This window comes from Aphanothece sacrum FPU1 (genome assembly GCF_003864295.1).
In the GTDB taxonomy this organism is placed as follows: Bacteria; Cyanobacteriota; Cyanobacteriia; order Cyanobacteriales; family Microcystaceae; genus Aphanothece_B; species Aphanothece_B sacrum.
In genome coordinates, this window is the sequence record NZ_BDQK01000001.1 from 517,489 (window position 1) to 632,831 (window position 115,343).

At 36.9% G+C, this 115,343-nt stretch carries 92 protein-coding genes, 2 pseudogenes and 1 riboswitch (2 of these 95 only partly in view); of the genes and pseudogenes, 55 read left to right on the forward strand and 39 right to left on the reverse strand.

What is annotated here, in order from left to right:
* Nucleotides 1-2,912: the 3' portion of an ATP-binding protein gene (locus AsFPU1_RS02415; RefSeq protein ID WP_125061032.1), read on the forward strand. The gene continues 685 nt to the left of window position 1, outside the view; the window shows 2,912 of its 3,597 coding nt (coding positions 686-3,597); the start codon falls outside the window, past its left edge; the stop codon is at nucleotides 2,910-2,912.
* 126 nt (nucleotides 2,913-3,038) lie between these two features.
* Complete coding sequence (locus AsFPU1_RS02420; protein ID WP_125061033.1) at nucleotides 3,039-3,995, forward strand: diguanylate cyclase; 957 nt, start codon at nucleotides 3,039-3,041, stop codon at nucleotides 3,993-3,995.
* Here AsFPU1_RS02420 and AsFPU1_RS02425 read toward each other — a convergent pair.
* On the reverse strand, nucleotides 3,984-4,640 hold the full coding sequence (locus AsFPU1_RS02425) for a DUF4079 domain-containing protein (RefSeq protein WP_124974596.1): 657 nt from the start codon (nucleotides 4,638-4,640) through the stop codon (nucleotides 3,984-3,986). The genes AsFPU1_RS02420 and AsFPU1_RS02425 overlap by 12 nt on opposite strands.
* 139 nt (nucleotides 4,641-4,779) lie before the next feature.
* Here AsFPU1_RS02425 and AsFPU1_RS02430 point away from each other — a divergent pair, with 139 nt between their 5' ends.
* Nucleotides 4,780-6,816, forward strand: a complete 2,037-nt coding sequence (locus AsFPU1_RS02430) for a glycosyltransferase family 2 protein (RefSeq protein WP_125061034.1) — start codon at nucleotides 4,780-4,782, stop codon at nucleotides 6,814-6,816.
* Here AsFPU1_RS02430 and hppD read toward each other — a convergent pair.
* Complete coding sequence (gene hppD / locus AsFPU1_RS02435) at nucleotides 6,813-7,940, reverse strand: 4-hydroxyphenylpyruvate dioxygenase (RefSeq protein WP_124974602.1); 1,128 nt, start codon at nucleotides 7,938-7,940, stop codon at nucleotides 6,813-6,815. The genes AsFPU1_RS02430 and hppD overlap by 4 nt on opposite strands.
* 264 nt (nucleotides 7,941-8,204) lie before the next feature.
* Entirely contained in the window at nucleotides 8,205-9,884 is a 1,680-nt protein-coding gene (locus AsFPU1_RS02440; RefSeq protein ID WP_124974604.1) for a glycosyltransferase family 39 protein, read from the reverse strand.
* Between the two features lie 56 nt (nucleotides 9,885-9,940).
* On the opposite strand from AsFPU1_RS02440, the gene cofH reads away from it, so the two are divergent.
* The gene (gene cofH / locus AsFPU1_RS02445; RefSeq protein WP_124974606.1) at nucleotides 9,941-11,080 is read left to right on the forward strand and encodes a 7,8-didemethyl-8-hydroxy-5-deazariboflavin synthase subunit CofH; all 1,140 of its coding nucleotides are present in this window, start codon (nucleotides 9,941-9,943) and stop codon (nucleotides 11,078-11,080) included.
* Nucleotides 11,077-11,268 carry a hypothetical protein gene (locus AsFPU1_RS02450; RefSeq protein ID WP_124974608.1) on the forward strand — a complete coding sequence of 64 codons (192 nt, stop codon included), beginning with the start codon at nucleotides 11,077-11,079 and terminating at the stop codon, nucleotides 11,266-11,268. Before cofH ends, AsFPU1_RS02450 begins: the two co-directional genes overlap by 4 nt.
* Before the next feature lie 23 nt (nucleotides 11,269-11,291).
* Here AsFPU1_RS02450 and AsFPU1_RS02455 read toward each other — a convergent pair whose 3' ends face one another.
* Together AsFPU1_RS02455 and AsFPU1_RS02460 are read right to left on the reverse strand one after the other, a co-directional pair.
* Nucleotides 11,292-14,579, reverse strand: a complete 3,288-nt coding sequence (locus AsFPU1_RS02455) for a right-handed parallel beta-helix repeat-containing protein (protein WP_124974610.1) — start codon at nucleotides 14,577-14,579, stop codon at nucleotides 11,292-11,294.
* 138 nt (nucleotides 14,580-14,717) lie between these two features.
* Nucleotides 14,718-15,593, reverse strand: coding sequence for a transglutaminase family protein (locus AsFPU1_RS02460; protein WP_124974612.1), 876 nt, complete (start codon nucleotides 15,591-15,593; stop codon nucleotides 14,718-14,720).
* A gap of 355 nt (nucleotides 15,594-15,948) precedes the next feature.
* On the opposite strand from AsFPU1_RS02460, the gene AsFPU1_RS02465 reads away from it, so the two are divergent.
* Nucleotides 15,949-16,236 carry a small RNA NsiR4-regulated ssr1528 family protein gene (locus tag AsFPU1_RS02465; protein WP_124974614.1) on the forward strand — a complete coding sequence of 96 codons (288 nt, stop codon included), beginning with the start codon at nucleotides 15,949-15,951 and terminating at the stop codon, nucleotides 16,234-16,236.
* Between the two features lie 9 nt (nucleotides 16,237-16,245).
* On the opposite strand, the gene AsFPU1_RS02470 is transcribed toward AsFPU1_RS02465, so the two are convergent.
* From AsFPU1_RS02470 to AsFPU1_RS02480, 3 genes are all read right to left on the reverse strand, one after another.
* The gene (locus AsFPU1_RS02470; protein WP_124974616.1) at nucleotides 16,246-17,181 is read right to left on the reverse strand and encodes an alpha-E domain-containing protein; all 936 of its coding nucleotides are present in this window, start codon (nucleotides 17,179-17,181) and stop codon (nucleotides 16,246-16,248) included.
* Nucleotides 17,182-17,415: 234 nt separating this feature from the next.
* On the reverse strand, nucleotides 17,416-18,858 hold the full coding sequence (locus tag AsFPU1_RS02475) for a circularly permuted type 2 ATP-grasp protein (RefSeq protein WP_124974618.1): 1,443 nt from the start codon (nucleotides 18,856-18,858) through the stop codon (nucleotides 17,416-17,418).
* Between the two features lie 83 nt (nucleotides 18,859-18,941).
* Nucleotides 18,942-19,607, reverse strand: a complete 666-nt coding sequence (locus tag AsFPU1_RS02480) for a hypothetical protein (RefSeq protein WP_124974620.1) — start codon at nucleotides 19,605-19,607, stop codon at nucleotides 18,942-18,944.
* Nucleotides 19,608-19,921: 314 nt separating this feature from the next.
* Between AsFPU1_RS02480 and AsFPU1_RS02485 the strand changes: the two genes are divergently transcribed.
* The 3 genes from AsFPU1_RS02485 (at nucleotide 19,922) to thiC (ending at nucleotide 23,827) form a co-directional block, all read left to right on the forward strand.
* Entirely contained in the window at nucleotides 19,922-21,085 is a 1,164-nt protein-coding gene (locus AsFPU1_RS02485; protein WP_124974622.1) for a hypothetical protein, read from the forward strand.
* 10 nt (nucleotides 21,086-21,095) lie between these two features.
* On the forward strand, nucleotides 21,096-22,088 hold the full coding sequence (locus AsFPU1_RS02490) for a pentapeptide repeat-containing protein (protein WP_124974624.1): 993 nt from the start codon (nucleotides 21,096-21,098) through the stop codon (nucleotides 22,086-22,088).
* A gap of 256 nt (nucleotides 22,089-22,344) precedes the next feature.
* A riboswitch (TPP riboswitch) is annotated at nucleotides 22,345-22,440 on the forward strand.
* A gap of 7 nt (nucleotides 22,441-22,447) precedes the next feature.
* Nucleotides 22,448-23,827 carry a phosphomethylpyrimidine synthase gene (thiC, locus tag AsFPU1_RS02495; RefSeq protein ID WP_124974626.1) on the forward strand — a complete coding sequence of 460 codons (1,380 nt, stop codon included), beginning with the start codon at nucleotides 22,448-22,450 and terminating at the stop codon, nucleotides 23,825-23,827.
* A 193-nt stretch (nucleotides 23,828-24,020) separates the two neighbouring features.
* Here the strand turns inward: thiC and AsFPU1_RS23265 are convergent, their stop codons facing one another.
* The 3 genes from AsFPU1_RS23265 to AsFPU1_RS02505 form a co-directional block, all read right to left on the reverse strand.
* The gene (locus AsFPU1_RS23265; RefSeq protein WP_265415785.1) at nucleotides 24,021-24,146 is read right to left on the reverse strand and encodes a hypothetical protein; all 126 of its coding nucleotides are present in this window, start codon (nucleotides 24,144-24,146) and stop codon (nucleotides 24,021-24,023) included.
* Nucleotides 24,147-24,218: 72 nt separating this feature from the next.
* Complete coding sequence (locus tag AsFPU1_RS02500) at nucleotides 24,219-24,683, reverse strand: DUF29 domain-containing protein (RefSeq protein ID WP_124974628.1); 465 nt, start codon at nucleotides 24,681-24,683, stop codon at nucleotides 24,219-24,221.
* A 522-nt stretch (nucleotides 24,684-25,205) separates the two neighbouring features.
* Nucleotides 25,206-25,925, reverse strand: coding sequence for a pyridoxine 5'-phosphate synthase (locus AsFPU1_RS02505; protein WP_124974630.1), 720 nt, complete (start codon nucleotides 25,923-25,925; stop codon nucleotides 25,206-25,208).
* A gap of 432 nt (nucleotides 25,926-26,357) precedes the next feature.
* Between AsFPU1_RS02505 and AsFPU1_RS02510 the strand changes: the two genes are divergently transcribed.
* The 6 genes from AsFPU1_RS02510 to AsFPU1_RS02535 all read left to right on the forward strand — a co-directional run bounded on the left by AsFPU1_RS02510 (nucleotide 26,358) and on the right by AsFPU1_RS02535 (nucleotide 32,979).
* Nucleotides 26,358-27,437 carry a Fe(3+) ABC transporter substrate-binding protein gene (locus tag AsFPU1_RS02510; RefSeq protein WP_124974632.1) on the forward strand — a complete coding sequence of 360 codons (1,080 nt, stop codon included), beginning with the start codon at nucleotides 26,358-26,360 and terminating at the stop codon, nucleotides 27,435-27,437.
* Between the two features lie 203 nt (nucleotides 27,438-27,640).
* Nucleotides 27,641-28,693: a Fe(3+) ABC transporter substrate-binding protein gene (locus AsFPU1_RS02515; RefSeq protein WP_124974634.1), complete on the forward strand. Its 1,053-nt coding sequence runs from the start codon at nucleotides 27,641-27,643 to the stop codon at nucleotides 28,691-28,693.
* A 231-nt stretch (nucleotides 28,694-28,924) separates the two neighbouring features.
* Nucleotides 28,925-30,850, forward strand: a complete 1,926-nt coding sequence (locus AsFPU1_RS02520) for an iron uptake porin (protein WP_439952558.1) — start codon at nucleotides 28,925-28,927, stop codon at nucleotides 30,848-30,850.
* Nucleotides 30,851-30,902: 52 nt separating this feature from the next.
* Nucleotides 30,903-31,142 carry a FeoA family protein gene (locus tag AsFPU1_RS02525; protein ID WP_124974688.1) on the forward strand — a complete coding sequence of 80 codons (240 nt, stop codon included), beginning with the start codon at nucleotides 30,903-30,905 and terminating at the stop codon, nucleotides 31,140-31,142.
* Between the two features lie 34 nt (nucleotides 31,143-31,176).
* Nucleotides 31,177-32,181, forward strand: coding sequence for a multicopper oxidase domain-containing protein (locus tag AsFPU1_RS02530; protein ID WP_124974640.1), 1,005 nt, complete (start codon nucleotides 31,177-31,179; stop codon nucleotides 32,179-32,181).
* Nucleotides 32,182-32,211: 30 nt separating this feature from the next.
* Nucleotides 32,212-32,979 carry a 4-helix bundle domain-containing protein gene (locus AsFPU1_RS02535; protein WP_124974642.1) on the forward strand — a complete coding sequence of 256 codons (768 nt, stop codon included), beginning with the start codon at nucleotides 32,212-32,214 and terminating at the stop codon, nucleotides 32,977-32,979.
* Nucleotides 32,980-33,446: 467 nt separating this feature from the next.
* Here AsFPU1_RS02535 and AsFPU1_RS02540 read toward each other — a convergent pair whose 3' ends face one another.
* Entirely contained in the window at nucleotides 33,447-34,931 is a 1,485-nt protein-coding gene (locus AsFPU1_RS02540) for an aminotransferase class I/II-fold pyridoxal phosphate-dependent enzyme (protein WP_124974644.1), read from the reverse strand.
* Between the two features lie 65 nt (nucleotides 34,932-34,996).
* Between AsFPU1_RS02540 and AsFPU1_RS02545 the strand changes: the two genes are divergently transcribed.
* Together AsFPU1_RS02545 and AsFPU1_RS02550 are read left to right on the forward strand one after the other, a co-directional pair.
* Nucleotides 34,997-35,716, forward strand: coding sequence for a response regulator transcription factor (locus AsFPU1_RS02545; RefSeq protein WP_124974646.1), 720 nt, complete (start codon nucleotides 34,997-34,999; stop codon nucleotides 35,714-35,716).
* Nucleotides 35,717-35,789: 73 nt separating this feature from the next.
* The gene (locus AsFPU1_RS02550; RefSeq protein WP_124974648.1) at nucleotides 35,790-36,266 is read left to right on the forward strand and encodes an NAD(P)H-quinone oxidoreductase subunit N; all 477 of its coding nucleotides are present in this window, start codon (nucleotides 35,790-35,792) and stop codon (nucleotides 36,264-36,266) included.
* A gap of 243 nt (nucleotides 36,267-36,509) precedes the next feature.
* On the opposite strand, the gene AsFPU1_RS02555 is transcribed toward AsFPU1_RS02550, so the two are convergent.
* From AsFPU1_RS02555 to AsFPU1_RS02565, 3 genes are all read right to left on the reverse strand, one after another.
* Nucleotides 36,510-37,700, reverse strand: coding sequence for a glycosyltransferase family 4 protein (locus AsFPU1_RS02555; protein ID WP_124974690.1), 1,191 nt, complete (start codon nucleotides 37,698-37,700; stop codon nucleotides 36,510-36,512).
* 199 nt (nucleotides 37,701-37,899) lie between these two features.
* Nucleotides 37,900-38,616 carry a 2-phosphosulfolactate phosphatase family protein gene (locus AsFPU1_RS02560; protein WP_124974649.1) on the reverse strand — a complete coding sequence of 239 codons (717 nt, stop codon included), beginning with the start codon at nucleotides 38,614-38,616 and terminating at the stop codon, nucleotides 37,900-37,902.
* Nucleotides 38,617-38,890: 274 nt separating this feature from the next.
* On the reverse strand, nucleotides 38,891-40,372 hold the full coding sequence (locus tag AsFPU1_RS02565; RefSeq protein WP_124974651.1) for a serine/threonine protein kinase: 1,482 nt from the start codon (nucleotides 40,370-40,372) through the stop codon (nucleotides 38,891-38,893).
* Between the two features lie 415 nt (nucleotides 40,373-40,787).
* Between AsFPU1_RS02565 and pilM the strand changes: the two genes are divergently transcribed.
* The 4 genes from pilM to AsFPU1_RS02585 all read left to right on the forward strand — a co-directional run bounded on the left by pilM (nucleotide 40,788) and on the right by AsFPU1_RS02585 (nucleotide 45,680).
* Nucleotides 40,788-41,903: a type IV pilus assembly protein PilM gene (gene pilM, locus AsFPU1_RS02570; protein WP_124974653.1), complete on the forward strand. Its 1,116-nt coding sequence runs from the start codon at nucleotides 40,788-40,790 to the stop codon at nucleotides 41,901-41,903.
* Nucleotides 41,904-41,907: 4 nt separating this feature from the next.
* The gene (locus AsFPU1_RS02575) at nucleotides 41,908-42,633 is read left to right on the forward strand and encodes a PilN domain-containing protein (RefSeq protein WP_124974655.1); all 726 of its coding nucleotides are present in this window, start codon (nucleotides 41,908-41,910) and stop codon (nucleotides 42,631-42,633) included.
* On the forward strand, nucleotides 42,630-43,442 hold the full coding sequence (locus AsFPU1_RS02580) for a pilus assembly protein (RefSeq protein WP_124974657.1): 813 nt from the start codon (nucleotides 42,630-42,632) through the stop codon (nucleotides 43,440-43,442). Before AsFPU1_RS02575 ends, AsFPU1_RS02580 begins: the two co-directional genes overlap by 4 nt.
* A gap of 126 nt (nucleotides 43,443-43,568) precedes the next feature.
* Nucleotides 43,569-45,680 carry a secretin GspD/PilQ domain-containing protein gene (locus AsFPU1_RS02585; RefSeq protein WP_438357513.1) on the forward strand — a complete coding sequence of 704 codons (2,112 nt, stop codon included), beginning with the start codon at nucleotides 43,569-43,571 and terminating at the stop codon, nucleotides 45,678-45,680.
* Between the two features lie 114 nt (nucleotides 45,681-45,794).
* Here the strand turns inward: AsFPU1_RS02585 and AsFPU1_RS02590 are convergent, their stop codons facing one another.
* Nucleotides 45,795-46,745, reverse strand: a complete 951-nt coding sequence (locus AsFPU1_RS02590) for an undecaprenyl-diphosphate phosphatase (RefSeq protein ID WP_124974661.1) — start codon at nucleotides 46,743-46,745, stop codon at nucleotides 45,795-45,797.
* Between the two features lie 207 nt (nucleotides 46,746-46,952).
* On the opposite strand from AsFPU1_RS02590, the gene malQ reads away from it, so the two are divergent.
* A complete protein-coding gene (gene malQ, locus AsFPU1_RS02595; protein ID WP_438357512.1) occupies nucleotides 46,953-48,464 on the forward strand; it encodes a 4-alpha-glucanotransferase in 1,512 nt (503 codons plus the stop codon).
* A gap of 299 nt (nucleotides 48,465-48,763) precedes the next feature.
* Here malQ and AsFPU1_RS02600 read toward each other — a convergent pair whose 3' ends face one another.
* Entirely contained in the window at nucleotides 48,764-49,249 is a 486-nt protein-coding gene (locus AsFPU1_RS02600) for a DM13 domain-containing protein (protein ID WP_124974663.1), read from the reverse strand.
* 195 nt (nucleotides 49,250-49,444) lie between these two features.
* Between AsFPU1_RS02600 and AsFPU1_RS02605 the strand changes: the two genes are divergently transcribed.
* The 6 genes from AsFPU1_RS02605 to hemJ all read left to right on the forward strand — a co-directional run bounded on the left by AsFPU1_RS02605 (nucleotide 49,445) and on the right by hemJ (nucleotide 56,127).
* The gene (locus AsFPU1_RS02605) at nucleotides 49,445-50,311 is read left to right on the forward strand and encodes a Uma2 family endonuclease (protein ID WP_124974665.1); all 867 of its coding nucleotides are present in this window, start codon (nucleotides 49,445-49,447) and stop codon (nucleotides 50,309-50,311) included.
* 29 nt (nucleotides 50,312-50,340) lie between these two features.
* The gene (locus AsFPU1_RS02610) at nucleotides 50,341-51,171 is read left to right on the forward strand and encodes an amino acid ABC transporter substrate-binding protein (protein ID WP_124974667.1); all 831 of its coding nucleotides are present in this window, start codon (nucleotides 50,341-50,343) and stop codon (nucleotides 51,169-51,171) included.
* A gap of 27 nt (nucleotides 51,172-51,198) precedes the next feature.
* The gene (locus tag AsFPU1_RS02615; RefSeq protein WP_124974669.1) at nucleotides 51,199-53,820 is read left to right on the forward strand and encodes a DNA polymerase III subunit alpha; all 2,622 of its coding nucleotides are present in this window, start codon (nucleotides 51,199-51,201) and stop codon (nucleotides 53,818-53,820) included.
* A 218-nt stretch (nucleotides 53,821-54,038) separates the two neighbouring features.
* Entirely contained in the window at nucleotides 54,039-54,845 is an 807-nt protein-coding gene (locus AsFPU1_RS02620) for an LmeA family phospholipid-binding protein (RefSeq protein ID WP_124974671.1), read from the forward strand.
* Nucleotides 54,846-54,894: 49 nt separating this feature from the next.
* Nucleotides 54,895-55,491, forward strand: coding sequence for a GerMN domain-containing protein (locus AsFPU1_RS02625; protein WP_124974673.1), 597 nt, complete (start codon nucleotides 54,895-54,897; stop codon nucleotides 55,489-55,491).
* 69 nt (nucleotides 55,492-55,560) lie between these two features.
* On the forward strand, nucleotides 55,561-56,127 hold the full coding sequence (gene hemJ / locus AsFPU1_RS02630) for a protoporphyrinogen oxidase HemJ (protein WP_124974675.1): 567 nt from the start codon (nucleotides 55,561-55,563) through the stop codon (nucleotides 56,125-56,127).
* Between the two features lie 285 nt (nucleotides 56,128-56,412).
* On the opposite strand, the gene glgB is transcribed toward hemJ, so the two are convergent.
* The 3 genes from glgB to tkt form a co-directional block, all read right to left on the reverse strand.
* Nucleotides 56,413-58,716 carry a 1,4-alpha-glucan branching enzyme gene (gene glgB, locus AsFPU1_RS02635; protein ID WP_124974677.1) on the reverse strand — a complete coding sequence of 768 codons (2,304 nt, stop codon included), beginning with the start codon at nucleotides 58,714-58,716 and terminating at the stop codon, nucleotides 56,413-56,415.
* A 101-nt stretch (nucleotides 58,717-58,817) separates the two neighbouring features.
* Nucleotides 58,818-59,516, reverse strand: coding sequence for a tetratricopeptide repeat protein (locus tag AsFPU1_RS02640; protein ID WP_124974679.1), 699 nt, complete (start codon nucleotides 59,514-59,516; stop codon nucleotides 58,818-58,820).
* A gap of 318 nt (nucleotides 59,517-59,834) precedes the next feature.
* Nucleotides 59,835-61,847: a transketolase gene (gene tkt / locus AsFPU1_RS02645; protein WP_124974681.1), complete on the reverse strand. Its 2,013-nt coding sequence runs from the start codon at nucleotides 61,845-61,847 to the stop codon at nucleotides 59,835-59,837.
* 677 nt (nucleotides 61,848-62,524) lie between these two features.
* Here tkt and AsFPU1_RS02650 point away from each other — a divergent pair.
* On the forward strand, nucleotides 62,525-62,836 hold the full coding sequence (locus tag AsFPU1_RS02650; protein WP_124974683.1) for a HigA family addiction module antitoxin: 312 nt from the start codon (nucleotides 62,525-62,527) through the stop codon (nucleotides 62,834-62,836).
* Between the two features lie 198 nt (nucleotides 62,837-63,034).
* Here AsFPU1_RS02650 and AsFPU1_RS02655 read toward each other — a convergent pair whose 3' ends face one another.
* A complete protein-coding gene (locus AsFPU1_RS02655; RefSeq protein WP_125061035.1) occupies nucleotides 63,035-68,926 on the reverse strand; it encodes a translocation/assembly module TamB domain-containing protein in 5,892 nt (1,963 codons plus the stop codon).
* Nucleotides 68,927-69,169: 243 nt separating this feature from the next.
* On the opposite strand from AsFPU1_RS02655, the gene AsFPU1_RS02660 reads away from it, so the two are divergent.
* Nucleotides 69,170-70,357, forward strand: a complete 1,188-nt coding sequence (locus AsFPU1_RS02660; protein ID WP_125061036.1) for a Ycf66 family protein — start codon at nucleotides 69,170-69,172, stop codon at nucleotides 70,355-70,357.
* 122 nt (nucleotides 70,358-70,479) lie between these two features.
* On the opposite strand, the gene AsFPU1_RS02665 is transcribed toward AsFPU1_RS02660, so the two are convergent.
* Nucleotides 70,480-74,634, reverse strand: a complete 4,155-nt coding sequence (locus AsFPU1_RS02665; protein ID WP_124977293.1) for a hypothetical protein — start codon at nucleotides 74,632-74,634, stop codon at nucleotides 70,480-70,482.
* A 99-nt stretch (nucleotides 74,635-74,733) separates the two neighbouring features.
* On the opposite strand from AsFPU1_RS02665, the gene AsFPU1_RS02670 reads away from it, so the two are divergent.
* Nucleotides 74,734-75,105, forward strand: a complete 372-nt coding sequence (locus AsFPU1_RS02670) for a coiled-coil domain-containing protein (RefSeq protein WP_124977295.1) — start codon at nucleotides 74,734-74,736, stop codon at nucleotides 75,103-75,105.
* Nucleotides 75,106-75,331: 226 nt separating this feature from the next.
* Nucleotides 75,332-75,922 (forward strand): cyanoexosortase A, encoded by a 591-nt coding sequence (crtA, locus tag AsFPU1_RS02675; RefSeq protein ID WP_124977297.1) that lies wholly within the window; start codon nucleotides 75,332-75,334, stop codon nucleotides 75,920-75,922.
* Nucleotides 75,923-76,352: 430 nt separating this feature from the next.
* On the opposite strand, the gene dusA is transcribed toward crtA, so the two are convergent.
* Entirely contained in the window at nucleotides 76,353-77,327 is a 975-nt protein-coding gene (gene dusA / locus AsFPU1_RS02685; RefSeq protein WP_124977299.1) for a tRNA dihydrouridine(20/20a) synthase DusA, read from the reverse strand.
* A gap of 194 nt (nucleotides 77,328-77,521) precedes the next feature.
* On the opposite strand from dusA, the gene ebsA reads away from it, so the two are divergent.
* Nucleotides 77,522-77,908, forward strand: coding sequence for a type IV pilus biogenesis protein EbsA (gene ebsA, locus AsFPU1_RS02690; RefSeq protein WP_124977301.1), 387 nt, complete (start codon nucleotides 77,522-77,524; stop codon nucleotides 77,906-77,908).
* A 30-nt stretch (nucleotides 77,909-77,938) separates the two neighbouring features.
* On the forward strand, nucleotides 77,939-79,009 hold the full coding sequence (locus AsFPU1_RS02695; protein ID WP_124977304.1) for a phosphotransacetylase family protein: 1,071 nt from the start codon (nucleotides 77,939-77,941) through the stop codon (nucleotides 79,007-79,009).
* Between the two features lie 265 nt (nucleotides 79,010-79,274).
* Here AsFPU1_RS02695 and AsFPU1_RS02700 read toward each other — a convergent pair whose 3' ends face one another.
* Entirely contained in the window at nucleotides 79,275-80,234 is a 960-nt protein-coding gene (locus AsFPU1_RS02700) for a ribose-phosphate pyrophosphokinase (RefSeq protein WP_124977306.1), read from the reverse strand.
* A 153-nt stretch (nucleotides 80,235-80,387) separates the two neighbouring features.
* On the opposite strand from AsFPU1_RS02700, the gene bioD reads away from it, so the two are divergent.
* The 5 genes from bioD (at nucleotide 80,388) to AsFPU1_RS02725 (ending at nucleotide 85,634) form a co-directional block, all read left to right on the forward strand.
* A complete protein-coding gene (bioD, locus tag AsFPU1_RS02705) occupies nucleotides 80,388-81,062 on the forward strand; it encodes a dethiobiotin synthase (RefSeq protein ID WP_124977308.1) in 675 nt (224 codons plus the stop codon).
* A gap of 154 nt (nucleotides 81,063-81,216) precedes the next feature.
* Nucleotides 81,217-82,974, forward strand: a complete 1,758-nt coding sequence (gene argS / locus AsFPU1_RS02710) for an arginine--tRNA ligase (protein ID WP_124977310.1) — start codon at nucleotides 81,217-81,219, stop codon at nucleotides 82,972-82,974.
* A gap of 229 nt (nucleotides 82,975-83,203) precedes the next feature.
* Nucleotides 83,204-83,980 (forward strand): RNA polymerase sigma factor SigF, encoded by a 777-nt coding sequence (locus tag AsFPU1_RS02715; RefSeq protein ID WP_124977312.1) that lies wholly within the window; start codon nucleotides 83,204-83,206, stop codon nucleotides 83,978-83,980.
* Nucleotides 83,981-84,117: 137 nt separating this feature from the next.
* Nucleotides 84,118-84,942, forward strand: a complete 825-nt coding sequence (locus AsFPU1_RS02720) for a tetratricopeptide repeat protein (protein ID WP_172957565.1) — start codon at nucleotides 84,118-84,120, stop codon at nucleotides 84,940-84,942.
* 74 nt (nucleotides 84,943-85,016) lie between these two features.
* Nucleotides 85,017-85,634 carry a Uma2 family endonuclease gene (locus AsFPU1_RS02725; RefSeq protein ID WP_172957566.1) on the forward strand — a complete coding sequence of 206 codons (618 nt, stop codon included), beginning with the start codon at nucleotides 85,017-85,019 and terminating at the stop codon, nucleotides 85,632-85,634.
* Between the two features lie 162 nt (nucleotides 85,635-85,796).
* Here AsFPU1_RS02725 and AsFPU1_RS02730 read toward each other — a convergent pair whose 3' ends face one another.
* Nucleotides 85,797-86,771: a LysR family transcriptional regulator gene (locus tag AsFPU1_RS02730; protein WP_124977469.1), complete on the reverse strand. Its 975-nt coding sequence runs from the start codon at nucleotides 86,769-86,771 to the stop codon at nucleotides 85,797-85,799.
* A gap of 181 nt (nucleotides 86,772-86,952) precedes the next feature.
* Between AsFPU1_RS02730 and AsFPU1_RS02735 the strand changes: the two genes are divergently transcribed.
* The 4 genes from AsFPU1_RS02735 to AsFPU1_RS02750 all read left to right on the forward strand — a co-directional run bounded on the left by AsFPU1_RS02735 (nucleotide 86,953) and on the right by AsFPU1_RS02750 (nucleotide 89,004).
* Nucleotides 86,953-87,273 carry a DsrE family protein gene (locus AsFPU1_RS02735; protein ID WP_124977316.1) on the forward strand — a complete coding sequence of 107 codons (321 nt, stop codon included), beginning with the start codon at nucleotides 86,953-86,955 and terminating at the stop codon, nucleotides 87,271-87,273.
* A 234-nt stretch (nucleotides 87,274-87,507) separates the two neighbouring features.
* Nucleotides 87,508-87,918 carry a DsrE/DsrF/TusD sulfur relay family protein gene (locus AsFPU1_RS02740; RefSeq protein WP_124977318.1) on the forward strand — a complete coding sequence of 137 codons (411 nt, stop codon included), beginning with the start codon at nucleotides 87,508-87,510 and terminating at the stop codon, nucleotides 87,916-87,918.
* Between the two features lie 11 nt (nucleotides 87,919-87,929).
* Entirely contained in the window at nucleotides 87,930-88,310 is a 381-nt protein-coding gene (locus AsFPU1_RS02745) for a hypothetical protein (protein WP_124977320.1), read from the forward strand.
* A gap of 205 nt (nucleotides 88,311-88,515) precedes the next feature.
* Nucleotides 88,516-89,004: a GNAT family N-acetyltransferase gene (locus tag AsFPU1_RS02750; RefSeq protein ID WP_227873617.1), complete on the forward strand. Its 489-nt coding sequence runs from the start codon at nucleotides 88,516-88,518 to the stop codon at nucleotides 89,002-89,004.
* Nucleotides 89,005-89,064: 60 nt separating this feature from the next.
* Here the strand turns inward: AsFPU1_RS02750 and ppk1 are convergent, their stop codons facing one another.
* The 3 genes from ppk1 to AsFPU1_RS02765 form a co-directional block, all read right to left on the reverse strand.
* Nucleotides 89,065-91,233 carry a polyphosphate kinase 1 gene (gene ppk1, locus AsFPU1_RS02755; protein ID WP_124977322.1) on the reverse strand — a complete coding sequence of 723 codons (2,169 nt, stop codon included), beginning with the start codon at nucleotides 91,231-91,233 and terminating at the stop codon, nucleotides 89,065-89,067.
* A 202-nt stretch (nucleotides 91,234-91,435) separates the two neighbouring features.
* Nucleotides 91,436-92,134, reverse strand: a complete 699-nt coding sequence (locus tag AsFPU1_RS02760) for a peptidylprolyl isomerase (protein WP_124977324.1) — start codon at nucleotides 92,132-92,134, stop codon at nucleotides 91,436-91,438.
* A gap of 242 nt (nucleotides 92,135-92,376) precedes the next feature.
* Complete coding sequence (locus AsFPU1_RS02765; RefSeq protein ID WP_172957567.1) at nucleotides 92,377-92,943, reverse strand: photosystem I assembly protein Ycf4; 567 nt, start codon at nucleotides 92,941-92,943, stop codon at nucleotides 92,377-92,379.
* A 480-nt stretch (nucleotides 92,944-93,423) separates the two neighbouring features.
* Between AsFPU1_RS02765 and AsFPU1_RS02770 the strand changes: the two genes are divergently transcribed.
* Nucleotides 93,424-94,710 (forward strand): DUF4912 domain-containing protein, encoded by a 1,287-nt coding sequence (locus tag AsFPU1_RS02770; RefSeq protein WP_124977326.1) that lies wholly within the window; start codon nucleotides 93,424-93,426, stop codon nucleotides 94,708-94,710.
* A gap of 200 nt (nucleotides 94,711-94,910) precedes the next feature.
* Nucleotides 94,911-95,873, forward strand: a complete 963-nt coding sequence (locus AsFPU1_RS02775) for a protochlorophyllide reductase (RefSeq protein WP_124977329.1) — start codon at nucleotides 94,911-94,913, stop codon at nucleotides 95,871-95,873.
* Between the two features lie 526 nt (nucleotides 95,874-96,399).
* Here AsFPU1_RS02775 and AsFPU1_RS02780 read toward each other — a convergent pair.
* Together AsFPU1_RS02780 and AsFPU1_RS02785 are read right to left on the reverse strand one after the other, a co-directional pair.
* On the reverse strand, nucleotides 96,400-96,978 hold the full coding sequence (locus AsFPU1_RS02780) for a DUF2854 domain-containing protein (RefSeq protein ID WP_124977331.1): 579 nt from the start codon (nucleotides 96,976-96,978) through the stop codon (nucleotides 96,400-96,402).
* Nucleotides 96,979-97,260: 282 nt separating this feature from the next.
* Nucleotides 97,261-98,406 carry an IS4 family transposase gene (locus AsFPU1_RS02785; protein ID WP_124969650.1) on the reverse strand — a complete coding sequence of 382 codons (1,146 nt, stop codon included), beginning with the start codon at nucleotides 98,404-98,406 and terminating at the stop codon, nucleotides 97,261-97,263.
* Between the two features lie 219 nt (nucleotides 98,407-98,625).
* On the opposite strand from AsFPU1_RS02785, the gene AsFPU1_RS02790 reads away from it, so the two are divergent.
* The 3 genes from AsFPU1_RS02790 to AsFPU1_RS02795 all read left to right on the forward strand — a co-directional run bounded on the left by AsFPU1_RS02790 (nucleotide 98,626) and on the right by AsFPU1_RS02795 (nucleotide 100,816).
* Nucleotides 98,626-99,819 (forward strand): RNA-guided endonuclease InsQ/TnpB family protein, encoded by a 1,194-nt coding sequence (locus AsFPU1_RS02790; RefSeq protein ID WP_124977333.1) that lies wholly within the window; start codon nucleotides 98,626-98,628, stop codon nucleotides 99,817-99,819.
* Between the two features lie 61 nt (nucleotides 99,820-99,880).
* Nucleotides 99,881-100,057: a hypothetical protein gene (locus AsFPU1_RS22415; RefSeq protein ID WP_172957568.1), complete on the forward strand. Its 177-nt coding sequence runs from the start codon at nucleotides 99,881-99,883 to the stop codon at nucleotides 100,055-100,057.
* Between the two features lie 123 nt (nucleotides 100,058-100,180).
* Complete coding sequence (locus AsFPU1_RS02795; RefSeq protein ID WP_124977335.1) at nucleotides 100,181-100,816, forward strand: rhomboid family intramembrane serine protease; 636 nt, start codon at nucleotides 100,181-100,183, stop codon at nucleotides 100,814-100,816.
* A gap of 85 nt (nucleotides 100,817-100,901) precedes the next feature.
* Here the strand turns inward: AsFPU1_RS02795 and mtnA are convergent, their stop codons facing one another.
* The 5 genes and pseudogenes from mtnA to AsFPU1_RS02820 form a co-directional block, all read right to left on the reverse strand.
* Nucleotides 100,902-101,939, reverse strand: a complete 1,038-nt coding sequence (gene mtnA, locus AsFPU1_RS02800) for an S-methyl-5-thioribose-1-phosphate isomerase (protein WP_124977337.1) — start codon at nucleotides 101,937-101,939, stop codon at nucleotides 100,902-100,904.
* 301 nt (nucleotides 101,940-102,240) lie between these two features.
* Nucleotides 102,241-103,275, reverse strand: a complete 1,035-nt coding sequence (gene csaB, locus AsFPU1_RS02805) for a polysaccharide pyruvyl transferase CsaB (protein ID WP_124977339.1) — start codon at nucleotides 103,273-103,275, stop codon at nucleotides 102,241-102,243.
* Nucleotides 103,276-103,348: 73 nt separating this feature from the next.
* Nucleotides 103,349-104,167, reverse strand: a complete 819-nt coding sequence (locus tag AsFPU1_RS02810; protein WP_124977341.1) for an Rpn family recombination-promoting nuclease/putative transposase — start codon at nucleotides 104,165-104,167, stop codon at nucleotides 103,349-103,351.
* On the reverse strand, nucleotides 104,167-104,976 hold the full coding sequence (locus AsFPU1_RS02815; protein WP_124977343.1) for an Rpn family recombination-promoting nuclease/putative transposase: 810 nt from the start codon (nucleotides 104,974-104,976) through the stop codon (nucleotides 104,167-104,169). The genes AsFPU1_RS02810 and AsFPU1_RS02815 overlap by 1 nt, the downstream gene beginning before the upstream one ends.
* Nucleotides 104,976-105,537 (reverse strand): annotated as a pseudogene (locus AsFPU1_RS02820) (Rpn family recombination-promoting nuclease/putative transposase). Before AsFPU1_RS02820 ends, AsFPU1_RS02815 begins: the two are co-directional and overlap by 1 nt.
* A 292-nt stretch (nucleotides 105,538-105,829) precedes the next feature.
* Here AsFPU1_RS02820 and coxB point away from each other — a divergent pair.
* The 6 genes and pseudogenes from coxB to AsFPU1_RS02845 all read left to right on the forward strand — a co-directional run bounded on the left by coxB (nucleotide 105,830) and on the right by AsFPU1_RS02845 (nucleotide 110,968).
* On the forward strand, nucleotides 105,830-106,783 hold the full coding sequence (gene coxB, locus AsFPU1_RS02825) for a cytochrome c oxidase subunit II (protein WP_124977345.1): 954 nt from the start codon (nucleotides 105,830-105,832) through the stop codon (nucleotides 106,781-106,783).
* A gap of 28 nt (nucleotides 106,784-106,811) precedes the next feature.
* Nucleotides 106,812-108,479: a cytochrome c oxidase subunit I gene (gene ctaD / locus AsFPU1_RS02830; protein WP_124977347.1), complete on the forward strand. Its 1,668-nt coding sequence runs from the start codon at nucleotides 106,812-106,814 to the stop codon at nucleotides 108,477-108,479.
* 201 nt (nucleotides 108,480-108,680) lie between these two features.
* Nucleotides 108,681-109,316: pseudogene (locus tag AsFPU1_RS02835) on the forward strand (cytochrome c oxidase subunit 3); the annotation flags it as partial.
* A 103-nt stretch (nucleotides 109,317-109,419) separates the two neighbouring features.
* The gene (locus AsFPU1_RS02840; RefSeq protein ID WP_124977351.1) at nucleotides 109,420-109,740 is read left to right on the forward strand and encodes a cupin domain-containing protein; all 321 of its coding nucleotides are present in this window, start codon (nucleotides 109,420-109,422) and stop codon (nucleotides 109,738-109,740) included.
* 38 nt (nucleotides 109,741-109,778) lie between these two features.
* Nucleotides 109,779-109,901, forward strand: a complete 123-nt coding sequence (locus tag AsFPU1_RS23270) for a hypothetical protein (protein WP_265415788.1) — start codon at nucleotides 109,779-109,781, stop codon at nucleotides 109,899-109,901.
* Between the two features lie 560 nt (nucleotides 109,902-110,461).
* Nucleotides 110,462-110,968, forward strand: a complete 507-nt coding sequence (locus tag AsFPU1_RS02845; RefSeq protein WP_124977353.1) for a hypothetical protein — start codon at nucleotides 110,462-110,464, stop codon at nucleotides 110,966-110,968.
* Nucleotides 110,969-111,035: 67 nt separating this feature from the next.
* Here the strand turns inward: AsFPU1_RS02845 and hpf are convergent, their stop codons facing one another.
* Nucleotides 111,036-111,635 (reverse strand): ribosome hibernation-promoting factor, HPF/YfiA family, encoded by a 600-nt coding sequence (gene hpf, locus AsFPU1_RS02850; protein ID WP_124977355.1) that lies wholly within the window; start codon nucleotides 111,633-111,635, stop codon nucleotides 111,036-111,038.
* A gap of 194 nt (nucleotides 111,636-111,829) precedes the next feature.
* Here hpf and lipB point away from each other — a divergent pair, with 194 nt between their 5' ends.
* Entirely contained in the window at nucleotides 111,830-112,528 is a 699-nt protein-coding gene (gene lipB, locus AsFPU1_RS02855) for a lipoyl(octanoyl) transferase LipB (RefSeq protein WP_124977357.1), read from the forward strand.
* 51 nt (nucleotides 112,529-112,579) lie between these two features.
* Here lipB and AsFPU1_RS02860 read toward each other — a convergent pair whose 3' ends face one another.
* The 3 genes from AsFPU1_RS02860 to AsFPU1_RS02875 form a co-directional block, all read right to left on the reverse strand.
* On the reverse strand, nucleotides 112,580-113,797 hold the full coding sequence (locus tag AsFPU1_RS02860) for an ABC transporter permease (RefSeq protein WP_124977359.1): 1,218 nt from the start codon (nucleotides 113,795-113,797) through the stop codon (nucleotides 112,580-112,582).
* A 344-nt stretch (nucleotides 113,798-114,141) separates the two neighbouring features.
* A complete protein-coding gene (gene cobD / locus AsFPU1_RS02870) occupies nucleotides 114,142-115,206 on the reverse strand; it encodes a threonine-phosphate decarboxylase CobD (RefSeq protein WP_124977473.1) in 1,065 nt (354 codons plus the stop codon).
* 68 nt (nucleotides 115,207-115,274) lie between these two features.
* A protein-coding gene (locus AsFPU1_RS02875; RefSeq protein ID WP_124977363.1) for an HU family DNA-binding protein crosses the window boundary here: on the reverse strand, nucleotides 115,275-115,343 show its end. Its footprint extends 225 nt past the window's final position; 69 of the gene's 294 nt are visible here — the last part of the coding sequence; its start codon lies beyond the right edge, outside the window — the gene reads right to left on this strand; the stop codon is at nucleotides 115,275-115,277.

Sequence of the window (115,343 nt, forward strand, 5' to 3'; positions counted from 1 at the left end):
AGTCTTTAGAACCCATAACCAGAGAATTTTTAAAAGATAACACAGTAGATATTAATAATGAAATTAAACTTATTCAACAAGCTTTTCCCTCTTTTTTTCGAGTTTATATTGCCAATAAAGAAAGTATTATTCTGGCGGCTGCTCCTCCAGTTAATGAAGTAGGAAAATATTTAATAGGATTAAAAATTAACTTTGACGAGCCATCAAATACCCAAAATGTAAAGAATTATCTGTCCCCAAAAATTACTGAGATACATATTAATGAATCAAATCTATCTCATCTTGATCTTATTATTCCTCTTCTTAATACTAAGGACAAACAGTTATTAGGACTGATTCACGGTTCAGTTAATTTAAAAAAACTATCTCAAATCATTAATATTAATTTAACCAAACATTCTATAGAAACTATTTTATTAGATAAAAATAATCGGATTATTACTTCAAATCAAAAACAATTCAAAAATCAAAAAATATTTAATTGGCGACAAAATGGAGAGATTAAGGACTATGGAGATGAAATCTTTCAATGGTTTAATATTGCCCCACAAAGCCCTTTTATCAAACGTTGGCGTAATTCTTTTTATGTTAAAGAAGTATCTTTAGAACCTACATTACCATGGAAGTTAGTCCTTCGTATTTCTACACTTCCTTACTTAGAGAATTTAGAATTTCTCTATATTAAAAATTTGTCTATCATGTTAATTATTGCCCTATTGGGGTTATTTATGTCTGTGGCAGTCAGTCGTTTTGTAGTATCTCCTATTTTAGACTTAGCTCAAGTGACGAGTAATTTACCTCAAAAGATTCTTGATGAGTCTCAAACAGATAATTTTCTTGATACTCATATACAAGAATTATCCTTATTATCTAATAATTTTGAGTTAATGACAATCGCTCTTAAAAGACAATTTAGGGAAATTCAAAAAGCCAAACAAAGTTTAGAAAAAAGAGTTGAAAAAAGAACAAAAGAATTATCAATACTTAACCAAAATTTATCTCAAGAAATTATTGAGAAACAACAGATAGAACAGTATTTGAGAGATAATGAAACTCGTTATGATTTAGCTATTTCTGGAACGAATTATGGGATTTGGGATTGGGATTTGGCTACTAATTATGTATATTATTCGCCCGTTTGGATGAAAATTTTAGGCTATGAAACTGAGCCTTTACCCTATTTATTTACTACTTGGTCAGAAAAAGTCCATCCTGATGATTTTGAGGGAGTAATTAAGAATATTCAAGAACATTTAGCTGGAAAAACCGAACTTTATGAAAATTTTCATCGTCTAAAACATCGAGATGGCTATTATATTTGGGTAGAAGCTAAAGGAAAATGTCTCAGAAATGAACAGGGTATTGCCACTAGGTTAGTGGGAACTATTACTGATATTACCCAGAAAAAACAAGCAGAAGAAGACTTAAAAGCAGCTAAAGAGGCAGCAGAAATTGCTAATATTACTAAGAGTGAATTTTTAGCAAATATGAGTCATGAAATTCGTACCCCAATGAATGCTATTTTGGGATTTTCTGCTCTTTTACAAGGGATAATCACTGAAACTAGACCCCGTTCTTATCTTGATTCTATTGTGTCTAGTGGCAAAATGTTACTTGCTTTAATTAACGATATTCTAGATCTATCTAAACTAGATTCCGAAAAGTTAAAATTGAATTATGAACCGATAGCTTTACGACAAATAATAGAAGAAATTCAAAAAATATTCTCAGAAGAAGCAAAACAAAAAAATATAACTTTGTCTGTTATTATTGAGAATAATGTACCTTCTGTTATCTTATTTGATGAACTAAGACTGAGGCAAATTCTATTTAATCTTGTTGGTAATGCTTTAAAATTTACGGAACAAGGCTATATTAAAATTGAGATCAACAGTCAATTATATCTCCCGTTAGAAGATATTTCTCCTGAATTTTGTACTGTAACTATTGCCATAGAAGATACGGGTATTGGTATTGCTTCAGAACAACAAGAAAGGATTTTTGATGTGTTTACTCAAAGTGATGGACAAAGTACTCGAAAATATGGAGGAACCGGACTAGGATTAAGTATTACAAGGCGATTAACGGAAATATTAGGAGGACAAATTAAATTAGAAAGTAAATTAGGGAAAGGTAGTAAATTTACCTTAATTTTCCCTCAAGTTAGAATTGCTAATATAACTGAAGTTTCTCTTGATCATAAAATCACAAATATCGATTTTAATCTACTACATCAATCTAAAATTTTAGTAGTAGATGATATTTTATCTAACAGGGAGTTAATGCAAGGATATTTTACAAAAACTCATCATCAAATTTTACTAGCAAAAGATGGATATGAAGCCATTGAACAAGCTAAAAAATACCATCCTGACTTGATTATTATGGATTTGAAAATGCCTAATCTTGATGGAATTCAAGCAATTAAACGCCTCAAAAAAGATATAGAAACTCAGGAAATTCCTATTATTATGCTAACTGCTTGTTCTGAAGAAACTGATCAACCATATTTAACCTCTCTGTGTCAAAGTTTTCTCAGAAAACCCATCACTACTCAGCAATTATTCTCAGAATTAACAAAAATCTTACCTTATGATCCGCCTCAATTAGATATTGTAGTTCAAGATCCCGAAATTGAAGAGTCTTTCTCTGAATTATCTCCCACTGATCCCGAATTATTAGAAAAGCTGCTTCAGGAAGAAGAAATTGTATGGTGTACCGTCAGTCAGACTATGATCTTAAGAGATTTACGCAAATTTGCCCAACGTTTGCGACAATGGGGAGAGGAGTATCAATGTAGTCAATTACTTGATTATGCTATCCTTCTCAATACACAAATTCAAGAATTAGATGGAGATAATCTGTCTGATACAGTTAATGCGTTTCCTAAAATGTGGCGATCGCTTCCTTAAGAGACCATTTTAATACTCCCCCCTAACCCTCCTTTTTAAGGGGGGAATAAACTCAAAAAACTCGCCATAAAAAAGGAGAAATCAATCAAAAAACCTAAACTTTCCCTAATCAGTGATAATTTAGCAATGAAATCATTTAACCCCGAAGAGTGCCTAATTTTGATTGTGGATGATATTCGCAAAAATCTCCAATTACTAATAGAAATACTAGATAATGTAGGGTATGGAACAACTTTTGCTATCAATGGAATTCAAGCTTTAGAACGGGTAAAAATGACAAAGCCTGATCTAATTCTCTTAGATTTAATGATGCCTGAAATGAACGGTTTAGAAGTCTGTGATAAAATAAAAGCTGATTCGACTTTGGCGAATATTCCCATTATTTTTCTGACAGCAAGTAACGAAAAAGAACACTTGATAGAAGCTTTTGAAAAAGGGGCTGTAGACTATGTTACTAAGCCGTTTCAAGCTTCTGAACTATTGGCGCGGGTAAAAACTCATTTGCAGTTAAAACAAACCCAAGACGAACTACGTCAAGCTTATGCAGAAATGGAAATAATAGCCCATAGCGATCCCTTAACTGGAGTCCTCAACCGAGGGGCAATTTTTAATTTTGCACAACAAGAATTTGAACGGGCCAGACGCTATGATTCTCAATTTGCGGTCTTAATGATTGACTTGGATCATTTTAAGTACGTTAATGATACTTATGGTCATGATATGGGGGACATAATTTTGATCACTACGGTGAAGGTGATGGGCCAATGTCTGAGAACAACGGATTGTTTGGGGCGTTATGGAGGAGAGGAATTTTTGGCTATTTTGCCAGAAACCTCTGTCCCTGGAGCATCTGATGCAGCAGAACGCATTCGTCAAGCGATCGCCGCTCAATCTTTTCCGGTGGAAAACGGCATACTCAAAATAACTACAAGTATCGGGGTGACTATTTATAATTCTGAGGATGTTAAAATCGATGAGGTGATTAAACGGGCTGATTTAGCTGTTTATCAAGCAAAAAACACAGGACGGAATCAAGTTATCACCTTGATGAATACTACTTTTAATCATCATTTATCCTCCTAATTTATATTTACCAATTTCTAATAAATCTCTACTTCCTGTAATACCTTGTCCCATAAATAATAACAAAGCAAAACAATTTAACATTATATGAATGTTGCGCCAACGATTTGATCTATCTTCATAAATGTCTTCAATAATTGCCAGGGAAAATATCATCAGTAAAGCAACTACAATGCCAATATAATAATGGGACATATACCATTCATTTGTTCGTCGATATACTCCATCTTGACAACCTAAAATAACTACACCTGCTCCTGTTAAAGTAGCAAAAATACCTCGCCAATGTTTCTGTCTAGATCGGTGAAGAAATACCAAAGAAACACAAGTCAAGACAAACATTAATAAAATAAAAATTGTTTGTAATAAATTGCTTGACCAAAGCTGTTTGGTGATGATATTTTCTCCAATGGGATGAGCTAGTCCTAACAATGTAACCCCGACTACCCAACTAGATAACCAACGACCAATTGTAACATGATCTCGTCCAACAATGGGGGGAATTTTACTTTTTTCTCCAGTTAATGTTTGTAACCGTCTCTGACGAGTTTGCCAAGCAAAATAACAGACAATACCAATTAAAGGAAAAACAAAAACTATCGCCAGAGTAGGATGAATAATTAGCAAAAAATCTACAGGTTTCATAGGTTATTGATACATTAAGAAGATTTAATGTTGTAAAATCAATGGATACCATTAATAGCAGTCATCAAGGGAGACAGTAAACTCATCCCAATATCAAACAATCTAGCAAACAATTCTTAATTTTAGATGAGAGGAGAGTATGAACGAAATTAAAAAAATTTACGATCAAGATAACATCTTGGTGATTATTCCTGTTCGTAATGAACAAGAATCTATTGTTAATATTATCGCATTTTTACAGAGTTTAGGCTTGAATAAAATTCGGGTGATTGATAATGGTAGTAGGGATCATAGTGGTATTCTAGCGCAAGAAGCTGGAGCAGAGGTAATTTTTGAACCCATACCTGGTTACGGACAAGCTTGTTGGAGGGGTTTACAAGAATTGACCCCTGAAATTGAATGGATTTTGTTTTGTGACGGAGATGGAAGCGATGATTTATCACAATTACCCCTATTTTGGCAGCAAAAAGATAATTATGACTTAATTTTAGGTGATCGTACAGCAACAGTTAGTGGACGCAAAGTAATGACTCCTGTACAACATTTTGGGAACCGTTTAGCTAGTTTTCTCATTGGGTTAGCTTGGGGTTACTCTTATCATGATCTTGGCCCATTACGTTTAATTCGTCGAGATGTTTTAGACAAAATAGAAATGGAAGATCGAGGGTTTGGTTGGACAGTAGAAATGCAAGTAAAAGCAATTGAATGTCAATTAAAAATTTGCGAACTTCCGGTTAATTATTATCCCCGACAAGGAGGAAAATCCAAAATTTCTGGAACAATTTCTGGAAGTATTAAAGCAGGAATAATTATTTTAAGTACCCTAGCTAAATTATATATCAGACGATTGAGTAAAAGGCAGCCAGAAACTGAAAAAAAAAAGAATAAATCAAAAGTTTTAAGTTGGTTAAGTGGACTATTATTATTATTAGGAACTTTTTTAATTATTCCCTATGGAGATTTTAGAGAAATAGAAGCAGTTCCTCATTTTTGGTGGGGAATAAGTGTGATGGGAATAGGATATATATTATCTTGGGGTATTTATTCTATTGGAAGACTTTGGTTCGGGATAGTAACTATTTTAACTCGACTGTTTTTACTGTTTATGTATCCAGGGGATGATATCTGGCGATATCTTTGGGAAGGATATTTACAAACTCAAGGAATTAGTCCCTATAATTTTTCTCCTAATGCGATAGAATTACTCCCTTATCGTACATCCTGGTGGCTTCTAATTAATCATCTGGATGTATCTGCTATTTATCCACCTGTGGCCCAATGGGGATTTAGATTTTTAGCTACTTTTGGGGCTAATGTTATTATCTTTAAATTAGGATTTGTTGGGGCAGATTTGTTAGTTTGTTGGCTATTATATCATCGTTTTGGCAAGATAAAATCTTTAATTTATGCCTGGAACCCTTTAGTTATTTATTCCTTTTCAGGTGGCGGCCATTATGATAGTTGGTTTATTTTACCTTTAGTAGGTAGTTGGTTTATATTTGATAACATTAAATCTCAAGATAATACTCAAATAAGGAAATGGATTTTGAGCAGTTTACTATTAGGAATTAGTATCGGGATAAAATGGATCTCTTTACCCATTTTAGGCTTTTTAGTTTGGCAAGCTTTTCGTCGTATTAATCTTAAATTAGCACTGCTAGTTCTTATTACTGGATTATTCCCTTTAAGCATCAGTGTACTTCCCTTTTGTACCTTTGGTAAATGTCCCTTAATTCCTACCAGTTCAACCTTTGTTTCCCATGGAAGAAGTGCGGAATTATTTCCTTATTTATTAGCTTTGGTTTGGCAAGGTTCACGTCAATCAAATTGGATTTATGCCTTATTTTTAATCGCTGCTATTGCGTTTTCATTAATTAAGTTTAACACTTTTCAATCTTTTAATCAAGGCTATTTCTTCTTTTTATTGACCCTTTCTCCCATTATTCATGCTTGGTATTTTACCTGGATTATTCCTTTTTCTGTAGGGAATCAAAATTTAGGGGTTCGGTTGATTAGTTTATCAGCTTTTGTTTATTTTATCTTACAGTATCGCATGGCACTGGGTGATAGTAGTTGGGTTTTAATAGATAGGGAAAGGTTATTATTATGGTTGCCTTTTTTATTAGGTTATCTCTGGACAATTTGGTATAATATAAATAGAAAAAATATTGCTTAAAGATTCCCTCTAGCTGCTTGTTCAACTTCAATGGCTTCAAATAAAGCCTTAAAATTACCTTGACCGAATCCTGGAGAACCTTCACGTTGAATAATTTCAATAAAAAAGGTAGGACGGGAGGCTAAAGGTTTAGTAAAAATTTGCAGTAAGTATCCTTTTTCATCCTGATCTAAAAGTATTTTTAGTTCTTTAAGACTATTAATATCTTCATTGATTAAATTAGCTTTCTCTGATATTCTATCATAATAAGCATCAGGTATTTCTAAAAATTTAACCCCATTTAATCTTAATTTTTTGACAGTTTTAATAATATCATTTGTTCTCAGGGCAATATGTTGTACTCCTGAACCCATATGAAAGTCAAGATATTCTTGAATTTGGGATTTATATCTTCCTTCTACTGGTTCATTGATGGGAAATTTTATCTGACCATTTTGATTAGTTAATACAGTAGAAGTTAAAGCCGAATATTCTGTGGCAATATCTTCTTGTCTGAATTCTTGATAGGAATAAAATTGAAAAATATTTTCATAGAAATTAGTCCATTTATTTCTATTTCCCAATTCTGTATTAATCACAACATGGTCAATTTCTATTAACCCCACTCCTTCAACTAATTGAGGAGAAGATATAGGATAATATTGAGGTAAAAAACTATTATAATTATGACGTTCAATTAAAGAATGACTTAAATCTCCTTGATAAGCTGCTAAAGTGGCTTTAATGATATATCCTTTTGCTATTTTAGTTAAGGTAGGTTCAAGAATAGATTTAGCCCCTTTATTGACTGCTGTTTGAAAGACATTTTCTACATTATCTACTAATAAAGCAATATCATAAACTCCATCTCCATGTAATTTTATATAATCAGAAATATGCCCCTGGGAAATTAAAGGAGAAGTTAGAATAAAATGTATATTTCCTTGTTCTAATAAATAAGAAGTATATTCTCTTACTCCTGTTTCTAGTCCAGCATAACCGATAACTTTAAAACCAAAAGCTGTTTGGTAAAAATAGGCTGCTTGTTGCGCATTACTGACATAAAATTCTACATAATCAATTTTTTTGATTTGATTAACTTTTTCCTGTTGATTTGGCAATATTTTAGATTCAGTTAGAGTCATTAGTGATTTCCTTATCTAAATTTATTTAAAGATAGCAAAAAATGAGAGTTAAACAGGTTTTAAGTCATGAAAATACTTGACAATAACTTGCATTCAATTAGATTTTGCGGCGTTGCAGCAATCAGAGTATGAAACAGCCATTCTTTGCGTCGATTCTTTGCGTCTTTGCGCGAGATAAAAATCATCCTTTAATTCAGCCACGCCGATTTTTCTTTTCCCATACATCCTAACATATTTTGTTGTTAATTTGTTTTGAATTTTCAATTAAAAATTATTTTTTGTGTAATTTTGATATAGATTAAATGTAAAATCATCCAATTCCCAAGTGCCTAATAATGTTTTACTTTCCTCTAATTTAAACTGTTTTTCTAACATAGCTTTAACTTTCTCTTTTTGTTTTTCTGTTGTCGGTTTACCCCAAACAGGACGTTGACTATCTAACCAAATAATCCGTTCATATTGATTTGTTGTAGATTGTAATGTTTTTTCTAATTTAGATGCAAGTTCGTCAGAATTTTGAGCAAGTAAGCTAACAGGAGAAGTGGAGGGAAGATAATAAGCAAGACGTAATACATGACCCCAAGCTTGAGAATTCATAACAATTAAAGTAGGGGTGTCAGGTTGTTTTTCAATAATATTAGAGATTTGCTGAAACATGGAACGGGAACGAAGGCTAAAATCAGTTATATTAACGGTTAAATAGATAATTAAGAGGCTAATAATAGTGATATCCTTCCATTTTTTTGCAGCTTTTTCTAAATAAATTGTTACTAATAATAATAGACCAGGAAGAACAAAAATCACCGATCTTCCCCAACCAAATCCTAAAGTGAATTTTTGAGTAATAATATCGAAAGTTAACATTAATAATAAAGGGAAAATACCCAGTAATAATCCGATAGTTAATAGACGATATTCTTGGTTATACCACAAACTCCAAATACACCATACTAAAATAGTAAGTGCGATGATTCCTATGAGAGTTATTAGCCAAGATGGGGCTATACTAACCCAGTCTCCTAATAATAAATGAATACCCAAAACATCCAGGAATTCTTGGCTATGTTTTAACATTGCTTCTAACCAATTATTCGTAGTTGCAAATCTGCCTAAATCAGCATTTCTTAATTGTTGTCGAGTTCCCCACCATAACCAAGGAATTGTAATGATAATACTACTGAATAAATAAAGAGCATATTGCCACCATCTTTGTGGGTTTAATAACAGTATTAACGCGCCTAAAACTATCAACCAAAAGGCAAAATAATAAAAAGTCATAAATCCGGCTGATACGGATATAATTAATAGGAAAGTCCAAAACCATTTGGAATTGAGAAAAACAGGTTTTAATATCAGTGAATTTAAACTTCTTTGAGCAGAATTTCGAGAAATTAATTCTAATAATGACCAACTACTGAGTAAAGTCCAAAATACGAGAGAAGCATACATTCTGACATTTAAAGAATGGAATAAATAATAGGGATTTAAACCCAGTAAAGCCGCAAATAATAATCCCCCTTGATTTCCTAATAAACACCGTCCTAACCCGTAAGCACAACCGATTGAACCAAGACTAAATAAAGCAACTAAACTCCGCATAGCAACTTCTGAATTTCCCCATAATCTTAACCAAAAATGTTGTTCAATAAAAAAGAGAGGGGGATGAGGTTCAGCGACTAATCCTTTGAGAAAGTTTACAAAAGTTTGTGCTACATCATTAAAATTATTTTCAATCGGTAACTTCAGTACATTAATATAATTAGACAAAAGAACGGGCATATCTGTTGGGTGTTGATAACTATTTTTTTGACCTGTAGATAATAACAAGGATAACACTTCATCATACCAAAATTCTCGACTACCTAAATTAACAATTCTGAGGATAACTGCCATCCCTAAAGCCATTAGTAGGGTAATAATTAAGGTTTGTTTTGATAATTTCATACAATTAGCCAAATTGATGTATAATAATTATAGTTAAATTAACTCATAATGTCCAAGTGATTACTTATATAAACAGGATAAATGATATTTTGGAGAAAGTCCAAGAGAGCCGAAATTTATCTCCTGATGATGGGGTAATGCTTCTGAATCAGACAGAACAAGAAGTAAGAGCTATCATTGGTCAAAGTGCGGATAAATTGCGTCAAAAACAGGTTGGAGATAGGGTAACATATGTTATCAATCGTAATATAAACTTTACCAATATTTGTGAGCAACATTGTAATTTTTGTGCTTTTCGGCGGGATGAAGGAGAAGATGGGGCATTTTGGTTAACTCGTCATCAAATTATCGAAAAAGCGACGGATGCTGTCGAAAAAAAGGCTACAGAAATTTGTATGCAAGGGGGATTAAATCCTCAAGCTAAATTACAGGGAAAATCTCTTAATTATTATCAAGAATTAGTCACCACTATTAAACAAGAATTCCCTCAATTGCATCTTCATGCTTTTTCCCCTCAAGAAATTCAATTTATTGCTAGAGAGGACAATCTTAGTTATGGTGATGTTATTATAGCTTTGCGAGATTCCGGGTTAGATTCTATGCCAGGAACGGCGGCTGAAGTATTAGATAATAAAGTAAGACGGGTGATTTGTCCTGAGAAAATTAATACAGAAACTTGGTTAGAAATCATCAGTCTTGCTCATAGTTTAGGAGTTCCTACTACTAGCACAATGTTATGTGGTCATATCGAAAATTCACGGCAACAAATTAATCATTTAATGCAGTTAAAACAACTACAAAAAATAGCGATTGAAAATGATTATCCTGCTAAAATTACTGAATTTATTCTCTTACCTTTTGTGGGACAAGATGCACCGAAAAGTTTAAGAAATCGTGTGGGACGAGATCAACCTATTTTAGAAGACACACTATTATTAACTGCTGTGTCTCGACTTTTTTTAGGTGAATTAATACCCAATCATCAACCTAGTTGGGTTAAAATAGGACTACATGGAGCCAAAGAAGCCTTAAAATGGGGTTGTAATGATATTGGGGGAACCTTAATGGAAGAACATATCACGACGATGGCAGGGGCAACAGGAGGAACTTATATGGCAGTTGAAACCTTACGAGAAGCTATTAAATCTCTGGGTCGTTCTTATCAGCAACGTAATACTTTATATGAGCTATTATGAATAATAATTCAGAACAAGAACGGATATTAAGGGCTAAAAAACAAGCTAAAAAAGTTTTTTTAATATTACTTGGCTTTGGTTTATTTTTAGGGGTTGTTGTTTCTATTGGGGTGATACAATTAATGAATAAGTTAGGGTTAACTGAAAAAAACAATCAAACAGAAATTTTTAAACAGAAAGTTGAGTAAAAAGGTTATAAATAATATTTTTTTTAGGGAGTAGGACAAGTACCTGTAGGAACATTAGTAATAGTTCCATTTTGAGTTAATGTTCCCGTCCAATTATTATTATTGCTTCTGAATGTTGCTATCGGGGCAATATTTTCAACACGGAATGTTCCTGCTGCGCCAGATTTAACAAACCGTATAATTCCGTTATTATTATTTGATGTCCCGGAACTAATCGTATTACCAGTGAATTTTAAACAAAGATTAGTATTATTACCTCCACTGAGATTAATTACATTAGTATTATTAGCCCTAAAAGTATTATTATTTAGTGTAAATGTGCGTAATGCTGGAGGGGCAAATCCTTGGCCATTTGTAATAGCACTTCTTGCGATATTATTAAAGTTAACATTACTGACCGTCAAGTTTATAACAGCTGGGCCATTATCAATACCATTACCATTACTTGAATTCGTAGTTATCGTATTCTGAATAGAACCACGATTAATAATTAAATGGTGAGTATTACCTGTAATAAAGCTAATTCCATTTATAACCCCATTAATATTAATACTATTAAAGGTAGTTTGACCTGTGTTAACCCCCGTAATAGTCACTCCATTTCCTGATGCATTGCTAATGTTAGTATCACCAAAATTAAAAATATTACTACCTCCATTAATCAACATACCGTCTCTACTGGTGTTAGTAATAGTAAGGATTTTACCATTACTATTACTAAAAGAATAATTAGCATTATTATCATTATTGCTATTGAAAACAAAAAGTCCAGTTCCGACTGAAGCAATAGAAGTATTGCCTACTACGGTAAACGAACCCGTTAAATCAATTAGAGTAATACCAGTGCTGGACTTATCAGGATTAGGAACATTATTAATATCAATATTACCGATGGTTAAATTTCCATGTCCGTTTAGGAATAAACCACTATTACCTGAACCATTATTAGTGATATTACTAATCTTCCAAGTAGTATCGGGAGTTAAAGAACCTGATACATTAGTTAATTTAATTCCATTACCAAGTGCTTGATTAACTGTGGTTGTTCCTCCCGCAACAGCTTCCAAAACTGAAGTATTAGGATTAGCATCAAAGGTTACTTGAATCAAATTTATCCCATTTCCAGCAACATTATTAATTTGATTATTAGCAAACGCGGTCAGAGTTGAATTAGTAATATTAATACCTTGACCAGTAACATTACTAATTTTAGTATTATTAATAGCGACCGTGTGATTGATATTATCATTATTACTGATTTGAATACCATTACTGCCACTGCCAATAATTCCAACCCCATTAACAGTTAAATTAGAATTGGTGCTTTGAATTCCTGATTTTTTACTTCCTGTAATCGTTCCTCCATTAATATTAACCCCTCCAGCTACATTTTGAATCAAAATTCCCTCATCCCCTGTATTGGTAATATTTACTTGAGAAAGAGTCACTGTTCCATTACTATTTGTGATAGCAATTCCTCGATTTCTTGCATTATTAATAGTAGTAGTAATCCCTGTGAAGTCAATTGAACCATTAATTTGATCAAGCCTAATACCATCAGAAGTAGAATTAAAACTCGTTAAAGTATTATTGGGGAAACGAATATTATTGATATTAGTTCCAACTAAAGCTGGGCCACCGACACCGATAATTTGGTTATTCGTAATTAACCCATTGTTGGCATTAGTTAATAACAATGCAGCACTTCCATTAATTCCTCTAATAATGTTATCACGAACCACAAAATTATTGACCCCAATAGCGCGAACTCCTGAATTAGTTCCAGTAATATCAAACCCCGATAAAACACTATTATTGCCCATAGTTATAGTGCCATTAACGGTTGGCAATATTCCAGCATTCGACAAAGGTAAAATAACATTTCCCCTGTTAGCAGTGGGAATAACTTGTTGCGGCCCCGTAGAAAGCACTTGTACACCATCAGGAACCCTAAAGCTAGGAATACCAGGGTTAGTCCCACTTTGAACATAGACAATCTCATTATTTTGAGCGATAGATATAGCCCCATCTACCGTCCCAAATGGGTTTTCAAAGGTTCCATCACCTCCCCCTTGGCCTAGATTAACGTGACGAAAAATCCAAGGTTGATTAGTGGTAGGATTAATGGCTACAATAGGCTGATCTAACAGAACTTCTACGGGAGAAACTATCGTTTGCGTGGTTTGCACTTCATCAACAACGATTTGCTCTTGACGATGAACCCATTCTCCCATTCTGGCCCAAACTTCCTCAACAGAAGTATTGCGGGGCCGAGTACCTGGAAAGTTTGCACCCAAGCGCACTATCACATTAGTCCCAAAGGTATCATCATCTTGTACGGATATGCCTAACCGTAAGGTATCAGTGGGTTTAACTTCTAATCCTAACCGCCAACCCCAAATATCTTCTGTTATTTGTTGTCCTTCGTAATAATAACCACCAACAAACCCTCGTAAATCGCCTTGATTACCGATTTGTAGAATTTTAGCCCCAAGGTCAAAATCTAAGCCAAAGAGAGCATTTTCATAAGAACGAGTGACTTGTTGTTGCTGTTGTTGCTGTAAGCGCACATCTTGGAAGACGAGAAAATTCTTTTGAAAATGAATAAAATCGGCTGTTACACTCTGAGTAATCGTATTAACAGTAGTAACATTTTCCCCAGTTTGTTGTTGTGTATTACCCAGGGGAACATAAACGTTAAAATGAGCATCCCACACATCCCCCAAGGTTTCTAAACCGAATCCAAGTTGATTAAATTGATTAAATTCTGTGTCTCGTACATCATAACCGAGATAAGCCCCATAAATACGTTGATCGGTATAGAAACGATGGCCAATGATAAAATTACCCCGCAAGTTTGATTCTTCATTGGTAGAGATAAGAAACCTTCCTTCTAAAAAAGTCAAATTTTGTTCTCCCGTTTGAATTAAAGGCAAAAAACCCTCTAATCCTGCCACAGAACTCGGATAACCTACCTCTGGCCCGCTTACAAATCGGGCCCCAATACGAGGGGTAAAATATCGAATTTCCGGTTCAGCTTCTGGTGAAGAAGATTCTTGAGGAGTTTCTGGGGTCGAGGTTTGAGATAGTTGGGCCCGTGTTGGCGTAATAGCTTTATTTGTCCATCCCGCTTCCTGTAAAGTTTTGGCGGCGGTTGGTAGAGGAGGGATACTATTTAAAGGAGTCTGGTCTCCTTCTGCTAAAACAGTTAAGGGGAAAATAGCCAATAATAACCCACTGACTAGATTTGTTGTTGTGGAAAAATAAATTAGATTTTGTATCAATCGCCCTTCACTTTCTATTAACCTCATAGTTCCTTGCTTTCCTCACACTCACACACTGTTACTTAATTAAGTTTAAAAGAGTTTATCCCTATTTTTGTCTCCCTATTAGTAATTTATGTTAAATTTCAAAATAAGTAATATTTATAAACTAAGAGAACAAAAAATTTAGCTTTTTCGATCAATTAAAAGATGAACTTCCATCTTCGATTCTAGTGGTTTATCTGTTGTTAAAATAGGTTTAATCGGAGTAATTTGTCCGGCTACAGGGGCCGCATTTTGAGGCAATGAACTAGCAGCTAAAGTGATATGTTGATCCGCCACTGCTAACCCATGAGTGGGATCATAGCCACGCCATCCCCCCCCAGGTAAATAAACATCTGCCCAAGCGTGTAAGTCTCTTTGTTCTTGATGGCGATCGCCTTCTTGATAGCCACTGACAAACCTTGTAGCCAAACCTACCACCCGACAGACTTCCATAAATAATACGGTACTATCACGGCATGATCCTTGTTGACGTTGCCAAGTAATACTCGGTTGCCAAGGATTGCCAGTTTCTCTAAATATCTGTTGACAATTTTGGTAAATCTGCTCATTTAAGCGAGATAAAAATTGAAGACAATTTCCTTCAACTTGATGTAGAATTTGTTGAGCTAATTCAATAATAATAGGATGAAAAGAACCATTATAAGGATAAAGATAGGGTTGTAATTGAATAAATAGAGATCTAGGATAATCTATCGGTAAATGAGCAGCCCAAGGTTCTAAAACATATTGAAAGGGGTTATTAATATAAGTTTCTACTTGAGCATCAATTGTTATGTTTAATGACTCCATTGGTTCATTAAACCATAATTGAGTTAAACCATTACCATCAACATCAATTACTGGAGACATTCCCATAGGTTCAGGATCAACTTTAAGAGAAAAATTTAATAATTGTTGCCAGCCATTAGAACGAGGACGTAATCTTAGAGTATGGGGTTGAAGCAATACGGGCTGATTGTAATTATAAATTGTTTTGTGATGGATTTTGTAAAGCATAATTTTTAGGTTTAAAAAATTTGATTATCAAGTCGTAGGGGCGGGTTTTTACCAGAGTTTATGACTCTTATTAATATCTTAGATAAACCAGGCCTTTGTGCATCTGAACCTGTCATAAAAATAACTCCTGATGTAACATTTAAAAATATTTAAACAAACTTACGCAACACCTCTAGATATTAAGTGTTTTTGTATGGTGAATTCATGAATTGACCTTACAGGTATTTTTGATGCGTAAATCCTATTTTAGCTATTTAATAGAGTAACAAAGATTTTGAGCAATAAACTAACAAATTAAATTTGTGACCAAGAGTTGATACAATTGATAATGAACTTTCATGACAAAAACTATTTTATGAATTTACCAACCTCCACCACTGGGGCCGATGCTGTTGATATTGCGATCGCTCAAGGAATTGATTTTGACGGAACACCCATTCCTTCTAACCGCTTAGAATTATACCGTCAAGTGATGGTCCTGGAAGGGGAACGTCAACGCAGTGGTGTTACCAATACAATGCGCTCTCGAATTGTTAGAATTGGGGCAAAACATATCTCTCAAGAAGAATTAAATCAAATGCTACTAGATGCAGATTTTGCCCCCCTCAAAGACAAAGAGATCGCTTTCTATTACAAAAAATAGGCCCTAAACTTAAGTAAAGAAAGTTTCTCCAATTTTCTCTCCCACCTCATTAACCCGAATTTGAATTTGATCCAAAAATTCGTGTAACCCAATTTTAATAACATCTTCAATGGTAGTATAACCCAATTGAGCGCATAAACTACCTAACGCTCGTTCGGGTTTATTATGCCATGTTCCTAGCGGCGTTCCCGTAATTTCATGAAGCGATCGCTGTAATTGTAGCAAACAAAAATGAATGGAACGGGGAAATTCTCGATTAAAAACGAGAAATTCTGCTACATTACTCGGTGTAATTCTTCGTTGACATTTACGGTACATTTCATAAGCACTGGCTGACTTTAGTAATGCTATCCATTGAATTTGATCTAAAGGAGTTCCTACCCATTCTAAAGAAGGTAATAAATAGAAATACTTAACATCAAGAATACGGGCGGTTTTATCAGCCCTTTCTTGCAGTCTTCCCATTTGTCCAAAATGCCACCCTTCATTATGAGTCATGGTCGCATCCATGACTCCAGCAAAGCGATGACTAGACCTTTTTACTTGAGTAAAAAAATGCGGTAAAGTCCCTTGAGGATGATCATTAGATGCTTCTGTTACCATGCGATAAAAAGCATTAACTTCTTCCCACATTTCTGAGGAGATAATCTCCCTAATTGAACGGGCATTTTCCCGCGCTCTTTGCACGCAAGAAACAATAGAATTAGGATAATTACTGTCAAAGGTCAAAAACTGAATCACATTGTCTGAAGATGCTTCTCCGTAGCGTTGGGAAAACAATTGTAAATCTCCAGTAGTTAAGATTAAAGGTTCCCATTGTTGTCCCGTTACTTGAGTTAAATCAAGCATTAAATTTAAATTAACATCGACAAAACGAGCCACATTATCTGCTCGTTCAATGTAACGGTTTAGCCAATAAATTGTATCTGCAACACGACTTAACATTTTAGGGTTTAGGGGTTAGGGGTTATTGTTTTAGTAGGGGCGGGTTTATCGAAAATATCGGTTAGAATCCAGGATTTTTGTCAAAAACCCGCCCCTACAGGAGTCAGGATGAAATTCATAATTCATAATTCATAATTCATAATTCATAATTCATAATTCATAATTCATAATTCATAATTCATAATTCATAATTCATAATTCATAATTCATAATTCATAATTCATAATTCATAATTCATAATTTAAGTACCCAGGTATCTTTACTACCTCCCCCTTGAGAAGAATTAACCACTAAAGAACCCTTCGTCAGAGCAACTCTTGTTAGTCCCCCAGGATGAACATAAATTTCATCACCTCGATGGAGAATATAGGGACGTAAATCTACGTGACGACCTTCTATTTGTCCATTAATAAGAGTGGGAACACGAGATAAATTTAGGGTCGGTTGAGCAATATAATTACGAGGATTAGATTTAATACGATTAGCAAAATCTTCTCGTTGTTCTTGGGTTGATTTAATCCCCACTAACATTCCATAACCTCCAGCTTCATTGGCTGCCTTTACTACTAATTTATCTAAATTTTCTAACACATAATCGCGCTCCTTTTCTTGCCAACATAAATAAGTAGGAACATTGGCTAAAATCGGTTCTTCTCCTAAATAATAACGAATCATCTCAGGAACATAGGCATAAATCACCTTATCATCAGCTATTCCGGTTCCTGGAGCATTAGCTAAGGCTACCTTTCCTTGAGCATACACATCCATTAAACCAGGAACCCCTAATAAAGAATCAGAACGAAAAACTTGAGGGTCTAAAAAGTCATCATCTACCCGACGATAAACTACATCAACTCGTTGTAATCCTTTCGTAGTTTTCATCTGTAAATAACCATCACAGACAACTAAATCCCGTCCTTCTACTAATTCTACACCCATTTGTAAAGCTAAAAAAGAATGTTCAAAATAAGCAGAATTATAAATGCCTGGACTCAGCACAACTACAGTCGGATTAGGAAGATAAGAAGGAGCTAAATTTAGTAAAGTTTCTAATAGATGACTCGGATAATCATCCACAGGTTTAACCGCCATTGTTTTAAAAATATCAGGAAATGTACTTTTCATCACCCGACGATTTTCTAACACATAAGAAATACCAGACGGAACCCGTAAATTATCTTCTAATACATACCATTGACCCTGATGATCTCTGACTAAATCTGTGCCTGTAATATGACACCAAATAGATTCAGGGGGTTTAATCCCCAAACAAGGTTTGAGAAATCCTTGGGCAGAATTAATTATTTCTTGAGGAATTTTACCATCTTTTATAATTAATTGCTGATCGTAAATATCAGCTAAAAATAAATTTAAAGATTTAATTCTTTGCCTGAGTCCTGTTTCTAATTTTAGCCATTCTTGAGCATCAATAATACGAGGAATAATATCAAAAGGAAAAATTCGATCTACTCCTTGATTATCATGATAAACTCTAAAGGTTACTCCCAGATTAAATAAAGCAATTTGAGCAGTATCAAGATGTTGTTGAAGCCGTTCTAAAGATAAATTTTGCATCCAGTTGATGAGTGATGCTGCATGAGGTCTAGGTTGTCCGACAGACTCATAAAGTTCATCATAAAATTGTTCGGGATTATAATTATCAAAATGCACCGTCACAGCTAATTCTCCTCTAACCTTCCTTTTTACAGCATTAACCTTTAGGGATTTTATGATTGTAGCGAATAAGACAATAGTTAAGATCAAGAAAAAGTGGAGGATTCAAAATTTTCAGCTAATTCTTGACGAGCCACTGCCATGAGCTTACTATACAATTGAGTGGAATCAGAATTAGGAACAAATTGATGAATAGACCTTTGTGTGACCAAATCGGGGGAGGAATTGTTAATATTTGTTAAGCTTAAATCTGTCTTCAATGGGTCATGATTTCCCTTAACTTTCTCCTCCAAGTCTAAGGGGTTGATGATGATTGGGGTTGTCATCTCCTGGGATGAAGGAGAAATTAAAGTTTCTCTGGTTTGTTGAGGGTTTCTAGGTTGAATCGGGGGGATATTCGTTTGAGATGGGGTCTTTTTCGGTTTTTTGGGCTGAGAATAGGTCAAGGTTTCCTCCTCAGTCTTGGAAGCATTAGAGGATAACTGATGATCTACCAATCTTTCAAAATCACGAGTAAAATGAAACGTAGGTTGTCCCCGTCGTTTCCACAGGCTGAGAATCTGTTCTACAGAAATCACTTTGTAACGCCCTTGATACAATGCTTCGATAACGGCCAAACGAATCCAGTAGAATGAATAAGAAGCAGACCAGTCCTCAATTAATTCGAGTAGGGTAACTCCTTTAAGTTCAAACCCGTAGCGAGATACAAGGGCCGCTACTTGGATTGTGGTTTTTTGATAGGACTTAGACATGGAGTTAGCTAACGTTACAGGAGCTATTTAATAAAGTATCGTAGAATTAACAAGATCATTTGCCTTGATTTTAAGGTAGTTTTTCACAAATGATTCACTTTAGCTGAAAAATTAGACACAAGTGTTCGGTATAATGGGCTATAGTTGAGGTTTGATCACTCTTGATGCTCTTAAAGTTCGTGAGTATTCTTTCTAATTAGGTTGACTATTGAAATCAATTTTGATTATTGCCCCATCGTTGATTAATAAGAAATTCTTTAGGAGTTATTCCTTGACAAAATTCATGATTTGTGTATTCAACTTGAGAGATCATTATGCAATTAGCGTCAGAGTCATTTGAGCAAACTATTCAATATTTGGAACAACACGAAGAATCTTTAAGGATCAAAAAATTAATTTTTTGTCTTTGTAAAAAATATTGGGAAAATGATCTTAATGTTTTAAATAGTTTTTCTTTGGCTGATTTAATTACGGAACTACTTCAAAATAAACCCACATCAGAACAGTTAACTTTCTCTTTATATAAACTAGTTAAAACTCTCAATCGTCCGAAAGTTTATGCGGGAGTTTCCAAAGTTATTTTAGAAAAATTAGCCCATATTTATAATCCCGAAGCTGAACCTATAGAAATATTGACATCCGTAGCGGATAATGGCAAAGAAACTCAGATATCTGATGGAGATTTTCTCTTAGAACAGGCAGTCAGAAATTTGACTAATCATCAAGAAAATGGCCGAATTAGTAAATTAATTTATGCCGTTACTCAACAATATTGGGAAAACGACTTAAATCGGATTAATAACTATGGATTAAAAAATCTACTGCTCGAAATTATCGAAAAATACTCCACTAAAGGAGATCTAGAAATTGCTTTTGGTAAAATTGTTGAAAATATCAATAAAAAAAACTTATATGTAGCGATTTGTAAAATTATTTTCACTCAACTTGAAGGTTTATACGATAACTTACAAGAAAATATTGAGTCCGAACAGCAAGTTAGTGAATCTTATCAGACTCAAATTATTAAAATCACTTCAGAGGCAAATACTCCTCAAAGATACAAAGAGCAACAACAATCTGTATCACCATTTGAAACGGCAGTGATTGATATCACATCAGAAAAAATGGTAACTGAATTAAAACAGATACAGGCGGTTCCTACTTCCTCAGCCGCGCCTCCCAAAACCTACGATATCTTTGAAATACGTCTGGAAATCATGCAATATACTAACCCATTACGGGCTAAAATATTACTATTCTCCCTTCTTTTTCACCCTTGGGATCGCAGCGGCCAAGATTGGTCAATGTTAAGAAGTTATACTTTGGACGATTTATTAGAACAATTGATTCAAAGTGGTAGACCAATCACAGAAATTGAGGCTCAACTCTATGGAGCCGCCAGATCCCTAAGTGATCCAGAAGCGCACCTACAAGCCGCTAGTACCATCATCGAAACCATTAAATCCGTGATCTCTTGACTCCAACCTTATGAAAGCAAATGAACTCATCGAGCGTTATTCTGCGGGGGAAACCCTCTTTAATGGATTAAAATTGCCAGGAATTAGTCTTGTCTCAGCAGATTTAATTGGTATAATGCTCAATGAGGCTGATCTGCGGGGAGCAAACCTATTATTTGTCTATTTTAATCGGGCTAATCTGACTCAAGCCAATTTAGTCGGGGCTAACTTGAGTGGGGCTAATTTGAGTCAAGCCGATCTTAGTGGGGCCGATTTAAGAAGTGCGCTACTACATGGTGCGCTGTTGCAGGGGGCAAATTTACGAGATACAGATATTACTTTAGCCAGTCTCTTAGATGCTAACCTTATTGGTGCCGATTTGCGAGGAGCAGACTTAAGCGGAGCTATCCTCACAGGAGCTTGTCTAAGGGGGGCGAATATGCGTCAAGAGAAGAAAAGTTATTATACTAACCTGCAAGCGGTTAATTTAGCTAGAGCCGACCTTCAAGGGGCAAATATGAAAGGGGTTGATCTCAGCCGAGCTAACCTCAACGGAGCTAATCTTAAAGAAGCTAATCTACGAGACTCGGATCTGCGTAAGGCTGATCTAACTAATGCTAATCTCACGGGAGCTTTCCTCACAGATACCAATTTAACAGGAGCTAGGCTAACGGGAGCTAATTTAACTAGTGCTAACCTAGTTAGGGCCCAGATGTCTCAAACAGAAATGTCTGGAGTTAACGCTAAAGGAGCTATTATGACTCATGTGGTGTTAAATCGAGCCAATCTAAGCCAAGCTAATTTAACCTTAACTCAGATGAATCATGCGGATTTGAGTCGGGCCAATTTATCGGGGGCTAATTTTAGTGATGCAGATTTAGTTGAAGCCTTTTTTGCTAGGGCGACTTTGATGGGGGCTAATTTAAGTAATGCTAATTTAACTAGGGCTGAGTTAATGAGTGCTAATTTGGCCGGAGTAATTTTACGGGGTGCTACTATGCCTGATGGTAAAGTACATCGGTAGTAGGTAGACAAAATTAATTACATAAAATTTGTAGGGGCGGGTTTTTTACAGAAATTATGATGCTCACTAGGCATTTTTCATCAAAATTATAGCCGCGTCTAACCCACCCTACGAATTATCAGCTTTACTTATCACCACAGCTACGGGAGAGTCGAAACTAGCCCGTACTTGACTTCCTAGAATTTATAATTCATAATTCATAATTTATAATTCATAATTCACTTGCTTTTAGGTAGTGGGGGGTGTCAAAATAAACAGTTAAGGCTAGGGGTGTCTGTTAACTCAGGCTGAGAAAGACCCTTAGAACCTGAGACTGGGTAATACCAGCGTAGGGAAGCTGTTTATCGAGGTATACGACTATGAGATCACAATGGGTTGCCAAGCGACGGGGACAAGAGAACGTATCCCAGATGCATTATGCACGTCAAGGGGTCATTACGGAAGAAATGTATTATGTAGCTAAGCGGGAAAACTTGCCCCCTGATTTAATTCGAGAAGAAGTTGCACGGGGACGGATGATTATTCCGGCTAATATTAATCATACTAACTTAGAACCAATGGCTATTGGTATTGCTTCTAAATGTAAAGTCAATGCTAATATTGGTGCTTCCCCTAATTCTTCCAATCTTGACGAAGAAGTGGCTAAACTCACCTTAGCGGTTAAATATGGGGCAGATACGGTCATGGATTTGTCTACCGGAGGAGGAGACCTAGACACCATCCGCACCGCTATTATCAATGCTTCTCCCGTTCCTATTGGTACGGTTCCCATTTATCAAGCTTTAGAAAGCGTTCACGGGAACATCGAAAAGCTGACCCCTGATGATTTTCTCCACATCATCGAAAAACACGCTCAACAAGGGGTAGACTACATGACTATCCATGCCGGGATTCTCATAGAACATTTGCCCCTAGTCAGAAGTCGTTTGACAGGTATTGTCTCTCGTGGAGGTGGTATTATTGCCCGTTGGATGTTGCATCATCACAAGCAAAACCCTCTGTATACCCATTTTGACGAAATCATTGAAATATTTAAGAAATATGACGTTTCTTTTAGTTTAGGGGATTCTTTGCGTCCTGGATGCACTCATGATGCGTCAGATGAGGCACAACTGGCTGAACTCAAAACCTTGGGACAGTTAACCCGTCGTGCTTGGGAACATGATGTCCAGGTGATGGTAGAGGGGCCCGGCCATGTGCCAATGGATCAAATTGAGTTTAATGTCAAAAAGCAGATGGAGGAGTGTTCTGAAGCACCTTTCTATGTGTTAGGCCCTTTGGTAACAGATATTGCCCCCGGTTATGACCATATTACCTCAGCGATCGGTGCGGCGATGGCGGGTTGGTATGGTACTGCTATGTTGTGTTATGTCACACCTAAAGAACATTTAGGACTGCCTAATGCGGAAGATGTTCGAAATGGGTTAATTGCCTATAAAATAGCGGCTCATGCGGCAGATATTGCCCGTCATCGGCCAGGGGCCCGCGATCGCGATGATGAACTGTCTCAGGCTCGTTATAATTTTGATTGGAACCGTCAATTTGAGTTATCTTTAGATCCAGAACGGGCTAAAGAATATCATGATGAAACTTTGCCGGCAGATATCTACAAAACGGCGGAATTTTGTTCCATGTGCGGGCCAAAATTCTGTCCTATGCAAACAAAAGTTGATGCGGATGCGTTGACAGAATTAGAGCAATTCTTAGCTGAAAAAGACAGGGAAAAAGTCGCTCAATAACTTAGTAGGGTGGGCAATGCCCACCTTGTTGGCTCTCCCGTACCTGTGGTGATAAGTAAAGCCTATGATTCGTAGGGTGCGTTAGACGCGGCTATGATTTTGATGAAAAATGCCTAACTTTTAAGGCGCGTCGTAACCCATAAATAGACAGATATTTCTTCAAGCCATTGACTTCGCTTCTTATCAATTACTCCTAAGTATCAGAACCAATCTTTTTGGAAGCTTCCCCCCAAGCTTGCTCACCTCCTTTAAGAAGATAAGGAATAGAGGGAGCTAGAAACGAAGTAACTGTTTTTGAAAGTGCAACTACATCTAGCATTAATTTATCTTTTGAACGGTTGTCTTAATAAAATTTCCCATACTATAACCTTTTGAGAGGTAAATGTCAAGTCTATTCTAGATTTTTTGTTGTTAATCCGTAGTCAATATCTAATAATTGTTCTAGACTATAGGGACAATCTTCAGGAAAATTGACTTTTAAACAGGTTTTACGTTTTACATAGCTTAAAGCATCTTGATAAATTGATTGTAATTCCTGTGCTAAATGATTACGAAGAGTTTTTGTTAATCTTCTTCGTAACTGAGTCCGGAAACCTGTTATTTCAGCTTCCCAGTGATAGAGATTTCGTTCTCGTTCTGTCGTCCAATATTCCAGTAATAATAAATGACGTATCACTTGTTCTAATAAACTTTCTACTCCATTTCTTTTTTCACTTCCCAAGTCTTCTAACTCCTCTATTAAATTTTCTAGGTCTAAATTCTCAAATTGACGATTTTTTAATAATTCAATAGTTTCTTCTAACCATTGACTGTCATCAATTTCATATAATGTCTTTAAATTCGTAATAACAGACATAATTTTTGGCAATAAAATCAACTAAATCTATTATATAACAATTCCCAATGACAATATACGTTTAATTTGATACAATTAGTAATAAGTAAAGCTTATAATTCGTAGGGTGGGTTAGACGCGGCTATGATTTTGATGAAAAATGCCTAACTTTTTAGGCGCGTCGTAACCCACCATATTAACTATTGTAACTGATTATATATTTTATACCAAGATGTTATGAATTATAAATTATAAATTATAAATTGGGATTTTATAGACCCAATATCGTAAACAATCAAAGTCATTAAAGTTGCATCAGTCCTAAAATTAGGCTCTCCCGTACCTGTGGTGATAAGTAAAGCTTATAATTCGTAGGGTGGGTTAGACGCGGCTATGATTTTGATGAAAAATGCCTAACTTTTAAGGCGCGTCGTAACCCACCATATTAACTATTGTAACTGATTATATATTTTATACCAAGATGTCGGGAGAGCCGTATTCTTAAGAGTACAAAAACAAAAACGGTTTTAATATTCTTAAACCCTACTCCCCTCTCATCGCTAATTTCATTTCTCTAACTGCCCTTTCCATCCCCACTAAAACCGCCCGACTAATAATAGTATGACCTATATTTAATTCTTCCATCCCAGGTAAACAAGCTACCGGATACACATTCCCATAGGTTAACCCATGACCCGCATTCACCCGTAACCCTAACCCTAATGCTTGTTCACACCCTAATTTTAACGATTCTAACTCTTGCTGACGTTTTAACTCATTGGGTGCATCCGCATACTTACCCGTGTGTAACTCAATAAATTTTGCTCCAATTTTGGCCGCCCCCTGAATTTGCGCTTCATCCGCATCAATAAACAAACTAACCGGAATATCAGCCCCTTGTAAGCGATTTACTATGTCTTGCAGACGCACTAAACTACTAACTAAGTCTAAACCCCCCTCTGTGGTCACTTCTTCCCGTTTTTCTGGCACTAATGTAACATAATCAGGTTTAATATTAAGTGCGATCGCCACCATCTCCTCAGTAGCTGCCATTTCTAAATTAAGATGAGTGCGGACAGTTTCCCTAAGTAAGCGCACGTCTCTATCTTGAATATGACGGCGATCTTCCCTTAAATGAGCCGTAATGCCATTAGCACCACCTAATTCCGCTAAAACAGCCGCCGTAATGGGGTCAGGTTCTACTGTGCGTCGCGCTTGGCGAATGGTGGCAACATGGTCAATATTAACGCCTAGAGTTAGCAACTTCAAGATCTCCTTTAATAAAAAGTAATGAGTACGCAAAATCAGTTAAACAACATATTGTAGGGGCGGGTTTTTTACATAAATCAATGATTCTCACCAAAAAACTAGATAAACCCGCCCTGGGTTTTTGACAAAATTCTATGATTCTTACCAAAAAATTCCATAAACCCGCCCCTACTAGATCACTTTTACAATCAGTCTTACTTAATGCCATAGTTTATCATAAATTGATGACGATTTACTGACCTCCTTATTAGCCTTTAAAGCTTTATATAATAGGGCTTTTCACCAATTTGTCCCCTGACTCATTCTTAACTTTTCCCTAATTTTTAGAAATTTTATCAAGAATAATTAGCAATAGTGCTACAATGTGTCAGGCAAATATCAATAAAGATAATCAACCTAGTTTTAAGGAGTTCAACCTGACAAACCGTGAAAAATCTGTCTAGACGAGTCTTTCTCAGTGTCAGTGGCGCAACCGCCGCCGTTACCCTGAGCCAACTAATGACCAGTTGTGGCAATAAGAGTCAGCCAAATGCTACCCCTTCCCCTTCTGTTGGACAGGAACTTAACCTTTATTCCTCGCGCCATTACAACACTGATACGGCACTCTATGAGGGTTTTACCAAAGAAACAGGGATCAAGGTTAATCTGGTGGAAGGAAGTGCCGATGAGTTGATCGAACGTATCCAAAGTGAAGGAAATAACACTCAAGCTGATATTTTAATCACTGTTGATGTGGCCCGTCTCTGGAGGGCGCAAGAAGCCGGCATTTTTACCCCTGTTTCTTCTCCTATTTTAACCCAAAGAATTCCCCCTGCTTTACGCAACCCTGAAGGTTATTGGTTTGGCTTTACTAAACGGGCGCGAGTTATTGTCTATAACAAAGAAAAAGTTAAACCGGAACAGCTTTCTACTTATGAAAATTTAGCTGATCCCCAATGGAAAGGTAAAATTACTATGCGTTCTTCTGGTAATACTTATAATCAATCTTTAGTTGCTTCTTTAATTGAAGCTCATGGAGAAGCAAAAACGGAAGAATGGTGTCGCGGTTTAGTTGCTAATTTTGCTCGTCCTCCCCAAAGTAATGATATGGGACAAGTTGAAGCAGTGGCCTCTGGTATTGCTGATGTAACCTTAGCTAATACCTACTATATAGTCCGTTTTGCTAAATCTAATGAACCTGCCAAAAAAGAAGTTTTTCAAAAAATAGGCGTATTTTTTCCTAATCAGCAAGATCGAGGTACTCACGTTAATATTAGTGGAGCAGGAGTAGTTAAAAATGCTCCTAATCAGAAAAATGCTATCAAATTTATTGAATATTTAACCAGTAATTCAGCCCAGGAATTCTTTGCTCAAACTAATGATGAATATCCCGTAGTTAAAGATGTTGCTCTCGATCCAATTTTGGCAAAGTTTGGCACATTTAAAGCTGATGAAACTAATATTGCTAGTTTTGGTCCGAATTTAGCTGCAGCCGTCAAAATTATGGATAGGGCTGGTTGGAAGTAAAGCCTCAATTTGTTGAGTAATTTAACTTACTTTTGCTTCTAAAAAGTCATGATGACTTTTGTTGGTTTTACTATTGAAAAAAATAAATAATAAATTATTAAGAAAATCAATAAAGACTTGACAAACTTACAGAAAAACTTACAATAAATTTAGATTAATTATCAACATACTTACCATTTTAATTGGCTAAACAAGGAGTTTTCATGGACAAAATTTCACGAAGGATATTTTTAGGAAGTACTGCTGCTGCCGCAACAGTAGCATTAAGCCCATTTATTCATATTAAAGAAAGTTCTGCTCAAACTAAAGAATTAAACTTGTATTCTTCCCGACATTACAATACAGATAGTCGCCTATATAAAGACTTTACTAAACAGACAGGAATTAAAGTTAATTTAATTGAAGGAGAAGCAGATCCACTCATTGAAAGAATTAAAAGTGAAGGTCGTAACAGTCCGGCAGATATTTTAATAACAGTCGATGCAGGAAGATTATGGCGCGCCGATCAAGCAGGAATTTTTGCCCCAGTTAACTCTAAAATTTTGCAACAAAAAATCCCCTCATCCCTAAGACATCCTAAAGGTCATTGGTTTGGATTTAGTAAGCGTGTACGAGTCATTATGTACAACAAAGGCAAAGTTAACCCTTCACAATTATCCACTTATGAAGACTTAGCCAATCCCAAATGGAAAGGAAAAATTGTGACCCGATCTTCAGGAAATATTTACAGTCAGTCTCTCACCGCTTGGATGATCGCGGTCAATGGACAAGCTGCCACCGAAAAATGGTGTCGAGGTTTAGTGGCTAATTTTGCCCGTCCCCCTCAAGGTAACGATACCGCCCAAATTGAAGCCGTTGCCTCCGGTTTAGCCGATTTAGCCATAGTTAACACCTATTATCTCGCTGGTTTAGCCGAAAGCAAAGATCCAGCTAAACGGGCGATCGCACAAAAAATTGGCGTATTTTTCCCCAATCAGAAAAAAGGAGGGGCCCACATAAATATTAGTGGCGGTGGATTAATTAAAACAGCCCCCAATCGCAACGCAGCCGTTAAATTCCTGGAATATCTCGTCAGTCCGCAAGCACAAACCTTTTTTGCTCAAGGTAATAACGAATATCCCGTCGTTTCAGGAATTGCCCTCGATCCAGTTTTGGCTAAATTTGGCAATTTTAAAGCGGATATTACCAGAGTTGACGATTTTGGTCCCAATTTAAGTAAAGCCGTACAGGTGATGGATCGGGCTGGTTGGAAATAATATAATGATAATCATTATCAAAGTATGTGAGGAGTTATTTGTATTATGTTTGATCTCATATCTCGTTCAAGGAGTGCGAAAGCATCCCTGTTGTCGGTTTCCCTAAGTCTGTTGAGTACGATCATGTTATCTGGCCAAACCGTAGAAGCATTACCCTTACCTGACCCAGATTTTAAGCTTAAACAGTCCCGTGATGGCTTTTTAAACCCTGGAGGTCGTCAGAGTTCGTCTATGTCTCAAATGACCAATGTTTCGGACTTACAAACGGATTTCAAGCTTAAACAGTCCCGTGATGGCTTTTTGAACCCTGGGAGTCGTCAAAATTCGTCTATGTCTCAAATTACCAATGTTTCAGAGTTACAGGACATTGCCCCTACAGCTTGGGCCTATGAAGCTTTACGGGGGTTAGTCGAACGATATGGTTGTATTGTCGGTTATCCTGACCGCACCTTTAGAGGCGATCGCGCCTTAAGTCGTCATGAATTTGCAGCCGGACTCAATGCTTGTCTCAATACTATAGAACGACTGATACAGGAAAATGTTGCCGTGTTACGGGAAGACATAGAAAAGCTAAAGCGGTTAGCCAAAGAATTTGAGGGAGAACTGATAGCTTTAGGGGCAAGAGTCGGTAATTTAGAGCAAAGAGTCGCTTTTATCGAAGAACACCAGTTTGCAACTACTACCAAACTCACCGGAGAGATGGTTGTAGGGTTAACGGGTGTGGCCGATGGAGACATGAACGGTGGGGAAGATGTACCCAGAACCACTAATTTAGGGTATCGGGCCCGACTAGAATTGAATACCAGCTTTGACGGGAGTGATTTGTTGTATACCCGACTAGCAACAGGCACAGTTCCCACTTATTCGACTATAACTGGAACTTTTCAGGGGGATTTAGGCTTTTCTCAACCGGATGATAGCAACTTAGCCGTAGAAGTTTTGTATTATGAATTCGACCTAGCGGAGAATGTGCGAGTTTGGGTTGAACCGTTTGGGGGAGCCTTTGACGATTATACCAATACAGTAAACTATTTAGATGGAGATGGAGCAGGTGGTGCTTTATCTGCTTTTGGTACTCGTAACCCCATTTATTATATTGCTGAAGGTCAAGGAATTGGGTTTCAGGGAACAGTATTTGAGGTGTTTGAATGGAGTGCTGGATATTTAGCTAATAATGGAAATAATCCCGATTTAGGTGATGGTTTATTTAATGGGGCTTTTGCTGCCCTTGGACAAATTGGATATAAACCAAGTGATGATTTTATGGTGGCTTTTACCTACCTTCATGGATATAATACAGTCGATACAGGAACGGGAAGTCGTCGCTCTAATTTCCAAGCATTTATTGAGGAAGAATTTGAGCAAAAAATTAATACCATTAATGACTCTTATGGGATGGAATTTTCTTGGCGTATTGCTCCTAAATTTGTCTTTGGTGGTTGGGTAGCGGTGACAAAAGCAAAGACTCAAAATGTGATTCTGTCACCTAATAATTTATTAGATCAAGAGTTAGCAGCAAACGACGCTGCAGATAAGGCGGCAACCCAAGGGGCAGCCCAAGCTGTATTTCAAGCAGCAAACCAAGCTGCTGCCCAAGCCGCAGATGAAGCAGCAGCAGCCCAAGCACAAGCAGATGAAGCAGCAGCAGCCCAAGCAGATGAAGAATTCGCCGAAGCGGCCGCTGTAGCCCAAGCAGCCGCTCAAGAGGCGGCCCAAGCTGCTGCTGAGGCTGCTGCCCAAGCCGCAGATGAAGCTAACGCTGCTGCTGACGCTGCTGCCGAAGCGGCAAATGAAGCTGACGCTGCCGCCCAAGCCGTAGCTGAACAAAATGCTCAAATAGCAGGACTGGAAAGGAAGAATTTAGATATTTGGAATTGGGGGCTTACTTTCGCTTTTCCTGATGCTTTTTCGGAAGGAGATACAGCAGCAATTATTATTGGGATGCAGCCTTGGGTTTCTCAATCTAACATTGTTTTACCCGATGGAGCAAGAAATAATGATCGAGATAGTTCTTATCATATTGAGGCATTTTATGAATATAAAGTCAACGACAATATGAAATTAACTCCTGGCATTATTATTATTACATCTCCTGATTATGATGATGATAATAATACCCTAGTTATTGGAACCGTTCGGGCCACTTTCACCTTTTAATTGTAGGGTGGGCAATGCCCACTTTACCCTAACACAAATGGAGCAGTTAATTATGGAAGAAATTCTTAGTACCTATCTTACCGAACTTCCCATTGGATTTAAAGGTTATATCGTCGGTTACGATAAAATTTTTGGCGGTTATCAAGGGAAATTATTGTCTATGGGGTTAAGTCCAGGAACAGAATTTATTTTAGTATGTCAAGCATCTAATAATTGGCCCTTAATCATTGAAGTTGATGGCAATTTATTGAAATTGTACAAACCAGAAGCAGATGCGCTTTGTATTGAATAAAATTATCTTGAATCTCTTACTTCTATTATGAATTATGTCACATTTATCCACTAATTTATCTTTTAACTATTTGAGTCGTCGTCAGTTAATTCAATGGGGATTAACTGGTTTAGGAATTGCTACAGGTGGTGTATTGATTCGTAATCTCACCTCTGATTCTTTAGCTTCTGTGAGAATTCCTAAAATAGAACCCGACGTGACCCCATTATTAAATAATCCCTTTAATCCTATGAAGATTTTAAGGGAGTTTGATTATGGGACACTTAAACAAGAAAATGGAGTCAAAATTCGAGAATTTAATGTCACAGCTAATAGTAGTTTATTACAATTAAATAGTGGGGTTTCTTTTGTTAGTTGGAATCTCAATAATCGAGTTCCTGGGCCAACATTTAGAGTAAAAGAAGGGGAACGAGTGAGAATTATTTTTCATAATGAAGATGGTCACTCTCATTCATTACATTTTCATGGAATTCATCCAGCAGAAATGGACGGAATTAAACCTATTCGTCATGGGAAAAAAATGGTTTATGAATTTACCGCAGAACCTTATGGAGTCCATCTTTATCACTGTCATATTGCCCCTGTAACTCGTCATATTAGTAAAGGTTTATATGGAATGTTTATTGTTGACCCTCCTCAACCTCGTCCCCCTGCCGATGAAATGGTAATGGTGATGGCAGGTTATGATATTAATAATAATCAACATAATGAATTATATGCTTTTAATGGACTTCCTAATTATTATCGTGATCATCCCATATCTATCTATCAAAATCAGCTAATTAGACTGTATATATTGAATATGATTGAATTTGATCCTGTGTCAACCTTTCATATTCATGGTAATATGTTTAATGTTTATAGAACGGGCAGAGATACAACTCCTCATGAAGAAACAGACGTGATTACAATGGGGACTGGCGAACGTCATATTTTAGAGTTTTCTTATCCCTATCCAGGGAAATATATGTTTCATCCCCATCAAGATACTCTAGCAGAATTAGGCTGTATGGGTATGTTTAAGGTTATCCCTAGTTAAGTTATTTATCTATTTTTTGGAGTTAAAATTATGTTCAAATTTCGCCCCTTATCTTCCCTGTTATTAATACCTTTTTTATTAACAGTAACAAGTTGTAGTAAACCAACAGAACAAAAAGAGGTCACTCAACATTCTCATCAATTTTCTAAAGTGGTTACAGAAGAAAATAAAGATACAGAATATCTGACCAGTTTAGGGTTAATGAAAGGACATTTAATGGTTGCTCAAGAATTAATTGCGGAAGGTAAACCAAAAGAAGCAGAACCCCATATTGGTCATCCCGTAGAAGAAATTTATGGGGACATTGAAGATGAGTTAGTGGCCAGAAAAGTACCTGAATTTAAAACAACATTAAATCAATTTAATGATTTAGTAAAAACCAATCCAAAATCTGCTAAAATTAAGGAACAATATAATAGTTCAATCGCAGCAGTTGATAAAGCAATTCTCGCAGTTCCTGAAGATAAACGTCAATCTCCTGAGTTTATTTTATCTGTCATAAACAGATTATTAAATACGGCTAAGGGAGAATATAAAGCCGCGATCGCTAATAATAAAATTGTCGAAGTGATTGAATATCAAGACTCACGAGGTTTCATTCTTTATACATATGAACTCTATCAATCAATTGCTGAAACTATGAAGCAAAAACATCCAGAAAAACATGAGAAAATTGTTACTAATTTAGAAGAATTAAAGAAAGCTTGGCCATCAGTTGATCCTCCCAAAACTTTAGTTCTGACTACCCAACAAGTATCGGAATTGATTGCTAAACTTCACGAAAATACTCACTTATAAGAAATTTTAATAGAACTTTTCTACTGTGAATTATAGATAGTAGGATGCGTTCCCAACGCATCTACATTTAGCATCAATTGTTGGTTGGGTTTCGTTCCTCAACCCAACCAAACAGGAGTTTAGAGACCCAATCCCTACTTGATTCTCGGCTCTCCCGACATCTTGGTATAAAATGTATAATCAGCTATAATACTTAAGATAAAATTACCTTTAATGTGTTTAAAGTTTCATCACTACAGCCAGTAATATTCGCTCCTATAAGAAATTTTAATAGAACTTTTCTATTGTGGATTATAGATAGTAAGATGCGTTGGAAACGCATCCTACTACATTTAGAATCAATTGCCCGATCTTGATCGTGGGCAATGACTTCAATCTTGCGATTGCCAACTTGGTTAAAAATATAGTATACATCATGTTAAGCCTGAAGTTTTCTGGTATTAATAAATTAATTTAACTGTTAAGAATTATGAAAATAAAATTACCTTTAATGTGTTTAAAGTTTCATCACTACACCCTGTAATATTCGCTCCTAATTGTTGAATATATACTAAATAATTAATTGCTTCTTGTGTAATAATTTCTCCTGGCATTAAAACAGGAATTCCCGGAGGATAAGGACAAATTAATTCACCACTAATACGCCCAATACTATCCTCAATACTTATCATTTCTGTCAAAGCAAAAAAAGCATCACGGGGAGATAGAGAAAGAGGTGGATGGCTGATGGGGTGAGGGTATGAGTAGGTAATAGGGTGAGGAGGTGATGGGGTGATATTGGCTAAAGTTTGAAAGGCTTTTATTAATTGGTTAATATCCTTTTGTGTATTACCAATAGAAACAATAAAAGCTAAATGAGATAACATCGGTAACTCTGCCGTTACCCCTAATTTTTGATGTAAAATTTCATCAACTTCAAACCCACTTAAACCTAAAGCAGTCACATTAACCGTTAATCTTGTGGGGTCTAAATAGTGAAAACCTAGTCCAAGTTTGTCTATATTTAAAACGGATAAGCCCTTAATTTGACTAATTTCATCTCTTGCTTTTTGGGCTAACTTGATGGTATTGTCTAATAATTCCTCTCCTTGTAAAGCCATTTGTTGTCTAGCCCCATCCAAAGATGCTAATAATAAATAACTAGGACTGGTAGACTGAACCAACTGTAATGCCTGACTAATACGTTGAGGATTGACGCGGCTTCCTTTGATGTGTAACATAGAAGCTTGAGTCATGGCCCCTAAAACCTTGTGAGTAGATTGTACAGCCAGATCAGCCCCCATAGACAAAGCACAAGGTGGCAAACTAGGATGAAAAGCAAAATGGGCCCCATGAGCTTCATCCACCAATAAAGGAATATCATGACGATGGGTAATTTCTGCGATCGCCTTGATATCCCCACAAATGCCGTGATAAGTAGGATAAACCATTAAAACGGCTTTAACATCAGAATTTTGATTTAACGCATCTTCTAGAGCCTCTGGAGTAAAGCTGTAAGGAAGATCCCAAAGGGGGTCATATTCAGATTTAATAAATACAGGAACCGCCCCAGAAAGGATTAATCCGGCAATGAAAGATTGATGAGTATTACGGGGTACAATAATCTTGTCACCCGTGCCACAAGTTGCCAAAATTGCGGCAATTATTCCACAAGTTGAACCATTAACCAAAAACCAAGTCTGATCAGCCCCAAACGCCGCTGCTGCAAGAGTTTGAGCCTGTTTAATGGTTCCAGAGGGAGCGAATAAATTATCCAACTCTGGTAACTCTGGCAAATCGGAACGAAAGACAGTTGCACCTAACAAAGTAGCCAAAGGTTGAGGGATTCCTTGTCCCCCCTTATGGCCAGGGGCATAAAAAGCTGCCCTTGACTGTTGACTCAAGGTTCTTAAGGTCTCAATCAGAGGTGTAATAGATTGAGAGTGCCAAACAGAGTCTTGCGATAATTTCATTGACGTTTAAGAATCCCTAATTTTTGCTCAAGATACTTTTTAATATTAATAGCATCACCCTATCTATGATGATTCATTCTCTCCAACCTAAACTTCTTCTTGTTGATGATGATCCCGCTATTTGTCAGCTCATCTCCCGTTTTTTTAGTTACAATAACTATCAAATTGAATCGGCAGGTGATGCGAGAATAGCCCGTCAACTCTTTCAAAAGGTTAACCCAGATTTAGTTATATTAGACGTTAATTTACCGGATGAAAGTGGCTTTAATCTGTGTAAAGAAATGAGACAAACGGGAACATTGGTGTTAATGCTAACCTGTATGACAGACACCAATTATATTTTAGAAGGATTTGAGCAAGGGGCCGATGATTATTTAACAAAACCCTTTAATTTACAAATTCTCAAAGCAAAAATTGCCGCCTTACTCAAACGCCATCCGACTAATTCTTCTTCTGTTAGTGCGTCTCAAACTCGTCTTATCTTTGACTCTCTGATAATAAACCCCGAACGGTGTGAAGTAACCCTTAATAACCAAATTGTTCCCTTAACGAGCTTAGAATTTGAGTTATTATATTTTTTAGCAACCCATCCTAATCGAGTTTGGGAAAGAACCGATCTCATTGGGGCTGTATGGGGAGATAATCAAGATATCGGGGTTGATCGCAAAGTAGATGTTCATATAGGTCAAATTCGCAAAAAAATTGATGATCCTGAAGGAAAAATCATTAAAACCGTTCGGGGTCGGGGCTATATGTTTGAACTTTCTGACAACAATCTTACTTAGGTTTTATCCTCAACCTTAAAGTTTACCTTATAATCAATGAGAAGCCATTTTTACCCTATTATCTAAACTTATCATGACATTGCTGACGACTGGTAAAGGATTCATCCGGTCCCTAGAAAAATCAGGGGCATTAGGGATATATTCTCCCCTAGAAGGAGGTTCAGAAGGACGCTACCAAAGACGATTACGAACCAATGGTTATAATAGCCTGTCCATCACCGCTAGAGGACTAGGTGATGTGAGTGCTTATCTGATGGGCATTCATGGAGTTCGTCCGGCCCATCTAGGAAAGAAAAACATTGGACAAGAAGGGTCTGTTGGCCCGATTTATTTTATTCCTCCTATCGCTGCTTATCAGCTAGAAAACTTATCCCCTAAGTCTAAAGGCTTAGTTTTGTGGATTATTGAAGGGTTTATTCTCTCGAAAACTGAATTAGAATATTTGGCTAATTTACCGACCCAAGAACCTCGTCTTAAGGTGGTGGTAGAATTAGGGGGAGAACGGTATTTTCGTTGGCAACCACTACAAGAAGCCATGAAAGCGGCTTAAGTGATTTAAATAACGAGACGATAACTTCAACGGCGATCGCTATAGCAATCGCCATTTTAGTGCATATTTCCTTGTACAAACTTTTCTAGGTTAATGATAAACCGCGTCTAACCCACCTTACGAATTATAAGCTTTACTTATCACCACAGGTACGGGAAAGCCATGAAGTTTCGTATCTCCATGCCTAAACCGTAGCGCGTAACCTAACACTTGTCAAGCAATCCATAACTAAGAACTCAGGAATTAAGCCCAAGTTGTTTGACAATATTGCTGATAAACTAATTCATAAACTACTTGGGTTTGTTGTGCCAATTTCGCCCAACTAAAACGAATCTCTAAATCTTCATAAGCATTGTCTGTTAATTGTTTAGCATAATCAGGATTTTTCAGGACTTCTAAAATTCCCCAAGCTAAAGAATCAGGATTATTAGCATAAGTAACTATTCCTGTTTTATTATGTTGAACTACTTCAGGAAATCCCCCTGTATTAGAGACTACTACGGGAACTCTAGCGGCAAAACTTTCTAAAGCAACAATGCCAAAAGGTTCGTATAAACTAGGGAATACCGCACAATCAGCTACTGTTTGAAATTTATCTAAATCTTCGTCTGACATAAACCCAGTAAATAGACATTTATTAAAGATTCCTAATTGCCAAGCTTGAGTTTCTAAATGATGGGTATTGCCGCCCCCAATAATAACCAATTTAGCATAACCTTGCATTTCCCAAAATACTTTAGTAACAGCCTTTAGTAATACAGAAACTCCTTTTTCATGGGACATTCTCCCCACATAATAGATAATTTTTTCCTCATCTTTAGCAAAACGACGGCGAAAATTTTCATAATCAAAATTAGGATTTCGTTGTTTTTTTTCCGATCTAATACCATTATAAACTACATCCATTTTATCCCAAGGAGTATTAAACGCCCGTTGCAATTCATAACGCATATAATTAGTGCAAACAATGACCCGCCAAGCATTATAAATTAGAACTGCTTCTTTACTGGCAATATAGCCTTGAGTTTCTGTATGTATGCCATTATAACGTCCATATTCTGTAGCGTGGATCGTTGCAACTAAAGGTAGTTTAAAATGATGTTTGAGCGCGATCGCCGCATCTCCTACTAACCAATCATGAGCATGAATTAGGTCAAAAGAGCCTTCATTTTCAATGAGTTTACCTCCATGATAGCCCATGCTATTATTCATGTTAGCCACCCAGTGAAAAAAGTTGTCGGCACCAGTAACAGGAACTCGATGAATATGTACCCCATCGACTAACTCGTAAGCAGGAGCTTCGCCAAATTCTACGGTCATTAAATGGATTTCCTGTCCTAATTTGACCAATTCTGGATATAATTCTGCTACATGACGGGCAATCCCTCCAACAATTCTAGGAGGAAATTCCCAACTTAACACCAAAATTTTCATTAATCCCCTATCCTCAGCAAATCCATCTTTATACATCCATTACACTCGCTCTTAAACGCGATCGCATTATAACGGCGAGAGAACGTCAATTAGTTAATATTACTTTACCTCAAGATATTACCAATTGATAATTGATCTAGTTTCAAGGGAAAGGTAATTATCCATTATCCATTATTGAAATTTTTTGGGGGAAATTCCACTATAATTTGACTAACACCCCCCGTTCTTTTTGAATAGGTAATATATCTAGAATATCGGTTTGAGCGCAATATTTTAAATCCTCATCACAGTTTAACCGTAAAAGTCGCTGACCATGACTACAAAGATGAAACATTCCTAACAAATTATTTTGCCATTGAGTATATAAGGCCATGGCCGCAATAACTTCATCATTACCAATAGTAACACTTTCACCTAAAACTTTGGCGATTGCTCCCGCACAAACCGTATCTTCTAAGGAATAACCCCCTTCCCATCCTGAACCCACTAACCAAACGGTTTCGGGTTGGGTGTTCAGTAAATAATTAACGGCCGCTTGTCGGTTAATAAGTGCTGCAGTGATCACTGATGACGCTTTTTCGACTGTTTGTAGGGCCCTAGTTCCATTTGTTGTGGTGAGGAATAGTCGTTTATCCTGCATTAATTCTGAGGTACAATCGAGGGGAGAATTGCCCAGATCACAGCCTTCGACTTTGGCCCCTCCTCTTTCTCCGGCCCTGAGTCGTTTTTCCGGTAGCCAGCGATCGCTAACTGTCATCAATTCTTCTAAATTTCTAAACACTTGTACTGCTTCTGCTCCCGTATTTAAGGCAGTAGCAATAGTGGTAGTGGCCCGTAGGACATCAATGACAACCGCACAATCAGGTAAACTATCGGTTGGGGTTAATTCGGGGGTATGGTAGATGAAGAGCTTCACGTCTTTACTCAGTTATCATTGACAATTATAGGGACGCATTCTATCTTAAATGGTCTATGACACTCTGGGAAAGTTTTTTCTGGTAGGGGTCAACGGCCGTCATTGGTGTCAACTTAGGCCCAAAAAGCTGATTAGATAAAACCTGTAGTAGGATGGGTTAGCGCAGCGTAACTCATCACCAGCAGATGTTAATGAAGTGGCCAAGTCGCCAAGTTCCGGGGAGCGCGAGTGCATCGGAACTTGTTTTTGTAACAAGGATACCATATCTTCAATTTTATAACCAATTTTGAATTTCTTTCGCTAACCAGAGGGCCTCCTCTTTATTTAATTGATTTCCTAAATAATAAATCCTATTTCTCGTATTAATACTAACTTGATATTGCTCAAAAAACTCATGAATAAAAACGCCCACTATATTATGATAATTTTCTTTGCTTTTATTTGTTTCAATTGTTAATATTTTTTCGCCAATATTTAAAGTATTTTCAGTTAAAAATAAATGAGTTTTACTACTTAAAGTACTAATAATAATTATTAGACTTAATGCTAAAAATAAAAAACAACTAATTCCTCCCATTATTTCTAAAGAAGCGACAATAAAAGACGATGTTTTTAACATAATTCCAGTTAAGGTAAGCAGAAAAGGAACTAAAAGTAAAGCATAAATAATAATAAATAACACTAAATAATTATTATGGTTTAAATCTGAACTGAACCCAGTTTTATTTCTCAACCACTGTTTAATAAGTTTAAAGGGTGGAGAAGGAACAAATATTTCCATACCGGACTCAGACTTATTCCATTTAATTTTAGTTGATTGGGGCAAACTTAAAGCATCAGTAATAGACTCTTTTTCTGGGATAACCTTTAGTCTATATAATTCTTGTAATGCTTGTTTAGCTGTTTGATAACGATTTTCTAGGTTAATGTCTATTAATTGTTTGAGCCATTGTTTAAAATATCCTTTGATGTTAACTTGATCATCAAACCGAATTTGCCAATCTTGTGTCTGTAAATCTGAAGGAGAAATTCCAGTTACTAAATGAATTAAAGTTGCTCCTAACGCATATAAGTCAGAAGCAGGAACCGCTTTCCCTAAAAATTGTTCTAAGGGAGTATAACCACTGGTTCCCACTACAGTAACGGTAATATTACTTACAGAATTTTCTACTTTAACTGAGCCAAAATCAATTAAATAAATTTGTCCGTCTTCTCCTAAAATTAAATTACTTGGTTTAATATCTCGATGTAAAACAGGAGGATTAAGTCCATGTAAATAAATTAAAATAGAAAGAATTTCATTGGCAATATATTGTATTTTTTGTTCAGATAAGCTTTCTTTTTTGTCTAAAATATCTTGTAAAGAAACTCCCGGTATATAGTCTTCTACTAAGGCAAACCAAGCAATACCATCTCCCTTTTGTTCATCAATTTCAAAATAATTCTGATAACGAGGAATACGAGGATGATTGAGAGATTGTAACACTTGGGCTTCTCGTTCAAAAAGTTTAAATTGCTCCCATTGTAATTGAGGACTAAAAGCTAATAATTTAACGGTGACTTTGTGATAATATTTAGAGCTAAAAATGTTAGGAATATTCTGTAATAACCATAACCAATTTTTCCTGTCATTATAAGACGGTTGAATAGGTGATTGTAAATCATAAGCTAACCAAGTTTGATGACCGATAGCGGTATTTCCTAACGGTTGTTGTAGTTGGTAACGCTTTAATAAAAGATCTCCGACATTAAACATAATTTTTTATGGGATTAAATATTAAGTACCGAAGCAAAATTAATTGCACAGTCGGGGCGGGTTTTGATAGAGTCGTAATGGTTGAGTAACAACGGTAAGCTGTTGTGCATTTAAACTGCTTATTGGTTAAATGCAAGAAAAAAGCTACAATCCTCTTCCATGAAAGCCTTTTGCTTTTTGCCTTTTGCCTTGCTAAAACGCATTGTAAATGCGTTTTAGCTTAGTAGGGGCGGGTTTATTTAACTTTTTTGTGAGAATCATTAATTTATGTGAAAAACCCGCCCCTACACAGAAAAATTAGGAGAAAGTGGGATCTTCCTGAAATATAAGTTAAATTAGAACGGGAACATTGTTTGAGGTTAATGAAAAATTAACTTCCCAGAAACTGAACGTATTTTGTTAATTCTATAAAGATATGTTAAGCCGTTTACAAAATCTAGTCAATGGTTTATTGGTTGGGGGATCTCAAGGAGTCGGGTTAGAAGTCACACCCGAACGAATTAATTTAGCCCAACTGACCAAAAAAGGCCAAAACTATAAATTATCCAAATTCTGCACCGCAGAAGTCCCTGAAGGCATTTTTGTCGAAGGAAAAATTGTGGACTCTCCAGGACTGGCCGAACTAATTCAGGAGATTTTTACAGATCATAAAATTAAGACGAAACGGATAGCAACTGCGGTTCCCATGCGAGAAGCTATTATCCGAGTCATTCCCATTCCGGCCGAGTTAGACGACCAAGAATTGCGAGAAATGGTGTTAAATCATGAAGCCGCGTTATATTTACCTTATCCGCGAGAAGAGGTAGATCTCGACTATCAGAAATTAGGGACATTTGAAGACGATGATGGTATAGAAAAAGTCCAAGTTTTGTTAGTAGCGACTCGACGGGAAGTGACAGACTCTTATATGGATGCTTTTGGACAAGCGGGGTTACAGGTAGATGTGTTAGAAATTAACAGTTTTGCCTTAATTCGTACCATTAGAGAGCAATTACGTCAATTTGGTTCTAAAGAGGCCGCGGTATTAGTCGATATCGAATTTGATAATACGGAAATTGCCATCGTGGTCGATGGAGTGCCACAATTTTCTCGAACTGTTCCTATTGGAACATATCAGATGCAAAATGCCTTATCTCGGGCCATGAATTTACCTCCATCACGGAACCCCGAAATTCTCCAAGGAATGACCATTCCAGTAACTCAATATGATAGTTTAAGTACCAAAGGAACGGCCGTTAACCCAGGAATGACAGCTTTAATGAGAGTTCTAGGCGAACTCACCGATGAGTTACGACGGTCAATCAATTTTTACTTAAACCAAAGTGAAGATTTAGAAGTGGTACAATTATTATTAGCAGGGCCAGGAGGAGGTTTAGTACAATTAGATGAATACTTTACCAATCGGTTAAGTTTACCCACCATGCAAGTTGATCCAGTTGCCTCCCTATCTTTAGAATTAGACAAAGAAATTCCCGCAGTGCAGAGGCCGGCCATGGGAACGGTACTGGGATTAGGATTAAGAGAGGTTTAATAGGATGTATAGCTTAGATATTAATTTTCTTAAAGATCGGCATTTAGATACCAGTAAAACACCTAAGGTAAGTAAAGCGGCCGGTTCTTCTTTAAAGCAACAACTCCCCATATTAATTGGGGGGGCCGTCATGATAATTTTACCAGCATTAACGGCTAGTTCTTTATTGGTATTGAATCAATTATCAAACCAAACTCAAGAAAATATTAAAACATTAGAGAATGAATTAGCACAGCTTAATGCTCAAAATAAGTCCATTGAAGAGATAGAAGCGAAGGTTAAACAGAATAACGAAGAAATACAAGGATTAGTGGGAGTATTTGATCAGATTAAACCTTGGTCAGCGATTTTTCAAGAGATTAATCAACAAATTCCCCCGCAAGTTCAAGTAGGTTCTATTGCTCAAGATGGCTTAATTTTAACTATTGCGGGTTATGCCCTTAATTATGATGATGTCAACGACTTTTTGTTAAAGTTACAAAGTTCTCCCTTGTTTATAGCTGACCAAACTAAGATTGTTGATGCAGTTTTGGCCGATTTTCCTATAGAGGTGACAGGTAAACCCGAAAATGTGGAAATAGAAACCCCCAAAGCTGTTAAGTATACAATTGTTACCCAAATTACCGACAAACCCTCTAAAGAATTGCAAGATAAATTTAATGAAAATGGGGCCAAAGGGTTAATAAATAGACTGAACACTCTAGAACAAAAAGGAGCGATTAAACCATGACATTTTCTGAGGAATTGACTTCACAAGAAGAACAGGATTTTGAAGGCGAGGGTGGCGGTTATCCCACAGCCTTTGGTATTACTTTTACTCCACAAATAACAGCGATCGCTTTAGCTTTATTAGGGTTAGCGGGTTCTATCTATGTTTTTACCTCTTTTGTTCAACCTGCGTTAGAGAGTTATAACACACTCAAAACTGATGAAGCAGAGAAACAAAGTCAGGTAGATCAGCGAAAATCCGGAAAACTCGAGCAAAAAATGGTGGATGCAGAAACTAAACTTAGAGATTCGGAAGCTTTAAGAAGTCAGGTTTTAGCATTATTTTCTAATGAAAGCACCTTGGCAACTTTGTTATTAGATATTGACAGATTTGTGAAAGGTAACAATGGACAATTAAACAGCTTTAAACCGGATGGTACTATTACAATAGTCAGTGATGGTTCTCTTGGCCCGTCGGTTAATAATCGCTTAAAACGGCAAAGATTTCAGCTAGAAATAGAGGCAAATTTTCCGGAAACTCAAGCTATTTTAACAGATTTAGAGAGACTACAACCTCTCTTATTAGTTCAAAGTTTAAAAACTCAATTAGTGGAGGAAAAATTTAAAATAAAACTTCTCAATGTTAAACAAACCGGAGAAGAAATTCAAGCGCAAGGACAAGCAGTTCCCCAAGGAAAAGATACGGTAAAAACAACCTTTGCTTTAGATGCTATTCTTCCCTTAAGTCCCGAAGAATTAGTTAAATTAACTGCGCCCTCGCCATCCGCTTCTCCAGGAGAAACTCCTCCCGCAGAAGCACCCAAAAAGTAGTTTTAGGGCTTAAACTAGGGAAATTAAAGAGTGTCTCTAGCTCAACAATTGATAATTTGTGTAACGGTGTGTGTTTAGGAGTGAATTGTGAATAATTATTACTATCCGCTTATAATCAGTGGAGCGATGTTAACGCTTCTGAGTAGTCAACCTTCCATGGCCCTTAATAATTCTGGCTCAGAAGAAACGACTCAAAAAATCAAGTCTGAAACAGAATTATCCTTAGAGGAAATTCCTGGGATAAGTCCCAGAACAACTGACTCAGAAATTACGACAAACGGCTTTAAAATAACAGAAAATCCGTCTCTCTACGCTCAAATACCCGCCTACCCCCCAGGATATTCGGCCCCTCCCCCAACCTATCAGCCTCAAGGTAGTCCAGTTACTCCCGGGCCGCGGCCAGAAATATTAGTGCCTAACCCAGAAGTCATTATCAAGTCTAACGGCACATCCATTCCCGAAAGCTTGCAACCTACTATGCCTGTGGCTCCCACCTTGCCCAGAGCGATCGCCCCTCCGGTGGGGGATATGGCTATTTCTAATATCAATGCAGGAGCCGATAGCATTGATTTAGGCAGTTCTGCCATTGTTCCCCGTCTAGTGTTGCGTCAGGCTCCTGCAAGGGAAGTTTTAGCCGTTTTAGCTCGTTATGCGGGTATGAACCTAGTCTTTACTGATGAAGCCCCTCAAGCAGCACCAGGAGGGGCCCCAGGAGGGGCAGGAACGGGAGAAGCGACCGTTTCCCTGGATTTAGAAAATGAACCTGTTGAGCAAGTTTTTAACTCTGTATTAATGATTTCTGGGTTAAAGGCTAATCGTCGGGGACGTACTATTTTTGTTGGTTCTCAACTACCCCAAGCGGCTCGTAATTTAGTCAGTCGTACTATTCGCCTCAACCAAGTTAAATCTTCTAACGCTGGCGTATTTTTAGCTACTCAAGGGGCAGAATTTCAACGATTAATTACTAAAACCGAAGATATTATTGATCCTCTAACTCAACGGGTAATCGGAAAACGGGAACTTCCTGGTCAACTCGAAGCTCTTCAACCGAAACAAGCAGAAGGTTCAACGGCCCCTATGCTTCTGGGTGGTTTAACGGTTTCTTCTGATGACCGTCTCAATACGATTACCTTAGTAGGAGAACCTCGTAATGTCCAGGTGGCGACCTCTCTTTTAACTCAAATGGATGCTCGTCGTCGTCAGGTAGCGGTTAACGTTAAGGTGGTAGATGTCACGTTAACGAACGATCAGTCTTTTAGCAGTAGCTTTTCCTTTGGGTCTGGGGATGCTTTTATTGTTCAAGATAATGGAGCCGCCGTTTTGCGGTTTGGGGGAACAAGTCCTGTCAACGGAGCCGAAATTAATGGGGCCCCTGGACGAGTGAGTAATCCTCCGGCTATTATAAACCCCTTTGGCCCGCTAGGAGACAGCCCAGCCAATACTTTCATTGATTTTAATAACACTATCACCGCTCCAGGACTGGGAGAGTTCATATTCCAGCGTGCTGCTGGAATTTCACAAAATCCACGTCTTACCGGAATTACAGATTTTATCCCAGGGGGTACAGCTACAGCCGCTTTACCTAGTTATTTCCAATATCCTAAGAAGTTCCTCTCCCAAATTGAAACCAACATTCAAAGTGGTAATGCTAAAGTTCTGACTGACCCGACGTTAGTGGTACAAGAAGGACAGGAAGCGACGGTTAAATTAACCCAGAAAGTGGTTGAAAACGTTAATACTCAAGTTGATCCTCTCAGTGGGGTCAGAACTACTACCCCTGTCCTACAAGATGCGGGTCTAACTCTAAGCATTAACATTGATAAGATTGACGATAACGGATTTATTAATCTATCCGTTAGTCCCACTATTGCTGCACCAGGGTCTCAAGTACAATTTGACAGTGGTCAGGGGGCCATTAACACTCTGACTCTCTTAATGCGCCGAGAGTTGACCTCTGGTTTAATTCGTTTACGGGATGGTCAAACCCTTATTTTATCAGGGATTATTAGTGAACTTGATCGCAGCACTAGCAGCAAAGTTCCCCTCTTGGGAGATATTCCCGTATTAGGGGCTTTATTCAGAAGTCAAACTGATACTACCGAACGAACTGAGGTTATTGTTTTGCTTACGCCCCAAATTCTTCATGATAATGGTCAATGGGGTTATAATTATCAACCCGGACGCGGAACGGCTGAAGTCTTGCGAAATCAAGGTTTCCCCGTTCAGGTTGTTCCCTAGTCCTCCTGTAGGTTGGGTTGAACGATAGTGAAACCCAACAAAACCTTTGTTCTGCTCTTCAATAAATTAAGGTTATTTTCCCGAAACTTTTGGTTAATATTAGGTTAAGTTTAATTAACCACGATTCAATAAAAGTGACCCTAAAATTAATACTCCAAATCCCAAACGATACCAAACAAAAACCCAAGTATCCTGTTTTTGTAAATAACTAATTAACCAAGCGATCGCTAAATAAGAAAAAACTGCCGCAGAAATCACCCCAATAATTAAAGACAAAATAATATCACCGGAAAATTGCATATCTAAAACTTCTTTACATTCTACTAATCCCGCTAAAGTAATCGCCGGAATACCTAATAAAAAAGAAAACCTAGCCGCAGTTGCTCGTTCTAAATTCATAAATAAACCAGCCGTTAAGGTCGAACCTGAACGAGATACACCTGGAATTAAAGCTAAAGCTTGAGCCATTCCCATTAATAATCCATCTTGCCACCGTAATTGTTTAAAATCTCGTTGATGATTACCTATCTTTTCTGATAATGCTAATAATAAAGCCATGACAATAGAAGCGATCGCGATCGCGCCTAAACTCCTTAAAGGAGAATTATCTAAATCAGTAACAAACACTTTCAACAACAACCCAAAAAAGAGAATAGGTAAAGTCCCTAACCCAATACCGACAGCCAAACTAAACTCATGGGAATTATAATCAGAGACAAGAATTGCCCGGACTATTCCGCGAGTAATGTCAGTTAAATCTGACCAAAAAAACCACAAAACAGCCGCAATACTACCTAATTGAATCACCGCAGTAAAAGCAACACCCGGATCACCCCAACCTAAAGCAACGGGAATCACTTTTAAATGGGCAGTACTACTAATTGGTAAAAATTCCGTTAATCCTTGTACAATTCCTAAAACAACGGCTTGAAACCAATTAAATTGAGCAATAGGAGCCTTGGAAACAGCATCAGCAGAGGCGGATAAGACAACAGAATTTAGAGTCAAAGTTAAAGCACTACTGAAAATCAATAATCCTAAGTTTCGGAGTTTGGATGGGAGCATAAGGTTGCAATAATGGGAATAGCAAGTCTGGGAAATTTTATCTTAAAAAAGGAATTTACATATAAGAAGTATAAGCCTTCCAGGTACAATAAGATTAGACTTAACCGCAGTCGTTTTTGACTCTAACCAGTGGCAAAACACAGAACGCACCGAGTCTGTGGTTATTTGATATTCCCTAAGAATTTAAGACGAGAGGCCAAAGTATTCATGACATTTCAGAAAAGAGCTAGTGGGATTTTACTACACCCAACCTCCTTACCCAGTCGTTTCGGTATCGGTGACTTAGGAGAGGGGGCCTATCGTTTCATTGATTTTTTGGTCGAAAGTGGTCAAAATCTCTGGCAAATCTTGCCTTTAGGGCCAACAGGTTACGGAAATTCTCCTTATCTTTGTTATTCTGCTCTGGCTGGAAATCCTGTACTGATTAGTCCTGATATCTTATATGGAGATGGATTAGTTACAGAGGAAGATTTAAACGATTTTCCCGAATTTCCCACTGATTATGTGGATTTTGATTTAGTCATCAAAACTAAGTTGCCTCTGTTCAAAAAAGCTTGTGAAACCTTTAAAAATAGTGGCTCAGAGCAACTTTGGCAACAATTTCATGAATTTTGCTCTGTTTATAGTTATTGGTTAGATGACTATGCTTTATTCATGTCTCTCCATGAACACTATCGAGATCAAGGATGGCATCAATGGGAACCCGATATTGCTCGACGTAAACCTGAAGCTATTCAAGCTTGGACGGAAAAACTCGGTGAACCCATTTTCTATCAGAAATTCTTACAGTTTGAGTTCTTCCGTCAATGGCAAGACGTAAAAACCTATGCTAATGAGCGCAATGTACAAATTTTTGGGGATATTCCTATCTATGTTGCCTATGATAGCGTAGATGTTTGGGCCCATTCGGATATCTTTTGTTTAGATGAGGAAACTTTTGAAATTGAATCAATGGCAGGGGTTCCCCCAGATTATTTCAGTGCGACTGGGCAATTATGGGGTAATCCAGTCTACAATTGGGAACAAGTTGAGAAAAATGACTTTAAGTGGTGGATTCAACGGTTTAAAGCCATCCTCGAATATGTAGATGTAGTCAGGATTGACCATTTTCGCGGGTTTGAATCTTATTGGGCAGTACCCAAAGGAGAAACCACAGCTATGAATGGTGAATGGGTAGAAGCACCTGGAGCTAAGTTTTTCGCCCGTCTTCAGGAAGAATTAGGGGATTTACCCATCGTAGCCGAAGATTTAGGCGTGATTACTACTGAAGTGGAAGCCTTACGAGACGGCTTTAATTTTCCTGGCATGAAAATCCTTCAATTTGCCTTTGATTCGGATCGGGCTAATCCTTTCTTACCTTACAATTATGTTGACCGTAATTGTGTGGTTTATACAGGAACTCACGACAATAATACAACGGTGGGATGGTTTAGTGAAAGAACCTTTGAAGAACAAACTAGAGTAGGCAATTATTTGGGTTGTATTTGTTCTGAAGGTATTCACTGGAGTTTAATTCGTTTAGCGATGGGTTCAGTCGCAAATCAAGCGGTATTTCCTTTACAAGATATTCTAGGATTAGGCAGTGCCGCGCGGATGAATACCCCTAGTTTTGCGGATGGAAATTGGGGATGGCGGTATCGTTTTGAGATGTTAACCCCTGATTTAAGTAATCATCTTAAAATGTTAACCCAGTTGTACGGGCGCATTGTTTATGAGTAAGTAGGTGGTCTTCAACAATGGATAATTCATCTGTGACTTTAAGTATTACCACCATCCTCATTTTGTGCCAAAGCTCGATCTCAAACTTAAGTTTGGGTTTTAAAAACTAACTATAAGTTTTATATTTCTCAGCCTAGCTTTGAAAACCGAAAAAAAGCTTGTAGGGGCGGGTTTTGTCGAGGCGGGTTTTTATTTCTGATTCTCATAAACCCGCCCTGCCTTGTCACCCAAATATAGCATTGCTATATTATCATTCAAGCAAAACCCGCCCTGCCTTGTAATTGATCGTGTTTAAGCACTTATTTGAGAGTAGCGTAACCCATAGTGGCATTAGCCATACGACACCAGATAACCACTGATTTGAATTTTGATAGGTCGATAGCACTGGGAATGGGGTAACGTTGCGCCCCCTTTACCTTGTGTAACTTTCCTAAGTTTACATAACCATTCATATTAGAGTAAGATTTGGGAGGGTTTGCATTAGGATCTAATAGCACGTGAAGATCAGGGGCTTGATCATTAGTAGAGAAGGCTGAGTCTATCTCTAAATAGTTCTGTCCCCCTTCTTTAACGATCTTAGCGGTTCCTGTTGTGGGAGCTTCAGCTTTAACGAACGTTCCCATTCTTATACCAGAACGACTTTGAGCAATTAAGGTAGACGGGTTAGACTGAACTACTTCAGCAGCATTGACAGGGGTTAAAGTTTGTAATAAATTGCTGCTGAGAATGACGGTTGAAACGAAACTAGCAGTTAGAAGAAGTCGAGTGTTTTGTAACAGTGTCATTGATTTTAAATCCCACGTTTAAACTTTCAATTTCTAGTATCTTTTTCTTGGCTGAGAATTGAAGCATGAAATTCTGAAAAAAGTCTCAGGTTAGTCTAATAAAACTGAGAATCTTCAGAATAACTCAGTAGTTCTAGTCTGCCCATACTTGATTATGATAGTCTTACCACTTATATAAATTTGGGGGTTAAGATCATGAGTGTACAAACCAGCCCTGAAACAGTTTCCCAAAAACCATTAATTCAGGAAGAATGGGAACCTCCGATGCCTCCAACTGATCTCATTTTTGATGATGGAGAACCCTTGGAAAGTAACCGCCACCGTATCGGGATGAACGTCTTAATCCGCTCCTTACAACAAGGATACGCTCAACGAGACGACTTTTTTACTAGCGGCAATATGTTCATCTATTTTAGTAGTCAACAGGCTAGAAATCGAGATTTTCGCGGGCCAGATTTTTTTGCTGTTTTGGGAGTTGAAAGCACTAAAGAACGTCAAGGATGGGTGGTTTGGGAAGAAGAAGGTCGTTATCCTGATGTTATTGTGGAATTAATGTCTCCCAGTACCGCTAATGAAGATAAAGGACGCAAAAAAGACATTTATGAAAAGACGTTTCGTACTCCTGATTATTTTGTCTATGATCCCTTTAAACAGGAGTCTTTACAAGGCTGGCATTTAGGGACTAACCAACAATATCACTCCCTAGCACCTGATGCACGGGGTTGGTTATGGTGTGCTACTTTGGGTTATTGGTTAGGCACTTGGGAAGGGACTATTGACCGAGAAACGGCTGTCTGGTTACGATTTTATGATGCTCAAGGGCATTTAGTCCTTCTTCCTGAAGAAGCAGCCCAACAACAGGCAGAAATCGCCCAACAACAGGCAGAAATCGCCCAACAACAGGCAGAAATGGCTCAACAACAGGCAGAAATGGCTCAACAACAGGCAGAAACTGCCCAACTCGAACTCGCTACCACTCAATACGCTTTAGCTACCGAACGTCAACGAGCCGAAGCATTGGCTACTCGTTTACGGGAACTTGGTCTTGATCCTGATGTCTAAAATTTTAGCATATCTTAATCTTTAAATAAATGAATCCTCAAAAAATCCTTATTGCCCTAATCACTTTGATTTTATGGCATACTTTTTCTGTAAATGTTTTGGCAGAGACAATATTAGAAAAAATTGAACGTACTGGAGAAATAAATGTTGGCGCGAGAAAGGATGCCATTCCCTTTGGTTATGTGGATGAAAAAAAAGTTTGGACAGGTTATTCCATTGATTTAATTAATTTAATTCATCAAAAACTAGAACAAAGATTCAAGAAGAAGATTAAACTTACTTTAAAAGAAGCGACTCTTGATAATCGCTTTCAACTCGTTCAAAAAGAAACCGTTGATTTAGTCTGTGAGGCAACGACTATAACTCAACAAAGACTAGAAAAGGTAGATTTTTCTGTTCCTTTTTTTAGAACAGGCTCGCAATTTTTAGTAAAAAGAAAAGATGCTTATACTTTTGATTATAATGGAACATTAGCTAAAATTCCTATTGCTTTTATTCCAGGTACAACCACTCAAGAAATTATACCACAAATTTATCCTTTTGCGAATTGGACAATTGTTAAAAGTCGTCAAGAAGGAATTGAAAAGCTGAAAAAAGGAGAAGTTCAAGCAGTGGTTAGTGATGGAATTTTATTAGTGGGAGAAATTGTCAGACAAGGGAATAATCCCAAAGACTTTGCTTTAACCCCTAGTCAACCTATCACCACTGAATTATATGGCTGTATGTTACCGAAAAATAATCCTACTTGGAAAGAATTAATTGATACAGTCATTGTGAGTTCAGAAAACCGTAAATTACAACAAAAATGGTTTAATCTTAAGACCAGTAATTTTCCTTATATCATTCCCAATGAATTATAATGAATTATACTTTACTAATTTATTATTATGTCTTTCGTCGGTTTACATATCCATAGTGATTATAGTTTACTTGATGGGGCCTCTCAATTAAATTCCTTAGTTGAACGGGCCGTAGAATTAGAAATGCCCGCGATCGCCTTAACTGATCATGGGGTAATGTATGGCGCGATCGAACTAATTAAAGTCTGTCGAAATAAAGGAATTAAACCTATTATTGGCAATGAAATGTATGTCATTAATGGAGATATTGAAGTTAAACAACGTTCTAAAAGATATCATCAAGTTGTCTTAGCAAAAAATACACAAGGTTATAAAAATTTAGTTAAATTAACTACTATTTCCCATCTTAAAGGGGTTCAAGGAAAAGGAATTTTTTCTCGTCCCTGTATTAATAAAGAATTACTTCAAGAATACCATGAAGGATTAATAGTTACCAGTGCTTGTTTAGGAGGAGAAATACCTCAAAGAATTTTATTGGGAGAAGCTAAAGAAGCCAAAAAGATTGCTAAATGGTATCAAAAAATATTCAAAGATGACTTTTATTTAGAAATTCAAGATCATGGCTCACAAGAAGACCGAATTGTCAATACAGAAATTCTGAAAATAGCCCGTGAATTAGACATTAAAATTGTAGCAACAAATGACTCTCATTTTATTTCTTGTTATGATGTAGAAGCTCATGATGCTTTATTATGTATTCAAACAGGTAAATTAATTACCGATGAAAAACGTTTGAGATATAGTGGGACAGAATATTTAAAATCGGCTGATGAAATGCGGTTATTATTCCGTGATCATCTCACAGATGATGTCATAGAAGAAGCAATTAATAATACGTTAGAAGTTGCCGAAAAAGTCGAAGTCTATAAAATTATGGGGGAACCTCGTATTCCTAATTATCCGGTTCCTTTAGGACATAACCCTGATAGTTATGTCGAAAAAACTACCTGGGAAGGATTATTAGAAAGGCTTAAATGTCTTTCCCGTGAAGAAATTCCTACCGTCTATAAAGAACGGTTAGAATATGAATTAAAAATGCTCCAAAGAATGGGGTTTTCTACTTATTTCTTAGTAGTTTGGGATTATATTAAACATGCCAGAGATAATGGAATTCCGGTGGGGCCTGGAAGGGGTTCTGCTGCGGGTTCTTTAGTTGCTTATTGTTTAAAAATAACTAATATTGATCCTGTACATCATGGACTTTTATTTGAAAGATTTTTGAATCCTGAACGCAAATCTATGCCAGATATTGATACAGATTTTTGTATTGATAGACGGGATGAAATGATTAAATATGTAACTCAAAAATATGGAGAAAGTAAGGTTGCTCAAATTATTACTTTTAACCGTTTAACATCTAAGTCAGTTTTAAAAGATGTCGCTAGAGTGTTAAATATTCCCTATGCTGAATCAGATAAAATGGCCAAAATGATTCCGGTTTCACGGGGAAAACCTGCTAAATTAAAAGTTATGATTTCTGAAGGAACTCCTGCTCCAGAATTTAAAGAAAAATACGATAATGATAGTAATGTGCGTCATTGGATAGATATGGCTATTCGCATTGAAGGAACGAATAAAACCTTTGGGGTTCATGCTGCAGGTGTGGTCATTTCTTCAGAACCTTTAGATGAAATTGTTCCTCTACAAAAGAATAATGATGGGTCTGTTATTACCCAGTATTTTATGGAAGATTTAGAATCACTGGGATTACTAAAAATGGACTTTTTAGGGTTAAAAAATTTAACTACACTACAACGAGCATCAGAACTAATTAAACAAAATCAAGGTATAGAATTAGATTTAGATCAACTACCTTTAGAGGAACGAAAAGCTTTACAAATTTTAGCAAAAGGGACTCTAAAGAAACTACCTGCAGATATAGAAAAGACTCACAAATTATTAGAAAGGGGAGATTTAGAGGGAATATTTCAGTTAGAATCATCAGGAATGAAAGATATTGTAAAAAATTTAAAACCATCAGGAATAGAGGATATATCTTCAATTTTAGCTCTTTATCGTCCCGGCCCTTTAGATGCAGGACTTATCCCTAAATTTATTGATCGTAAACATGGAAAAGAACCCATAATATATGAACATCGTCTCTTAGAACCTATTCTAAAAGAGACTTATGCTGTGTTAGTTTATCAAGAACAAATCATGAAAATGGCCCAAGATTTAGCTGGATATTCTTTAGGTGAAGCTGACTTATTACGTCGGGCCATGGGTAAGAAAAAAGCATCAGAAATGGCAAAACATCGAGAAAAATTTATTGATGGATCTGCTAATAATGGAGTTGAAAAAAATATTGCCGAAAGTTTATTTGATCAAATGGTCAAATTTGCTGAATATTGTCTCAGTTATGACACAGAAATATTGACTATTGAATATGGGCCAATTCCTATTGGTAAAATTGTCAAAGAAAGAATAGAATGTACGGTTTATACGGTTGACAAAAATGGTTTTATTTATACTCAAAAAGTTGCTCAATGGCATGATCGAGGTCAACAAGAAATCTTTGAATATTGTCTCGAAGATGGTTCAGTTATTCGTGTTACTAAAGATCATAAATTTATGACCAATGATGGTAAGATGCTTCCTATTGAGGAAATTTTCACTCAAGGATTAGAGTTAGAACAAATTATTTTATAATGGATAATGGATAATGGATAATGGACAATGGATAATGGACAATGGATAATGGATAATGGATAATGGACAATCGACAATGGATAATGGATAATGAATCAGAAAACTTTTAAACTCAATTCATAATTCATAATTCATAATTCATAATTCATAATTCATAATTCATAATTCATAATTCATAATTCATAATTCATAATTCATAATTCATAATTCATAATTTTATGGAATGGTTTACGATTCTCTTATCAAGTCTAATTACAGCAATTTCTCCCGTAGGATTAATTATTGATACAGTTGTTTCAGATACAATTCGAGCGCAAGTTGCTGAAGTAGAAGAATTAGCAGTTCGTATTGATAATACACCCAGTTATCAAGTAATAGAAGGAAAAGTAGATCGTATTCGTATTGCTAGTCGAGGAGTCCAACCTATTCCTAACCTGAGAATAGAATTATTTGAACTCGAAACCGATCCCATAAATATTAATTTAGATGAGTTACAAAAACCAGGAGGACTAACAAAAATAAGAGAATCATTACGAGAACCCTTACAAGGGGCTTTTCATGTTATTATTAAAGAAAATGATATTAATAAAGCTTTACAATCTCCTAATGTTAAATCTCAACTCCAAAAAATTATTGATCGGTTAATACCAGCAGAAGGGCCTAAATTTGAAATAATAAACTTACAACTAGAATTTCTAGAAAACAATCGTCTCGGTATCACTGTAAAATTACAACAATTATCAGAAGAAGGAGAAAAACCAGATGAATTAAACTTAAATATTAATGTAGGGTTTAAAGTAAAACAAGGACGATCCATCGAACTGTTAGAACTAACTGTAATCCTAAATGATAGGAAAATATCCCAAAGATTTATCGCCCCTTTAGTTCAAGGTTTTAATGAACAATTAGACTTAGAAACCTTTGAAAAACAAGGAGTAATTGCCAGAATTTTACAATTAAATATTAGCGAAGATACGTTAGATTTAGCTGCTTTTGTTCGTCTCAACCCGGCCACGGAACCGTAACCGACAATTAGATCGTCATAACGTTAGAATAGGGTTAAGAGGGATCACTATGCAAAATAATCAAAATCGTTCATCTATTGGTTTTATTGCTGGACTCATCACGGCGGTTATCGTCACGGGAAGTCTATCTACTTGGTGGGCCGTTCATACCTTAACCACCTCCCAGACAAAACCCTCAACTCCTACCGAAACCCCTATTCCTCAAACCCCTAAGCAAGTCCAAGCAGTAGTTGTTTACTGGCTTAATGATAGGGGCGAGCGCTTAAAATTGCTAAATCGCCCCATCATGGTTAACAAGTCATCAGGGACACAAATAACCTTAAAAACTGCCCTAGAAACCCTATTAGCTGGATCAAAAGACTTTCAATACTCCAGTGCCATTCCTTCAGGAACGAAACTACTTAGTCTGATAGTTGATAAACAAGGAGTTCACCTTAATCTCTCCTCAGAATTTACCAGAGGGGGCGGCAGTGCCTCTATGACTGGTCGTTTAGCCCAACTACTCTATACTGCTACCAGTATAGACCCTAAAACGCAAGTTTGGTTATCGGTTGAAGGACAACCCTTAGAAGTATTAGGGGGAGAAGGTCTAGAAATACAGCAACCCATGACCCGTAAGTGGTTTGACGAAAATTTTGAATTGTAACACTATTGTTAACAATGCTCAATCCTGTTCTAAACTGATCATTGGACAAAGTATTGTTAAGTGATTATCATGGCGTACTACTGGTTTAAAGCCTTTCACCTCATTGGTATTGTAGTTTGGTTTGCGGGTTTATTTTATTTGGTTCGTTTATTTGTGTATCATGCAGAAGCATCTCAACAACCAGAACCGGCCCAAACCATTCTTAAAAATCAATATGAGATTATGGAGAAACGTCTCTATAACATCATTACGACCCCAGGAATGGCGGTAACAGTAGCCATGGCCATTGGTCTAATTTCTACGGAACCAGATATACTCAAATCAGGCTGGTTACACATTAAAATTGCTTTTGTGGTCTTATTATTAGGATATCATTTTTATTGTGGACGCATTATGAAACAATTGGCAAAAGGGGAATGTCTCTGGAGTGGCCAACAATTTCGCGCCCTAAATGAAGCCCCAACTGTGTTATTAGTGGTTATTGTTTTATTGGCTATCTTTAAAAATAACTTACCCTTGGACTTGACTACTTGGTTAATTTTTGCCCTAGTAATTTCTATGGCTGCGTCTATTCAATTATATGCTAAAAAGCGTCGCCTCGATCAAGAAAAATTACAAGAGATAGTACAAGAATAAGTTACAATTTTTAAACCGGTGGGTTACGAAGCGGATAAAAAATTATTAGTTTTCCCTTAAAATCATTGCCGCGTCTAACCCACCCTAAGAATCATAAAATTTATAGCATAAGGGAACAGGGAACAGTAAAACCTTTGTCATCGCCCTTGTTTGAGCTTTTAAAAATGTCCTAATTATCTTTTAATTTTAGCATACAATGTCTTAAAACCCTGAATTCAGGTGTTAGGAGTTAAGGAGTTCCTTTGCTTTATTCTGAACTCCTATCTTAACTCCCGTATTTTTGATTTATGCTTCGATTTGTTGAACCATTTCTTGACTCTGAGTCCGATCCATTTTAAACACTAATACCCCTAAAGGAGGTAAACACAAATCAAGAGAATAAGGTAGACCATGAAAAGACCATTCATCTGTCCATTTTCCGCCTAAGTTCCCCATGTTACTGCCGCCATATTTTTTGGCATCACTGTTAAATAACTCCGTATAGTATCCCGCTTCAGGAACTCCAATACGATAGTGACTATGAGGTTGAGGCGTAAAATTACAAACCACCACCATAAAATCACTTGGTTCTTTACCCCGACGAATAAAAGACACCACACTATGACGATTATCCGTACAATCAATCCAGCGAAACCCTTCTTCTTCAAAATCACGAGTATATAAAGAGGGTTCACTCTTATACAGCGCATTGATCTCCTTAAAGAATAATTTAAGCTGTTGATGGGATTCATATTGCAACAAATTCCATTCTAAATCTGCCCAAACATTCCATTCACTCCATTGACCAAATTCCATGCTCATAAACATGGTCTTTTTGCCCGGATGGGTGAACATATAAGCAAACAAACTGCGGACATTGGCGTATTTTTGCCATTCATCCCCAGGCATTTTCCCGATAATATTACTCTTACCATGTACTACCTCATCATGAGATAGGGCCAGCATATAGTTCTCACTATGATTATACCACATACTAAAAGTAACGTTATTTTGGTGGTATTGACGGAACCAAGGGTCCATACTGAAATAGTCCAGGATATCGTGCATCCATCCCATATTCCACTTCAGATTAAATCCTAAACCTCCCGCATAAGTAGGCCAAGATACCATCGGCCAATCTGTAGATTCTTCCGCAATGGATAAAGATCCTGGAAAATAACTAAACAGAACACTATTGACCTGACGCAAGAAATCAGCGGCCTCTAGATTTTCTCGTCCCCCGTATTGGTTAGCTATCCATTCTCCCTCTTTACGACAATAATCAAGGTATAACATGGAGGCAACCGCATCTACCCGAATACCATCAATATGATATTTATCGAACCAAAATAACACATTGGCCACTAAAAAGTTACGGACTTCATTACGAGAATAATTAAAGACTAGGGTTCCCCATTCCTTATGTTCACCTTGACGGGGATCAGCGTGTTCATATAAATGAGTGCCATCAAAAAAGGCTAATCCGTGACCATCTTTAGGAAAATGTCCTGGAACCCAATCTACTATGACTCCAATCCCGTTTTCATGGCATTTATCCACAAAATACATGAAATCTTCGGGAGTACCATAACGAGAAGTCGGTGCATAATATCCCGTGACTTGATAACCCCAAGAACCATCAAACGGGTGTTCCGCAACGGGTAATAATTCAATATGAGTAAATCCTAAGTCTTTAACGTAGGGAATGAGCTTATCCACTAATTCATAATAACTCAAGAAACGGGCCCCCGGATTTAATTCCGAGACGGGAACTGGATCGGACTCTCCTTTGAGTAAAAGGGTTTTTTCATCAGAAGAAGCGTGTAACCAAGATCCTAAATGGAGTTCATATACGGAAATAGGTTGACTAAGAGGATCACTATTGCGTCGCTTTTCTATCCATTGGTCATCATTCCATTGGTAAGTCTCTAGATCAGCGACAATGGAGGCAGTTTTGGGGCGAACTTCTTGATAAAATCCGTAGGGGTCAGTTTTTTCGTAAATATGACCTTCCCAGTTTTTCACCTCATACTTATAAGAGGTTCCAGTACCAAGTTCAGGGATAAATAGTTCCCAAACATTGTTACTGCGTTTACGCATTTGATGTTCTCGACCGTCCCATTGATTAAAATCGCCTAAAATGGAGACATTACGAGCATTGGGGGCCCACAGAGCAAAATAAACTCCTTTTACTCCATCTACTTCGGCCAGATGGGCCCCTAATTTTTCGTAAATACGGTGATGGTTTCCTTCCGCAAATAAGTGTAAATCGAAGTCAGTGATGTAGGGAGAATTAAAAGCGTAGGGATCGTAGATAACTCGTTCGGATTCCCCTTCTTTTACCCGTAATTGATAATTATTGAAGTTAGGGGTTTCAATGATACACTCAAAAAAGTTAGGATGATGAACCGATGTCATGGCATATTCTTGCCGTTCGGTAGGGCATAATACCCATGCGGCCTGTGCTTTTGGTAAATAAGCACGAATAACCCATCGTTTAGAATTACCATTTTCTTCGAGTAGATGGCATCCTAAAAGTTCAAAGGGATTGTGATGTAGATTGTAGACAATCTGATTAACTTGATCAGGGGATATGGTGGTAGTAGTCATTCAGCTATTAATCTCAACGGAATCTGATGGCAATAGGCCCTAGTGCATCTTACTACCTACTGTTACACAAAACCGATTGCTCTGGGTCATAACCGCTAATATTATACATTCAAGGGACTTAATAACTGATCTAACCATTGTTTGATTTTTTCTTGATAGGGATCATCTGGGGATAACTCACATAACCCTCGATAATAGTCCGCGATCGCACAATTCCAGTCTCCTCTAACGTGATAAGTATAACCCCGTTCGGCATAAAGACGACCGGCCAATTTTTGGGGAATCAACAAGGCAAAATCAAAAGCATCTAGGGCTAATTCATACCATTCTAACTCTCTGAGGGTAATTCCTTGATTAATCCAAGCTTTTTCATTGTAGGGATTAAGATCTAAGGCTTTTTCGTAGTCTTCTAAAGCTTCAATTAGGTTTCCTTGGGAAGATTGACAGTTTCCTCTATTATTATAGGCTCTATCTAAACTAGGATTAAGGGCGATCGCTTGATTAAAATCTGCCATCGCTTGGATATAATTTTTTTTCTGTAAGTGCATTAATCCGCGATTATTATAATCGCTAGGGTGATCAGGATAACGGACAATTAGTTGATCGAGTAGGGTGATCGCGCCGTTATAATCCCCTTGGTTCGCTTTTTCTCTAATTTCTGTCCGTAAACGGTTGTAGCAGGTTTCGGGGGACTGAAACTGATCAGCCATAATTCTAGAATACCAATTCCCTTGGGGAAAAGGCAGGGAATGGCAATGGGTATGGTGTGAATTAGAAGAAAAAAGGGTCTGATTTTTCATGTTAAACTCTGTTGTCTTTTCTTATTTTCACCCTACTTAAAGGTTCGAGGGTTGATTCGTTAAAATGTGTCAATCTTATAACTGTCTTTAAACAATGGCTACAATAGCCATTATCCAAGAATACATTATTTACTTGGATTTTTTCGTAAAGTTTTCCTTAAATTTTTTCGTTACTGTTTACATGGACTGTTTGAGCGATCGCACCCAATTCATTAAAGCTTGTTCAAAGGGTTAGAGTTAGAAGACTCGACGATAACATAAATAAGCCCCCTAAAAATATTAGAGGGCTTAAAATTAATTAAACACAGTAATTAGGAATTATCCTAAAACTGCTTTTGCTTTAGCTAATACATTCTCAACAGTAAAGCCAAATTTGTCCATACAGGTTCCACCAGGCGCAGAAGCACCAAAAGTATCAATACTGACGGTATCACCTTCAGGGCCAACATATTTATGCCAACCAAAACTTGCAGCAGCTTCTACCGATAACCGCTTGGTTACAGCTTTAGGTAGAACAGACTCTTTATAAGCTGCATCTTGAGCATCAAATAATTCCCAAGAAGGCATAGACACTACACGAACTTTCTTACCTTCAGCAGTTAATTTTTCAGCCGCAGTCACACACAAACTCACTTCTGAACCAGTACCCATCAAAATGATATCAGGTGTCCCCTGACATTCAACAATAGTATAAGCACCTTTAGCCACTCCTTCCATGGAAGTTCCTGGCAAATTAGGCACATTTTGACGAGTGAAAGCTAATAGACTAGGTTCGTGTTTTTTGGACTTCTCAATAGCGATTTTATACGCCCCAGAACACTCATTTCCATCAGCCGGACGAAACACCGTTAAATTAGGAATAGCCCGTAAAGAAGCTAAAGTTTCAATGGGTTGGTGGGTGGGGCCGTCTTCCCCTTGTCCAATAGAGTCGTGAGTCATTACCCAAATAGAACCCGCTTGAGACAAAGCAGACAAACGGATAGCCGCCCGCATATAATCGGTAAAGATTAAGAAGGTAGCACCGTAGGAAATTAAACCAGAACCATGTAACGCCATTGCATTACAAATAGCACCCATGGCGTGTTCCCGTACCCCAAAATGGACGTTACGGTTAGCATAATGGCCTTTTTGGAAGTCGCCAAAACCTTTCAATTCTGTTAAGTTGGAGTGGGTTAAATCAGCCGAACCGCCAATTAATTCTGGTAAAACGGGGGCTAATTTGTTGAGACAGTTTTCTGAATGTTTACGGGTGGGTAATGGCTTATCTTCAGGGGTAAAAGTCGGTAATACTTTGTCCCAACCGTCAGGAAGTTTATTACTCAAATAACGTTCAAATTGAGCCGCTTCTGAGGGATATTTAGCTTTGTATGCTGTAAAAGCCTTATTCCATTCAGCTTCATAAGCAGCACCCCGTTCAATGGCTTTATTCATGTAAGTAAGCACATCTTGAGGCACGACAAAAGGCTCATATTCCCAGTTTAATGCCTTGCGGGTTAGAGCGGTTTCTTCAGGTCCTAATGCGGATCCGTGAATACCTGCGGTATTTTGTTTGTTGGGGGAACCGTAACCAATAGTTGTGGTTACTTTAATCATGGAAGGTTTATCGGTGACTGCTTTAGCTTCTTCAATAGCTTTGGCGATCGCCGTTAAATCAGTATTACCACTTTCTACATGGAGAACGTGCCAACCATAAGATTCAAACCGTTTGGAGACATCTTCAGTAAAGGCTACATCAGTAGAACCATCAATAGAGATGTGGTTATCATCATACAGAGCAATCAGTTTACCTAAACCCCAATGTCCGGCAATAGAACAAGCTTCACTGGCAACCCCTTCCATGTTACAACCATCACCTAAAATTACATAGGTATAATGGTCAACAATGGTAGCATCAGGTTTGTTGAAGGTAGCCGCTAAATGAGCTTCAGCTAGGGCTAAACCGACTCCATTGGCGATCCCTTGTCCTAAAGGCCCGGTGGTAACTTCTACCCCTTCAGTTTCAAAGTTTTCGGGGTGTCCAGGGGTTTTAGATCCCCATTGACGAAATTGTTTAATATCTTCAATGCTGACACTATCATAACCAGTCAAATAGAGTAAGGCGTACTGTAACATACAACCATGACCAGCCGAGAGGATAAAGCGATCGCGGTTGAACCATTTGGGGTTTTTGGGATTGAAGCGCATGAACTTATCCCAGAGGACAAACCCCATCGGAGCAGCTCCCATAGGGAGTCCTGGGTGTCCTGATTTGGATTTTTCTATCGCGTCAACGGCTAAAAAGCGAATAGAATTAATACAGAGTTCTTCGAGTGACTGGGTGGCAGCGACCATAACTTTTTTTGGAATAAACTACGATAAGACAATAATTGGTATAGAGTTAGTAACCTGCTGGTTGTACTTTCCCCAGGGTTTGTACCCATCATCCCACTCTTGCTTGACATACTCTCACCGCTAATTGCTACGCAATGTAACGAGAGATTCTTCCAGGCTCGCGCATAGGAATTACTGAATCATCCAGACCGCTTAACTATCTCCACTCTCGCGTTAGTTAGCCATAGGCGGGGCTGTCCTCAGTCGTTTAGGCTTTTGACCTCAGTTTGCGGATGCCCTCCGCTACTGTTGATTAACAATGTGTTTTTTTTAGATGGTTGGTACTTCGTTAGTTTCCCTAGCTGTTTTTACTGTGTTTTCGCTACCACAGGATCTTAGTTTTAACCTTCTCGGAACGCTTTGCCTCTAGAAAAACTTCTAGCCTACGCAGTAGGGGGTAAGGTATCTCAACCGATGTATATCATACACCAAAGTGAAACTTCGCGGTTTATTTGTTGGTCGTTATTGTCCTGTGATCGCTAGTGTTAAAATCATCATAATATCACGCTTACCGTGTTAGAACGATAATTAATTATAAAGACCAAGGAGCAAAAGATAAGTATAGAATTTGTTTTTTCTGGTCAAATGATGGTGTTAAAGATGTTGAAATCGTGGATTATCATTAACAAGAAAAGACTATGGTTAATATTCCCACTCATAGACCACCAACTACCCCAGGTGAAATGTTAAGAGAAGAATTTCTAGAACCAATGGGGTTGACTCAACAACAACTTGCAGATGGCATTGGAGTTAGTTATCAAAGGATTAATGAATTAATTAATGGCAAGAGAGGTATAACAACAAGTACAGCCTTAAGACTAGGGAAATACTTTGGGACATCTCCTGATTTTTGGCTTAATATACAAAGAGCGAATGAGCTTTATTCTGTAATGCAAAAAGAAGCCGAGCAGATTGAAAATATTAAGCCATTCGTGCAGATAGGAACTTAGACATAAAAGTAGGAACAACTTGTACAATCGGCTCTCCCGTATCTATGGGAAAAATGTATAATAAGCTACAATATTTTACTGGGTGGGTTACGGCGCGGATTAAAACTTATTCGTTTTTCATCAAAATCATCACCGCGCCTAACCCACCCTACGAAATATAAGATTTTCTTATCACCATAGATACGGGAGAGCCTATAATCAAAACTTAGTTTCATAGCGAATGGTTGCTTCATTAATAGAATAATTATAAGAGAAGCGAACGAGTGCCTTATTATCTAATTCATAAACGGTTTGTAAAACCGGATATATACTTAAATTTGGCAATCCTATACTATCTCCTATATCATCAGTTGTTTCATTCATTTGAAAAATCCAATCTTGAAGAAAAGGAAGAAGAACTACTGCAACTTGAGGAACCCCGATTTGCAGTAATTGAGTTGAATTTTGCTGCTGTTTCTCTGCAATAAAATCAGGAAGCTGACTCCCAAAAAGAGCAAATAGTTGACTATTGGTAAGAGGAGGATTACTGGTGACAGTAACAATCGGAGATTGGACTAAATCCCCTATGGAATTAGTGCCTAAGTTATTCACCTCAATACATTTGGCTATTTGTGTTAATAGGGAATTAGAAATAGTTGGAGATGAAGGAATTGGCCGATTATCTGTCCTTGTAAATTGACAAACTTGTTCTAATTGTTGACCAAGATTAGGCAGTAATTGACTGGCACTTCCTTTAATTCCTAGTGTAACTTCTGCTGATCTCGCTCGACTATTTTGTAGGATATCATCAGGAATTTCATTATCTTTAATAGACTGTAATCCCACTAATAAAAGATAGAATTTTAGCTCCAGATTAAGATAGGGATTAAGTAAACCATCTTGAGGTAAAAATGTCAAGGTATTATCTTGTTTACTACTGAAAAATACGCGAGTGACAGGAATATCTATTTTACCTGTATTCACCTTAACAGTTCCCGATGGTTCAAGAGCAAATATTTCAGCAAATGAAAGATTACTTAGTTTACCATTAAATGTAATATCTCCACTTACATTAAAGTAAAATTTAGGATTGATTTTTTTCTGATCAATTCCTACCTCATCAATGGAAATTTTAAAATCATTTAGTCTCGGAGAACTTATTATTCCATTGTTTGGGGTAAAGGTTCCTACCCAGCTTTCAAAAATAGGAGAGTTTGCTTGTTGTTTGGGAAAAGTAGGAACGACTAATTGTCCTTTACTAAAGCGCAGTTTTCCCCCAATTACAGGACTAATTAACGCCCCATCAATCACAATTTTACCATCGATAAGCCCTTCATAAATCCCATTTAAATTAATACTTTCTTCATTAATATTTAAGGTTAAAGGAGTGGGATTAGGTGTTGCTTTTGGGGATAAAGGAAATAGAGGTAAACTTCCTTGTGCGGTTAAAACTCTTGTTGCTACTTCTGCGGTTAATTCCTTAACTTGAAAGTATCCATTTTGTAAAATAATTTGACTATTGAGAGTAACGGGAATGGGTAATAATTCACTGTTAAAAGTGCCATTCTCTAAATTTAAAGTTATTTTACTATCAGGATTTAAGCTGATTTTTAGTTTATCATATACCGTTACTTTTCCATTAACATTGATGTTTATTTCTCCTTTTCCTCCATCCCAAACAATCTGCCCTTGTGTTAATGGTTCTAGTAAAGAAAAAGCTTCTGTTCCTATTTTAGCATTAATTGTAAAGTCATTATTATTATTGTTATCAATGGGAAAAGGAACTAGAGCATTAAGTTGTATAAAATCAGGATTAGTCATTTTTACTTTTAATTTATCCTGACCATAACTAAATTCTCCGCCTAAATCTTGATTGAGTAATCTAGCATAGACTGAGCCATCATTAAACTCAAATTTACCTTTCATTTCAGGATTAATTAGTGAGCCTTGAAGCACTCCTTCTAGTTTCACTAATCCATTAATATCTTCTGGAATAACAATTAAGCTTCTAACAAGATCTAAGGTTAATTTTTCTACTTTAAAATCTGATGGTTCAATATAAAATTGATTATTTTTATAGGATAAATTTAATGTTCCTTGAGCTAAAGTTTGTCCAACTTCAATTGTTGGTTTTAACTTAATGATACCATTTTCTAATTGTCCTTGAATATCTATTTTTTCAATAGGAATTATTTGCGCTCCTTCAATGACTAATCCTAATGGGTTGATAATAGAAGGGATAGAAGGTTGAGGTGTCCATTGCCATTTATTTCCTTCTAATTTTACTGTTAATTGGGGTTCTTTCAAATTTCCGCTTAAAGTAATTCCGGCATTAAATTTACCTCTCATATTTAATTTTCTCGGCAGATCTCCAGAATTTCTAGCGACAACTATATCTTTTATTATACGATCATTTTGCCAAAATGAATTTACTTGTTCAGCTACAGTATCATCAATATTTCCCATAGGTTTAGGATTGATTTGTTCAGCCGTAGTAAATATATTATCTCTTAGATTTAGTAAGCGTAAAAGACTATCCCAGTCAGATAAGTTTAAAGCGGTTAATATATCTTGGATATAGCCTTCTTTAACATCTAATTTACCTTCAATGTTACCTGACTTTAGATTTAATGCTCCTGCTACATTATAACTACTGTTGCCTATTTTTAATGTGGTATTATCTAACACAACACGATTATCTTGATACACCCAACTGGTTGTAAATTTATCTCCTACAATTTTACCCAATTTAGGATTAGATAAGCTTAAATTTCCTCCTAAGTTTAGAGTAGATGGGTTGAAATCTAGGTTAATATTTAATTGACCTCCTAAATAATCAGGAATACCATAGTTACTAATTGGAGAAATTCTTAGTAATTCTAAAGGAAAATTTTGCACTTTAGCAACTAATCTATCATTTTCATATTTCCCTTGAGCAATAATAGGATTAGATGTTTTAGCGATTTGTTGTATTTCAAAAGAGTTAAGAAGGTAAGGAAAGAGACATTTTTGTAACTTACAAGTAGTTAAATCAGCCGCAATAATATCTTGTTTTCCTCGCAAATTTATAGATATTTTATCAGATGATTCTATTTTTATTTTTCCACTTATTATAGGATCAAATAGACGATTATTAATGCTAAAATTGGATAGGCTTAAATCGCCAATTAGTTGTAAATTCTTTAAAGATAAGGGATCAGTTAATAAATTTCTAGCAACTAACTTACCTTTAAATTTTCCTTGTCCAGTTAAATCAATAGTTTGAGATAATAAGTTTCTATTAACAGGAATTTTAGCTAAAAGTTTAGTTAATGGTAAAGTTTCTAAATTAATTTGCGTATTGACATTAAGATTAACTTCTTTAATATCAGGATTTTTCCATAGATTTGATAATAATAAGTTTCCGTTAGCTGTTAAGTTTTGCTTGCCAATATTAATGGATATAGCATCAGCTTTAACCGAAGATATCTTATCTGATGGAAAAATAGCATTAATCGGAGCAGTTAGATTTATTTTAGCATTTAATGGCTCTAATTTATCAAGAAAGAATAATTGTGAATTCAAGGATGATAAATGTATATTTTGAGCAGTAATTTGAGATTCTATTTGATCTTGATTAAACTTAGTTGAGGTAATTAATGTTCCTTTTGCTATGCTGAATTCTGTTTCTGCATTCCCTGTAATACGATTAAAATTTAAGGAAAGTAAAGAGGCTAAATCAGTCGTTAAATTCACATTAGCTTTATTGACTCTAATGACGGGATATCCTTTAATAATCCATTCTGTTAAAGTTGGGGGTGTGGTAGTCGCATTTAGAGTAATAATTCCTTGATTTAATTGGGTATTTGACCTTATTTTTTGATTAGCTATTATTAAGTTAGTGTCAGCATTTATTTGTAAACCATTAAAATTAGGTTGGCTTAAATTTCCTGAAAAAGTAATTTGACTTTGAGTTAATTTAACAGGAATTGATAATTGAGAAACTAGGGAATTTAACGATAAATTATTAAGATTAGCAATGCCGTTGATATTCCCTTCTTTGACTGTACCTATTGTCTTAATTTTACTATCGACAACACTTAATTCAAGATTTGCTTTTGCTGTAATTGCTTGCCAATTTAATGTTGAATTATGCCAAATATTGTCTAATTTTGCTGCTATATTGATTTCAGAATTATTCAGGGTGACAGGAATGGGTAATTGGGGTAAAAATGAATTAATAAGAAGTTTGACTACTGTGGTTGCTGCTGTTATCTTTCCTTGTTCTATTTGACTATTAATAATGACTTTCCCTTGGGCAATAGATAAGCCTAAATTAGACTGCATTTGTAGGGATGTATTAAAAGGTTTATCTAATCTTCCTAAAAATTGACTATTACCTCTTTCAATCAAAAAATCATCAGGACATTTAAGTTTATTGACAGCACAAAAAGGAGTCAAAGATAAGGAGTTATATTTTAAAGTAGTTTGCCATGTCTTGACCTTTAAATCAGCATTACCGGTTAAAAATACTGTTCCACGATTAGTAATTAATTCTGTATTGGTTAGACTTAAATTATGGCGATTAATTACAATACTTCCTTGACTTAAAATGTTACTGTTAGGTTGACTTAAATTGGATAAATTCTGCCACTGCATTATTCCTTTGATATTTCCAATGGTTCCTTTTAATTGCCCTTTAGCGGTTAAGTTACCTAAATTAATCCTCTTAGGTAGTTTATAGTAAACGTCAACAAGTTTAGCAGTATTAAGTTTAGTCTGAAAAGTAAGATTTAATGGATATTTATCTAAAGTAAGGGGCTTTTTATTCTGTAATGAGTTAATTAAATTAGGCTGAATAACTCCTTTAGCTGTTATTTCTCCCCCTGATTCTGGTTTAATTCTAAAAGATTTTAAGACTAATTCATTAAAATTTGTTTGAAATTGACCAGCAACTTTATTTAATGTAGTTTTGGCGATTATAATTGGGTTCTTATTGTCGATTTTACCGATTAAAAAAGGATTGTTTAATTTACCAGTCAGTTTTAAATTAACGTCTACTTGTCCTTTAATTTTAACGGGAGAAGAAATAGGAAAAACTTGATTAAAGTTATCCCAACTTAACCCCTTAATATCAATACCTAAATTACTGCCTGTTTGCCAATCATAATTTCCTTTTATTTCTCCGATAATGTTACCTAAATTAACTTGTGCTTTGTCAATTAATATTTTACTTCCTGCAAAAGAAAAATTACCTAAAACTTCTATTGGTTTTTTCAATAATTGCCCTTTACTTTCAAGGTTATTTACCTTAACTGTTCCCTCTGCTTCGGTATGATCAAACTCTTTAAGAGAAGGTAAATTAAGATTAAGATTCGCTTTAATATCTCCTTGTTTTAATTGAATCGGTAGATTAGGAATAAGATTAGTTAAATCATTTAAAGCTAATTTGTTAATAGTTAATTTTACTTGACTTTCAGTAGTCTTTATCATGGTCTTCCCTTGAATATTAATGTCACTAGCAAGTAAACCAAGATTGATATTATAGTCCCACTTCTTCAGAGGATTTTCTTGATAAGTGGCTTTTCCTGTTATATCAACATTAACCGGATTTTTGCTGTCATAAGCTAATAATTGAAGTTCAGATTGTTTAAGAGAAAAAGTTACATCTAAATTCACAGGGACCTTATCATCTGTGACCTTGAAATCTAGCCAATTTCCTTGAGCATTTTGTGGTAAATAAGATTTAAGCTTATGGGGAATAATCGTAAGAGATAAAGTACGTTGAAATAAAAGAGAAAAAGGATTAAAGTTAACAATAACACTCTCAGTTGTTAAGTGACTAGAATAGTTAGATGTGCTAGGAATAGAAGACTTTCCTAGAGATAAATGAGTTAAAGAAAATCCTTGAAGTTCTCCAATATCAATAGGACGGTTAATGATTTGACTCACTTGTTGTTCTAACCAAGGGGGAAGATATTCTCGTAAGAAAATTCCTAACCCCATATAACCCAACCCCAAAATACTAATAGAGGTGGTTCCAATGATAATAGTCTTGGGTCGTTTAATAATATGAAAAAAGCGACTAAAATGACGAGAAATGCCAGTTTGAGGGGGAGGAGATTGACTCATGAGGGTTCATATTTAAAAAAAATAGTAAAGAGACCTTGAGGAGATAATTAAAAACATATAAAATGTTTTTTGACTACTGTAACTTATTAACTTAGGAAAATGGCAACTGATGAATAGGAGACAAATGATCAAGAGACAGAGTATAGCTTAAACCCAGTTAAGATAAAGTAAAGAAAAAAGATGCACAATAACGGTCAATATGCCCGACAATAATAAAAAGAAACACAAAGGAGTAACCCACTGATGTTGGCATACATCCTAGCGATCGCCTTAGGAATAACTAGCTTAAGTCTGTACCTATCTGCCTTCTTTTTACCCGAACTCCATCGTAAAGACGATTTTCTCTGGAGTGGCGTTGGTTTATTTTACGCCCTAATCTTATGGTTATGTGCGGGACGAATAACAGGGGCCGTCTTATTAGGACAAGCGGCAGCAGTCACCCTTGTGTTATCTTTTGGATGGCAAACAGTCAGGTTAAGACGGGCGATCGCTCATCCAGACGAACAAACTGATTTATCGGGTTTTTCCTTACTTAACTGGGTAAAAGACCGTTTAGGGAAGAAAACTCAACCTTCCTCACCTCCTGTTATTGAAACACCCCCCCCAACGGTAGAAACTCCCGAAATATCTCCCCAACCGGAAGAAACAGTGATTATTGAGTCAGATTTAGCTATCACAGAAACTGCTGAACCTGAAATCTCAGAAACTCCCTTAGAAGAACTTATTACTACAGAGTTAGAGACTCCCGAAACAGAACCAGAAACCTCAGAGTTAGTATCAGTAGAGGAGACACCTACCATAGAATCTCAACCTGTGGTTAAACCGCAAGTTGAACCCAAGAAAAAAGGGTTTTCTCTTAAAGGGTTATTTGGGTTTGGGAAGTCTAAACCTAAACCTCCTGCACCAACTCCTTCAACTGTGTTAGAAGAAGTTACAGCAGTCATAGAGGATGAAGAATGGGAAGACTCCGAGACTCCTTTAGAAGATAGTCAAGAAAAAGCAACAACGACGGTTACATCAGAAATAATCCCCGAAAAAACCAACTGGGAAGATACTAAAGAAGAAACTGTTACAGTTGTGACATCGGAAATAATACCCGAAGAAAACACCTTAGAAATTACAGAAATTATAGAAGAAAAAGAAGCGATCGCACTCACACCGGAAATACCTGTTTCAGAAAGTGAAGAAAAAGAAGTGATAGGAGTGATACCAGAAATCACCCTTCAAGAGAGTGAAATCAAAGATGAGATTGAATTTAAACCCGTTATTGTTGACGATGAAACAGAAACACTAATTGAAAGTTCTGAACCTAAAAATGTTGTCCCTTCTCCTATAGAAAGTACCCCAGATATAGTTAAACCAATAGCAACACCTGAAACAGAAAAGATTGAAGAATCTCCCTTATTGACTGAAGATAAAAAGGATAGTTAATGAATGTACTTATAGGGTGTGCATTGCCCACCCTACATTATCAGTAAACAGTTATCAGTGAACAGTTAACAGTAGAAAATATTCTCTTACTGATAACTGATAACTGTTCACTGTTCACTGGTTTAGTCCCAGGTTTCAAAGTGATTAATCCACTGATAAAATAAACGAGTAAATTGAGTTTTACGACTTTCAAAACTAGCAGCAATCCAAATAAATATTAACCCTAAACATAAACCAATAATCCATTTAAGTAAGGGATACATAAAACTCAGAATAACTAATTGATAAAATCCATTAATTAAAAAAGTCATTGTTCCCACAAAAAGAAAAGCCCGCACTTGAAAAGATAGACCAACAAAAATACTAATAAGGCTTAAAAATCCAGGTATTATACCTGTTTTACTGTAAAACAATAATGAAGAGAAACAAATTAATCCTGTACCCAAAAGTCGTAAATAATGCCGTAATATGTTACTGTTTATTCCGTCACAAGCAGGTTCAATCCTAACAATAATTAGTAAAGAAAGTCCCACTAAACAGAAATAAAGAAAAGGGATAATCACACTAAAATATCTTAATCTATAAGCGATCGCACCATCCACTAACAAAAGACTGAGATACCATAAACGACGGTTTTGACCTAATTTTCCCAAAATACCATAACAAATAGCCCCCACTAACCAAGTTATCTCATTAATAGGACTTAAAGCCGTCAGAATACCCCCTAAAGGTAACAGATAAGCGAATACTCGCCAAGGTCGCACAGGCCATCCCCATTGTTCCCAAGGAAGACCATAAACCACTAAAGAAGACAAAGATATGAGTATACCTGTAGACTCCTCAAACAGATGAGAGAGAAACGGGGGAGTAGGAACCAAAGAAGAACTATAAACAGCGATCGCACTTCCTTCTAAAATGCCCAAATAGACCCAAACTTCATGAGGATGAGGATAACGTCCCTGCATTAAAGCATAACGGGTTAGAAAGAATCCTGCACCCAAACCAGCCCACGAATTGACCTCGATAGGATATAATGTTCCTAAGCCTAAAAATAGACTGCCTAAACACCAGTGTATATGGGCTACCCAGTTTAATTCTTCTGTGGTAAAATTAAGATAATCTGTTAGCCAACTAGAAGCAAGACGATACCCATACATAATCGTCGTTGCTAGTGTTGTCATGGCTAAAAATCTATCACCTAAAGATAAAGAGTCTACCTGATACAGTAATAACTCATAAAGAGACAGAGAAAAACCCGCGATCGCTACATATAACAAGGGTTTAAACTGTTGTTTGCGTCGTCCTACTCCCAGAATAATTAAAACCAACCCTAAAGAACTAAAACCAGTCCAATTTTCCCAAATATTCCAACGTAAAGCAGTTCCTAACCCCCCATATAACAAGGGGAGAATATGCCAACTACTGAGTATATTAGTTTGTTGTGTGCGTTTAGACCACCATTGTCCTAAAAGTTGAGTCAATAACCCTAAGATAATATTAGCAATCCCTAGCGCAATAATTGAACGTCCTGTTAGTCCTAACACTTCCACTGTCAATAGTTCTAGACTCCAACCTATTGCATATACACTCCAGTTTGTGGGATGGTTCCAACTGCGATAAGTGATCATTGCTAATAATAAAAATAGGGAAAATATAGCCCCTTGACTGCCATCAATAAACCCCCAATACACTATGAGAGAATGAACAGTTAAGGTAACTAAAGCGATACTCGATAACGTGATGGCCCATCCATCTATAGCATAGGTATAAACTTTAGCTAAGGAGTTAGTTTTAGTGTTTAATTTTCCCCATAATAGCCATAAAATCATGATTATTGTAACTGGAAATAATAACCCTTGGGTAATAGAAAATTGCCAAACTTTTAACCCTGTCCCCACTAAACTTAAGGTAAACCCAATAGCGATCGCTGCTGATAAGCAATGAGATAAATATTTTGTATTAATAAATAGAAATACTGTGGCTATCCCTAAACCAATTAAGCGAGTTTCGGGAGAAAATAGAGTTAATCCCTGCATCATAATTAACCCTAACACACTTAACCAATTTCCTAGTATTCGTCGCTTGAGATCTTTAATTCCAATTAAAGTAAAAACTAAGGGATAAATTAACCAAATTAGAGCTAAAACTGGCGAATTAAACCTATTGAACCATAATAGATAATAAGCCATTGCTCCTAAAACTAAACAAATTAACCAAGCACTTTTTGAGCCTACAGTTAACCAAAATGAATCAGGAGATTCTTTAAGGCTAAAAATTCCTTCTACTGCCATTAATGCTAATAAAATCGTCGCCCAGACCGATAAATCAAGGGAGGGTACAGCCAGATTAATTAGAGAGAATAAAGAGAGTAAACCAGTAATATGAGTTAAATAACCTAATAAATTAGAAAGTTGCTGATCCCCCCAACCCCCCTTAAGAAGGGGGGCTATATTATTAGTTTGAAGGGGGGCTATATTATTAGTTTGAAGGGAGTCTATATTATCAGTTTGAAGGGAGTTTACATTACCAGTTTGAAGGGGAGTTATATTACCAGTTGTATGTATATTCCTCCCTTTTGAAGGGGGGTTACGGGGGAGCTCTTGCGATCGCTTAATACTAGACTGAGTTACCCAAACTAAAGCAACAGTTGAGATTGCTAGATTAACAGTTCTTAAGAGAGGATGAACTAAACTTAAAGCGGTTAAAATGATACCAAATAAAGCGATTATTTGACCACTAAAATTAGCTAAACTACCTTTTCCTAAACGAGAAAATAAATTTATTAGGGCAATATGAACAAATAAATAGGGTAATAATAAAATACTCAACCAAGTCCAAGAAATCGATTGAGTGTCAGTTATTGTGATGATTGAAGTAATAATATTTTGTAGGGGAGATAAACGTAAAAATAGCCACTGAAGTTGTAAACCAATGACAAAAATTAACAACCAATCTTTTTTTAACCTATATTGTCTTAAACGTCGGGATAAATAAAGTATAGCTAATCCACTAACTGCGATCGCTTGTAAAGGTATTTTAACGACAGATAATAACCATCCCAACCCCAATAAAATTGTGCCAACTCTTGACCAAATACCTTGATAAAAAGGAAAACGCCAAAGCATTAACCAACCACAAATACCTACAGCTAAACCTAATTGAGAAATGCCTACAGGAGTAACGAAAATTGCCCGAATGAGCAAAATTGCCACCGCATAAACCACAATAGCTCCCGTGAGACTAAAAGGCAACCTATCGAGTCTATTTTCGGTTTCTAGGGTTGGTTGGGGAACGGTTAAAGTAATGAGAGTTGTCCCGATAACACCTGCATAAGTTGCTATTAGAGGCATTCCTGGGATAGTCCAACCCCAATGAATATAACTTAACCCCAGATGGTTTATCAGGGGCCAACCAGAGGAGGCGTTTTTAAAAAGCTTAATAGTCAAGAAACTTAAGGATAAGGCAGCTATAGACATTATTAGCCATCCTAAAGGAGTATGCCAGAGATAAAAGCTATCCATAGCCCAAAAATTGACAGTAACTAACAATAAAGTCACTAAACGTAAAGCTTGACTGGTCAACCTAAGATGAGGTTGTTTGTTAGTCCATACACTTGCTGCCCAAAATCCGAGAGTATATAACCATAAAATTGCATATTGTCCAAGAATAGGGACATTTTGCCAGTTATTCGCGGCAATGACTCCTGAAGAAATCACTACCATGAATATTCCCAAGAGTAGCAACCAAATGACACTTAATTCGGCCATCAATGATTGCATCATTTGTCCTATCCGAGAGACAGAACGCTGACGGGTAGGAGGTTGTATTCTTTCCTCTCTCCATTCCCTTGTAGTTTGAGGGGTAATAACTGGAGAAGAAATAGTACAAGTTAAATAGTTTTGAGATATTTTATTAATTTGATTATCAGTTAAGAGTTCTAATTGCAACCAAGCATCTAAACCGATTAAAAGAGATTCATGAGAAGAATTAACCTTAATTTCTAAGGAAATATCTGTATTTTGATTTATTATTTCTAAATCTTGCCAGGTTTGTAATCCTTGTATGAGGTTAGAGGGATTGATACTACTTTGTAATTGTAGATGAAACTGAGGATGTTCTGTGGTTAGATTAGTTTGTAGTTCAACATCAGTTAATAACCCTAATTGTAGCCAAGTTTCCCATCCTTCTAATAGTTGAGGGAGGGAGGTTATTGATATTTGGAGACGAATTAAGCGGTTTTGCGGTGTAAGTGGGAAATCATCGGGTTGAAAAGGCATCTTATTAATGAGGATTGTATATAAATTATACTTATTCTCAAAACTAATGATAAACTTAGTATTGATTTATAATGTATATTTTTAATGGTAATTTAACCGATGAGTCAAACACCCATTACAGTAACTTACTCCTTAGAAGAAATTTTAGGTCAAATCAATCAGAAACTAGATAAACTTCAGGAAGATGTTACCGATATCAAGATTGAAGTCACTGAAATTAAGGGGGAACTAAAAAGAGTTGAAACCGAATTAAAAGGAGACATAAAAAGAGTTGAAATTGAATTAAAAGGGGAAATCAACAGAGTTGAAACTGAATTAAAAGGAGAAATTAAAACATTAGATGCAAAAGTTGACGGCATTGGTAAACGCTTAGATACACAAGAATTTATTAATCGTTCTGTTGTCGTTGGTTTTGTATTAGCAATTGGAGCAGGTATAGTTAAGTTATTTGTTCCTAATTTCCCTAATTAATTTGACAATTTTATGGTTTTATAATTCCTGAATAAGTCTGGAAGAATTGGAGAACGTTACTAGGAGTGGAGTTACGCACTCAGAACCGAAAACAGCGATTTTACGTCATTGCGAGCGGTAGCGAAGCAATCTCAAACCCTGATTATTTCGTTACAGTGCGTAACTCCTAGTTACATTTTTTTGCATCTTAAACTTAATTTAATATTTATTGCTCTTGCTTCGGGGAATGTATAAATGGTGTAGTTCACCATTTATATTTGCTGTTGGGTTAAGTTTAATCGCATCTGGGCTGAAAGGAATTAGGTTATATTGGCGAGAATTGACCATTTTATTCTTCCTAGGAATGCCTGTTGTAATCGCCTCATGGCTAAAATTTGACCCATCTTCTATAGCTGCTCAATTTTCTACTTTCATTCTTTGGTGTATAAATTTAAATCCTGTTCGTGAGGGAGTTTATATTCATTTATCAACAGGGTCGGTAGAGGTTAATAAAGGCTGCTCAGGATTAGAGGCTATGACTTATCTTTTAGGAATATCGGTTATTATGCTGATAATGTTTCCTTTGAAACGAATTTACAATATTATAGTGCCGATTGTGGCTATCAGCTTGGGATTTATGGTTAATGGATTTCGGATAGTATTATTAACTTTATTGGTAGCTTCAAATAAAATGGAAGCTTTTAAATACTGGCATGAAGGGGAAGGCTCATTAATAGTTGGAATGGTAGCCATAGGATTTTTTTTAGTATTTTACTTTTTGTTGATTCGATTTTCAGATGTAGAAGAATTGGAGGATGCCGACACTCAAAAGTATTAAAATATAAATTATTGGCTGTATTATCTTTCAATTCTGATGAATAAGCTAGAAAAATTTTAATAATTTGAATCCCCGAACTCATGAATAATCCTCTTAATATATACTAATTTTATTATTCCCTATTCCATTATACACTTCATCTGCGGAAATTGTCGCCCTTCCATCGGTGCGTTTTCGCTGTATTTCTAATAAGTTTTGCTTGAAAGTTTCTTTGACTTCCTTTCCCTGATCAGGATCGCCAAAATATTGATCTAGAGTTTCATCTGAATCGCACTTAAATTTAATGAGTAACTTAAATCATGAATTATAATTCATGATTTATAATTCATAATTCATAATTCATAATTCATAATTCATAATTCATAATTCATAATTCATAATTCATAATTCATGATTCATGATTTATAATTCATAATTCATAATTCATAATTCATAATTTAATTTGAGCTAAAGCTTGAGCAATAACATCTGCACCTGCACCCGCTAAATTAGAATTTTCACCAATATATTTTTTCCAAGCTTTCGTACCTGAAACTCCAAAAAAAAACGTTAACATATGACGACTAATAGCATGAAGTTTTACCCCCTTATTTGTCCAATAATCAATGTAAGGTAACATTCCTTCAATAACTTCATGACGAGTTGGTGGCGTAACATTTTCCCCATAAATATCTCGATCAACTGTTGCCAATAAATAAGGATTATCATAAGCTGCTCGACCAATCATAACCCCATCCACAAATTGTAATTGTTCTTGCACTTGATCTAAAGTAATAATTCCCCCATTAATTTCAATAAATAAATGAGGAAACTCTTGCTTAAGACGATAAACATCTTGATAGCGTAACGGAGGAATAGTGCGATTATCTTTAGGACTTAAACCCTGTAACCAAGCTTTGCGAGCGTGTACCGTAAATCGTTCACATCCTGCCTCTGAAACAATGCGAACAAACTCCGCCATATCTTCATAAAGATCGCGTTCATCAATGCCAATACGATGTTTAATACTAATAGGAATATTGACGGATTTTTGCATCGTTTCTACACAACGAGCAACTAACTCCGGTTGAGCCATTAAACAGGCCCCAAAATTGCCATTTTGAACCCGATCGCTCGGACAACCCACATTAAGATTAACCTCATCATAACCCCAATCTTCCGCAATTTTGGCACATTCAGCCAAGAGAGTGGGATTATCACCCCCTAATTGTAAAGCCAGAGGTTTTTCTTCAGGAGAGAAATCTAATAACTTAGAGCGATCGCCATAATGAATAGCCGCCGTAACAATCATTTCCGTGTAAAGTAGAGTACGACGGGTAATCTGACGCATAAAATAACGAAAATGACGATCAGTACGATCCATCATCGGTGCGACACTCAAAGGATAAAAAAAATTAACAGACATGAGCATTAACAATTAAGCGATACAATCAACAATAGGGGTTAGTCTTTCACGTTGCTATAGGACTACGCATTAAGGTTAGGATATTGGTAAAAGTAGCAACCCTTTTTGCCGTCCACTTTTGCCTTTTGCTTGACCCGTTAGCGGGATGGGTGGCCCTAGAAAAATAAAGCATCTTTAGCTCCTCATTTTGTCTTATGTCTACCATTGATCAACTCGAACCTGCCGGAAAGGCTGATGTGGTTGTTTATCAACCCTACTATCATAAAGACAAACATAAAATCCTACCCTATGCACTGACTTTATATGGTCAGGGTTATCTGGAAGGAAAACGTGAGATCGAAGGCAGTCAAGGCATTCCCTTTGTTGCTTCCTGGTATGTGTCTAAGTTACCCTCTGAGTTAACCCGTTGTCGCATGCAATTTGAAGGACAAGCAGACTTAAGCTATGAGATCACCATTCTCAATGCTGAGTTTATTGACTATCTTATCGAAGCGATCAAAATCTTTCGACAAATTCAATCCGTCGATTTTCCTCAAGGATTCTACCGTAAATTATTACGCTTTGAAGAATCTGCCTCTTAAGAAATCGAACCACAAATAAGGAATAACCCCGTGGCACAATCAGCTAAATATTTACTCATCGGTTCCATAGAAGCCTATAGTGGTAAGTCAGGAACCATCTTGGGACTTGCCCACCAGTTACAACAAAAAGGCTTCTGTGTGGCCTATGCTAAACCAGTAGGAACCTATCTAACCCCAAATACGCCTCACGAGGGGGAAGCTGATGTCTCCTTTATTAGTCAATCTTTAAAATTAGCACCAACTCAGGTAGCTTCCCCCTTAGTGTTTCTCTCCTCTGACACCGTTAAAAAACGTCTTCAAGGAGAAGATACCACAGATTATACTAAGAAATTAAAAGATACTTTTAGGCAAATATCAGCTAATATTATCATTCTAGAGGGGGCAGGAACCCTCGCAGAAGGGTGTTTATTTGACTTATCAGTCCCTAAAATTGCCCAAACTCTCCAAGCTTCTATCTTATTAGTCGCCCGTTATCATTCTCCCTTAGTTGTAGATAATTTGTTACAGGCTAAAGAGCAACTCGGCGATCGCTTAGGAGGTGTGGTCATCAATGGTATTCCCCTTAATGAGTTAGAAGAAACTCAAACCTTGATTAAACCCTATCTAGAAAGCCAAGGAATCGAAGTTTTAGGGATGTTACCCTCTAACATTTTACTGCGTAGTGTCAGCGTCAGAGAAATTGCTCAACAATTAGGGGCCGAAGTTTTATGTCGTAAAGATCGTCTAGATTTAATGGTAGAAAGTCTCACCATTGGAGCCATGAATGTTAATTCTGCTTTAGAATATTTTCGTCAGGGACGAAATAAAGCTGTTGTTACAGGGGGCGATCGCACAGATTTACAATTGGCAGCCTTAGAAACTTCCACCAGTTGTCTGATCCTCACAGGACACATGGCCCCTCAACCCTTAATTATTAGTCGGGCCGAAGATTTAGAAGTCCCTATTTTGTCCGTCAATCTTGATACATTAGGAACCGTAGAAATTGTAGATCGAGCGTTCGGTACAGTAAGACTGCAAGAACAAATTAAGATCGATTGTATTCAAGAATTGATGACAGAACATTTTGATTTTGAGCGGTTACTAGAAAAATTAGGGCTTTAGCTCAGGGAATCAGGGTTATTTCCTTCTAGACAAATGCTCATTTTATAGGGGCAGGTTTTTGTAGGGGCGGGTTTTTGTAGAGGCGGGTTTTTTACAGCAGTTATGATGGTCACAAAAAAGTTAAATAAACCCGCCCCTATTACATGATGTTCACAAAGAAGTTAAATAAACCCGCCCCTATTACATGATGCTCACAAAAAAGTTAAATAAACCCGCCCTGCCTTAGCTCAACAAGGAGGGTAAAATTCCCCTCCCTAGTTCAAGACTAACGAAACATACTACTAACGGAAGTATCTTCGTGAATGCGCCAAATAGCTTCCCCAATTAAATTGGCTACAGAAAGCACTTTTAACTGTTTAAAGTGATGTTTTTCAGAAACTGGAATGGTATTAGTGACGATCACTTCTTCAAACATTCCACTAGATAAACGAGAGATGGCTGGTTCCGAAAATACCGCATGAGTAGCACAAGCATATACTTGTCGGGCCCCTTCTTCTCTTAAGAGTCTAGCTCCTTCTGTAATGGTTCCAGCCGTATCAATCATGTCATCGACTAAAACAGCCGTTTTCCCTTTAACATCCCCAATTAAATTCAGCACTTGGGCCACATTATGGCTTTGACGGCGTTTATCAATAATTGCTAAAGGAGCTTCATTTAATTTTTTGGCGAACGATCTCGCTCGAGCAACTCCTCCCACATCAGGGGAAACTACCACCAGATCAGATAAGTTTTTACTGGCTAAATAGTCCTGTAATACTGGTGATCCGTAAACATGATCAAAAGGGATGTCAAAATAGCCTTGAATTTGGGCGGAATGCAAATCCATTGCTAGTACCCGTTGGGCCCCCGCTTCGGTGATTAAATTAGCCACCAGTTTCGCAGTAATTGATTCTCGTCCCGCCGTTTTGCGATCAGCCCGCGCATAACCGTAATAAGGCACAACGGCGGTAATTTGCCTTGCGGATGCTCGACGACAAGCATCGATCATAATCAACAATTCCATTAAATGATCGTTGACTGGATGACAGCAAGGTTGGATCAGATAAACATCACAGCCACGGATCGATTCTTGAATTTGAATGTACAATTCTCCATCGGCAAACTGTTTGCGAACCATTGGCCCGATATCCATCCCTAAATAACGGGCGACTTCCTTGGCTAGAGGAATATTAGCTGATCCCGAAAAAAGACTTAGGCGGTTATTCTCCGACAAAGCTGGTATCATCGATTGTGGCGTTAATATAGGAGTGTAGCTCACGGCAGATTCTTGACCCTCAACTCATGGCAACTCTAATCATCTCAGGTTTTTTGATTGTCTGAGCAGATTTTCTTCCTTTCTTGATCATATCGAAATTAGCTTTTAATTCTATCGCCAAAAATGAAAACTTTATGTATTGTGGGAACGGATACGGAAGTCGGTAAAACTGTCTTAACGACTGCGATCGCTGCTTATTCTCAAGTTTATTACCCTCAAAGGTCTGTCGGTATCATGAAACTACTTCAAACTGGAGTCGGCGATCGCGAACATTATCAACAGATGTTTGGATCTTATGCTTCTATAGAAGTGGTGGCCCCTCTGGTTTTTTCTACTCCTGTTGCTCCTCCTATTGCTGCCGAGCGAGAAGAACTTCCGATCCCTCTGGCTCAAGTCTGGCAAGCTTTATGTTCTCTCCAACAAACTAAGGATTTAGTATTAGTAGAAGGGTTAGGGGGTTTAGGATCTCCGGTAACTTGGGAGTTGACAGTGGCTGATATCGCCGGAGAATGGCGTTTACCAACGGTTTTGGTGGTTCCGGTCAAGTTAGGGGCGATCGCTCAAGCAGTGGCTAATGTGGCTTTAGCTCGTCAAACTAAAGTTAATCTTAAAGGAATCATCCTCAGTTGTATTAATCCTATCTCAGATCAAGAGTTAGTTGATTGGGCCCCAAAAGAATTAATTCAATCTTTAACTTATGTTCCTGTTGTGGGAATTTTACCTTATCTACAAGATTTACTGGATGTTAATAAATTAGCTCATATTACTTCTAATTTAGATCTAGAAATGTTATTTTAATTGATAATAGAACGTTTATATAGCGTTTCTTTGACTTATGAGGTACACTCTATTTATCATCTATTGCCTATTGCCTAAAACTAGAAAATTTTGTACCTCACGAGTATGAGAATTGCTATAATTCATAATTCATAATTCATAATTCATAATTCTTATGACTTCCATTAACGAGCAACTTACTCAACAATTTAGCCAAGCCTTAGTTAAAGCATTTGGGGATAAATTTAACGAAATTGATCCTCAAGTTTGGCCGGCCCGTGATCCCAAAAATGGAGATTATCAAGTTAATATTGCCCTTTCCTTGGCTAAACAATTAGGTCAACCTCCAAGAGCGATCGCCCAAACAATTATTGATAATTTACCCCTCAATAATATGATAGAAACCCCAACCATTGGAGGCCCTGGTTTTATCAATATTAAGATTCAAGCAACTTATCTAGAAACTCAACTGAAAACCTGGCAAAATGATCTGCGGTTAGGAGTAGAAAAATCTGCTAAAATCCAAAAAATTATTGTAGATTTTTCCAGTCCAAATATTGCTAAAGAAATGCACGTCGGACACTTACGATCTACCATTATTGGGGATTCAATAGCTCGTATTTTAGAATTTCTAGGTCATCAAGTTTTACGTCTCAATCATGTAGGAGATTGGGGTACTCAATTTGGTATGTTGATTGCTTATTTACGAGAAGTTTATCCCGACGCTTTAACTACAGCTAATGTCCTAAATATAGGAGATTTAGTTACTTTTTATAAACAAGCAAAACAACGGTTTGATGAAGACGAAATATTTAAAGAAACCGCCAGAAATGAAGTAGTAAAACTACAAGCAGGTAATCAAGAAAGTCGTCACGCTTGGCAATTACTTTGTGAACAGTCTCGTCGAGAATTTCAGCTTATTTATGATCGGTTAGATATTCAATTAACAGAACGAGGAGAATCTTTTTATAATCAGTTCTTAGAAGATGTTATCAAACAATTAAAAGAAAAAAAAATTCTAGAAGAAAATCAGGGAGCGCAATGTGTTTTTTTAGAAGGATTTATCAATAAAGACGGTGATCCTTTACCTCTAATTGTACAAAAATCTGATGGAGGTTACAATTATGCTACAACAGATTTAGCTGCCCTAAATTATCGTATCCAAACCGATGAAGCAGAACGCATAATTTATGTAACAGATGCGGGACAAGCTAATCATTTTGCCCAAGTTTTTCAGGTGGGCAAAAAAGCAGGAATTTTAACTGAGAAAGTAGAGATAATTCATGTTCCCTTTGGCTTAGTTAAAGGGGAAGACGGCAAAAAATTAAAGACTCGTTCAGGTGAAATTATTAAATTAAAAGACTTATTAGATGAAGCCGTAAGTTATGCTCGTCAAGATTTAGAAAATCGCTTAGAATTAGAAGAAAGAAAAGAATCACAAACCTTTATTGCTCATGTTTCTGAAATTGTAGGAATTAGTGCAGTAAAATATGCAGATTTAAGTCAAAATCGGATTAGTGATTACATCTTTAGTTACGATAAAATGTTAGCTCTTCAAGGTAATACTGCTCCTTATATGCTCTATGCTTATGCTAGAGTACAAAGTATTAGTCGAGAGGGAAATATTGATTTTGAAAAGTTAGGAGAAAACGCTCAAATTATCCTCAAAGATGAGACAGAAATTGACTTAGCTAAATATTTATTACAATTAACCGATGTCATTAAAGAAGTGGAAAGAACCTTATTACCTAACCGTCTCTGTGATTATTTATATGAATTAAGTAAAAAATTCAATCGATTTTATGAAAATTGTCCAGTTTTAAAATCAGAAGAACCTGTCAAAACTTCTCGTTTATTATTATCTGATTTAACGGCAAGAACCATTAAATTAGGCTTATCTTTGTTGGGAATTTCTATCTTAGAAAGAATGTAAACTTAGCTTACTATGGCAGTTCTAAGTACCGATATCTCCTACGTAATTTCAGGGATATATCTTTATCTAAATAGAGGATATACAGTGTAAATTCTGTTGTTTGAAGCCTATGCTTCCCTATAAGCTGATGATAGTCAAGCGCACTCAAGACTGAACCAAAACAAACCGCTAATCTAGCGTCTTGTCTTAACTCTCTTGTTGCAGATAACTTTCACAGTGCCTATTTGCTATGTATACTCCTGCCAAAGAAAACTTGAAAGTCGAAACGCTTAGTTTGTTTCGTGAATATAAAGAAACCGGAAAAACTGACTTACGTAATCAAATTTTAGAACTCAATTTTGGCTTGGTTCGCAAAGAAGCATATCATTGGGTTAACCAATGTACTGAAAGCTATGAAGATTTATTACAAGTAGGTTGTTTAGGTTTGATTCGAGCCATTGAGAGATTTAGCTTAGATAAAGGTCATGCCTTTAGTTCTTTTGCCATTCCCTACATACGAGGCGAAATTCAACACTATTTACGAGATAAAGGATATACAGTCCGTATTCCTCGACGTTGGTTAGAATTAGGACAACAGTCCGTGAACATTAAACAAGACTTTCGCAAACAATTCAACCGTCAACCGACTAATTCAGAAATTGCTCAAATTTTGGAAATTCCGTTAAAAGAATGGCAAGAAATTCAACTGGCTTTCCAAAATCGAGAACCTCTGAGTCTAGATGTTAAAGTAGGAAATGACGGAGACGGACAAACCTGTTTAGGAGATTTAGTTGCAGATCCTCATTATCGTAGTTTTCAATTAAGTCAAGAAGATCAATTTCGTCTACAACAAGCGTTATCACAATTGGAAGAACGTACCCGCAATATTTTAGAATTTGTGTTTCTCAAAGATCTCACCCAACGAGAAGCCGCCGAACAACTAGGAATTAGTGTTGTAACCGTGTCTCGTCGGGTTAAAAAAGGCTTAGCACTCCTCAAACAATCTATGCTTCAAGAGATCTGTTAATTCACCAATTTTGTACTTGAACAGTTGAGGGTTAGGGATATTCCTAACCCTCAACTCTTTGGTCATTCTTTTAAATATTGGTCAAATCTTGATTGATCGAGATAAACTATGAAAAATCCAACTACCAGAAAATTATTATGAAAACAGGAATTATATCCTCATTCTTAAGCTTACTTATTATTTTATTGATTGGACTAGGATTTATCTCTCCTGTCTTAGCTCAAGATATCAATAATTCTTCAATTACCCAAGAACAATTACAACAGGGGGATAAAATAGCTCAACAAGCTATTGAAGCCGCAGAAAAAGGGGAATTTAGCCAAGCAGAAGCTTATTGGACTCAATTAATTGAAACTTTTCCCACTAACCCTGCTGTCTGGAGTAATCGTGGTAACTCCCGTGTCAGTCAGAATAAGTTAGAAGAGGCGATCGCGGATTTCAACCAGGCGATTGAATTAGCTCCCCATGCTGCTGATCCTTATCTTAACCGAGGAACAGCCCTAGAAGCGCAAGGAAACTATCAAGGGGCTATTGCTGACTATAATAAGGTATTGGCACTCAATCCTAATGATGCTATGGCTTATAATAATCGAGGCAATGCCGAAGCTGGACTAGGGCAATGGACAGAAGCTCTGACGGATTATCAAGAAGCGGCTAAAATTTCGCCAAATTTTGCCTTTGCTCGTGCTAATGCTGCTTTAGCTCTCTATCAAGTGGGCAAAACTCCTGAAGCGTTGACCCAAATGCGTAATCTCGTCCGAAAATATCCCATGTTTCCTGATATTCGGGCTGCTTTAACGGCTGTTTTATGGGAAATGGGACAACAGGGAGAGGCCGAAAGTAACTGGGTTGCTGCCATAGGAATTGATAACCGTTATCAAGACTTAGACTGGGTGAAAACCATCCGTCGTTGGCCTCCTCAAATGGTAGTTGCGTTAGATAAATTTTTGAATTTGAAATAATTCCTCAAAACTTAGGGGCAAAACACAATGTTAATCCCCTACATAAAATTAGTTTAAAAAAACAGGAGAAAATTATGGTATCAACAATTGTTAAATTAACCTTTGAGGACTATCTTAGACAATATCCTGATGGAGAAGGAAAATTTGAATTAGTTAATGGAGAATTAGTCAAAGTGGAACCAATAAAAGCGCATAAAAATGTAGCTAGATTTTTAGTTAAAGCTTTTGATCGAGAAAGTGAACGGTTAGAATTAGATTATGTTGTTGATAAAGATATTATCATCAGAACTTTGACGAAAGAAGGAGAAGAAAGAGGACGTATTCCTGATGTTAGTGTAGTAAAAGGTTCAATTTGGAATGTTAATCCAACTGCTTATGGAGCGATTATTGAACCACTTGAATTAGCGGTAGAAGTTACTTCTACAAATTGGGATGATGATTATATTGATAAACTGGATGAATATGAAAGATTAGGCATTAAAGAATATTGGATCGTGGATTATTTAGCGATCGCATCTCGTAATTATTTAGGGAATCCTAAAATTCCTACTGTTTTTGTTTATCAGCTTATTGAAGGTAAATATCAAGTTAAATCTTTTCGAGAACAAGATATTATTATTTCTGCCATATTTCCAGAATTAAAAATCACTGTAGAGCAAATTATTGATGCTTCTGGAATAGGCAAAATTTAGCTTCTAACGTAAGTTTACTAATTGATTAATGTAAAAAAACCTCCGGCGGGTTTATTTAACTTTTTTGTGAGAATCATTGATGTATGTAAAAAACCCGCCCCTACTACAAATTTTATGTAATTAATTTTGTCTACCTACTTAACTAGCAACTTGGGCTTTTCATTAAGCTGAAAGAGAATTAGTTGTTAAAAATTGCTCAAAAGAGTTCAGTCGTTGTTTAACCAAACGGCAAAAATCAGCAATAGGAGGAATAGTTAAGCGATCGCTTGTTGTCACTAAAACGACTTCACGGATGAGACGGTTAGGCAATTTTAGGGTAGTCAAACTATTAGAAGAAACTTCCGTTATATCTTGTAAGGGACGAACCACTAAACTAGGATCATGACGACATTCGATCAAAGCAGTTTGAGGAAGAAGAGCAATAATTTCTCCCTGTCTAACTACCCCACGAAACCCATCTAAAGTATTTAACTCCATCACTGCGTTAATAATTAAATTATGGCTAGTAAACCACTCTTGTAACAGTCGTTGCATCCCATAACCCTCCTTAAACACAACTTGAGGATATTTAACCAGTTCAGTACAGGGAATCTGTTGATAAACGGTTAAGGGGTGGTTGACTGACATTAATACTTCAATGGGTTCTTCATAAAGGAAGTCTACAATCATTTCCGAACTGGTTGTCAAGAAACGATTATTCATGACAATGGCCACATCTACTAACCCATCTCGTAAGACTTTTAAAGCGCGATCGCTTCCTAATGCGGTTACTCGTAATTGTACATGAGGATAATCTCGACAGAATTTTTGTAAAATAGGGGGCAAATACTGAGAACAAATGGAGTGAATGGCCGCGATACAGAGTTCTGGTTGTTTTCCCGCTTGTAAATCAGTAATTTCTTGAGTAACTGTTGCCCATTCGTGACAAATTTTTTTAGCCCGTGGAAGAAATTTTTCCCCGGCAAGCGTTAATTTAGCCTGAGCGGTACGATGAAATAATAAACAGCCCAGGACAGCTTCTAATGCTTGAATTTGTCGGCTAATGGTAGATTGAGTTACCCCGCACTTTCCGGCGGCTTGTCCAAAGTTGCCCGTGTCTGCGATGGCTAAAAATGCCTGTAACTGCTCAATTCGCATGGGTGAGGCGGCTATTCCTGCATTAAATCCTAATAATTTAACCATAACCCATTTTAGCCCTAAGTTTAGTAGAAATTGATACAAGATATCTGATAAATTTTAAAGAAAGCTTTAATTTAGGCTGGTTTAGTCTAATTAGAAACTATGGTTAAAGACGATAATATTTGAGCAGAAACAGCCGATGGGTAAATATTTTTTAATCGAGTCCCAAAGTCCGTTTGAGTCTACTGAGGTTAATTATAATTATGAATTAGCGTCCGATCTGGCAATTTCAGGTCATGAAGTTACCTTATTTTTAGTGGAAAATGGGGTATTAGCGGTTCGTTCTACTGATACTTCTCTCGATTTAACAAAACTTAATCAAGTTAACCTCTTAGCAGATGAATTTTCCCTTCAAGAAAGAGGAATTGATTCTTCAGAAATTGGTTCTAACATCAAAATTTCTAGTCTTGAATGCGTAGTAAATGCTATGGCAGAAGGTCAGAAAATGATGTGGCTTTGAAGAAGGCAGTAGATTAGATTCTAGTAAGTAGGGGCGGTTTTTTGTAGGGGCGGGTTTTTGTAGGGGCGGGTTTTTTACAGGATTTATGATACTCACAAAAAAGTTAAATAAACCCGCCCCCTATGACATGATACTCACAAAAAAGTTAGATCAACCTGCCGGAGGCTGTGCCATTAATTCTACTTATGTACTTATATGCCAGAAATTCAACAAACAACAAGGAGAGACAATTAAGTGAGTGAGATAACCTTAACATTTTTGGTGATGGATGGCCCCTTTGAACAAGCCAGAACAACGACAGCTTTTAGACTCATAGATGCAGCCTTAAATAAAGGTTACAATGTCAATGTTTTTGCTTATGAAGGAGGCGTATCTTTATCCTTTGCTGAACAAAAACCCCATGCAAATACAGTTCATGGTCGTTCTTTTGAAGAAGAAAATCATCCTTTAACTAAAGATTGGATTGCCGCTCTTCAGGAAAAAGCTAAATTAAAAGAATGTCAATTTAACTGGACTAATTGTGGTCTTTGTATTGATGAAAGAGGGGTAGGAAATGTTATCTATGGGTGTAGTCGAGGAGGGCCAAAAGATTTTTGGCAATGGGCAATACAATCTAATTCAACCTTAGTTATTGGCACAAAATAAGTAGAGGAACCATGAAAGTATTACAAATTATTCAATCCGCTTATCGCTGTATTGTAGAAGAACAAGATGATCCTGTAATTTGGTTTGCTCAAGTCTTAAAATCAGGGGATGGAGACGTTGATATTTTGCTCAAAGGTAACGCTGTTAATTATGCTGTAAATGGACAAGGAGGAGATGGAATAATCCTGGGAACTTGGCAACAAACTTGTCCGGCAAAAGTTGATCAAGATTTACACCAAGCTCTTAATAGTGGGTTAAAAGTATACGCGATCGCAGAAGATATTACCTTAAGAGGTATTCCCGAAACTAAATTAATTTCTGGAATTCAAAAATTATCTCGTAAGGAATTACCTAATTTATTTGAAGAATACGATCAAGTTTGGTCTTGGTAATTTGTCGGGTGGGCATTGCCCACCTTACCTATTGTTAAATTTTATTAATCTAAAAAAAATGACAATAAAGCAAGATAATTTTGTTGTTTCTCCGATGACCCTAGATGAGCTTAACTTAGCTTTAAGTTGGGCTGCTAATGAAGGATAGAATCCTGGTATTGATGATGCTAATAACTTTTATATAGCTGATCCTACAGGCTTTTTAATGGGAAAATTAAACGGAGAACCTATTAGTTGTATTTCTGCAGTTAGATATAATTATAATTTTAACTTTATCGGTATTTATATTGTTAAATCTCAGTGGAGAAAACAAGGATTTGGCTTAAAAACTTGGCAACAAGCTTTAAACTTAATTAACCAAAAACCAGCCGCTTTAGATGCTGTTTTACAACAAGTAGATAATTATCATAAATTTGGCTTTAAACCAACTCATAATCATTGTCGTTATCAAGGAATAATTAAAGGACAAATATCTGAGGATATTATTGATTTAAAAACTATCAATTTTGAACAGCTTTGTCGTTATGATAGTCAATATTTTCCTGCTTATCGTCCCCAGTTTCTTAAACAATGGATCAATCAACCTCATGGCACTGGTTATGGCATAATAAATAATAATGAATTAGCAAGCAAAGGTTGTCTACACAACCTATTATCTAGTCCGCGCTCGTCGGACTTCGTTTCTATAGCATAAGGCTTTAGCCTTTTGTTAATGATTAGTTTAGCATAATAAGTCCGATTGACCCCTACATAATTAAACATTTCCCGCCGATTTTAAAGCCATTTCCATGAAAATATTTTGAGAACTTTGTTCAGGGCCATTGTCACTTGAATAACGTTGAATATAACTGCCATCAGTTTGTAATTCCCAAGCTTGACGATTATCAGCTAACATAATACCTAGAATTTCTTGTAATTCCTTAGCAATATTGGGATCATCAATAGGAGTAATCGCTTCAACCCGACGAGAAAGATTACGAGTCATCCAATCAGCACTACCAATATAAATTTCTTCGTCTCCTCCATTATGAAAATAAAAAATACGGGAATGTTCCAGAAAACGACCGATAATACTAATAACATTAATATTGTCGCTAATCCCTTCAACTTTTGGACGTAAACAACAAATTCCCCGAATAATCAAATCAATTTTTACCCCTGCTTGAGAAGCTTTATAAAGAGCTTCAATAATGGGAGAATCCACTAAAGCGTTCATTTTGGCCACAATACGACCACTACCACCATTACGACAATGTTCCGCTTCACGACGAATCATTCCTATCATGCGATCACGCATACTGAAAGGGGCAACTAACAATTTACGGTAAGATTTTTGACGAGAATATCCGGTCAAGAAATTAAACAAATCAGTTAAATCAGCACCTAATTCTTCTCGACAAGTTAATAGGCCTAAATCCGTATATAATTTAGCAGTTTTCGGATTATAATTACCTGTTCCAATATGAACATAACGACGCATTTTATTACTTTCTCGTCGTACCACTAAAATAACTTTAGTATGAGTTTTTAATCCGACCAATCCATAAACAACATGAACTCCAGCTTGTTCTAAACGACGGGCCCAAAGAATATTATTTTCTTCATCAAATCGCGCTTTAAGTTCTACTAATACAGCCACTTGTTTGCCATTTTCAGCCGCAGTAATTAAAGCATTAACAATCGGAGAATCTCCAGAAGTCCGATATAAAGTCATTTTAATAGCTAATACATCAGGATCATAAGCTGATTGAGTAATAAATTGTTGTACCGAAGCAACAAAGGAATGATAAGGATGATGAACCAATAAATCTGAATGACGAATTAAGGAAAAAATATCCTCTCCTTCACCTTCAATTTTGCCATCTTCGTTCCCGTCTACAACTTCTTTAACCCGTTGTAAAAAAGTAGGAACTACCGCACTCCAAGAGGGATCTTTTAGATCAGGACGAGGAATAGACATAAAGTAAAATAAATCTTTAAGTCCTAATAATCCGTCAATATCATAAATATCGATTTCTTCTAATTCTAAATCCTCCATCAACCTCAGTTTAATGGACTCAGGAGTAGAAGTATGAATTTCGAGACGAACAGCCGATTTTCCTACATGACGTTTACGCAGTTCCTGTTCAATTGCTAATAATAAATCATCAGCTTCGTCTTCTTCAACCGATAAATCAGCATTACGAGTTACCCGAAAAGCATGACATTCTTGAACAATCATTCCTGGAAATAATGCCTCAAGATTATGAGCAATAACTTGTTCTAAAGGAACTCCTGTCCAAAGAGCAGTTTGATCGTCTTCTTGATGTCTTAATTCTTTAGGTAAAGCAACAAAACGAGGCAAAACTTGAGGCACTTTTACTCTAGCAAATCTTTCCTCATTCGTATCAGGTTCCCGTACAATTACCGCTAAATTAAGACTAAGATTAGAAATATAAGGAAAAGGATGACTAGGATCAACTGCTAAGGGAGTTAAAACAGGAAAAATATAATCTTCAAAATATTGGTGTAAGTAAGTTCTTTGTTCTTGATCAAGATCCACATAATTAATTAAATAAATACCTTGAGCAATTAACAAACTTCTCAGAGTATATTCAAAGAGATGATCTTGTTCTTTAACCAGAGGACGTAAGCGATTCCTAATGGTAATTAATTGTTCTGAAGGAGTTAGTCCATCTGGGCTTAATTTAATAACATTTGCCTGAACTTGTTGTTTTAATGCGGCTACTCGCACCATAAAGAATTCATCTAAATTAGAACTAAAAATAGCTAAAAATTTGAGCCGTTCTAACAGAGGTGTCCGTTCGTCTAAAGATTCATGTAAGACCCGATAATTGAATTCTAACCAGCTAAGTTCTCGATTGAAATAATATTTAGGATCTTTAAGGTTAATGTTAGAGGTCGCCATGTTTAACTGTGACATAATTTTTAAACTATAGAGGAAAACATTATAGGAAAAGAAAACAAGTATCTGAGAAATAGATAATGATTGTAGCTTTTATTAAAGTTATAGCATTCGATCCTATCTAAAACTGGTTAAGAATAGTATGATCTTTTGGTTAAGATTTTGATAGGGACAATGCATAAATTGCCCCTATATCTTTAATACTATTTCTGAGGTTTTCCTACTTTTTCAAGTTTTCTGACCCAGAAACAACTTTAGCCGACTCAATGCGATCGCCTTGTTTAATTTTCTCTACTGTTTCCATTCCTTGTTTAACATAGCCAAAAACGGCATAGTCTCCATCAAGAAAGTCTAAATCAGATAGGGCAAAATAGAATTGAGAAGAAGCTGAATCAGGAGGTTGAGAACGGGCCATGGCGATTGCTCCCTTAAGATGTTTTAGTACAACGGGACGGGTTACGGCTTCTCCCTGTCGTCCGAGAGCTTTACCATAGGTTGGTTTTTCATCGTCTTTTAACTTAATTTCTAGGGGAATGCGTCGTTCTTGTTTAGTTTCGGGATCAATAAAACCTCCTGTTCCATTGCCTTTGGGATCACCACCTTGGGCCACAAAAGGATCAGGACTACTGATGACCCGATGGAAAACGAGGCCATTGTAAACCCCTCTTTCCACTAAATCTACAAAATTTCCTCCTGTAATGGGGGCATCATTGCCATTAATTTCAATTAAAATCGGAGTTGTAGCCCCCTTGATCTTCATTTCCACCGTAGCAATACCGTTTAATCTTGGTACATAATTATCCAGGTTTGATTGGTTTCCTTGAGCGTCAGAGGTATTAGAACAGCCTGTTAAGAACAAACTGCTCACGAGAATGGCACATACTAATACACTTAACCAACGCTGTACTAAATTTTTCATTGATGCTAATGTTAGGAATAGTTATAGTTCATACCGTAGGGGCGGGTTTTTAACAAAAATTTAAGCTTCTAACCATTATGTTTAGATAAACCCGCCCTGACAAACGACTAAACCGGATTTGGCCTTAAGCTAAGACGCATTTAAACAGGGTATTTGGTTTTTTAGGACAAAGGCTTAAACTCCTTCTCCGGTGCTCCGGCGCTCCCCTGCAATCTCAACTAGCAATTTATATGCTTAACAGCTTATAGCCCTTCTAAGGGAACTCCTAAGAAACGAGATAATTCGGCTCCCTGGTTTTCTAAGTCCGCCAAAGTAATGGGTTCTCCCACACGGGTTAGAGGAACATCTCGCCGTTGTTTGACCTTAAGATAGAGTTTTCGTTTGGTATTTAACCCTTCTTGAATCTCGGCGCGAACAGCTTGCACATCTTCTATGGGACAGCTAAATTCAATACGGCGGTTTTTTCCGGGAAATCCCCAGCGAAAAATGCTAACTTTGCCCGTTTCTTTGTTGAATTCATTATATCCGCCCCCCAGATTCCAGGCAATTGTTAACCATAGATACATTCCCAATGATGAACCAGCCACCCCATAAAACAATAGGGCGACTCCTTGAGGAATGAAATAAAGTTCAGAGGTATCACTAACCAAGAGCAGGTTAACTTTGAGATAGCTTGAAAGCCCTGCTAATAAAAAGCCCACACCTCCCATAGAGGCAATGACTGCCCACCAATAGTTACTGAAGCGGCGGGAACCTAAAACTTCTTGTCGAAAAACGAGGCGATCGCGTGTCATGGCTGGTGCATTCATCGCATACTTTTGAAGATAACTTCTGGTATTTTACCCTTTAAGTACCCTCAATTAACACAATAAAAAAGCCCTTGAACGTCTGACCGTGTTTCGACTCCAAAGGCTTTTATAAAACGTTTTACTCCTCACACACAAATTAACTTTAGCTAACCTCTCCCATAATTCCCTAATTCAGAGTGACGCTTTTAAAATTGTCCTTTTTTCTGTCAAGATTTCCTGACATATTAAAAAATCGGGGATCAAATCGTTTCTGTAATATCAAGATATGATGACATTATGATCCCCAAAACCCCATAACTTCGTTCACTGAGTAAAAATACCTCAGTTGGCCCCTTGACCATTGCTACCAATATTTTGTTACATAAAGTTAAGCAAGCGATCCCTGTAAGCTTAAACCTACGAGTAACCCATGACTCTCATGCAACTCTTAAAACTTTGCCAGGAGCGATTGGCCATACAAACTATCGGAGAGTATACCTCATGGCACAAGAACGCCCACCTTTAGAGGAGATGACATTGCGACAGCTACGCAAAGTAGCGAGTGAGTATAACATCTCCCGTTACAGCCGAATGCGCAAGGCGCAATTAATAACTGCTATAGAACAAGCGATTAACGAACAAAATTCTTTTAATCAATCTACCGTTCAAAACAAACATAGGGAATCAATTTCTTATACTCAATCTACCGTTCAGGAGGAACAACAAGTGGAAGCATCTAAATTTGAAGTAGGTCAAGAAGACACTTTCGGTGGAACATTAGCCGATGTTGATGAGGGACTCGGTGAACTTCCTGGTGGTTACGGACAAAGCCGTATTGTTTTATTACCTCGTGATCCCCAATGGGCTTATACCTACTGGGATATCCCCAACGAAGCTAAAGAATCTTTACGCTATCAAGGAGGTCAACAACTGGCCCTGCGTCTCTATGATGTCAGCGACATTGATCTAAATTACCAAAGTCCTCACAATGTTCAAGAATATCTTTGTGATGAAATGGCGCGGGAATGGTATATACCTATTCCTGTGAGCGATCGTGATTATGTTATGGACATCGGTTATCGGACTTTTGATGGTCGTTGGTTAATCTTAGCTCGTTCTGCTCCTGTTCATATGCCTCCTGTCTATCCTTCTGACTGGGTAGAAGATATTTTTGTCACTGTTAACTGGGAAGAAAATCTCACAGCTAAAACTATTTACAATTTGGTTCCCCCCAGCAAACGTCAAGGTGCAGGTGTAGAGGTAGGAGCAGACAGTCCCCTCTACGACGAAATTTTTGGCATGGCCCAAGGTGCAGAAGCTCAGCGTATTGCAGGTTCTATGTTTGGCTCTATGCAGCACGTAGCCGGGTCAGTGGTCAGTTCTTACGTCCACCAAGAAACCCTCAGTTCTTATATCTTCCCCTCTGGAGTGGGTATGTGGGCTGTTCCTAACGTATCTGGTCTGAATATGTCGGGTGTTGGTATGGGTGCTTCTGAAGCTCCTCCTCGTCCCCGTCAGTTTTGGTTAGTGGCCGACGCTGAGTTAATTGTTTATGGTGCAACTGAACCTGATGCTACTGTAACTATTGGCGGTCGTCCCATCAAACTCAATGCCGATGGAACTTTCCGTTTCCAGATGTCTTTCCAAGATGGGTTAATTGATTATCCTATTAAAGCTGTAGCTGTTGATGGAGAACAAACCCGTTCTATTCACATGAAGTTTGAGCGTGAAACTCCTTCTCGTCATACTAATACCAAGGAAGAAGCGGTTTTAGAATGGCTTAGCTAAAAGTTTGTCAAACTAAATACCCCGACTTAATTGTCATGATGTAATTTACGGCCCTTATTATCTTTAAGGGCTGTTTTTTTATTTTAATATATTTGCATTGTCTTGAAATATAAATAAAGTATGAACGAAGTATTAACAAGGGTAAGATACCATTATTTGAGGGGTCAAAACTCCTTAAGAGCTTTATGGGTCAAATTTATATGAAACAGAATCAAAAATCAACGGTCGTCATCACAGGGGCCTCATCAGGTGTTGGGTTATACGCAGCGAAAGCCCTATCTAAGCGGGGCTGGTATGTAGTAATGGCTTGTCGGGACGTAGAAAAGGCTTATAATGCGGCTCAAAGTCTAAATATGCCCCAAGATAGCTATACTATTATCCCGATTGATCTGGCCTCTTTAGGGAGTGTCCGTTATTTTGTATCCACTTTTCGAGAAAAAGGCTTATCTTTAGATGCTTTGCTGTGTAATGCAGCCATTTATATGCCTTTAATTAAAGAACCCTTAAGAAGTCCTGAAGGGTTTGAATTAACCATGGCCACCAATCATTTAGGTCATTTTTTGTTGTGTAATTTGATGTTAGATGATCTCAAAAAATCATCTTCACCAGACCCCCGATTAGTCATTTTAGGAACCGTTACCCATAACCCAGATGAGTTAGGCGGTAAAATTCCCCCCCGTCCCGATTTAGGGGAACTTGAAGGCTTTGCGGCAGGATTTCAAGACCCAATTACTATGGCTGATGGTAAGAAATTTGAACCCGTAAAAGCTTATAAAGATAGCAAAGTTTGTAATGTTCTGACCATGAGAGAATTACATCGACGCTATCATGAATTAACCGGAATTACCTTTAGTTCTTTGTATCCGGGTTGTGTCGCAGAAACTCCTCTATTCCGTAATCATTATCCCCTGTTTCAAAAACTTTTCCCCTTGTTTCAGAAACACATTACGGGGGGATATGTTTCTCAAGAATTAGCTGGAGAACGAGTCGCTGACGTTATAGCTGCTCCTGAGTACAAACAATCTGGAGCTTATTGGAGTTGGGGAAACCGTCAGAAAAAAGACCGTCAATCTTTCGTACAAAAAGTCTCACCCCAAGCGCGTGATGATGAAAAAGCAGAACTTTTGTGGGATTTAAGTGCTAAATTAGTCGGACTCGCTTAACTTCTTTAACGCAACACCGAACCTTTAGAATGTTGTAGGGGCATAATACCATTATGCCCTAGCACTACTCGAAAAGTTTAAGTAGGGGTCAACGGCCGTTGACCCCTACACAGACGAGGTTTTAGACCGAATTATTTTGATAATGGGTAGTGCTAAGTACCGTGCGCAAAATTAATTGCACAGTCGGGGCGGGTTTTGATATAGTCGTAATGGTTGAGTAACAAGGGTTTTGGCTAAACCCGCCCCTACAAATTTTGTGTAATTAATTTTGTTTACCTACTTATAGTTTTTGAGTGAAAATCCGAGAATTTTGTCAAAAACCCAGGGCGGGTTTATCGAGTTTTTTGGTAAGAATCATTGAATTAGGTCAAAAAACCGCCCCTACTAAGCTAATACGCATTTTAAATGCGTATTAGCAAGGCAAAAGGCAAAAGGCAAAAGGCAAAAAGAAAGAGAGTTGTAGCTATTTCCTTCAATTTAACCAATAAGCAGTTTAAATGCACAACAGCTTACGAATTTTATGTAATTAATTAATTTTGTCGTTCTCCTTACTACTCGAAGATGGCAAAGTAATTAAAGCTATATTAATTTGATTATCTTCTAAAGGCATAATCTTTGTATAAATACCTGGACCGAAAAACTTATCAATTTTTTCTTGTTTTTCCTCCCAAGTTTCTAAGGAAATAAACGGGCAATTAAATTTTAAAATTAGACTATAATTACCATCTATTGCTGTTTCTTTAATTCCTATTAATAGGGGTCTTTCTTCATCAGTAGGACTTAACCCCAAGCGTTCGAGAGAGTCATCGAGATGGGCTTGCTGTCCGTAGCGATAACGGGTAACATCGTTACGAATTTGGTTTTGGGTGGACGTGGCTTGTTCTTGCCGTAATTTGAGAATTTCTGGAGATGTGAGTTCAGTAAAGGGAACGGGTTTGACTTCGGCTGCTTTGAGGGCTAAACCTCCTAATAAAACAGGAACACCGTAGAAAAATCCCACTAAATTTAGGGTAGGATGGTCGGTAGCATAGGCAATAAACCCCATAATGGTTAATATCCCCCCAATGGTAAGTCCTAAGCGGGCTAATGAAAGTTGACGTAACATATAATTTTCTCTAGTTTGCGATCGCTCTAAATTTTATTATGAGGGTCTTTGGTATTTAAGGAAAGCTCTATCATAAGTAAAAAATAACCCTAGCCTAGACTTACCGGAAATTTGGGTTTAAAGCCCCGTCATGAAAGCGAAGCGGAGGACGACTGCTTCTTGATGCACTTCCTTCTCGACGGGAAACGGAGGCAGCGCGATCTTGGGGTCTCCCCAAGTCGAGCGACTGCCGTCCAAGACGAACCCGACACTCTCCCGCCGCTGGCGTGGGGACATAAAAATCTATAAGCTAGACTTAATCAGGGATATAGCCCGTCGTCCTCGTCGATAATAGGCGCGTTTTTCGGGGCTTAATTGCATTAATGCCTGGGCTTCAACGGTAAATAAATCACAAGAGTCAACCCAATCTTTTCCATGAAGACCGATATAAAAGTTACTGTGTCTCCGTCGCATTTTCTTGTTTTTTCTGACTCTCCCCACATATTTTGCCAATCCTTTCTCTTTAATAATTTTTCCAGAAAATGTTGCCATTGAATAAGCTAGAGTAATCAATATAATTAAGGAAGTAAGGCGATGTCCTGTTAATTTCGTTCTTTCTAAATCATAACCACCTTTCTTAAAATCCCGAAACATTTCCTCAATACAAAATCTCTTTTTATAAGCGTCAATCGTCTCATCAATACTGGTTAAATTTGTGATAATAAACCAAGCTTCTTTTGTCTCTATTCCTCTATACTTCTTTTTCCATTTCGCCACTATATTACTGCCTATAAATCCTTTTGTTTTCGTAACTTTAACTCCTTGATAAAATAAAGACATTCCTGAAGATAATCCTAAATCTTTTAGTCGCGTCCACATTTCCTTTTCTACTTCAATATAGTTGCTTTTCTTCAATCTGAGTGCATAATAAACTCTTTTTTGTCCATGTAACCATTTTGCTAGTTCAACTGAGCAGAATTCTCTATCCCCTAAGACAACTATTTTATATTCTTTTAGAAAGAGTAATATTCGGGCTAATATACTTTTCTGTGTGTCAAAGTTACTATTACCGATGTGATCTAGCAACTCAAAATATAAGGGAATTCCTCTATTATCAATTACCAGACTTACCATCAAAATATTAATCAACCCCCATTGGGTTCTATCTATGGCAATATGTAAGACATCTCCTGTACTAAATGATTGCTTTAACCACTGTTTTATGATAGGTATCCATACTCCTTCAATTGTCAAACAAGGAATCTCGAAAAACCGTTTTAACTTTTTTCTCTTACTTTCAAATAAAATGGGACTGGGAAAATAACTAGCTAACTCATAAAACCTAATTTTCCTATATACTTGCACTAATTCTATCATGATTAACAGTATTAAATATTCCGATTTTTTCAGATACTTTGTTAAATGGTTGTTATAAATTTCTGGTAACATTTTGGGTTTAGACGGCGATCGCTAAAAAAAGAACATTTTCTTTTTACCATGTTTTGCTCTTTTCGTCATCTGGTAAGGCTTTCAGGGTTTCATGTCCCCACGCCAGCTCCCGCCGTTGTACGGCGGGAGAGGAAGCGAGCGGAGTGCATCGCTTTTTATGGGGTTGTCAATTTAATTTAATTGTGCAATAATATATTTATATTGTGAAGCTTAGCGTAAATGTTTGTTTTAGAATTTAAAGTCGAGGGCCAACCAAAACAATATCAGGCGATAGATAATGCCATTCGCACCTCTCAGTTTATCCGTAATAAATGTTTAAGATATTGGATGGATAATAAAGGTGTGGATAAGTATGATTTGTCTTCATATTGTAGGGTTTTAGCTCATGACTTTAAATTTGCTGATGAATTAAATTCACAAGCTAGACAAGCATCAGCAGAAAGAGCGTGGTCTTCAATATCCCGTTTTTTTGATAACTGTAAAAAGAAAATTCCTGGTAAAAAAGGATATCCTCAGTTTAAAAAGTTTTCTCGTTCAGTTGAATATAAAACAACGGGATGGAAACTGTTAAACCCTAAAACCATTAATTTTAGTGATAAAAAAGGAATTGGAACCCTTAAACTAAAAGGCACATGGGACTTAGGATATTTTCAAGAGTCTGATATTAAACGGATTAGACTTGTTAGACGTGCCGATGGGTATTATTGCCAATTTGTTCTTTCTTGTGAAGTTAAAGAAGATGTCAAACCATCAGGCAAATGTATTGGTTTAGATGTTGGTTTGACTTGTTTTTATACTGATCACGAAGGAAATAAAATTGATAATCCAAAATTCTTGAGAAAGTCCCAGAAGCGATTAAAAAGACTTCAAAGACGACTCTCTAAAAAGAAAAAAGGGTCATCTAACCGTCAAAAGGCACGGGCAAGATTAGCTAAAGTTCATCTTAAAGTAAGTAGGCAGCGTAAAGACTTTGCTGTTAAATTAGCAAGGTGCGTAGTTCACTCTAATGATGTGATAGCTTATGAGGATTTAAGAATTAAAAACTTAGTTAAAAATCATTGTTTAGCATATAGTATTAATGATGCTGCGTGGTATCAGTTTCGAGAATGGTTAGAGTATTTTGGGGTTAAATTTGGCAAGATAACAATTGCTGTACCTCCTCAATATACCAGTCAAAACTGTTCTAATTGCGGCGAAACCATTAAAAAATCCCTATCAACTAGAACCCATCAGTGTAAATGTGGTTGTGTTTTAGATAGGGATGAAAATGCGGCAATTAATATTCTGAAAAAAGGATTAAGTACGGTGGGACACACCGGATCTAAAGCTTGGGGAGAGAAGGCCTCTACTTTGATGGAAGAAATTTTATCAAAGCAAACAATCTCTGTGAACCAAGAATCCACTCGCCTTTAGGCAGTGGAGTGTCAAAAAGATTGTCTATGCTAAAGCTAGTGCTAATTTTAGGAGTATACCTATGAGTCAAGAAAGTCTTCGAGAAAAAGTTAAAGTCATTGAAAGTAAACGAGAATTTTTAGTCAAACTTTTAGAAAAACCGAATTTAGGAATTTTAAGAGTTGATGTTAAACAAGCTTTAGAAGAACTTGACGAACTAATTGAGGAATTTGAAGAAACTTTTCCCGATAATAATTAGCAATTATTACTCAATAGTCTGAGGTAATTTTCATCTTTTTTAGGGGCAATTAATTAATTGCCTCTATGTGTTTTTATTTGGTTTTAAAAACTTATTTTCTACATATACATAATTACTATTGTAATGCTCAAACCATCTGAAATTAAAGCTTTATTACCAGACAAAAAATTTATTCCTATCAAGCCAAAAATTAAAAGTATAACTCAATTTTTGATCGGACTAAATATTATATTTTTTTTATTGGAAATCAAATTAGGTGGTAGTGAGAATATTGATGTTTTATATGAGCTAGGGGCGTTAGTTCCAGAAGCTGTATATCAAGGTGAGATTTGGCGATTAATTACTGCTAATTTTCTCCATTATGGCTGGTTACACCTATTAGTTAATATGTTAGGATTATATCTATTTGGCAATTTTGTTGAGTTAATAATCGGCATCTATCGTTATTTAATGATCTATTTTATCAGTGGTATTGGAGCCATGACAATTTTTACATTTTTAGCACTAATATATAATCAATTAGATTATATATTAGTGGGTGCTTCTGCTTCTATTATGGGATTACTAGGAACCATGACAACTATCTTTTTTAAACAATGGAAACGCTATAAATCCCCTATGGCTACTAAACGTTTACAATTTATTATAAGCATAATTTTTTTACAATTTGTTTCCGATTTTTTAGTTCCACAAGTTAGCATTTTAAGTCATTTATGTGGTTTTTTGATGGGATTAATTGTTAGTTTTTTAATGCTATAGTTTGTACGTTAGGTTGAGGCACGAAACCCAACACAGCACAGGGGTTTTGTTGGGTTTCACTATCGTTCAACCCAACCTACATTTATTATTCTTTAAATGCTAAAAGATCAATGGGTTTAACCACTTTCTCTTCTGTAATAATAGCTGTAATTAATTCAGCCGGAGTGACATCAAAAGCCGGATTATAATAGTTAACACCTTCAGGACAAAGACGAGTATGTCCTACTTGGTAAATTTCCGATGGATGACGTTCTTCAATAGGTATTTTTTCACCAGTTTCTAATTCAAAATCTACCGTTGATAAAGGGGCCGCAACATAAAAAGGAACTTGGTGCATTTTAGAAATAACCGCTAACCCATAAGTGCCAATTTTATTAGCAGTATCTCCATTTGCAGCAATTCTATCTGCCCCTACAATTACTGCATCAATCAGTCCTTTTTTCATACAATGGGCCGCCATATTATCAGTAATTACTGTTACTGGAATACCTTCTTGAACACATTCCCAAGCAGTTAATTTAGCCCCTTGTAAACGAGGTCTAGTTTCATCTGCATAAACTCCTGCTAATCTTTTGGCAGTCCATAAAGAACGAATTACCCCTAAAGCTGTACCATATCCTGCCGTTGCTAAAGCACCTGCATTACAATGAGTTAAAATAGTCAATTTTTCTGGTTTATTTGCTAATATTTCTAACCCATTGTTACCAATATTCTGACAAGTTTGTAAGTCTTGTTTTTGAATATTTTGTGCTGTAATTAACAAATTATGTTTAATTTCTTCAACAGTTCCTAAACTTTCGGAAGCAGTTTTAAGCATTTGAGAAATAGCCCAAAATAAATTAACGGCGGTAGGGCGAGTTTCTCGTAATTTTTGGGCGACAATTTCTAATTGTGTGAGAAAAGTATCCCGTTGTTGTGTATTAATTTCTCTGGCCCCTAAATACATTCCATAAGCTGCCGCTACCCCAATAGCAGGGGCCCCCCTAACAATCATGGTTTTAATGGCTTTTACCATGTCTTGATAGTCATTAATTTCTACTAATGCGTATTGAGTCGGTAACAAGGTTTGATCGATCAGTAATACTCGATCATCGCGCCAGATAACAGGATAAATAGGAGTCATAGAAACATTCAATTGTAAATTATAAATTATAAATTATGAATTATCAATAAATTTGGTTCTACTGGAGTTGTTATGCTTTATTATCATAAATATATAGACTTTAACTCTTCATAGTAGGGGTCAACGGCCGTTGACCCCTACCAAACAAAGGTTGCCTACGCAACCTAGAATTTAGTCCGCGCTCGTCGGACGATCATTTTTATAGGATCAGGCATAAGGTCTGTTATTAATTATTAGTTTAGCATAGTAAATCCGGTAGAACCATAAATATTCTATTTTTTTTTCCTTTATTATTTATGTACTAAATAAACCGATTAAAAATTTCTTGGTGCATAAAAGCCCGATCAACTAATGATTGAATACGATCATTATTTAAAGATTCTCCATTAACATAATATTCTAACCAAGCTGTACTAATAATATTAGGGTCATCAGGAAGTTGATTTAATTCCCATCCTGGTAACTCAATTTCTTCCATTAACCGAGTCACTTTAGGATCATAACTTAAAGCAAAACAACGAGATTCTTCTGATGCTGCCATAATTAAACTATGTAAACGCATTCCAATTGTCATTTCTACGCCCCTAAATAAACCTTTTAATTCTCTGGGATCATCTAACTGAATAATCTGATTAAATCCAGTTAATTTTGACGCAATAGAACGAGCAATTTCTAAGTCTTGGGATGATTGAAAAGGAACCAATAAAATACAAACATTAGTTGCTTTTTGAAAATCAATTAGGGCTTGAGTTAATATCCTTAATTTTTGAGTGGTTAATAAGGAATGATTGCGTAAATTAACTGCTACTCTAGGGGCCGGTAAATTCCCTAATCCTTTAACGGGTTTAGACTTTAATGCCCAAACTGGATCAGGGGCAACTAAAGGATTAATCTGCCATTGAGAGACTAATTTAGCTGAGGCTGAATCTCTGACACTGACAGCAGTACAACCTAATAAAACTTGTCGGGTTAACCAACGAGTAAACGGACGTTTTAACGGGCCAATACCTTGAGACCAAGCAACAGTTTTTAAGCCTTTTTTTTGAGCTAAACTCATCAATCCTGCATAATAAATAGGACTAGCTAAACTTGTCACATCTTGCATTAAACTTCCCCCTCCCCAAATAAAAATATCTGAGGTTTTTAGGGAGTTTAAAATAGCAAAAACGGAACGATTAGGACAACTTTTGACCTCGTAGCGTTGGGAAGTTTCACGAGGGTTAGCCGACAAGACAAGAGGTTCTATGGAAGGGGGAAGCATTTGCAAAAGAGACATTAATAAGGCTTCATCGCCCCCATTCCCTTTACCATAGTAGCCAGAAATTACTGCCCGCATTTCTTTTAATGTCCTCTGTGAAAATTAATTCTATCTAATCTTAGTAAACTTTATTGTATCCCATGAGATACAGTTAAAACTCAGTTCTTTCAACCTGTTCAACCGTTAAATTTAAAGCATTGGCAATTTGTTCAACACTTAACCCTAATGCTAATAATTGAGGAACTGCTTCTAATTTAGCTTTTAGTTCTCCTCTTAGTTCTCCTCTTAGTTCTCCAATTTTTTCTCCTTCTTGTTTACCTTCTTCTAAAGCTTCTTGATAAACCTTAGTATTTTTCAAATCACTTAAACTAAACATGGCTTCTATCTCCTGTCGCTTCATTCTTGGTAATTTGTAAATCAAAATTGTCTCAATTAATTTTAATAACTCCTCACGTTTTTGTTCATTCCCAAACTCTTGTCTAACTCGTTCAATTAATTCTCTCCCTTGTTCAATCGCTTTATTTTCATCTTCTATCACTAATTGTATTGTAGCTAATCCAACAGAAGATTGTCTATCATTTTCTAATTCATTCAGATAAAAACGAGATACTCTACCAGAATTGAGTAATTCTTCATAACGAGATGTCTCTCCCGTATCAACTCCTCTATGGGGATAAATAATCACACCATACCAATTATTTCTTAACTCACTTTTGCTTAAATAGAGAAATATTTCACTAAAAAAGCGACTATAAAAGTTAACATCAGACTGAAATTGAACTTCTAAAAAATAAATGGGTTGACTGAGAGCATTAGGCAGAAATACCCCATCAATACGAAATGATAATTGTTTAACTTCTACGGAAGAAAATTGATATAAATTGGCCGTTTCTGGGGGATAATTTATCAGTTCAAAAAAAGTTTGGGGAAAGGTTTGAAACAATTGATAGAAAATAGTATCAGTTTTCATTATTTTTGAGCAGTTTTTTTAACCTGTTCAACCGTTAAATTTAAAGCACTGGCAATTTGTTCAACACTTAACCCTAATGCTAATAATTGAGGAACTGCTTCTACTTTAGCGGCAATACGTCCTTTTTGTTCTCCCTTTTGTTCTCCAATTTTTTCACCTTCTTCTAAAGCTTCTTGATAAACCTTAGTATTTTTCAAATCACTTAAACTAAACATTGCTTCTATCTCCTGTCGCTTCATTCTTGGTAATTTGTAAATCAAAATTGTCTCAATTAATTTTAATAACTCCTCACGTTTTTGTTCGTTCTCAAACTCTTGTCTAACTCGTTCAATTAATTCTCTCCCCTGTTCAATCGCTTTATTTTCATCTTCTATCACTAATTGTATTGTAGCTAATCCAACAGAAGATTGTCCCTGATTGACTAATTCATTCAGATAAAAACGAGATACTCTACCAGAATTGAGTAATTCTTCATAACGAGATGTCTCTCCCATATCAACTCCTCTATGGGGACAAATAATCACACCATACCAATTATTTCTTAACTCGCTTTTGCTTAAATAAAGAAATATTTCACTAAAAAAGCGACCATAGAAGTTAACATCAGACTGAAATTGAACTTCTAAAAAATAAATAGGTTGACTAACATCATTGGGAAGAAATACACCGTCAATACGAAATGATAATTGTTTAACTTCTACGGAAGAAAATTGATATAAATTAGCCGTTTCTGGGGGATAATTAATCAGTTCAAAAAAAATGTGGGGAAAGGTTTGAAACAGTTGATAGAAAATAGTGTCAGTTTTCATTATTTTTGAGCAGTTTTTTTAACCTGTTCAACCGTTAAATTTAAAGCACTGGCAATTTGTTCAACACTTAACCCTAATGCTAATAATTGAGGAACTGCTTCTACTTTAGCTTTTTGTTGTCCAATTTTTTCTCCTTCTTGTTTACCTTCTTCTAAAGCTTCTTGATAAACCTTAGTATTTTTCAAATCACTTAAACTAAACATTGCTTCTATCTCCTCTACCAGAATTGAGTAATTCTTCATAACGAGATGTCTCTCCCGTATCAACTCCTCTATGGGGATAAATAATCACACCATACCAATTATTTCTTAACTCACTTTTGCTTAAATAGAGAAATATTTCACTAAAAAAGCGACTATAAAAGTTAACATCAGACTGAAATTGAACTTCTAAAAAATAAATGGGTTGACTGAGAGCATTAGGCAGAAATACCCCATCAATACGAAAAGCTAATTGTTTGACTTCTACCGAAGAAAATTGATATAAATTGGCCGTTTCTGGGGGATAATTTATCAGTTCAACAAAAGTTTGGGGAAAGGTTTGAAACAATTGATAGAAAATAGTATCAGTTTTCGTAGGCTTTTCTCCTTAACTGAAGGAATGAGTATTTAGTCGAAACTACCCCAAAATACTAGAATTAAACCTTAAATAAAAATAAAGATTAGAAAAACATGACACCATCAAAAACCAGATTAATTTAGTTTAATTGTCCCTAATTTTTTAACAGCCTTATCCTATTACCATTGTAAAGAAAAGCCAAAGATCTTAAAAGATGTAATAGAAATGCCAGCTATTTCTAGGAGTTTGTCTTACCGTTATATAGGTAGGTAATCGTGTATCGTGATCAACAACCGTGAAGATTCCAAGTAACATCATCACCCTGATAATTGGTGTTCTCATCACTCTAATTAGCCTCTGGTATGGCCAAAATCACGGACTCATGCCAGTTGCTGCCTCTGAAGATGCCAAACAGGTTGACAATATTTTCAATTTCATGATGACCATTGCTACAGGACTTTTTCTCATAGTAGAAGGAGTTCTAATCTATTGTGTCATCGCCTTTCGCCGTGTCAAAGGGGATCAAAGCGATGGGCCTTCCATCGAAGGAAATGTCCCATTAGAAATCCTCTGGACAGCCATTCCCACCGTCATTGTTTTTATCCTTGCCATTTATAGCTTTGAAGTCTACAACGAGTTAGGCGGACTCGATCCGATTACATCTCGTGATAGTTCCCCTCAACAAATCGCTATGCACTCCCACCATCAAGTGGCCTTAGGAATTGGCATCTATGGGGACGAAAACAGCAACAACCCCCCCTTAATTGTCGATGTCCAAGGGATGCAATATGCTTGGATTTTTACCTATCCTCAAACGGGGATAGTCAGTGGAGAACTCCACGTTCCCAAAGATCGACCCGTGCGACTCAACATTAAAGCGACTGATGTTCTTCATGCTTTTTGGGTACCTCAACTACGGCTAAAACAAGACGCTATCCCCGGCCGAGACTCTATCTTAGGCTTTACCTCTAACCTTGAAGGTAACTATCCCATTGTTTGCGCTGAATTATGTGGTGCGTATCATGGGGGAATGAAATCGGTTCTTTATGTTGAAAGTCCAGAGACTTACGCCCAATGGGAAGAAGCCAATAAACCCGTTCAGGAAGCCAGTCTAGACGAGACAGTGGCCGTGAACACCAAAAACCTCTCCGATGGGCAATATTTAGCCCCCTATGCCCAGGAAATGGGCATTCAACCAGAAACCTTGGCCCAATTAACCAGCCAGCATCAACATTCTGGTCACTTGTAAGGAATTTAAAAGACTCATTCAACCTCCTATGACAATCACTCTAGAATCAACCCACGCAACACACAAAGAAAGGAAATGGACGGATTACTTCACCTTTTGCACTGATCATAAGGTGATTGGTATTCAATACCTAGTGACCTCCTTTGCCTTTTACTTCATCGGTGGGGCCTTTGCTGAAGTTCTTCGTACTGAATTAGCTACCCCAGATCCCGACTTTGTTTCCCCTGAGTTGTACAACCAATTCATGACAATGCACGGGACGATCATGATCTTTTTGTGGATCGTTCCGGCCGGGGCCGCTTTTGCCAACTATCTCATTCCTTTGATGGTAGGGGCCGAAGATATGGCCTTTCCCCGTCTCAATGCGGTGGCTTTTTGGCTAACCCCTCCTGGCGGTATTCTCTTATTAGGCAGCTTTTTTGTCGATGGAGGCGCGGCCCAGTCTGGTTGGACTTCCTATCCCCCCCTCAGTCTCATTAGTGGCAAATGGGGCGAAGAAATCTGGATTTTGAGTGTTTTATTAATAGGAACCTCCTCAATTTTGGGGTCTATTAATTTTGTCACTACGATCCTCAAAATGCGGATCAAAGATATGGATTTACACAGTATGCCCCTATTTTGTTGGGCCATGCTGGCGACTTCTGCTTTGATCCTTCTCTCTACTCCTGTATTAGCGGCTGCTTTGGTACTGTTATCTTTTGATTTGATTGCAGGAACCAGTTTCTTTAACCCCACAGGAGGGGGTGATCCGGTGGTTTACCAGCATATGTTCTGGTTTTACTCCCATCCTGCCGTTTACATCATGATTTTGCCCTTCTTTGGCGTAATCTCTGAAGTCTTACCCGTTCACTCCCGTAAACCTGTTTTTGGTTATCGTGCGATCGCCTACTCTAGTTTAGCCATTAGCTTTTTAGGCTTAATCGTTTGGGCCCACCATATGTTTACCAGTGGTACTCCTGGTTGGTTACGGATGTTCTTTATGGCAGCCACCATGTTGATCGCCGTTCCCACAGGAATTAAAATCTTTGGCTGGTGTGCGACTATTTGGGGTGGCAAAATAAATCTCAATACTGCCATGTTATTTGGCATTGGCTTTTTAGCTACCTTTGTCATGGGGGGTTTAACTGGAGTGATGTTATCTTCGGTTCCCTTTGATATTCACGTCCACGATACTTATTTTGTGGTAGGACATTTCCATTATGTCCTCTTTGGTGGTGCAGGAATGGGGCTATTTGCCGGGTTCTATCATTGGTTCCCCAAAATGACGGGACGCATGATTAATGAAACCCTCGGTAAAATTCATTTTGCCCTGATCTTTATTGGGATAAACGTTACCTTTTTACCCATGCACGAATTAGGGTTATTAGGGATGAACCGTCGTATTGCCCTCTATGACATTCAATTTCAACCCATTAACATAATTTGTACTGTTGGAGCCTATATATTAGGTCTTTCTGCTCTTCCCTTCATCATTAACGTTCTCTGGAGTTTAGTTAAAGGGGAAGCAGCAGGACGTAATCCTTGGCGGGCCTATACCTTGGAATGGCAAACCTCCTCCCCTCCTGCCATCGAAAACTTTGAAGAAGAACCCGTTTTATGGGCCGGCCCCTACGACTATGGTACTGATTCGGAATTGATCGATGAGGAAGAATCCGTTGACGATCTCTTAGCTGCAGTAGGTTCTCCATCCAAATAATGACCTTATTTAACAATTGAAAATGAACAATTGACAATTGACAATTACTTCTATCTAAAGGGTAGAGCATTGAAAGTAAGGTTTTTCTAGCTATTTCTCTTTAACAAAGAGAAGTTTTAAACCTAATTTACCAATTGTCAATTGTCAATTGTCAATTTGTAAAGATGTCTCCATTCTCACTTTTTTTGTTGTCATTATCTAACTGTAATTATCACTGTTATCATGCAAGGATCAGCTATTCAAACCGCAGAAACCACCTCTCATGAATCCTCTCATGGGGGACATCATGGAGGACATCCCGATCATCGACTATTTGGCATTGCTTTATTTCTGATTGCTGAAAGTTCTATTTTTCTGGGCCTATTTACTGCGTTTATAATTTATCGCTCTATTATGCCTGTTTGGCCCCCAGAGGGAACCCCAGAATTAGAATTATTACTCCCAGGAATTAACACTATTATCCTGGTTTCTAGTAGTTTTGTCATGCACAAAGGTCAAGCTGCTATTAAGAAAAATGATGTAGGTGGCCTTAAGTTATGGTTTGGCATTACGGCCATTATGGGCATTATTTTTCTCATGGGTCAAATGTATGAATACTTCCATCTAGAAATGGGTTTGACCACTAATTTATTTGCCAGTTGTTTCTACGCTTTAACAGGTTTTCATGGTCTTCATGTTACCTTTGGACTGTTATTAATTCTCTCAGTTTTATGGCGTTCTCGCACAGAAGGTCACTACACCAGTGAATCCTTTTTTGGTGTGGAAGCAGCAGAAATATATTGGCACTTTGTTGATGTGGTTTGGATTATTCTGTTTATTCTCGTTTACCTGCTTTAAATCTAGGTTACGAAATAATTAACTGGGTTTTGACTTAGTGCTATATCTAAAAAACCCAGTTTTTTGTGTTCGCATAATAACTTAAATATCGCTTCTATAAGTCATGAAAAACATTTTTAACTTTCCTCCTTTCCTCAATGATCAAGAACTTTTTGAAACAATTATATCTAATCAAAATATCAAAATTGAACGTATTATTTCTACGGGACAAACTACACCCCAAGATACTTGGTATGATCAAGAACAGGATGAATGGGTGATTTTATTACAAGGAGAAGCAATATTATCTTATGAAAATGGTTCTCAACTTAATCTTAAAGCAGGAGATTATTTATTAATTCAATCTCATCAAAAACATCGGATAGATTACACCAGTAATAATCCTCCTTGTATTTGGTTAGCAATTCATGGTAACTTAAACTAAAATAGAAATATCAAATTATTTTAATAATATCATAAGCTATGGAATCGATCGCCATCAAAACTTACAGCATCGAAGATTATTTAATTGTCTTAGAATTAGTTAAGATTACCCTCAGCTTTACTGATATTTATAATAAAGTTTTTTTAGACCTCGATAAATAGCCGGAGTGTCATTTCAGTTATCAGTTAGGTGAAAAACTTTGTAGGGGCATGGCATTAGTAAGTTATATAATCTCACCATTAAATTAATTTTGCCATGCCCATCTGATTTTAGATTGCCATACCTAAACAATTTGGACATGGCATATTTTAAATTCGATGGTTGGCTGACAAGATTATGATTGCCATGTCCCTACAGGATGGACAATTGATGTAACAAAATCCCTTGTCAAACTTGGCTTGACATGATATTATATAGATGATGGGAAAGTCTTGCGCCTAAAGCCCCGACTTAGAGGGTGAAAAACTCGATAATTAGCTCTACAGTTTCTGAAAAGTCTAAAAGGAATTCTTGACGTTTTTTGAAATAATCACTTAATAATTCATAAAATAATCAATGCTTTTCTTCAAACTTTTCAATAAAGGCATCCAGTTCTTCCATTTTAGTCTAGATTTACTTTTTTTATTTTCTCCTATCTCATTCCTGATGGCTATATCTGCAAAAATATACTTAAAAATAGTTTCCCCCACCCGTCAAATTCAGGAGTTAAAATGCAAATTATATGACCTGGTTACTTAAATTTCCGTTACTATCTGTGATTATTGTTCTCGTAACTTACGGAGTCTTTGGATGGTATGTAGGCGAATCTATTGCCACTTGGAGTCATTCCCTGGGAGAACAGACTAGAACTTGGGGTTGGGCAGTCGAAGATCAAGCCGTATTTTTAGGACTTCATATCTTAGCCGCCATGGTTATTGTGCTGATTACTAGCAGTTTAGCGGCCCCTGTTGCTTTAATGACTATTGTTTTTGGCAGTGGTTTTAAATCAGATAATCGAGCGATTATTGCCGTATTATTTTGGTCTTTTGCCGTTGTTGTAATACTACGCTGGATTAATTATTTTGTTAGATTTTTAATCCTATTCTCGGCAGCTATTTTAGGAAAATTAGCGTTACAAAATAGGGGAATGCCTCAATGGCAAGTTTTATCAATTTTAGGGGTTATTTGTTTAGGGGGATTTATTGTCGGATTACTTAGCTTTGATTATTATGGTCATATTTTGGAATGAACTACAGCAGGGGTCAACGGCCGTTGACCCCTACCAGATAAACCCAACCCTAAAATGAAGTTATTAGTTAATGAGATTCCCCTTCATTTGCGTTAGCTTCACGAGGTTGAATAACCCCGTATCCCCCATGATTACGAATATAAATCACATTGATTTCTTGGGTGTCACAATTACGAAACATAAAGAAATCATGATCGACTAATTGAAGTTGTTGTTTAGCTTCTTCAATAGACATCGCTGGCATGGCAAAATATTTCATGCGTACTACTTCTTGGGGTAATTCTGGGAGGCGATCGCCGATTAAATCTCCTTCTACTTCTTTCTCAATAACAACCTCACCAGTTTTTACCGCATTCTGAGTTTTTTGATCGTTAAGTCTTTCTTTATATTTGCGAAGCTGACGAGCAATTTTATCCGACACTAAATCAATACTAGCATAAAGACTTTCGCTACCTTCTTGCGCCCGAATCACTGTGCCATTGGCATAAACAGTGACCTCTGCTTTATGCTTATCAGGGATTCTCGCATTACGTGCTACCGATAAATGAACATCTACTTTGGTCGTGATAGCCTGAAAGTGTTTGACCGCTTTTTCTACTTTCTGTTCCACATAATCGTGAATCGCTTCTGTGACGGTAATGTTATTGCCTTGAATCAAAAGCTTCATACCAACTACTCCAAATGTGTATTTTTTGTCAACATAAACAGCAATAATTAAGCCTAGCTGTTTTTCTCAATACAAAGACAAATTAGCTTCCTATACTTTTAGCCTAACACTTTGTATTGTGCCAAACATCCTTGTTTGCTTTCTTTTCATTTTCCTTTGCATTTCTTGATATTTCTTAAAACTTGGCCCCAAAAATGGAATATTCTCCCTCAAACCCCATCCCTCCTGGACAACTAAGGCGATGTATTGTCCAATCTTTCGGTATAATCCCCTATAAAGTTGTCTGGGATAAACAGCGATCGCTCGTAAAACAACGGTTAAAAGACCCTAGTTTAGACGATATCCTTTTATTATTAGAACATCCTCCAGTTTATACTTTAGGAACGGGAGCGAGTTTAGAATATCTTAAATTTGATTCCAACATCATAACAGAAGAAATTTATCGTATTGAAAGAGGGGGAGAAGTCACCTATCATTGTCCAGGTCAATTAGTTGGATATCCTATTTTAAATTTACGTTATTATAGTCAAGATTTACATTGGTATTTACGACAACTTGAAGAAGTAATTATTCAAGTTATTAAAGGGTATGGACTAAGCGGAGAAAGGATAACAGGATTAACTGGAGTTTGGGTCAATGGTTATAAAATTGCTGCTATTGGAATTAAGGTGAGTCGTTGGATTACTATGCACGGATTTTCCCTAAATGTTTGTCCCGATTTAACAGGATTTAATCAAATTATTCCTTGTGGAATTGAAGATAAACCTGTTGGTAGTTTAGCACAATTTATCCCTAATATTGACTTAGAAATTGTTCGTAAAGATATTATTAAATTATTCTCTCAAGTATTCCAAGTAGAATTAATTATATCAAATGTAAAGGTCAACGGATAGGCAATTTTCGTAGGTTGGGTTGAGGAACGAAACCCAACATAAAAGGAAAATTCAAGAACTTCTAAGTGCAATAATCGGATTTAGTTGGGCGGCTCTTTTAGCGGGAAATACCCCAAAAAATAGACCAATTCCTCCTGATACACTCAGAGATATCACAATAGAAGGAATAGAAATGCTGGTAGCTAAAGAAGAAACCATACTAGCGATGGTAACACCTCCAACGCCTACTCCAACACCAATTAAACCGCCTAAAATGGCTAAGAGAACGGCTTCAATAAGGAATTGTAATAAAATGTCTTTTTGAGTGGCTCCCAACGCTTTTCTGAGTCCAATTTCTTGAGTACGTTCTGTCACAGATACTAACATAATATTCATAACTCCAATGCCTCCTACCAATAGAGAAACACTAGCGATCGCGGCTAACATTCGGGTGAGTCCTTCATTAGTTTCATCAGCAGTTTCTAAGATAGCATTTTGAGAAGAAATTAAAATATCATCATCTGCTGTTGTTGGATGGAGTAAATGGAGTAAATTTTTGATTTGAAATTCTGCTCCTTTAACACTTTCTTGATTTTTGGCTAGGATAGAAATTAAAGTAACAGGGATGCCATGAGGAGAAGTACGACCCGTTAATTGATAAAGGGCAGTAGTTAGGGGAACAATGGCTTTATTATCTTGATTAGAATCAAATAAAGAACCTTTTGGGGCTAATATTCCTATCACCTCAAAACTAATATTTTTAATCCTTACTTGCTGTCCGATGGGGTTTTCTTCAGGAAACAACCTCTGAGAAATTTCTGGTCCCAAAACAACCACACGGTTCATACGTTTATTATCAACTTCATTGATAAAACGTCCTTGAACAAGTTGATGATTTCTGACGCGCAAAAATTCTCCAGTTGTGCCAATAATAGGACTATTAAACATTTGTTTGCCCTTAGCTATTAGTTGATTTGCCTGAATTTCTGGTGCTACTTCGGCGACAGTGGGAACTAACCGAGCGATCGCTTGAGCATCTTCTAATAATAAAGGTTTAGCTTTAGCAGATGCAGTGCGACGAACACGAGCGGAAGTTAAGCTAACAAATAAAACATTAGGACCTAAAGCTTGAAATTGTTCGGCTGCTAATTTTTGCGCCCCTTGTCCAATAGCTACCATCCCAATAACTGAAGCATTACCAATAGTAATGCCCAACATAGTTAAACTACTACGGAGTTTATTCGCCAACAAGGCCGACACAGCCATTTTGAGATTATCTAAAATATCCATAGCTCTATTTTAATATTATTTAAAATATTGATTATAACCCTTAGCAAAATTATAGTTAAGATCAATGTTTTTAATCCATTTTTGAGGCATACCAGAAAGCCCAAAAGATGATAGTAATAAATAGAATAGTGCCTAAAGTAATAGCAAAGGTGTGAAAAATGTGGGAGTCTATGAGAGTCATAAGCAATTGTGCATTTAATTTTTATATTTTATATTAAACTTCCTTATCCTTGTAGGGGCAAATGGCCATCATTGGTGTCAACTTAGTTCAAAACGCCGACAGGCTTTAGCCTGTGGCTATACCAACAAAGTCCGCGAAGGCGGACTTTCGGAAGTCTCCTGTCTTAATTACAGAATATCATGGTCAATCCTTCTAATAATTGTTGATTTTCTTGTTGAGTTCTAACAGCTACCCGAAAATAGCGATCGCCCAATTCAGGAAAACTTAAACAGTCCCTAATTAAAATATGAGATTGTTTTAATAATAATGTTTGTAGTTGAGAACTTGACTGTTGGGTTTCTACTAATAAGAAATTAGCACTACTAGAAAAGGGATATAATTGAGAGAAAGTAGCTAATCCTACCCATAATTGTTGACGGGCCTCGATTAACCATTGCCATGTTTTTTCTTGAAATGCCCGATCTTGAAGGGCCGCTATTCCAGCCGCTACGGCTAAAACATTGACACTCCAAGGATCACGCCATTGTTGCCACTGTTGAAGATGACTGGGATTAGCGATCGCATATCCTAAGCGCAAGCCCGGAATACTATAAAATTTAGTTAGCGATCGCAAAATAATCAGATTAGGATAATCTAACACCTTGTTAATTAAACTTTGTTGCTCATTAGGAGGTAAAAAGTCCATAAAAGCCTCATCAATGACCACCAAATTAAACTGGTCAAGTAAAGGTAAAAGTTGGTCACAACTGAGGAGTTTTCCTGTGGGGTTATGGGGATTATTAAGCAATATTCCGGCATTTTTTCCATCTACTCCTTCTAAGTTCAGACAAAAAGGCTCATTTTGCCAATTTAACAGACGGGTTTCGACTTTTGCGCCAAAAGCTTTCAGGGTGCGCCAATAGTCACTAAAAGCAGGGACAAAGAGATAGGTTAAGTCTTGTTGAGAGAGTTCTCGTCCGGCCCAGGTCAATAACTCAGCGGCCCCATTTCCAGGAAGAATCCAATCTGGGGGGATTTGGTGTTCTTGGGCTAAGATTAAACGCAGTTGAGTATAGTCAGGATCTGGATAATGAGTTAGGGCCGTTAGTTGTTCTTGAATCGCCGCGATCGCAGTATCAGGAGGACCTAAAGGGTTAATACTGGCGGAAAAATCGAGAATCAAAGAAGGGTGACAGCCTATTTGTCTGGCTGCCCAATGAAGATTACCACCATGAATCGGTTGTTTCACGCCAAATTTAAGTTTTTTACTAAAGTCTTGTCCCCCAAGTGGGGGGACTTGTGGAATGTCGTTCAATCCTACTCTTTAGGTTCTTTAGGAGGGGCGACCTTTTCCTTAAAAAGCTTTCCTGCCGAAAAAGCCGGCAC

Bases quoted from the DNA above. Each gene is read 5' to 3' on its own strand.
- AsFPU1_RS02420 (WP_125061033.1), top strand. From the start codon at position 3,039: ATGAAATCATTTAACCCCGAAGAGTGCCTAATTTTGATTGTGGATGAT.
- AsFPU1_RS02425 (WP_124974596.1), bottom strand. From the start codon at position 4,640: ATGAAACCTGTAGATTTTTTGCTAATTATTCATCCTACTCTGGCGATA.
- AsFPU1_RS02430 (WP_125061034.1), top strand. From the start codon at position 4,780: ATGAACGAAATTAAAAAAATTTACGATCAAGATAACATCTTGGTGATT.
- hppD (WP_124974602.1), bottom strand. From the start codon at position 7,940: ATGACTCTAACTGAATCTAAAATATTGCCAAATCAACAGGAAAAAGTT.
- AsFPU1_RS02440 (WP_124974604.1), bottom strand. From the start codon at position 9,884: ATGAAATTATCAAAACAAACCTTAATTATTACCCTACTAATGGCTTTA.
- AsFPU1_RS02450 (WP_124974608.1), top strand. From the start codon at position 11,077: ATGAATAATAATTCAGAACAAGAACGGATATTAAGGGCTAAAAAACAA.
- AsFPU1_RS02455 (WP_124974610.1), bottom strand. From the start codon at position 14,579: ATGAGGTTAATAGAAAGTGAAGGGCGATTGATACAAAATCTAATTTAT.
- AsFPU1_RS02460 (WP_124974612.1), bottom strand. From the start codon at position 15,593: ATGCTTTACAAAATCCATCACAAAACAATTTATAATTACAATCAGCCC.
- AsFPU1_RS02465 (WP_124974614.1), top strand. From the start codon at position 15,949: ATGAATTTACCAACCTCCACCACTGGGGCCGATGCTGTTGATATTGCG.
- AsFPU1_RS02470 (WP_124974616.1), bottom strand. From the start codon at position 17,181: ATGTTAAGTCGTGTTGCAGATACAATTTATTGGCTAAACCGTTACATT.
- AsFPU1_RS02480 (WP_124974620.1), bottom strand. From the start codon at position 19,607: ATGTCTAAGTCCTATCAAAAAACCACAATCCAAGTAGCGGCCCTTGTA.
- AsFPU1_RS02485 (WP_124974622.1), top strand. From the start codon at position 19,922: ATGCAATTAGCGTCAGAGTCATTTGAGCAAACTATTCAATATTTGGAA.
- AsFPU1_RS02490 (WP_124974624.1), top strand. From the start codon at position 21,096: ATGAAAGCAAATGAACTCATCGAGCGTTATTCTGCGGGGGAAACCCTC.
- thiC (WP_124974626.1), top strand. From the start codon at position 22,448: ATGAGATCACAATGGGTTGCCAAGCGACGGGGACAAGAGAACGTATCC.
- AsFPU1_RS23265 (WP_265415785.1), bottom strand. From the start codon at position 24,146: ATGCTAGATGTAGTTGCACTTTCAAAAACAGTTACTTCGTTTCTAGCT.
- AsFPU1_RS02500 (WP_124974628.1), bottom strand. From the start codon at position 24,683: ATGTCTGTTATTACGAATTTAAAGACATTATATGAAATTGATGACAGT.
- AsFPU1_RS02515 (WP_124974634.1), top strand. From the start codon at position 27,641: ATGGACAAAATTTCACGAAGGATATTTTTAGGAAGTACTGCTGCTGCC.
- AsFPU1_RS02520 (WP_439952558.1), top strand. From the start codon at position 28,925: ATGTCTCAAATGACCAATGTTTCGGACTTACAAACGGATTTCAAGCTT.
- AsFPU1_RS02525 (WP_124974688.1), top strand. From the start codon at position 30,903: ATGGAAGAAATTCTTAGTACCTATCTTACCGAACTTCCCATTGGATTT.
- AsFPU1_RS02530 (WP_124974640.1), top strand. From the start codon at position 31,177: ATGTCACATTTATCCACTAATTTATCTTTTAACTATTTGAGTCGTCGT.
- AsFPU1_RS02535 (WP_124974642.1), top strand. From the start codon at position 32,212: ATGTTCAAATTTCGCCCCTTATCTTCCCTGTTATTAATACCTTTTTTA.
- AsFPU1_RS02540 (WP_124974644.1), bottom strand. From the start codon at position 34,931: ATGAAATTATCGCAAGACTCTGTTTGGCACTCTCAATCTATTACACCT.
- AsFPU1_RS02545 (WP_124974646.1), top strand. From the start codon at position 34,997: ATGATGATTCATTCTCTCCAACCTAAACTTCTTCTTGTTGATGATGAT.
- AsFPU1_RS02550 (WP_124974648.1), top strand. From the start codon at position 35,790: ATGACATTGCTGACGACTGGTAAAGGATTCATCCGGTCCCTAGAAAAA.
- AsFPU1_RS02555 (WP_124974690.1), bottom strand. From the start codon at position 37,700: ATGAAAATTTTGGTGTTAAGTTGGGAATTTCCTCCTAGAATTGTTGGA.
- AsFPU1_RS02565 (WP_124974651.1), bottom strand. From the start codon at position 40,372: ATGTTTAATGTCGGAGATCTTTTATTAAAGCGTTACCAACTACAACAA.
- pilM (WP_124974653.1), top strand. From the start codon at position 40,788: ATGTTAAGCCGTTTACAAAATCTAGTCAATGGTTTATTGGTTGGGGGA.
- AsFPU1_RS02575 (WP_124974655.1), top strand. From the start codon at position 41,908: ATGTATAGCTTAGATATTAATTTTCTTAAAGATCGGCATTTAGATACC.
- AsFPU1_RS02580 (WP_124974657.1), top strand. From the start codon at position 42,630: ATGACATTTTCTGAGGAATTGACTTCACAAGAAGAACAGGATTTTGAA.
- AsFPU1_RS02585 (WP_438357513.1), top strand. From the start codon at position 43,569: ATGTTAACGCTTCTGAGTAGTCAACCTTCCATGGCCCTTAATAATTCT.
- AsFPU1_RS02590 (WP_124974661.1), bottom strand. From the start codon at position 46,745: ATGCTCCCATCCAAACTCCGAAACTTAGGATTATTGATTTTCAGTAGT.
- malQ (WP_438357512.1), top strand. From the start codon at position 46,953: ATGACATTTCAGAAAAGAGCTAGTGGGATTTTACTACACCCAACCTCC.
- AsFPU1_RS02600 (WP_124974663.1), bottom strand. From the start codon at position 49,249: ATGACACTGTTACAAAACACTCGACTTCTTCTAACTGCTAGTTTCGTT.
- AsFPU1_RS02605 (WP_124974665.1), top strand. From the start codon at position 49,445: ATGAGTGTACAAACCAGCCCTGAAACAGTTTCCCAAAAACCATTAATT.
- AsFPU1_RS02610 (WP_124974667.1), top strand. From the start codon at position 50,341: ATGAATCCTCAAAAAATCCTTATTGCCCTAATCACTTTGATTTTATGG.
- AsFPU1_RS02615 (WP_124974669.1), top strand. From the start codon at position 51,199: ATGTCTTTCGTCGGTTTACATATCCATAGTGATTATAGTTTACTTGAT.
- AsFPU1_RS02620 (WP_124974671.1), top strand. From the start codon at position 54,039: ATGGAATGGTTTACGATTCTCTTATCAAGTCTAATTACAGCAATTTCT.
- AsFPU1_RS02625 (WP_124974673.1), top strand. From the start codon at position 54,895: ATGCAAAATAATCAAAATCGTTCATCTATTGGTTTTATTGCTGGACTC.
- hemJ (WP_124974675.1), top strand. From the start codon at position 55,561: ATGGCGTACTACTGGTTTAAAGCCTTTCACCTCATTGGTATTGTAGTT.
- glgB (WP_124974677.1), bottom strand. From the start codon at position 58,716: ATGACTACTACCACCATATCCCCTGATCAAGTTAATCAGATTGTCTAC.
- AsFPU1_RS02640 (WP_124974679.1), bottom strand. From the start codon at position 59,516: ATGAAAAATCAGACCCTTTTTTCTTCTAATTCACACCATACCCATTGC.
- tkt (WP_124974681.1), bottom strand. From the start codon at position 61,847: ATGGTCGCTGCCACCCAGTCACTCGAAGAACTCTGTATTAATTCTATT.
- AsFPU1_RS02650 (WP_124974683.1), top strand. From the start codon at position 62,525: ATGGTTAATATTCCCACTCATAGACCACCAACTACCCCAGGTGAAATG.
- AsFPU1_RS02655 (WP_125061035.1), bottom strand. From the start codon at position 68,926: ATGAGTCAATCTCCTCCCCCTCAAACTGGCATTTCTCGTCATTTTAGT.
- AsFPU1_RS02660 (WP_125061036.1), top strand. From the start codon at position 69,170: ATGTTGGCATACATCCTAGCGATCGCCTTAGGAATAACTAGCTTAAGT.
- AsFPU1_RS02665 (WP_124977293.1), bottom strand. From the start codon at position 74,634: ATGCCTTTTCAACCCGATGATTTCCCACTTACACCGCAAAACCGCTTA.
- AsFPU1_RS02670 (WP_124977295.1), top strand. From the start codon at position 74,734: ATGAGTCAAACACCCATTACAGTAACTTACTCCTTAGAAGAAATTTTA.
- crtA (WP_124977297.1), top strand. From the start codon at position 75,332: ATGTATAAATGGTGTAGTTCACCATTTATATTTGCTGTTGGGTTAAGT.
- dusA (WP_124977299.1), bottom strand. From the start codon at position 77,327: ATGTCTGTTAATTTTTTTTATCCTTTGAGTGTCGCACCGATGATGGAT.
- ebsA (WP_124977301.1), top strand. From the start codon at position 77,522: ATGTCTACCATTGATCAACTCGAACCTGCCGGAAAGGCTGATGTGGTT.
- AsFPU1_RS02700 (WP_124977306.1), bottom strand. From the start codon at position 80,234: ATGATACCAGCTTTGTCGGAGAATAACCGCCTAAGTCTTTTTTCGGGA.
- bioD (WP_124977308.1), top strand. From the start codon at position 80,388: ATGAAAACTTTATGTATTGTGGGAACGGATACGGAAGTCGGTAAAACT.
- argS (WP_124977310.1), top strand. From the start codon at position 81,217: ATGACTTCCATTAACGAGCAACTTACTCAACAATTTAGCCAAGCCTTA.
- AsFPU1_RS02715 (WP_124977312.1), top strand. From the start codon at position 83,204: ATGTATACTCCTGCCAAAGAAAACTTGAAAGTCGAAACGCTTAGTTTG.
- AsFPU1_RS02720 (WP_172957565.1), top strand. From the start codon at position 84,118: ATGAAAACAGGAATTATATCCTCATTCTTAAGCTTACTTATTATTTTA.
- AsFPU1_RS02725 (WP_172957566.1), top strand. From the start codon at position 85,017: ATGGTATCAACAATTGTTAAATTAACCTTTGAGGACTATCTTAGACAA.
- AsFPU1_RS02730 (WP_124977469.1), bottom strand. From the start codon at position 86,771: ATGCGAATTGAGCAGTTACAGGCATTTTTAGCCATCGCAGACACGGGC.
- AsFPU1_RS02735 (WP_124977316.1), top strand. From the start codon at position 86,953: ATGGGTAAATATTTTTTAATCGAGTCCCAAAGTCCGTTTGAGTCTACT.
- AsFPU1_RS02745 (WP_124977320.1), top strand. From the start codon at position 87,930: ATGAAAGTATTACAAATTATTCAATCCGCTTATCGCTGTATTGTAGAA.
- AsFPU1_RS02750 (WP_227873617.1), top strand. From the start codon at position 88,516: ATGGGAAAATTAAACGGAGAACCTATTAGTTGTATTTCTGCAGTTAGA.
- ppk1 (WP_124977322.1), bottom strand. From the start codon at position 91,233: ATGTCACAGTTAAACATGGCGACCTCTAACATTAACCTTAAAGATCCT.
- AsFPU1_RS02760 (WP_124977324.1), bottom strand. From the start codon at position 92,134: ATGAAAAATTTAGTACAGCGTTGGTTAAGTGTATTAGTATGTGCCATT.
- AsFPU1_RS02765 (WP_172957567.1), bottom strand. From the start codon at position 92,943: ATGAATGCACCAGCCATGACACGCGATCGCCTCGTTTTTCGACAAGAA.
- AsFPU1_RS02770 (WP_124977326.1), top strand. From the start codon at position 93,424: ATGGCACAAGAACGCCCACCTTTAGAGGAGATGACATTGCGACAGCTA.
- AsFPU1_RS02775 (WP_124977329.1), top strand. From the start codon at position 94,911: ATGAAACAGAATCAAAAATCAACGGTCGTCATCACAGGGGCCTCATCA.
- AsFPU1_RS02780 (WP_124977331.1), bottom strand. From the start codon at position 96,978: ATGTTACGTCAACTTTCATTAGCCCGCTTAGGACTTACCATTGGGGGG.
- AsFPU1_RS02785 (WP_124969650.1), bottom strand. From the start codon at position 98,406: ATGTTACCAGAAATTTATAACAACCATTTAACAAAGTATCTGAAAAAA.
- AsFPU1_RS02790 (WP_124977333.1), top strand. From the start codon at position 98,626: ATGTTTGTTTTAGAATTTAAAGTCGAGGGCCAACCAAAACAATATCAG.
- AsFPU1_RS22415 (WP_172957568.1), top strand. From the start codon at position 99,881: ATGAGTCAAGAAAGTCTTCGAGAAAAAGTTAAAGTCATTGAAAGTAAA.
- AsFPU1_RS02795 (WP_124977335.1), top strand. From the start codon at position 100,181: ATGCTCAAACCATCTGAAATTAAAGCTTTATTACCAGACAAAAAATTT.
- mtnA (WP_124977337.1), bottom strand. From the start codon at position 101,939: ATGACTCCTATTTATCCTGTTATCTGGCGCGATGATCGAGTATTACTG.
- csaB (WP_124977339.1), bottom strand. From the start codon at position 103,275: ATGCGGGCAGTAATTTCTGGCTACTATGGTAAAGGGAATGGGGGCGAT.
- AsFPU1_RS02810 (WP_124977341.1), bottom strand. From the start codon at position 104,167: ATGAAAACTGATACTATTTTCTATCAATTGTTTCAAACCTTTCCCCAA.
- AsFPU1_RS02815 (WP_124977343.1), bottom strand. From the start codon at position 104,976: ATGAAAACTGACACTATTTTCTATCAACTGTTTCAAACCTTTCCCCAC.
- ctaD (WP_124977347.1), top strand. From the start codon at position 106,812: ATGACAATCACTCTAGAATCAACCCACGCAACACACAAAGAAAGGAAA.
- AsFPU1_RS02840 (WP_124977351.1), top strand. From the start codon at position 109,420: ATGAAAAACATTTTTAACTTTCCTCCTTTCCTCAATGATCAAGAACTT.
- AsFPU1_RS23270 (WP_265415788.1), top strand. From the start codon at position 109,779: ATGGAATCGATCGCCATCAAAACTTACAGCATCGAAGATTATTTAATT.
- AsFPU1_RS02845 (WP_124977353.1), top strand. From the start codon at position 110,462: ATGACCTGGTTACTTAAATTTCCGTTACTATCTGTGATTATTGTTCTC.
- hpf (WP_124977355.1), bottom strand. From the start codon at position 111,635: ATGAAGCTTTTGATTCAAGGCAATAACATTACCGTCACAGAAGCGATT.
- lipB (WP_124977357.1), top strand. From the start codon at position 111,830: ATGGAATATTCTCCCTCAAACCCCATCCCTCCTGGACAACTAAGGCGA.
- AsFPU1_RS02860 (WP_124977359.1), bottom strand. From the start codon at position 113,797: ATGGATATTTTAGATAATCTCAAAATGGCTGTGTCGGCCTTGTTGGCG.